Source organism: Roseateles asaccharophilus, assembly GCF_031458115.1.
Classification (GTDB): domain Bacteria; phylum Pseudomonadota; class Gammaproteobacteria; order Burkholderiales; family Burkholderiaceae_C; genus Pelomonas; species Pelomonas asaccharophilus_A.
Genome location: NZ_JAVDXV010000006.1, coordinates 56960 through 170171 on the forward strand (window position 1 = coordinate 56960; position 113212 = coordinate 170171).

Sequence of the window (113212 nt, forward strand, 5' to 3'; positions counted from 1 at the left end):
TCTCGGCCAGCACCTCGTGGATGCGCTCCCACTCCAGCGTCTTGATGGAAGCCGTCTGGCGCTCGGTCACTTCCACGTCGGCGTCGCCCTGCTTGCGCGCGAACGCGGCCTCGATGTCGTCGGTGTTGGCCGGCTTGGCGAGGTAGTGGCAGGCGCCCAGCTTGATGGCCTCCACGGCGGTGGCGATGGACGCATAGCCGGTCAGCACGACGATGAGCACCTCCGGGTCCCAGCCGTGCAGGTGCTGCACGCAGGTCAGGCCCGAGGCGCCGCCGGCGAGCTTCAGGTCGACAACGGCGTGGCCCAGCTCCTGCTCGTCGGGCAATGCGTCGAGCAGCGTCTTCATGTCGTCCAGCCCGGTGGCGCGCACGACACGCCAGCCGCGGCGCTCGAAGGAGCGGGTCAGCGTGCGGGCGAAGCTGTCGTCGTCTTCGACGATGAGCAGCAGGCGGTCGTCTTCAGGCATGAGCGGGTCTGGGCAATAGCGATGCCAGCGGCAGTGTCAGGGTAACCGCGGCGCCGCCGTCTTCGCGGTTGCGCGCCTCCAGCCGCCCGCCCAGCGTGCGCGCGACGTTGACGGACAGGAACAGGCCCATGCCGCGGCCGGGCTGGCCCTTGCTGCTCTGGTAGGGCTCGCCGAAATGCGCCAGCCGCTCGGCGTCGAAGCCCGGGCCGCGGTCCAGCACGCTCAGCGACAGCGTCTCACCGTCTGCGCAGGCCACGGCCAGCGTCAGCGGCGTGCCCGGCGCGGCCTCGGCGGCGTTGTCCAGCAGGTTGCCGACGACCTGTTGCAGCGCACTGTCCGAGATGATCTGCACGTCCGGCAGCGCCTCGCATTGCAGCGCCAGCTCGGCCTGCGGGTGCGCCGCGCGCCAGTGCGCCGCCAGTCCGTCGATGAAGCTCTGCAGCGTGGCCAGCCGGGGCGCCTCGCCGCGCATGTCGCCGGCCGACATCAGGATGCCGGTGACGATGGCCTTGCAGCGCAGGATCTGGCGCTGCATCTCCTCGATCTCCTCGCGCAGCTCCGGCTCGGCGGCGAACGGCGCCATGTGGGCCCAGTCGCCCAGGATGACGCTGAGCGTGGCCAGCGGCGTGCCCAGCTCGTGCGCGGCGCCGCTGGCCAGCAGGCCCATGCGCACGATGTGGGTCTGCTCGGCGGCGCGCTGCTGGGCGGCGGCCAGCTCGGCGTCGCGCTGGCGCAGGTTGCGGTTGATGCGCACGATGAACACGGCCAGCAGGCCCACGTTCAGCAGGAAGCACAGCAGCAGGCCGCCCAGGTAGTTGGGCGACAGCGTGGTGGGCTCGGTGGGGTCCAGCAGCAGCGGGCGGTGCCATTGCGTCAGCAGCACGAAGCCGGTGACCGTGCTGAGCACGATGGCCCACAGGTAGGCCGGCCGCAGCAGCACGGACGCAACCGCGACCTGCAGCAGGTAGAGGTAGATGAAGGGGTTGTCGCTGCCGCCGGCGAGATACAGCTGCCCGGTCAGCACGCCCACGTCCACCAGCAGTGCGATGCACAGCTCCAGCTGCGACACCGGGCTGGACAGCCGGTTGCGCCACAGGCTGAACAGGTTGAACGCGACCAGCACGCCCAGCAGCGTCAGCATCTCGGCCAGCGGCAGCGTGATGGACAGGCCCAGGTGCACCACCAGCACGGTCGCCAACTGGCCGCCCACGGCCAGCCAGCGCAGCTCGATGAGCTGGCGCAGGTTGGCCTGGCCGGCACGACGCTCGGGCGCCTCGGCGGCGGGTGCGGGCAGGTGGTCGAGTTCGGTCAATTCGATGTTCCGGGGCGGCGGCGTTCCTCGCGCCACAACCAGCCGGCGGCAGCGGCCGCCATGACCGCCAGCGCGGCCCAGGTGGCGGCGTAGACGGCGTGATTGTTGGCGAAGCGCACGACGGTGAGCCCCGGACGTGGCCATCGCTGCGGCTGGGCGGGGTCGGCGGCCTCGTCGACGAAGAACGGCGCCACCGGGCCGGGAACGTTCAGCTGCGCGGCAATGCCAGCCACGTCCCGCGAGAACCAGCGGCCGGCGGCGGGGTCGTTGGCACGCAGCGGGCCGCCGTGGGGTTCGGTCAGGCGCAGCAGGCCGGTCAGCTCGATGGGTCCGGCAGGCGATTCGATGCTGCGCTGCGCGGGTGGCACGAAACCGCGGTTGACCAGCACGGCGCGGCCATCGTCCAGCCGCAACGGCGCCAGCACCCAGTAGCCGCCACCCAGCTCCGTGTTGGCCTGCACCGGCACCGAGCCGGCCTCGAAGCGGCCTTGCAGCCGCAGGCGGCGGTACTCGTCGGGCTTGCCGACTTCAGCGGTCGGCGATGCAACTGGCGCGGCGGCCAGCCGCTGTTCGACGCGGGCGATGAGGTCCTGCTTCCAGCCCAGGCGCTGGACCTGCCAGGCGCACAACGCCACGAAGCCTGCGCTGGCCAGCGCCGTGGCGGCGATCAGCGCGATGCGCGCGGCACGGATCATGTCAATCGCCTAGGGCTTGCGGGTGTCGTCGCGCTTCTTTTTCTTGCCCTGGTCGTAGTGCCACTTGATGGCCAGATACATCCCCGTGCAGAACACGACCGCCTTGAACGCCACCAGCCCGACCGGGATCCATTCCATCTTCAGGGCACTCTCTCAGCCTGGGCCTACATGTTCCGCATCGCCGCGGGATCGGGCGTGGGCATCATGTTGGTGTTCATGTGATACATGACCCAGACCGAGCCGGCCAGCATGATGACGACGAGCGCCACCGTGAACAGCAGCGCCAGCATGGACCAGCCGCCCTCGACCTTGGCGTTCATGTGCAGGAAGTACACCATGTGCACCACCATCTGCACGGCCGCAAAGCCCAGGATGATGAAGGCCGTCATCTTGGGGCTGGGCAGCACCTTGCCCATGACCAGCCAGAACGGGATGGCTGTCAGCAGCACCGACAGCACGAAGCCGACGGCGTAGCCCTTCACGCTGACGTGGAAGTCCTGCTCGCCATCGAAATGGTCGTCGCCATGATCGTGATTGCCTGCCATCACATCACTCCCATGAGATAGACGAAGGTGAAGACGCCGATCCAGACGACGTCCAGGAAGTGCCAGAACATCGACAGGCACATCAGGCGGCGGCGGTTGGGCGCGGTGAGGCCACGCTTTTGCACCTGCACCATCAGCACGACCAGCCAGATGCAGCCGAAGGTGACGTGCAGGCCGTGCGTACCCACCAGCGTGAAGAAGCTGGACAGGAAGGCGCTGCGCGCCGGGCCGGCGCCCTGGTGGATCAAGTGCTGGAACTCGTAGATTTCGATGGCCAGGAAGCCCAGGCCCAGCAGGCCCGTGACGGCCAGCCAGCCCAGCACCTGCGCCTTCTTGCGCGCCTGCATGCCCACCATGGCCATGCCATAGGTGATGGACGAGAACAGCAGCAGCGCCGTGTTGATGGCCACCAGCTGCAGGTCGAACAGGTCGGCGCCCGACGGGCCGGCCGCGTAGTTGCGGCCCAGCACGGCGTACACGGCGAACAGCACCGCGAAGATGAGGCAGTCGCTCATCAGGTAGAGCCAGAAGCCCAGCATGGTGCTGTTGGGCGGATGGTGGTGGCCGTCGTCGTAGAAGACGACCGGCGAGCCGGAGGTGGCGGTCACGCTTGCAGTCATGGTGTTGCGTTCGCTGTCAGGCCAGTGCGTCCAGCGCACGGCTGCGCTCGTCTTCCGAGCGGGTCACGACGTCGGCCTTGATGTGGTAGTCGCGGTCGTAGTTGAAGGTGTGCACGATGGCCGCGATGACCGTCGCCGCGAACAGCGCCAGCGCGATCCAGTACATGTGCCACACCAGCGCGAAGCCCAGCGCCGTGGCCAGCATCGCGATGATGAAACCGGCGCCGGTGTTGCGCGGCATGTGGATGTCCACGAAGCCGGTGCGGGGGCGCTGGTGGCCGCGGGCCTTCATGTCGTGCCAGGCATCCATCTCGTGGGCCACCGGCGTGAACGCGAAGTTGTAGTCCGGCGGCGGCGACGACGTGGACCACTCCAGCGTGCGGCCGCCCCAGATGTCGCCCGAGGTGTCGCGCAGCTCCTTGCGGCGCCACACGCTGACGGCGATCTGGATCAGGAAGGCCGCGATGCCGAACGCGATGATGACCGCGCCGATGGCCGCGATGACGAACCAGATCTGCAGCGACGGGTCCTCGAAGTGGCTGACGCGGCGCGTGACGCCCATCAGACCCAGCACGTACAGCGGCGTGAACGCGACCCAGAAGCCGATGAACCAGCACCAGAAGCTGACCTTGCCCCAGAAGGCATCGAGGCGGTAGCCGAAGGCCTTGGGGAACCAGTAGTTGATGCCGGCGAAGATGCCGAACACGACGCCACCGATGATGACGTTGTGGAAGTGCGCGATCAGGAACAGGCTGTTGTGCAGCACGAAGTCCGCCGCGGGCACGGCCAGCAGCACGCCGGTCATGCCGCCCACGGTGAACGTGATCATGAAGCCCACGGTCCACAGCATGGGCACCTCGAACTGGATGCGGCCACGGTACATCGTGAACAGCCAGTTGAAGATCTTCGCCCCGGTCGGGATGGAGATGATCATCGTCGTGATGCCGAAGAAGCTGTTGACGCTGGCGCCCGAGCCCATCGTGAAGAAGTGGTGCAGCCACACCAGGTACGACAGGATGGTGATGACCACTGTCGCGTAGACCATGGACGCGTAGCCGAACAGCTTCTTGCGGCTGAAGGTGGACACCACCTCCGAGAAGATGCCGAAGATGGGCAGGATCAGGATGTAGACCTCCGGGTGGCCCCAGATCCAGATCAGGTTCACGTACAGCATGGCGTTGCCGCCGAGGTCGTTCGTGAAGAAGTTGGTGGCCAGATAGCGGTCGGCGGTCAGCAGCGTCAGCGTCGCGGCCAGAACGGGGAAGCTGGCGACGATGAGCACGTTGGTGCACAGCGACGTCCACGTGAACACGGGCATCTTCATCAGCGTCATGCCCGGCGCGCGCATCTTGATGATGGTCGCGATCAGGTTGATGCCGGACAGCGTGGTGCCTATGCCCGCCACCTGCAGTGACCACAGGTAGTAGTCCACGCCGGGGTCAGGACTTGCCAGCAGGCCGGACAGCGGCGGGAAGGCCAGCCAGCCGGTCTTGGCGAACTCGCCGACGAATAGCGAGATCATGATCAGGATGGCGCCGCCGGCGGTCATCCAGAAGCTGAAGTTGTTCAGGAACGGGAAGGCCACGTCGCGCGCGCCGATCTGCAGCGGCACGACATAGTTCATGAAGCCCGTCACCAGCGGCATGGCGACGAAGAAGATCATGATGACGCCGTGCGCCGTGAATATCTGGTCGTAGTGGTGCGGCGGCAGGAAGCCGGCGTTGTCACCGAAGGCCATGGCCTGGTGGGCGCGCATCATGATGGCGTCGGCAAAGCCGCGCAGCAGCATGATGATGCCCAGGATCATGTACATGATGCCGATCTTCTTGTGGTCGATGCTGGTGATCCAGTCGCGCCACAGGTGGCCCCACAGCTTGAACTTCGTGATCAGCGCGAACACGAACAGGCCGCCGAGGACCACGGCGATGAAGGTCGCGATCAGGATGGGTTCGTGCAGCGGCAGCGCGTGCAGGCCCAGCCGGCCGAAGACCGGGTGGAGTTCGTCGGGATAGACGGGGGCGGTCATCGGGCGTCTTTCAGTTCTTCAGCGCAGCGCCAGTGACGGCGGCGGTCTCGATGGGCAAGCCCAGCGGGTTGGTAGGCGTGCACAGCGCGGCGACGACGATGCGCTCGCGCTGCACGCCGGCCACGTCGCGCCAGGGACTGCGCATGGTGCTGGCCACGCCACCCTTGCCGGCGCCGCCGGCGGCGTCGATTGCCATCATCTGGCTGGCACACATCTTCTTGCCGTCCACGCAGCGGTCGACGATGGCACCCCACAGGCCCGGTTCCACGCTGGCGTAGCGGCGCACCGGCTCCTTGGCGCTGGGCTGTTCCAGCTTCAGGTAGTCCTCGCGCGTCAGCGCGTGGCCACCAGCCCTGCTGTCGGCGACCCAGCGCTCGAAGTCGGTGTCGGACAGGCCGTGGAACTTGAAGCGCATGCCGGAGAAACCGGGGCCGCTGTAATGGGCGGACATCCCGTCATAGACGCCGGCCTTGTTGATGACCGCATGCAACTGCGTCTCCATGCCGGCCATCGTGTAGATCATGCCGGCCAGCGCGGGCACGTAGAAGGTGTTCATCACCGACGTGGACGTCAGGCGGAAGTGGATGGGGCGGTCCACCGGTGCGGCCAACTCGTTGACGGTGGCGATGCCCTGCTCGGGGTAGATGAACAGCCACTTCCAGTCCATCGAGACCGCGTACACCTCCAGCGGCTTCACGCCAGCGGGCACGGGCCGGTCCTCGGCGATGCGGTCCAGCGGCCGGTACGGGTCCAGCTTGTGCGTCGTGATCCACGTGATCGCGCCCAGCGCGATGATGATCAGCAGCGGTGCGCCCCAGATCACCAGCTCCAGCCGTGTGGAGTGGTCCCAGTCGGGCGCGTAGGTCGCCTCGGTGTTGGACTGGCGGTAACGGAACGCGAAAAACAGCGTCAGCACGATCACCGGGACGATGATCAGCAGCATCAGCAGCGTGGACGTGACGATGAGATCGGCCTGCTGCTGGGCGATGTCGCCATGAGGCTTCATGACGATGCCGTTGCAACCGCTCAATGCGAAGCTGGCCGACAAGACCGCAGCGCTGGCTGTGAGAGACTTTTTGGGGTACATCCTGAGTCACGCGCGAGGGTTAACGATCTTGCACGCAGCGATGGAATGTAAGTTGATTGAGGTAAATCAACGATTGGACATTTTGTCCAAGGCATAGACGGAGACAAGCCCCCCATGGCCCCCAGCAGTACCCTCACTTCCCCCCAGTCGGGCCCGCTGACCACCCGCACCGACGAGGACCTCGCCCCCGGCGATATCGCGGTGGGCGTCATCATCGGCCGCGCCTCCGAGTATTTCGACTTCTTCGTCTTCGGCATCGCCTCGGTGCTGGTCTTCCCGCAGGTCTTCTTCCCGTTCACCGACCAACTCACCGGCACGTTGTACGCCTTCCTGGTGTTTGCGCTGGCCTTTGTCGTCCGACCCGTCGGCACGCTGATCGGCATGGAAATCCAGCGCAAGTTCGGCCGGTCCACCAAGCTGACCGTCGCGCTGTTCCTGCTGGGCTGCTCCACCGTGGCCATGGGCCTGCTGCCCGGCTACAACACGGCCGGCGAGACGGCCATCGTGCTGCTGGCGCTGTGCCGCGTGGGCCAGGGCCTGGCGCTGGGCGGCTCCTGGGACGGCTTGCCGTCGCTGCTGGCGCTGAACGCGCCGCCCGAGCGCCGCGGCTGGTACGCCATGCTGGGCCAGCTGGGGGCGCCGCTGGGTTTCCTCGTCGCGTCCAGCGTGTTCCTGTACGTCTACAGCAGCCTGAACAGCGACGACTTCCTGTCCTGGGGCTGGCGCTTCCCGTTCTTCACGGCCTTCGCCATCAACGTGGTGGCGCTGTTCGCCCGCCTGCGCCTGGTCGTCACGCACGAGTACGAAAAGCGCATGGAGGAGCACGAGCTGGACCCGGCCCACCTGCACGAGCTGCTGCCCGCGCAAGGCCACCACATCGTCATCGGCGCCTTTGCCGCGCTGGCCAGCTACGCCCTTTTCCACCTGGTGACGGTGTTCCCGCTGTCCTGGGTGGCCCTGTCCGACCCCACCGGCATCGACGACTTCATGAAGATGGAGCTGCTGGGCGCTGCCTTTGCCGCCGTGGCCATGCTGATGTCGGGGCTGATCGCCGACAAGGTCGGCCGCCGCAACTTCCTGGGCTCGCTGGCCGTGGCCATCGGCGTGTTCGCGGTGGCCGCGCCCTTCATGCTGGGCGGCGGCAAGCCGGGCCAGGCGGCTTTCCTGCTGATCGGATTCGTGCTGCTGGGCCTGTCCTACGGCCAGTCGGCTGGCTCGGTCACATCCAACTTCCTGCCCCATTTCCGCTACACGGGTGCCGCGCTGACGGCCGACCTGGCCTGGCTGCTGGGAGCCGCTTTCGCGCCGGTCGTCGCGCTGTACCTGTCGTCGCAGTTCGGGCTGATCTCGCTGACGGCCTACCTGATGTCGGGCTGCCTGGGCACGCTGATCGCGCTGCGGGTCAACAAGCGGCTGCAGGCCGCGGCGGTCGTGCACGACTGAGGCACACAAGTGCCATGAAGCGGGCCTCGGCCCGCTTTTCTTTGGCTCAACAGTTTCCAATTTTGGAAAGTTTCAATAAACTTAGCCATATCGGAAACTGAACGGAGAGGCTCATGGCGCTCACGCTGCACTACCACCCGCTGTCCTCCTACTGCTGGAAGGTGTTGATCGCGCTCTACGAGAACGGCACGCCGTTCAAGCTCCAGGGCGTCAACCTGGGTGATCCCGCCTCGCGAGATGCCTATGCCGCGCTGTGGCCCACCGCCAAGATCCCGCTGCTGGTGGACGGCGAGCGCGTGGTGCCCGAAAGCTCGGTGCAGATCGAGTACCTGGACTATCGCCACCCGGGCCCGGTCCCGCTGATCCCGGACGACTTCGACGCTCAATTGCAGGTGCGGTTGTGGGACCGGTTGTTCGACTGCTATGTGATGACACCCGCACAGCGCTACGTGGCCCAGTTGCTGCGCCCGGAGGCCGAACGCGACGCGGCCGCGTTGAGCGGCATCGTCAACGACCTCGGCAAGGCCTACGACCTGATCGAAAGCCGCATGGGTGAGCGCACCTGGGCCGCCGGCGGATCGTTCTCCATGGCCGACTGCGCCGCGGCGCCCTCGCTGTTCTATGCGGCCGTCATCCGCCCCTTCGGGCCCGAGCATCCGCTGCTGGCGGCCTACTTCGAACGCCTGCTGGCCCGGCCGTCGGTCTGGCGCTGCATCGTCGAAGCCCGCCCCGTCTTCCCCTACTACCCGTTGCGCCATGCCCTCCCCGCACGCTTCCTCGCCGACTGACGCCGCGCGGCTGGACCGCCTCTTCGCCGCGCTGTCCGACGGCAACCGCCGCGCGATGGTGGACCAGCTCGCCCGCGGGCCCGCCTCGGTGTCGGATCTAGCCAAGCCACTGGACATCGCGCTGCCCTCGGCGCTGAAGCACCTCGCCGTGCTGGAGGCTGGCGGCCTCGTCGAATCCGACAAGGCCGGCCGCGTGCGCACCTACCGCATCGCGCCGGACGCCTTCACCGGGCTGGAGGACTGGGTGAGCCAGCGCAAGGCGCAATGGCACCGCCAGTTCGACGCGCTGGACGCGCTGCTTGCAGAACAGGACAACAAGACGTGACCCCGACCGCCCACACCAGCTTCGTCATCGAACGCCGCTTCAAGGCCTCCGCCGCCCGCGTGTTCGCCGCCTGGGCCGACCCGGCCACCAAGCAGCGCTGGAACGATTGCCACGCCGAGACCGGCGCGACCGAATTCAGCATGGACTTTCGCGTCGGTGGCCTCGAGACCTACCGCAGCCGGCTGGACGACGGCACGACCATCGCCGTGGACAAGGTGTTCCTGGACATCGTGGCCGAGTCGCGCATCGTGTTCGCGTACTCGATGGCGATAGGCGGCAAGGCGCTGTCGGCGTCGCTGGTCACGGCCGAGTTCGCGGACACCCCGTCCGGTTCAGCGTTGAAGCTGACCGAGCAACTGGCCTACTTCGATGGTCACATAGACATCGAGCAGCGCCGGCGAGGCACCGAAGAAGGTCTCGATCGGCTGCTGCTCGAAGTGGACGCCGTTTAACCCAGCGCCTTGCGCGCGTTCTGGAACATGCGCAGCCACGGGCTGTGCTGTGCGCGGTCGCCGCTGGTCCAGCTCATCTGCACATTGCGGAACACGCGCTCCGGGTGCGGCATCAGCGCGGTGAAGCGGCCGTCGGCCGTGGTCACCGAGGTCAGGCCGCCCGGGCTGCCATTGGGGTTGAACGGGTAGGCCTCGGTCGCCGCGCCGTGGTTGTCCACGTAGCGCATGGCGCCGATGACCTTGGTCGCATCGCCCTGACGCGCGAAGTTGGCGTAACCCTCGCCGTGCGCGACGGCGATGGGCAGCCGGCTGCCGGCCATGCCCTGGAAGAACACGCTGGGGGATTCCAGCACTTCCACCAACGACAGCCGCGCCTCGAACTGCTCGCTCTGGTTGCGCGTGAAGCGCGGCCAGGCGTCGGCGCCCGGGATGATGGGCGCGAGCGCGGCCAGCATCTGGCAGCCGTTGCAGACGCCCAGCGCCAGCGTGTCCTGCCGTGCGAAGAACGCGCGGAACTGCTCGGCCAGCACGGGGTTGAACATGATGGAGCGCGCCCAGCCTTCGCCGGCGCCCAGCGTGTCGCCGTAGCTGAAGCCGCCGCAGGCGACGAAGGCCGCGAAGCCGTCCAGCTTGACCGCGCCGCTGTGCAGGTCGCTCATGTGCACGTCGAAGCTGTCGAAGCCGCCCAGCGACATCGCGTAGGCCATTTCGATGTGCGAGTTGACGCCCTGCTCGCGCAGGATGGCAACCTTGGGCTTGGCGCCGGTCGACACAAAGGGCGCTTCCGGCGTGAACGTCAGGTGCAAGTGCATGCCGGGGTCGTCGGCCTTGCCGGCTGCAGCGTGTTCGGCAGCAGCACACGCGGGGTTGTCGCGCAGCTGGGCGATGCGGGAACTGACCTCGTCCCAGGTTTGCTGCAGCGTGGTCAGGTCGGCGCTGAAGACCTTCTTCGCATCGCGCCAGACTTCCATCTGACGCGCCGCATTCGGCTTGGCCACGACGTGCGAATGCTTGGACAGGCCGTGCGCGCGCAGCACCTGCATGACCGCATCGCGGTCGGCGGCGCGCACCTGGATCAGCGCGCCCAGCTCCTCGCTGAACAGCGCGCGCAGCGTCAGCTCGTCACGGCGGCCGCTGACCTGGGCCGCCCAGTTCTTGGAGTCGCCCATCTCGGCGCGGCTGTCGCTGATGCCGTCGCCTTCGGTGACCAGCATGTCCACGTTCAGGCTCAGGCCGGTCTGGCCGGCGAAGGCCATCTCGCAGGCCGCCGCCCACAGGCCGCCGTCGGAGCGGTCGTGGTAGGCCAGCAGCTGACCGGCGGCGCGCAGTTCGTTGACGGCGTTGACCAGCGACACCAGCGACTGCGGCTCGTCCAGGTCCGGCACATCGCCGCCGAACTGGTTCAGCGTCTGCGTCAGGATGGAGCCGCCCATGCGGTGCTTGCCCTGGCCCAGGTCCACCAGGATCAGCGCCGAGTCCTCGCGCTGCCATTCCGGCGTCAGCGTGCCGCGCACGTCGGCCACGCTGGCGAACGCGGTGACGATCAGCGACACCGGCGCGGTGACCTGCTTGTCATCCCACTTGGTGCGCATGGACAAGGAATCCTTGCCGACCGGAATCGAGATGCCCAGCGCCGGGCACAGCTCCATGCCCACGGCCTTCACGGTGTCGAACAGCGCGGCGTCCTCGCCGGCTTCGCCGCAGGCGGCCATCCAGTTCGCGCTGAGCTTCACGCGCGGCAGCTCGATGGGCGCGGCCAGCAGGTTGGTGATGGCCTCGGCCACGGCCATGCGGCCGGATGCCGGCGCGTTGACGGACGCCAGCGGCGTGCGCTCGCCCATGCTCATGGCCTCGCCGGCAAAGCCCTTGAAGTCGGCCAGCGTGACGGCACAGTCGGCCACCGGCACCTGCCAGGGGCCCACCATCTGGTCGCGGTGGTTCAGACCGCCCACGGTACGGTCGCCGATGGTGACGAGGAAGCGCTTCGACGCCACGGTCGGGTGGCGCAGCACGTCGAACGCCGCCTGTTCCAGCTTGACGCCGTTCAGGTCCAGCGTGCCGCCGCTACGGGCCACGCGCTTCACGTCGCGCGTCATCTTGGGCGGCTTGCCCAGCAGCACGTCCATGGGCATGTCGATGGGGTGATCGTCGCCGGACTGCTCATCGACCAGCTTCAGGTCGCGCTCCTCGGTGACGACGCCGACCACCGCGAACGGGCAGCGCTCGCGCTCGCACATCGCGGCGAAGCGGTCCAGGCTGTCCGGCGCGATGGCCAGCACGTAGCGCTCCTGGCTTTCGTTGCACCAGATTTCCTTGGGTGCCAGGCCGGACTCTTCCAGCGGCACCTTGCGCAGGTCGAAGCGCGCGCCGCGGCCGGCGTCGTTGACCAGTTCCGGGAAGGCATTGGAGATGCCGCCGGCGCCCACGTCGTGGATGGCCAGCACCGGGTTGTCCTGACCCAGGCCCCAGCAGTGGTTGATGACTTCCTGCGCGCGCCGCTCGATCTCGGGGTTGCCACGCTGCACGGAGTCGAAGTCCAGGTCGGCCGTGTTCGTGCCCGCCGCCATCGACGACGCGGCGCTGCCGCCCATGCCGATGCGCATGCCTGGGCCGCCCAGCTGGATCAGCAGGCTGCCGGCCGGGAACTCGATCTTCTTGGTCAGGTCCGAGCGGATGGCGCCCAGGCCGCCCGCGATCATGATGGGCTTGTGATAGCCGCGCTGCACGCCGTCCACGGCCTGCTCGTAGACGCGGAAGTAGCCGCCGAGATTCGGCCGGCCGAACTCGTTGTTGAAGGCCGCGCCGCCCAGCGGGCCGTCCACCATGATCTGCAGCGCCGACGCGATGTGCGCCGGCTTGCCGACCGGGTTCTGCTCCCAGCTCTCGGCAAGGCCCGGCAGATGCAGGTTGGACACGGAAAAGCCCGTCAGGCCCGCCTTGGGCTTGGCGCCACGACCGGTCGCGCCCTCGTCGCGGATCTCGCCGCCCGCGCCGGTCGAAGCGCCCGGGTGCGGCGAGATGGCTGTCGGATGGTTGTGCGTCTCCACCTTCATCAGCACCTGCGCCTGCTCCTGGCGCGCCACGTAAGCGGCACCCGGCTGCGGTGCCGGCATCCAGCGCTCGATGGCGTGGCCTTCCATGACGGCCGCGTTGTCCGAGTAGGCGATGACCGTGTGCTGCGGGCTCAGCTTCTCGGTGTTGCGGATCATGCCGAACAGGCTCAGCGGCTGCGCCTCGCCGTCGACGATGAAGTTGGCGTTGAAGATCTTGTGGCGGCAGTGCTCGCTGTTGGCCTGCGCAAACATCATCAGCTCCACGTCGCTGGGGTTGCGGCCCAGCTTCTTGAAGTTGGTCTCCAGGTAGTCGATCTCGTCGACCGACAGCGCCAGGCCGAACTCGACGTTGGCTTTTTCCAGCGCCGCGCGACCCTGCCCCAGCACGTCCACGTGCGCCAGCGGCTCGGCCGTGCGCTCATCGAACAGATGGGCCGTGTCTTCACGGGTGAAGCAGGCCGACTCGGTCATGCGGTCGTGCAGCAGCGCGGCGCAGGCGTTCAGCTCGTCCTGACTCAGCGGCTTGGCGCCACCCAGCAGGCCACTCTTGGTCGTGATGCAGTACTCGACGACGCGCTCCACGCGCTTCAGCGTAAAACCGCAGTTGCGGGCGATGTCGGTGGCCTTGGAGGCCCAGGGGCTGACGGTGCCGAAGCGCGGCGTGACGACGATCAGGTCGCCTTCCGAGCCCGCAGCGGCCGGCTCGCCATAGGTCAGCAGCGCGGCGAAGCGCTCGCGGGTCTCGGCGTCCAGCGCCCCTTCGGTCCATACCCAGTGCACCGCACGGGCGCTGATGCCGGTGATGCGGCCACTGACCTTTTGCAATCCGGCCAGCAAGGCCTGGGCGCGGAAGTCGGAAAGAGCGTTGCCGCCCTCGAAATGGGTCAGCTGCGGGGTCAGGGCCATGGGATCCGGGGAGTCTGGGCGCGGGCGGACGCGCGGTTCTCGGGAGGCACGCGCCCGGGCAAGCGACGGCGTGCGGAAGCACGGGATTCTACTGAGACAAGGCTCGGGATCCGCTCACGCCCACAGCGTGCTTGATATGCCCGGCTTTCGCGACGCAAATACCCGGGGCCGAATGGGCCGACCGTAGACACCAGGGCGTCACCTGACGTGACAACCCGGCTACTGCCGTAGTACCAGGACGCGAGCCGTACCGACCGCGGAGCCCGCAGCACACATGGCCCAACACCATCCCACGTCGGAGCCTACGCGCGCCGGCTGCACCGGATCGAGGATTGGCGCATGAGCACTCCCTAAGGCTGCCAAAAAACCTTGGTATAGAGCTTGTTGCGCGCAGAGGCGACGACCAGCGTCCGATCAGCAAACGGGATGACGTGGAATTGATTGATCGCCTGCCCGCGCTCGTCAATGTCTGCCAGGCTGAACTGAGCCAACGAAGCGGACTGTGCAGCCAAATCGCCCGCGCTCGCGTTGTAGCTGGCAAAACTCAGCACGCCCGGCGCGTCGCTCGGCAGCGCCGCCTTACCAACCCAAATCGAATCGCCCGGGCCTCTCATGAACTGCAGGCAAGCGCCGGCGCATGCGGTCGGCGCCCCCGGCAGGTTCTGCGCATCAAGACCATTGCCGCTGGACAACTGGGGAAGAAGGTTTACGTCCAACAGGGCCCCACGCGCAGGCGCCACACGCAGCACCGGGTCTTCCGGTCCTTGCCAGAGCAAGGCCGCGCCCTTCGAAGTAGCGAGCAAAGCCGCGGCATCAAGCCTTGCCGTCGCCAGTGCGTACTCGGTCCGCGTCACGACACCGGCATCGGTGACAGACGCGAGCTTGAGCTTTCCGCTGCCGTCCGTCAGGTAGCCCACCACCACCTTTCCGCCCGCTGCCGAAGCAGACTGAAGGGTGAGCCCGTCGCTGACGGCCGACACAGTGGACAAGAGGCGGTTGGCTGAGAACACGGTCGTCTCATCCGCCAACGGGTTGCCCTCGGCATCGAAGGGGCGAACTACAAGGTCCGTCACCCAGCCGCTGCTGCTCAGCGAACGCCGCACCATGGCCACCCACAGTCGGCTTCCGTCCACGGCGAACCGCACCTGAGGAACGCCGGAACAGAGCGTCTGCCCCAAGGCGGGTCGGATGGTGATGACGCTGTTGGCGCGGCCGGTGGCCCGAACGCCATGGGCATCAAAGTGCATCAACTCAAATTGACATGAACTGGCCATGTTGTCTGCCGTCACCACCGCGAGCAATCGATCACCCAGCGCGACAAAACCACTTCGCTGCAAGCCGGCGTACAGGCTGGTGCGGGTCACCTGCCCGCGCTTATCGACACTGCTGATCGCGGTCGAACGAGTGGACTGCGAACCAACGAAGTCACCGATCAGCACCGCGTGATCGCTAAACCCAACGACTGAAATTGCAGACTCCAGCGGGCGATCGGGGTCCACGGCCGCGTCAGCTGCCATACGCACCTGCACGGCAGGCACGGCGCCGAATCCCTTGGTGATGCCGTCAAAGTAGGTCAAGACCTCCTCGACCACCTGATTGCTGGTCGCGGAGACCGGCGTGGTCAGGCGTTGTTTGACAACGCCAATGCCTTCGGCGTACCACGTAGATTGCAGAGCCACCTGGGTGGCGGGCGAGGTCCCACCGGTCGACGACAGGGTCACCCTGGCAATGGCAAACATGTCGACACGGACGGCTCGCCGCGTTGCTCCGTTGGCCATGATGACATCCTCCAGGCCTACAACGATGCGGTAGATGCCAAGTTCGCCGGACTCGCGCTTGCCATCCCCGTCCGAATCGATGCCGATGTCGGAGAAGCGTTGGTCCAGCACGGTGACCTGATCGTTCAGCCGGACCGGTGAACGCAACTCCGGATACTTGATCAGGTGTGTCGAGATCCCGGTGAGCGCCGCAACTGCGCTGCTGTAGACAGTGCCGCCGCTCGCGCTCAATGTGGCTGAGTCCACGCCATCGCGAAATGCATTGCTGGCGCGCTCGGTCAAGATGCCACTGCTGACCACCTGGGAGACCGTGTTGCTGTAGCTCGTACTGACACCGTTCAAGGTATCGGTGCCCGCATAGCCCCAACTGGCCCCGTCGATCAGTGGACGCAGGACTGTCGCATCGGCGATCAGGGTCGCACCGGGCCTGGGGGCCGCAGGCACCAGCCCACTTCCTGCTGCCGGACCGGGAGCGCCCGATCCACCTCCGGCCGCAGACCCGCCGCCGCCGCACGCAGACAACAGGAACGAAAGGAAAAGTACACCCAGAAATCGCGCAGCGCGACTGATCATCTATTCACTCCCCCAAGTCCTATGCATCTCGTAGTCTAGTTATGTCTCTGTCCATATCGACGGCGGACAGGTACTGAGACGCCGACACTGATCCTCGTCAGGCGTGCTGCCACAAGCGCGACCGGGCGTGGGGTTTGCGGATTCAGCGGGCGTCGCGCACACCAGCGAGGCTGCAGCTCAGCGACGCGGCCACAGACGAGGCAGCAGCATCGCCCCGATGAGCAGCCCGCCGACCACCATGGACATCACGATCCCCGGCACGTTCAGCATGCCCAGCGCAAAGGTGAACGCGCCCAGCAGCACCGCGGCCAGCACCACGCCCACCATGCTGCCCCGCCCGCCCTGGATGGCCACGCCGCCCAGCAGCGCGATGGTGATGGCGTCCAGCTCCCAGCCGGCGGCGAGGTTGGGGCGGGTGCTGCCGATGCGGCCCGTGAGCAGCACGGCGGCCAGTGCGGCGGCGATGCCGGCGAAGACGAACAAGCCCAGCCGGTAGCGGTCTGCCGCGATGCCGCTGAAGCGGGCGGCGACCGGGTTGGAACCCACGGCGTAGACGCGCCGGCCGTGCACGGTGCGGTGCATCCACACCGCCACGGCGGCGGCGAACACCAGCGCGATGGCGAACTCGATGGGGACGATGAGCCACTCCACGCCGATCAGGTCGCCCATCGTGCCGTTGCCCAGCGTGCTGAGCGCCTCGGGGTAGCCGGTGATCGCCTGGTCGCCCAGCAGCACCAGCGCCAGGCCGCGGTACAGCGACAAGGTGCCGATGGTGACGACGATGGATGGCAGGCCGCGCTTCGTGACCAGCCAGCCGTTCAGCAGTCCGCAGGCCGCGCCGGTCACGACGGCGGCGAGCAGCATCAGCGGCAGGGGTGCGCCGGCCTGCATGGCCAGGCCCATGGCGAGCGAGGAAAGCGCCATCGTCGCGGCGATGGACAGGTCGATCTCGCCGGCCACGATGAGCATGGCCATGGCCATCGCGATGATGAGGCGCTCGGACATGTTGACCGTGCTGTCCGCCAGCGCGTAGGGCGACAGGAAGCCGTCGATGCCGAAGCCGAAGCCCACGTACAGCAGCACGACCAGGCCGGCGAGCACGCGCTCCCAGGTGTTGAGCGCCTTCATGCAGACGGCCTCTCCAGGATGGGCAGGCCCTTGGCCGCCCTCGCCTTTGCGTTGAACGCGACCGACAGCAGGATGACCGCGCCGGCAATGGCCTGTTGCCAGAACGGCGACACGTGGATGACCGGCAGCGCCGCGTTGACGACGCCGATGAAGAGCACGCCCAGCATCGCGCCGCCCACGGTGCCAATGCCGCCCGCGATGCTGACACCGCCGATGACGCAGGCGGCGATGACGGTCAGCTCGTAGCCTGCGGCCAGCTCGGTGAAGGCAATGGCGTACCGCCCCACCCACAACACGCCGGCGAGGCCTGCCAGCGCGCCGGACAGCACATAGACCTGCATCAGCCGGCGACGCTGCGGGATGCCGGCGACAGCCGCCGCACCGGGGTTGTTGCCCAACGCGATGACCTCGCGCCCCGCCGGTCGCCAGCGCAGCCAGGCGGCCATCGCGATCACCACGACTGCCGCGATGACGATGAGCAGCGGCACGCCGAGCAGGTCGGTTCGGGGCAGCGACTTGATGGCGGCGTGGATGTCCTGCTCGGACACCCAGGCCCCGCCGGACGCGACGAACACCGCGCCACGGTAGAGCGACATGGTGCCCAGCGTGACGACGATGGGCGGCAGGCCGGCGTGGGCAATCAGCACGCCGTTCAGCGCACCCAGCAGGCCGCCGATGGTGATGGCCAGCAACAGCAGCACCCCTATGGGCGTGCCCGGCAAGGCCTTGCCCACCAGCGCGCAGGCCATGCCGGTGAGCGCGAGGTTGGACGCCACGGACAGGTCCACGCCGCGCGTCAGCAGCACGACGACCTGGCCGGCCACGAGGATGGCCAGCAGCGCGGACTCGTTGGCGATGTCCAGCGCGTTGCGCCCTGTCAGAAAGACGGGTGCGCGCCAACCCACCAGCAGCACGATAGCGGCGATGACGGCGAGCAGTAGGTGGTCGCGCTTCATGGTGTGGCTACCTCCACGCCCGACGCCGCCGCGACGATGGCCTCGGCCGGCGCACCATGAGCGAACTCCGCCACCTGGCGGCCCCGGCGCATGACGATGACCCGGTCCGCCAGATGCATGGCCTCGGGCAGTTCGGACGACACGAGGATGACGGCCAGGCCCTGCTGCACCATCTCCTCGATCAGCTCGTACACAGCCTGCTTGGCGGCAATGTCTATGCCCTTCGTGGGCTCGTCCAGGATGACCACGCGCGGCTGCAGGCCCAGCCATTTGGCGATGACGACTTTCTGCTGGTTGCCGCCGGACAGGCTGGCCACGGGCACATCCTGCGACGCGGTCTTGATGCGCAGGCGGTCTATCAGGCCTTGGGCAAAGCCGCTCTCGCGCACGGCCGACAGCCAGGGCCCACGGGACAGCTTGCCGTGCCGGGCATGGCGCGGCCCGGCCAGCGCCGGCAGCGTGAGGTTGGCGCCCACGGGGAGGTCCAGCAGCGCGCCTTGTTGGCGACGGTCCTCCGGCACATAGGCCAGGCCGGCGGCGATGGCCTGGGCGGGGTCGTGCAGGTCCACGGGCCGGCCTTCGATCTCGACCTTCGCGGTCGCCTCGGGCTTCAGGCCGATCAGCGCCAGCATCGCCTCGCTGCGGCCGGCTCCAACGAGGCCGTAGAAGCCGAGCACCTCGCCGCGCCTGACTTCGAAAGACAGGTCGGCGAACTCGGTCGGGTGGCTCAAGCCGGTCACGCGCAGGGCCACGTCGCCCGGCGTGCGACGGCGCGGCGGGTAGATGTCGTCCACGGCTCGGCCCACCATCAGGCGCACGAGGTCCGATTCCTGCGCCGTGGCCATGTCGCCGCTGCCGACGGAGGCACCATCGCGCAGCACCACGTAGCGGTCGCACACGGCGAACAGCTCGTCGAACTTGTGCGTGATGAACATGACAGCCACGCCCTGCGACTTGAGGCGGCGAACCAGCGCGTAGACCTCATGGATCTCGGCCTGGCTCAAAGCGGCCGTGGGCTCGTCCAGGATCACGACGCGGGCCCGCATGGACAGCGCGCGGGCGATCTCGATCTGGTGGCGCTGGGCGATGCCAAGCTCGCCGGTCGGCGTGCGGGCGGGGAACTGCGCGCCCACCACGTCCAGCCACTGCTGGGCCTCGCGCTCCATGCGCGGCCAGTCCACGATGCTGATGCCCACCACGCGCTTCGTCGGCGGGCGGGCTATGAAGATGTTCTCGGCGGCCGAGAGCGCGTCGAACACGACGGTCTCCTGATGCACGGCGGCGATGCCCAGCGCCTGCGCGTCCTGCGTGCGGGCGAAACGCACGGGCCGACCGTCGAGCAGGATCTCGCCCGCGTCCGGCGCATGCACGCCAGTCAGCGTCTTGACCAGCGTGCTCTTGCCGGCGCCGTTCTCGCCGATGAGCGCCAGCGCCTGACCGGGCACCAGGTCCAGGTCAACGCCGCGCAGTGCCTGCGTGGGACCGAAGCGTTTGGTGATGCCACGCAGTTGCAGCATCAGTACATCTTGGCGAACTTGTCCACGTTGCCCGCGTTGAAGGTGAAGGGCTCCGCCATCGCGCCTTCCGCGTTTGCGTCCAGCGTCATCTTGCCCACACGGCCCAGCGGCACGACCTCGCCCGGCATGCCCTTGACCGAACCCTTCACCAATGCGTTGGCGGCGTGGATGACCGAGTAGCCCAGGTCCACCGGGTTCCAGATCGCAAAGCTCTTCACCGCCCCACCCTTCACGTGGCCCACCATCTCCGAAGGCAGCCCCAGGCCGGTGACGAAGACCTTGCCCACCATGCGCTCGTCCTGCACGGCGCGGGCGGCGGCGGCGATGCCTACCGTCGTCGGCGCGACGATGACCTTGAGGTTGGGGTGGCTCTTCAGCAGGCCTTGCGCCTCGCGGTAGCTCTTGTCGGTCTGGTCATCGCCATAGACCACGCTGACGAGCTTGACCTTGGCATAGGGCGGCGTGGCCAGCGCCGTCTTCATCGCGGCGATCCACGCGTTCTGGTTGGTGGCCTGCGCGGTGGCGGACAGCACGGCCACTTCGCCGCCAGTGGGTGACGCGTCCAGCGCCAGCGCGGCCAGCTTGGCGCCGATCAGCGGCGTGCTGGACGGCGCGAGGTGTAGCTGCCGGCCATCCTTGCGCACCATGGAGTCGAAGGACAGCACCTTGATGCCGCGCTGTTGCGCCTTCTTCAGCACCGGCACCAGCGCGTCGGGGTCGTTGGCGGAGATGGCGATGGCCTTCACGCGCTGGGCGATCAACGCGTTGACGATTTCCACCTGCCCCTCCGCCGTGGGCTTGGCCGGGCCGGCGTAGACGATCTCCAGCCCGCCCAATTCCTTGGCGGCTTCCTGCGCACCCTGCCGAGCGGCGTCGAAGAAGCCGTTGCCCAGGCTTTTCACGACCAGTGCGAGCTTGTCGGCGGCCAGGGCCGGCTGAACCAACGCGAGTGCCGCGACGGCGGCGGCCAGCGTGTTGCGAATTCGGTGCTGCATGCGTCTCCAATCTCCGGCGCGCGGCCGTGTGGGGGCGCAGTAGGCCTCAAAAGAACGCCCCCGCCACCTCTTTGCGGGGAACTACGGATCACAACGCTCATGACTGCGATTAGGATAGCGCTATCCAACAACAAACCAGCCCCTCTTGCAGATGAGTTCCAACGCGCCCGCATCCCTCGTCGTCATGGGCGTGGCCGGCAGCGGCAAATCCACGCTGGCTTCCGCGCTCGCGAAACGCCTGGGTCGCGTCTGGCTGGAGGGCGACCAGTTCCACGGCGAGTCCAACCGCAGCAAGATGGCGCGCGGCGAACCGCTGACCGATGAAGACCGTGCCAGCTGGCTGGCCAGTCTGGCGGAGCAGTTGCAGCAGCGCCCCGGCGTGCTGCTGGCCTGCTCGGCGCTGAAGCTCAGCTACCGCGACCAGCTGCGCGCCGCCTCGCCGGGCCTGCGCTTCGCTTTCCTGGACATCGCCAAGGACCAGGCCAGCCTGCGGGTCACGACGCGCGGCGGCCATTTCTTTTCCGCCAGCCTGATGGACAGCCAGTTCGAGACGCTGGAGCCGCCAGTGGGAGAGCCGGGCGTCATCCACCTGGACGCCTGCCAGCCGCTGGACCGCCTGCAGGCCGAGGTCTGCGATTGGCTCGCCCCTTGAGACCGCGATGAAGCATCCCGCCCTGACCCAACGCGAGATCGTCGGCTACGGCCTGGGCGACATGGGGTTCAACTTCTACTGGACCAACATCTCGACCTTCCTGCTGATCTTCTACACCGACGTGTTCGGCATCACCGCGGCCGCGGCCGCGACGATGCTGTTCGTCGTGAAGATCTTCAACGCCTTCACCGACCCCATGATCGGCGCCTTCGCCGACCGCACGCAGACGCGCTGGGGCAAGTTCCGCCCCTACCTGCTGTTTGTGCCGCTGCCGCTGGCCGTGCTGGGCGTGCTGACCTACACCACGCCCGACCTCGGCCCCACGGGCAAGCTGGTCTGGGCTTACGTGACCTACCTGCTGCTGATGACGGTCTACACCGCCGTCAACCTGCCCTACAGCGCGCTCTCGGGCGTCATCACGGGCGACGCGCGCGAGCGCAATGCGATCAACGCGTCGCGCTTCGTCTGCGGCTTCACGGGCGGCATGATCGTCACGGCCGTCTCGCCCAGGCTGGTGGAATGGCTGGGCGGCGGCGACCCCGCGATGGGCTGGACGCTGACCATGGTGTTCTGGGGTGTCGCCGCGTGGCTGATCTTCGGCATCACGTTCAGCACCACGCAGGAGCGCGTGCAGCCCGTGCAGCAACCCGCAACCGTGCGGCAAGACCTGGCCGACCTGCGCAGCAACAAGCCGTGGATCCTGCTGTTCCTGCTGGCGCTGATCATCATGGTCAGCATCACGCTGCGCATGACCAGCGCGGCCTACTACTTCAAGTACGTGGTCAACCGGCCCGAGCTGCTCGCCACCTTCGTGCCAGCCTACCTGCTGGCCGCCGCCGCGGGCACGGCGCTCACGCCCTTCCTCGCCCGTTTCATCGACAAGCGCAAGCTGATGATCGGGCTGATGCTGATCTCCACCGTGCTGTCGGCGGCCTTCCTGTTCGTGGACGCAAGCCAGATCTGGCTGATGTATGCGCTGCAGATCGCGCTGGGCCTGGCGCTCGGCCCCAAGTCGCCGCTGAACTTCTCCATGCTGGCCGACGCGGCCGACTTCAACGAATGGCGCAACGGCCGCCGCGCGACGGGCATGACCTTCGCCGCCAGCTCCTTCGCGCAGAAGCTGGGCACAGCCGTGGCGGTAGGCGTCATCGGCGCCATCTTCACGGCGCTGGGCTATGTGCCCAACGCGGCGCAGTCGGCCGACTCGCAGGCCGGCATCGTCTGGCTGATGTCGGTCATTCCCGCCCTGTTCACGCTGATGGCCGCCGTGCTGATGATCTTCTACACGCTGGACAACCCGACGATGGCGCGCATCCAGAGCGACCTGGCCGCGCGAAAGACCTAGCCTAGAAACGGCAGTTGACCGCTCGCTATTCATCGAAAGTCCTCGTGCATCAACACCTTACTCCTGTCGCCACATTCACCACTTCGGTGAGCAGCGCTGCCCGCCCACTGGTCTGGCGCTTCGCGCCGCTGGCGGCGTTGCTTCTCCTCGCGGGCACGAGCCCGCAGCGTCGCCGCGCCTTGCCAGCGACCCGCCTCGCCAGCCCCTCGGGCGCGCCCAACTGCCGTTTCTAGGCTTGACCATGATTCACCACCACGACAACGGCGCCCGCTGCGAACTGACCAGCCCGACCGCGATGCCGCAAGCCGGCGGCTTCCTGTGGAACCGCCGCATGATGATCCAGATGACCTGCCGGGGCTACGCCACCGCGCAGTTCATGCAGCCCGAACCGGCCAAGTACGCGCACGCCCCCAACCTGCAGGCCAAGACCTTCATGCAGCCGGAGCAGGCCTACTACGCGCACCACCCCGGCCGCTTCGTCTACGTGAAGGACGAGGACACGGGCGAGTTGTTCTCCGCGCCCTACGAGCCGGTGCGGGCCAAGGTGGACCGCTTCAGCTTCACCGCCGGCGCCAGCGAGCTGGCCTGGACCGTGGAGCACCTGGGACTGCGCGTGGAGATGCGCCTGGGCCTGCCGACGGACGACGTGGTGGAGCTGTGGGAGCTGCGCGTCACCGACCTGTCGGGCCGGCCCCGGCGCGTCAGCGTGGTGCCCTACTTCCCCATCGGCTACATGTCGTGGATGAACCAGTCCGCCGAATGGCGCGCGGACCTGGGCGGCATCGTGGCCAGCAGCATCACGCCCTATCAAAAGGTGGCGGACTACTTCAAGAACAAGGATCTCAAGGACAAGACCTATTTCCTCTGCGAGCGCACGCCCGACGCGTGGGAAGCCTGCCAGGCGGCGTTCGAAGGCGAAGGCGGCCTGCACAACCCCAGCGCGCTGCAAGTCAAGACGCTGGCCGGTGGCGATGCCCGCTACGAAACGCCGGCCGCCTGCGTGCAGTACCGTGTCTCGCTGGCCGCCAACGGCAGCGAGAGCTGGCGCTTCCTGTTCGGCCCCGCGCTGGACGACGCCGAGATCGCGACGGTGCGCGAGACCTACCTCAGCGCCGCCGGCTTCGCTCGCACCCGCGCGGCCTATGCCGACTACATCGCCAGCGGCAGCGGCTGCCTGCGCATCACCACGCCCGACCCCGCCTTCGACCGCTTCGTGAACCACTGGCTGCCACGCCAGGTCTTCTATCACGGCGACGTCAACCGCCTCAGCACCGATCCGCAGACCCGAAACTACCTGCAGGACAACCTGGGCATGGCGTATATCGCACCCAGCGTCACGCGCGGCGCGCTGCTGCATGCGTTGAGCCAGCAGGAAGCCAATGGCGCCATGCCCGACGGCATCCTGCTGTTCGAAGGCGCGGAGCTGAAGTACATCAACCAGGTGCCGCACACCGACCACTGCGTGTGGCTGCCCGTCTGCCTGCAGGCCTACCTGGACGAGACCGGTGACTTCGCGCTGCTGGCCGTGGACGTGATGGGCCAGACCGTAGCCCAGCGCTTCGACGCCGCGATGGACTGGCTGCACCAGGACCGCGATGCGCGGGGCTTGAGCTTCATCGCCCAGGGCGACTGGTGCGACCCGATGAACATGGTGGGCTACAAGGGCCGCGGCGTGTCCGGTTGGCTGACCGTGGCTGCGGCCTACGCGATGAAGCTGTGGGCAGGCATCAGCGCCGACGCCGGTCGCTCAGACGCCGCCACGCGCTGGCAGGCCGCTGCGCAGGAGCTGAACGACGCCGCCAACCTCCAACTGTGGGACGGCGACTGGTTTGCCCGCGGCATCACGGACGACGACGTGAAGTTCGGCATCAGCACCGACCCCGCCGGTCGCATCTTCCTGAACCCTCAGTCCTGGGCCATGCTCAGCGGCGCGGCCAGCGATGAGCAACGCGTGAAGATGCTCGCCGCCATCGAGGAACAGCTGGAGACGCCGCACGGCGTAGCCATGTTCAACCCGCCCTACCCCCGCATGCGTGACGACGTGGGCCGAGTGACGCAGAAGCACCCCGGCTCGGCCGAGAACGGCGCCGTCTACAACCACGCGGCGGCGTTCTACATCCACGCGCTGTACGACGCCGGCGAGAGCGACCGCGCCTGGCGCGCGCTGCGCGCGATGGTGGCCGGGCCCAACGAGGCCGACCTGCTGCAGCGCGGCCAGATGCCGGTGTTCATCCCGAACTACTACCGCGGCGCGCACAAGGAATATCCGCGTACCGCCGGCCGCTCCAGCCAGCTGTTCAACACCGGCACGGCGGCCTGGGCCTATCGCTCGGTCATCGAAGGCCTGTGCGGCCTGCGTGGGCATGCCGAAGGGCTGCTGGTGAAGCCGCAGTTGCCGTCGAGCTGGGACAGCCTCAGCGCCGAACGCGAGTTCCGCGGCGCACGTTTCAAGCTGCAGGTGCGCCGCACGGGCGTGGCCCGCGTGCTGCTGGATGGCGAGCCGCTGGCTGGCGGCCTGGTGCGCAATATCGAAGCCGGGCGCGAGTACCGGCTGGACGTCGACCTGGCCTGAGGCATTGCGTATTCGGGCCGAGCGCCGGGCCGCTCCCAAGCCGGCCCGTCTGGCGATGTACACGCGGCTCAATGCCGCGTGTATCGCCGTCCCCTCGGGGGACCGACCAGACCGCCCGCGTTCAGCGCGGCGGCCTGGGCGAGGGGCTCACGCGCTTGCCCGCTTGAGGACCTGGAAGCCCAGGTCCAGGTTCGGCGTCTCCACCGGCAGCCCGCGGATCAGCTTGATCAGCATCTGCGCCGCCTGCTCACCGATCTCGCGGCGCGGCGTGGCCACGGTGGTCAGCGACGGCAGCATCTGGTCGCTGCCCGGCAGGTTGTTGAAGCCCGCCACGGCCACGCGCTGCGGCACCGCCACGCCCAGCCGCAACGCGGCCAGCAGCGCGCCCTGGGCCAGGTCGTCGTTGCAGAAGAAGATGGCGTCGGTGTCGGGCGCTTCCTTCAGCACGCGTTCCAGCATCTGCCCGCCCAAGGCCATGGACGACGGCTCGGGCGTCTGCAGCTTGAACACCCGTTCGCCGAAGCCCGCTTGTTGCATGGCCTGCACATAGCCCTCTCCGCGCTCCAGCGTGCGCGGGTCCAGTTGGGCGGCAACGTAAGCGACGTGCTTCCGACCGGAGTCCAGCAGGTGTTGCGTGATGGCGCGCCCGGCCTCGCGCTGCGAGAAGCCCACGCTGTAGCAGCCGGGCTCGGTGTCCAGTTCCATCACGTGCACGCAGGGCACGCCGCTGGCTTCGATGAGCTTCGTGGCCGCGGCGCTGTGGTCGCGCCCGGTCACGATGAGGCCGGCCGGCCGGTGCGCCAGGAAGCTGCGCAGCACCGCCTCCTCCTCGCCCGCGTCGTAATGCGTGACACCGATCAGCGCCTGGAAGCCGCCGGCCACCAGCGTGGTCTGCGCGGCATCCAGCAGTTCGACGAACAGCGTGTTGCTCAGCTTGGGGATCAGCACCGCCACATGCGAGCTGCGGCTGGACGCCAGCGCCCGCGCGGCGGGGTCGGGCACGTAGCCCAATTCGGCGGCGGCGGCCTGCACGCGTTCCACCAGTTCGTGGCCCACGGCCCGCTCGCCGCGCAGCGCGCGCGACACGGTGATGGGGCTGACGCCTGCGGCCGCTGCCACGTCCGCCAGGGTCACCCGGCCGGTGGCCCGGGTGCGTCGGGCGGGGGCGGCGGGCGGCGGTGTGCGATGGGGCATGGCTAGAGAGTATCCCCCATACCGAGCTACCGAATAGGCGCCTAGGATAGCGCAATCCCAAAGAAGATTGGCTCAAGCCGTTTACCAATCTTCATGGGGGGACGGCGCTGTCCGCCAAATGACTTCGAGCTTGCCTCGATTTTTTTGGAAGCACCGGGATAGCGCTATCCATTAAACAAGTTTGTTTAGGAAACAACGCCGCCTGCCGGTACCCAAGGCAGCTCCGCTGCCCATATTCAGGAGACAACATGAACACTTCCCGTCACAAGAACCTGATCCACCTCGCCGCGCTGGCCGCCTGTGCCAGCTTGGCCCTGCCCGCTCAAGCGCAGACGGCCGAAGCCGCCCCGCCCGCCGGGGACAGCAGTGGTGGTTCCAACGTACTGAGCACCGTCGTCGTGACGGGCTCGCGCATCTCTGCCCGCGGCTTCACGCAGCCCACGCCCACCACCCGCATGGTGGCGGCCGACCTGGAAAAGAGCGCCGAGCCCAACCTCTTCAACGCCATCGCCGACCTGCCCGCGCTGCAGGGCAGCACGGGCCGCACCACCAGCACCAACAGCACCAGCTCCGGCATCCAGGGTCTCAGCTCGCTGAGCCTGCGCGGCCTGGGCCCCATCCGCACGCTGACGCTGATCGACGGCCAGCGCGTCATCGGCGCCAACGTGACCGGCGTGACCGACGTGAGCCAGTTCCCGCAACTGCTGGTCAAGCAGGTGGACGTGGTGACCGGCGGCGCGTCCGCCTCCTACGGCTCGGACGCCGTCGGCGGCGTGGTGAACTTCATCACCGACAAGCGCTTCACCGGCTTCAAGGGCCATGTGGCGGGCGGGCAGACCAACTACGGCGACGACAAGAACGGCCAGCTGCAGGCCGCCTGGGGCACGGGCTTCGCCGGTGGGCGCGGCCACCTGACCGCCAGCATCGAGTACGCCCGCGAGAAGGGCGTGCCCTCCCCCCGCTTCGGCGGCGCCGGCGCGAACGGCCGCACCTGGTTCAAGAACCCGGCCTTCCAGGTGCGCCCCATCGGCCAGACCAACGACGGCAAGCCGCAGTACACCTTCATCGAGAACGCCCAGCAGTTCCAGTATTCCAAGTACGGGCTCATCACCAACGGCCCGCTGCAGGGCACGGCCTTCGGCCCGGGCGGCACGCCCTACCAATTCCAGTACGGCTCCAACGGCGTGCCCACCGGCACCGGCGCCGTCACCGGCTGCGTGACGCCCTTCTGCGTCGGCGGCGACCTGACCGGCACGGTGGGCGGCGGCACGACGCTGGGCATGAACATGTCCCGCCAGGTGGCCTATGTACGCGGCAGCTTCGAGCTGAACGACGACCACGAGGTCTACGCCAGCTTCAACTACGGCAAGGTGGACTCGCTGTTCACGCCCAACCCCGGCGCGGCCAAGAACGCCAACCTGACCATCCAGTGCAGCAATCCCTACCTGCCCGCGTCCATCGCGGCGGCCTGCGCGGCCAACAACATCACGAGCTTCCAGTACGGCGTGGCCAACGCGATCTTCCCCAAGGACATCGAGGTCAACCCGGTGCGCACGCAGCTGCGCGCCGTGGTGGGCGCCAACGGCAAGTTCGACGCCTTCGGCAAGGGCTGGACCTATGACGCCTACGCGGCACATGGCCAGAACACCATCGACATCAACGTCGAGAACATGACGCTGAACGCGCGCTACAACGCCGCCATCGACGCCGTGCGCGGGCCCAACAACACCATCATCTGCCGCAACGCCGCCGCGGCCGCGTCGGGCTGCAAGCCGCTGAACATCATTGGCGACAACCCCATTGCCCCCGACGCCTGGGCCTACATCGCACCGGCCGATGGCCCACGCCAGTACTCGCGCCAACGCCAGTCGGTCGCCGCCTTCAACATCAATGGCGAGCCCTTCTCGCTGTGGGCCGGCCCGGTGGCCATGGCCTTCGGTGCCGAGGCGCGCCGCGAGCAGTACTACGTCATCGGCGACCCCTACGGCAACGGCGTGTTCCCCGAAACACCCAACACACCGCAGTACCCGGCCGACCCGCTGCTGAACACCGCCATCGGCAACAACTGGTACGCCGGCAACTATCACAACGCCAAGGGCGCCTACCACGTGAAGGAAGCCTTCATCGAGTTCAACCTGCCGCTGTTCAAGTCCACGAGCCTGGGTGAAGCCAACCTCAACCTGGCCGGCCGCCAGACGGACTACAGCACCTCGGGCAACGTCAGTGCCTGGAAGGTCGGCGCCACCTGGAAGACCGCCATGGACGGCCTGCGCGTGCGCGCCGTCACGTCCCAGGACGTGCGCGCCCCCAACCTCAGCGAGCTGTTCGCCGCGCCGCTGGTCGTCAACAACACCGTCAACTACCAGGGCACCACGCTGACCGTGCAGCAACGCACCATCGGCAACGTCAACCTGCGCCCGGAAATCGCGCGCAACACGACGCTGGGCCTGGTGCTGGCGCAGCCGAAGTGGGCGCCGGGCTTCAGCGCCTCCATCGACTACTTCGACATCAAGGTTGACGACGTGATCTCTTCGCTGAACGCCCAGCAGGAGGTGGACCTGTGCGTCGCCGGCAACCAGGAAATCTGCGCGGCGATGGACCTGGTCAGCGCGACCAAGTACGTGACGCTGCAGGCCTTCAACCTGGCCTCCATGCGCAACAAGGGCTTCGACCTTGAAGGCGTCTACCGCTTCAACCTGGGCGGCGTGGGCCTGCCCGGCAGCCTGACGCTGCGCGGCCTGGCCACGCACACCAAGAGCTTCAAGACCAACTCGGGCGTCGTGGGCACCATCCCGAGCGAAGCCGCGGGCGTCAACCTCGGCAACACGCCCAAGTGGAAGGGCCAGTTCTCGCAGTCGTGGGAGACGGACACCGCGAGCTTCACGGTCTCGCAGCGCTGGATCAGCGACGGCGTCTACAGCAACGAATACATCGAGTGCCAGGCCAGCTGCCCGGTCTCCACGGTGACTCGACCCACCATCCTGAACAACCAGATGAAGGGCGCGTTCTACTGGGACATCGGCGGTTCGTACAAGGTCAACAAGAACCTGAGCGTGTACTTCAAGGTCGACAACCTGACTGACGTGGATCCCGTGGCCGCGCCGCAGACGGGCACGGGCTACGGCATCAACCCGTTCCTGTATGACGTGTTGGGGCGGCAGTACCGCGTGGGCGCTCGAATGAGCTTTTAAAGCCCAGCGCGGACCGAGCGCCGGGCCGCCCCAAGCCGGCCCGCGGGCGATGTGCTTGCGGGTCAACACCGCAAGCATCGCCGTCCCGTCGGGAGACCGCCCAGACCCGCCCGCGTTCAGCGGGGCGGGTCTGGGCGAGCGGCTTCAAAATCAGCCGGCCTTCATGCGGCCGACGACATCACACGCTTCGGCCAGCAGCGACGGCACGTCAATGGTCGTCGGCTGGCGCTCCTTCAGCACCTGCCGGCCACCCACCCACACGTTGCTGACGTGCTCGCGACCGGCCACGTAGACCAGTTGCGCGGCCGGGTTGTAGACCGGCTGGCACTCGATGCTGTCCAGCGACACGGCCACCACGTCGGCCAGCTTGCCCACTTCCAGCGAGCCCAGGTCGTCGGCACGGCCCATGGCCTTGGCGGCGCGGATGGTCGCCATCTCCAGCGCCGTGCGGGCCGACGCCACCGTCGGATCGCCCGTGATGCCCTTGGCCAGCAGCGCGGCCGAGCGGATCTCGCCGAACATGTCCAGGCGGTTGTTGGACGCCGCACCGTCGGTGCCCAGGATGGTGTTGACGCCGGCTGCTTCCAGCGCCTTCAGCGGCATCACGCCCGAGGCCAGCTTCAGGTTGGAGTTGGGGTTGTGCACCAGGTGCACGCCCTTCTTGGCCATCAGCTCGATCTCGGCCTCGTTGAGGTGAACCATGTGCACGGCGATCATGCGCTCGCTGAACAGGCCCAGCTTGTCCAGGCGCGTGATGGGGCGCACGCCATGCGCCTTGATGCCGTCCTCGACCTCGCCCGCCGTCTCGTGGATGTGGCAGTGCATCTGGATGTCCAGCTTCTCGGCCAGATCGCGCAGCTTGATGAAGGTCTCGTCGGACACCGTGTAGGGCGCATGCGGTGCACTGGTCCAGTCCAGCAGCGTCTCGCCCTTGTACTGCTCGTAGGCGGCCACGCCCTTGGCGATGTAGTCGTCCGGGCCCGACGCATAGCCGGTCGGGAAGTCGATGACGTTCATCGACACGGCGGCACGCACGCCCGAGTCCACGGCGGCACGGGCCATCGCGGTCGGGAAGAAGTACATGTCGTTGATGTAGGTCGTGCCGCTGCGCAGGCCTTCGGCGGCGGCGAGCTTGGAGCCCAGATACGTCCACTCCTCGCTGACCCACTTCTTCTCGAGTGGCCAGATGTGGTTCTGCAGCCAGTCCATCAGCGGCACGTCGTCGGCCACGCCGCGCAGCAGCGTCATGGCCGAGTGCGCGTGGGCGTTGATGAGACCGGGGATCAGGATCTGCTCGGGCAGTTCCACGCGCATGGCTTGCGGGTACTTCGCGATCAGGTCGTCGCGCGGGCCGACAGCGGCGATGCGCTCGCCCTCGATCAGCAGGCCATGGTTCTCCAGCGTGTCTTCGCCGGGCTTCATCGACAACAGCCAGCGGGGCAGCAGCAGGGTCTGGGACATCTTGTTCTCCTTGTGGGATTCAGTTCTTGAGCAGTTGCTCGACTTCGTCTCGATGCGGCATCGCATCCTGCACACCGGCCCGCGACACGGCGATGGCCGCGGCGGCTTGGGCGAAGCTCAGTGCATTTTCGATGGCCTGGCCTTCGGCCAGTGCGGTGACCAGCGCGCCAACCAGCGTGTCGCCGGCGCCCACGGTGTCCACCGCCTTCACGCGCCGCGCAGGCACACGGCGCGTGCCTTGCGCATCAACCCAGCACAGGCCTTCGGCGCCCAACGACACCAGCACGGCCGATGGGCCCTTGGCGCGCAGCGTCTGGGCCAGCGCCTCGGGTTCAGCCGCACCGCCACCAAGCGTCGTGACCAGGGCCTGCGCCTCCAGCGCGTTGACGACCAGCAGGTCGACCCGCGGCAGCAGGCTCTCGCAGCCGGGCCGATAGGGCGCCGCATTCAGCAGCGTCTTCACGCCCGCGGCATGAGCCCGCTCGAAGGCCCGGGCAATGCTTTCCAGCGGCAGCTCCTGCTGCGCCACCAGCCAGCGCAGGCCCGCCAGTTCCAGCGCCTCCACCTGCGCCAGCGGCAGCGTGCCGTTCGATCCGGCGACGGTGACGATCTGGTTCTCCGCGTCCTCGGCGCCCACGACGATGAGCGCAACACCCGGCACCTCGTCGGCGGGCTGGGCGATGGCGCGCGTGTCGACGCCCTCGCCCTTCAACTGCTCGACCATGGCCGCGCCGTTCTCCAGCAGGCCCACGCGGGCGGCCAGCGCCACCTTGGCGCCCAGCCGCGCCGACGCCACCGCCTGGTTGGCCCCCTTGCCGCCCAGGCAGGAGCCAAAGCGCTGGCCGCGCAGCGTCTCGCCCGGCAACGGCAGCCGCGGCGCGTGCACGATGAGGTCGCGGTTGACGCTACCCAGGACGAGGATCTCAGCAACGGACATCAGGTCTCCAAATGAAAAAACCCCTCGGTAGGCCGAGGGGTTCGCGTCAGGCTAGAGCGGATCAGCGCTGGCCGATGGGCTTGACGTCGCGCGGTGCGGCGCCGACGAACAGCTGGCGCGGGCGGCCGATCTTGTACTCGGGGTCGCCGATCATCTCATTGAGCTGGGCGATCCAGCCGACCGTACGGGCCAGCGCGAAGATGGCGGTGAACAGCGGCACGGGGATGCCGATGGCGCGCTGCACGATGCCCGAGTAGAAGTCCACGTTCGGGTACAGCTTGCGGGCGACGAAGTAGTCGTCTTCCAGCGCAATCTTCTCCAGCTTCATGGCCAGCTCGAACAGCGGGTCGTTCTGCAGGCCCAGCTCGTTCAGCACCTCGTGGCAGGTCTCGCGCATCAGCTTGGCGCGCGGGTCGTAGTTCTTGTAGACGCGGTGACCGAAACCCATCAGCTTGACGCCGGAGTTCTTGTCCTTGACCTTGCTGATGAAGTCGCCGATGCGGGCCACGCCACCGTTCTTCTGGATGTCGCCCAGCATGTTCAGGCAGGCCTCGTTGGCGCCGCCGTGAGCGGGCCCCCACAGGCAGGCCACGCCGGCCGCGATGGCCGCGAACGGGTTGGTGCCCGACGAACCGCACAGGCGCACGGTCGACGTCGACGCGTTCTGCTCATGGTCGGCGTGCAGCGTGAAGATGCGGTCCATCGCGCGCACCAGCACGTCGTTGGGCTTGTACTCCTCGCATGGCGTGGCGAACATCATGCGCATGAAGTTGCCGGCGTAGCTCAGGTCGTTCTGCGGATAGATGTAGGGCTGGCCGATCGTGTACTTGTAGGCCATGGCCACCAGCGTGGGCATCTTGGCAATCAGACGGATCGCCGAGATCTCGCGGTGCTCGGGGTTATTGATGTCCGTGCTGTCGTGATAGAACGAAGACATCGCGCCCACCAGGCCCGTCATGACGGCCATCGGGTGGGCGTCACGGCGGAAGCCGCGCAGGAAGAACTGCATCTGCTCATTCACCATCGTGTGGTGCATGACCTTGTTCTCGAACTCGGCCTTCTGGCTTTCGTTCGGCAGCTCTCCGTACAGCAGCAGGTAGCAGGTCTCGAGGTAGTCGCAGTTCACAGCGAGCTGCTCGATGGGGTAGCCGCGATACAGCAGCTCGCCCTTGTCGCCATCGATGTAGGTGATGGTGGAGTTGCACGAGGCCGTCGACAGGAAGCCGGGGTCGTACGTGAACTTGCCGGTCTGCGCGTACAGCTTGCGGATGTCGATGACATCCGGACCGATGCTGCCCTTGTAGAGCGGCAGGTCCATCGAGGGGCTGCCGTCGGAGAACGACAGGGTGGCTTTGACGTCGGACGGGGTCATGGTGCAGTCCTTAGGGTTTTGAAAGCGGTTCAGGTGCGCAGCTCGGCGAGAACCTCGCGCACCGCAGCGGTGTCGATTTCACCACTGGGTTCCTTGCGGCGCAGTAACAGGTCGAGAAGGTCGTTGTCGGACAGGTCCATCAGCGCCGTGAGGCCTTCGGCCTCGGTGACGCTGACCTGCTCGCCCTTGCGGGCGAAGAAGCGCTCGATGAACAAGTCGTTCTCAAGCAGGCCCCGACGGCAGCGCCAGCGCAGCTTGGACAGCGCGCGTTCGTCGATCATCGGGACCATCACTTCAGTCATGTCGTCAGACGGCGCGGCGGACCATCAGTTCCTTGATCTTGCCGATGGCCTTCGTGGGGTTCAGGCCCTTGGGGCAGACATCCACGCAGTTCATGATGGTGTGGCAACGGAACAAGCGGTACGGGTCTTCGAGGTTGTCCAGGCGCTCAGCCGTGGCTTCGTCGCGGCTGTCAGCGATGAAGCGGTAGGCCTGCAGCAGGCCGGCGGGGCCTACGAACTTGTCGGGGTTCCACCAGAAGCTGGGGCAGCTCGTGGAGCAGCTCGCGCACAGGATGCACTCGTACAGGCCGTCCAGCTCCTCGCGCTCGACGGGCGACTGCAGGCGCTCCTTCTCGGGCGGCGGATTCTCGTTGACCAGATACGGCTTGATCGAGTGGTACTGCTTGAAGAACTGCGTCATGTCGACGATGAGGTCGCGCACGACGGGCAGGCCCGGCAGCGGCTTCAGCACGATGGTGCCGGGCAGCGTCCGCATGTTGGTCAGGCAGGCCAGGCCGTTCTTGCCGTTGATGTTCATCGCGTCCGAGCCGCACACGCCTTCACGGCAGGAGCGGCGGAAGGACAGCGTCGGGTCCACGGCCTTCAGCTTGACCAGGGCGTCCAGCAGCATGCGCTCGTGACCGTCGAGTTCGATCTCGAGGGTCTGCATGTAGGGCTTGGCGTCCTTGTCGGGGTCGTAGCGGTAGATCTGGAAGGTGCGCTTCATGTCTTGCTCTTTGTGCTTAGAACGTCCGCACCTTCGGCGGAACAGACTCAACCGTCAGCGGCTGGAGATTGACCGGCTTGTAGTCCAGGCGGTTGCCTTCGGAGTACCACAGCGTGTGCTTCATCCAGTTCGCGTCGTCGCGGTTCGGGTAGTCGTTGTGCGCGTGGGCACCACGGCTCTCGGGGCGGGCGGCCGCGGAGATCATCGTGGCCTGCGCGGCTTCGATGAGGTTCTCAACTTCCAGCGCCTCGACACGCTCGGTGTTGAAGACCTTGGACTTGTCCTTCAGGCCGATGCCACCGACGCGCTTGGCGACTTCCTTGATCTTGGCGACGCCTTCGTCCATGGACGCCTGCGTGCGGAACACGCCGGCATGCTTCTGCATCGTCGAGCGGATGTCGTTGGCGATGTTCTGCGCGTACTCGCCATCGGTGGCCGATTCCAGGCGCGCCAGACGGGCCAGCGTCTTGTCGGCGGCGTCCTTGGGCAGGTCCTTGTGCGACTTCGTCTTGAGGTTGAAATCGACGATGTGGTTGCCGGCGGCGCGGCCGAACACGATCAGGTCCAGCAGCGAGTTGGTGCCCAGGCGGTTGGCGCCGTGCACGCTCACGCACGAGCACTCGCCCACGGCGTAGAGGCCGTTGATGATGTCGTTGTGCTTGCCGTTCTTCGGGATGACGACCTGGCCATGCACATTCGTCGGAATGCCACCCATCTGGTAGTGGATGGTCGGCACGACAGGAATGGGTTCCTTCGTGATGTCGACGTTGGCGAAGTTGTGGCCGATCTCCAGCACCGACGGCAGGCGCTTGGCGATGGTCTCGGCACCCAGGTGGGTCATGTCCAGCAACACGTAGTCCTTGTTGGGACCGCAGCCGCGACCTTCCTTGATCTCCTGGTCCATCGAGCGGGAGACGAAGTCACGCGGCGCCAGGTCCTTCAGCGTCGGGGCATAGCGCTCCATGAAGCGCTCGCCGTTGCTGTTGCGCAGGATCGCGCCTTCGCCGCGGCAGCCTTCGGTCAGCAGCACGCCCGCGCCGGCCACGCCGGTCGGGTGGAACTGCCAGAACTCCATGTCTTCCAGCGGGATGCCGGCGCGCGCCGCCATGCCCAGGCCATCACCGGTGTTGATGAAGGCGTTGGTCGAGGCCGCGAAGATGCGGCCGGCACCGCCGGTGGCCAGCAACACGGTCTTGGCGTGCAGGATGTGGACCTCACCGGTCTCCATCTCCAGCGCGGTCACGCCGACGGCATCGCCTTCGGCGTCGCGGATGATGTCCAGCGCCATCCACTCGACGAAGAACTGTGTGCGGGCGCGCACGTTCTGCTGGTACAGCGTGTGCAACAGCGCGTGGCCGGTGCGGTCGGCCGCGGCGCAGGCGCGCTGCACGGGCTTCTCGCCGTAGTTGGCGGTGTGGCCGCCGAAGGGGCGCTGGTAGATGGTGCCGTCGGCATTGCGGTCGAACGGCATGCCGAAGTGCTCGAGCTCGTAGACGACCTTGGGCGCTTCACGGCACATGAACTCGATGGCGTCCTGGTCACCGAGCCAGTCCGAACCCTTGACGGTGTCGAAGAAGTGGTAGTGCCAGTTGTCCTCGCTCATGTTGCCCAGCGAGGCGCCGATGCCGCCTTGCGCAGCGACGGTGTGCGAGCGGGTCGGGAAGACCTTGGAGAGCACGGCCACGTTCAGGCCGGCCAGCGCCAGCTGCAGGGAGGCGCGCATCCCGGAGCCACCGGCCCCGACGATGACCACGTCGAACTTGCGGGTCGCGATTTTTCCAGTTGTCTTTGCCGTCATCTCACAGTCTCCACAGCACCTGGATTGCCCAACCGGCACAGCCGAGCAGCCACACGATCGAAAACACTTGCAGGGCCAGGCGGATGCCCACCGGCTTCACGTAGTCCATCCAGATGTCGCGCACGCCGACCCAGGCGTGGTACGTCAACGACAGGATGGCCACAAAGGTCAGGACCTTCATCCACTGCGGCGCGAAGACCTGGTACCAGTGGTCGTAGCCCAGTTCACCGGGCATGACGAAACGGGCCAGCACCGCAACGGTGAACAAGGCCATCAGCACGGCCGTGACGCGCTGCGCGAGCCAGTCGCGCAGGCCGTAGTGCGCACCGACGACGATGCGCTTGGAGCCGAAAGTGCTCATTGTTGTTGTCCTTTCTTGGGGCTCAGTACAGACCGAACAGCTTGGCGCCGACCACCAGCGTCAGCAGCACGCTCAGCACGAGGGTGACCAGCGCCGAGTTGTGGCCCTGGGCCTTGCTGACGCTGTGCGTGGCATCCATCCACAGGTGCCGCACGCCGGCGATGAAGTGGTGCAGATAGCCCCAGATCAGGCCCAGCGTGACCAGCTTGATGAACCAGGCCGGCAGCACGCCGTAACCGGCGGCGAACACGTTGGTGAAGCTGTCGTAGGAGATCTCGGACGTCAGGCTGGCGTCCAGCATCCACACCACGAAGGGCAGCAGCAGGAACATCAGCAGGCCGCTGATGCGATGCAGGATGGAGACGATGCCCGCGGGCGGGAGACGGTAGCTGACGATCTGGGTGACGTGAATATTTCTGTATACGGGTCTTGTCTTGGCGCTATCCGTCATATCGAACCTGCGTAATCGGGGTGAAACCAAACGATTCTAGAGCCATGCGTTAACCCGACCATTGCACTTTGCTGCACCGCGCCATCGTCAGTTTCAGTTCAACTCGTTGCGGTAATGGTCGCTGCTGGTGTAGTAGAGGCCCCGGCGCAGCTCGACCGGGCGGTCGCCGTAGGTGAAGGCCAGCCGCTCCACGCTGAGCAACGGCTCCCCCGGGGACACCTGCAGCAACTGCGCGGCCTCGGGCGTGGCCGCTACCGCGCGCAGCTTTTCCTCGGCGCGCACCATGTGCACGCCGAAACGCGTCTCGAACAGCGCATACAGCGTGCCCGGGTGCCTCGCCATCACTTCTGCGGTCAATCCCTCAAAATGCCGTTCCGCAAGCCAAAGTTCATCAAGCACGACGGGTCGGCCACGACGGTGTAGCAATCGGCGCACCTCGATGACGGGCTCGGAGGTGCGCAGCCCCAGCGCACGCGCCACCTCGGCACTGGCGCGCAGGCGCCGGCAGCCCAGCAGCTCGCGGGTGAAGCCCTCGGCCTCGTCGTCCGCCACGAGTCGCAGGAAGCGGAACTGCTGGCGCGGCGCCGCGTGCGTGGGCACGAAAGTGCCGCTGCCCTGTCGTCGCTCGACGATATGTTCAGCCGCCAGCTCGTCCATCGCGCGCCGCACCGTGCCAGGGCTGGCACCGAAGCGTTGCGCCAGCGCGGCCTCGCTGGGCAGGGCGTCACCCGGACGCCACTCGCCAGCGGCCAGCGCGGCCACGATGAGCTGGCGGATCTGCTCGTAAAGCGGTGCGGGAGACCTGGGCTTGCTTGGGGGCATGGACCCATTGCAGCACAGGCCACCCCGTACACTTGACGGGATTCGCCCCAGACTTTTCAACTGCCCCTCGGAGACCTCCATGAGCAAGAAACCCGTTCGCGTCGCCGTCACCGGCGCTGCCGGCCAGATCGGCTACGCCCTGCTGTTCCGCATCGCCTCCGGCGAAATGCTGGGCAAGGACCAGCCCGTCATCCTGCAGCTGTTGGAAATCCCCGACGAGAAGGCTCAGAACGCGCTGAAGGGCGTGATCATGGAACTCGAAGACTGCGCCTTCCCGCTGCTGGCCGGCATCGAGGCCCACAGCGACCCGATGACCGCCTTCAAGGACACCGACTACGCCCTGCTGGTCGGCGCCCGCCCCCGTGGCCCCGGCATGGAGCGCGCCGACCTGCTGGCCGCCAACGCCCAGATCTTCACCGTGCAGGGCAAGGCCCTGAACGCCGTGGCCTCGCGCAACGTGCGCGTGCTGGTGGTGGGCAACCCCGCCAACACCAACGCCTACATCGCGATGAAGTCGGCGCCGGACCTGCCGCGCAAGAACTTCACCGCCATGCTGCGCCTGGACCACAACCGCGCCGCTTCGCAGATCGCCGCCAAGACCGGCAAGGCCGTTGCCGGCATCGAGAAGCTGGCCGTGTGGGGCAACCACTCGCCCACGATGTACGCCGACTACCGCAACGCAACCATCGACGGGCAATCGGTCAAGGACCTGATCAACGACGAGCAGTGGAACCGTGAAGTGTTCCTGCCCACCGTCGGCAAGCGTGGCGCCGCCATCATTGCCGCCCGCGGCCTGTCGTCGGCCGCCTCGGCCGCCAACGCCGCCATCGACCACATGCGCGACTGGGCCCTGGGCACCAACGGCAAGTGGGTCACGATGGGCATCCCGTCCAACGGCGAGTACGGCATCCCCAAGGACGTCATGTTCGGCTACCCCGTCACCTGCGAAGGCGGCGAGTACAAGATCGTCGAAGGCATTGCGATCGACGAGTTCTCGCAGGAGTGCATCAACAAGACGCTGAAGGAACTGACGGACGAGCAGGACGGCGTCAAGCACCTGCTGTAAGCCGTTCCGGCAAAAGCAAAGGCCTCCCGCGGGAGGCCTTTTTCATGGCCGCGCCGTTCAGCGTGAGGCCGGCAGCCTGAAGGTTGAGACCGTCTGCACCAGCTGCTGCGCCTGCGAGCGCAGGCCGGCGGCGGCGGCGGCCATCTCCTCTACCATCGCGGCGTTCTGCTGCGTGGCCTGATCCATCTGCGTGACCGCGGCACCCACTTGGCTGACGCCGGAGCTCTGCTCGGCGCTGGACGAGCTGATCTCGCCCATGATGTCGGTCACGCGCTGGATGCTGCTGACGACTTTCTCCATCGTCTCGCCCGCCTGGTCGACGAGCTGATTGCCGCGGCCCACGCGCTCCATGCTCTGCGTGATCAGCTGCTTGATCTCGCGCGCCGCCTCGGCGCTGCGGCCGGCCAGCGAGCGCACCTCGCCCGCCACGACCGCGAAGCCGCGGCCCTGCTCACCCGCACGCGCGGCTTCCACGGCCGCGTTCAGCGCCAGGATGTTGGTCTGGAATGCGATGCCGTCGATGACCGAGATGATGTCGCCGATGCGGCGCGAGCTGTCGTCGATGCCCTTCATGGTCTCGACCACCTGGCGCACCACCTGCCCGCCCTCGCTGGCCACCGTGGACGCGGCCTGCGCCAGCTGGTTGGCCTGCTGCGCGTTGTCGACGTTGTTGCGCACCGTCGCGCCCAGCTCGTCCATGGAGGCGGCCGTCTGCTGCAGCGCGCTGGCCTGGCTCTCGGTGCGCGCGCTCAGGTCCTGGTTGCCCGACGCGATCTCCGAGCTGGCGTTGGCCACCGACTCCGAGCCGTCGCGCACCTGCTGCACGATGCTGGCCATGCTGTCGCGCATGGCCTTCACGCCCTGCATGACGCTGGCCTGATCGCCGGCCTGGATGGGGATGTCCACGCTGAGGTCGCCCTGCGCCAGCTCACGCGTGATGGCATTGACCTGCGCCGGCTCGCCGCCCAGCTGCTTCGTGATGCTGCGCGTGATCGCCAAGCCCAACGCCAGCAGCACGCCCACCAGCGCCAGCACGCCCAGGCCCACCTTCCAGGCGCGCTGGATGACGGCGTCATTGACCGTGTCCACATAGACGCCCGAGCCGATGATCCAGCCCCAGGGCTTGAAGCCCTTCACGTACGACACTTTCAGCACCGGCTGCTCGCTGCCCGGCTTGGGCCACATATAGGGCAGGAAACCCGCTTCCTTCGCCTTGACGATGTCCACCATCGCGACGAACAGCGGCTTGCCCGTGGGGTCCTTGCTTTCCGTCAGCGGCTTGCCGTCCAGCTCCGGCTTGATGGGGTGCATGACCATGAGCGGCGTCATGTCGTTGATCCAGAAATATTCGTTGCCGCTGTAGCGCAAGGCCTTCACCGCGGCCATCGCGGCCGTCTTCGCGTCGGCGTCGGGCAGCTTGCCCGCAGCCACCTGTGCGTGGAAATGCGCCACCACGCCATGCGCCGTCTCCACGGCCTGCCGCACGGCGGCCTGGCGCTCGTTCATGATGAGCGCGCGCTCGGAGTACAGAAGAAAGCCCGCGACGAGCAGCACGCCGACCACCGCACCCAGCGTTTGAAGGGCCAGACGCCGCGCACAGCTGAGGGATTCAAGCTGCAACATGGATGTCTCCAGATGTTGTTGTGCGGCGATGCTGGCACGGACACGGCTCGCGCAACAGTGCAGATTGCTCGCCCTCGGCTCGGTAAAGTGGCGCCATGACCACGCTTTTGCATCCGCACGCCGCCTTGTTCAGTCACGAGGCCCCGCGGCCGACGCTTCCGGTCGTCGACCACTACTGCGGTGTCGAGGCCCGCATGCGCAAGAGCCTGGCGCTGCAGGCCGAGCTGGGTCCGGTGTTCGACATCACGCTGGACGCCGAGGACGGCGCGCCGGTGGGCGGCGAGGCCGAGCATGCGCTGCTGATCGCCGAGCTGGCTGCCAGCGCCGCCAACCGCTTCGGCCGCGTGGGCGCCCGCGCCCACCCCTGGGGCCACCCCGCCTTCGAGGCCGACGTGGACACGCTGATCGCCAAGGCCGGCTCGCGGCTGGCCTATCTGATGATCCCCAAGCCCGACGGCGCCGACGATGTGGAGCGAGCCGTCGCCGCCATCGACGCGGCCTGCGAGCGCCACGGCCAGCCGAAGCTGCCGCTGCAGGTGCTCATCGAAACGCACGGCGCGCTGCGCGACGTATTCCGCATCGCCGCTCACCCGCGCATCGAATCACTGTCCTTCGGGCTGATGGATTTCGTGTCCGCGCATGGCGGCGCGATCCCGAAGACGGCGATGGAACTGCCGGGCCAGTTCGAGCACCCGCTGGTCGTGCGCGCCAAGCTGGAGATCGCCGCGGCCGCGCATGCTTACGGCAAGACGCCGTCGCATTGCGTGGTCACCGAGTTCCGCGACGCCGAGCGTCTCTCGGCCGCCGCACGCCGGGCTGCCCGCGAGTTCGGCTACACGCGCATGTGGAGCATCCACCCGGACCAGATCCGCCCCATCATCGAGGCCTTCGCACCGGCCGCGGACGAGATCGTCGAAGCGGCCGACCTGCTGCTGGCCGCACAGGCCGCGCATTGGGCACCCACGTCCTTCCGTGATCGATTGCACGACCGCGCCAGCTATCGCTATTTCTGGACCGTGCTGGAGCGCGCCCAGCGCACCGGGCGCGAGCTGCCGGCCGACGCGCGGCGCGCGTTTTTCCCAGCATCCATCGGGTAAAGCACGGGCCTGCCGCCCCTGGGCGGCGCTCGACAATCCCTACATCTGCTCACGGATGCGCGGCCGCTTTGCGGCCATCATGCGCCGCCCTTTTCCACCCCTTCCCCCCACCCCTCGATGCTGTTTCCTTCGCTCCGCGGCAGCGCCGCTGCCCTGATCCTTTGCGCCGCCCTGCCCGCACTCGCCCAGGCGCCGGCACCCAAGCCGGCTGCCACCAAGCCCGCCGCCGCCAAGCCGGCGCCTGCCAAGCCAGCGCCCAAGCCCGCCACCAAGGCCGTAGCCAAGAAGACCACCCCGCCGCCGCCCCCCGAGCCCGTGCTGGTGGATGCCGACGAAGCCCAGCTGGCCGCGGCCGAGCGCGCCTACCTGGGCGACTACAGCTGCGAGTTCAAGGAGACGGTGCACATCGCCAAACATCCCAAGATGGCCGGTTATGTCGACGTCATGTGGAAGAAGCACCGCATCACGATGAAGCCCGTGCTGTCGTCCACCGGCGCGCTGCGCCTGGAAGACGTCACTGGCCGCACGCTGATGATCCAGATCGCCAACAAGTCCATGTTGCTGGACACCAAGATCGGCCAGCGCCTGCTGGACGAATGCATCCACCCCGAACAGACCAAGCTGATGGAAGCCGCCAAGGCCGCCAAGATCGCCGACCCCGAGGCAGAAGCCGCCGCGGCCGCACGCAGCAGCCTGGGTATCACGCCCAGCGGCAAGTGATCCGGCCCACGGGTCATCTGGCTTGAAAACCTCCAGCTCGGGTATGTAGAATGAATACATACTTTCTGATGCATACCTGAGCCGCCGCCTCCGCGACGACCCAGCCGCTGGAGGCGCCATGGAAGCCACCGTTGCCGAACGCGGGCAGATCACGCTGCCCAAAGCCGTAAGAGACGCCTTGGGCCTGACCAAGGGCACGACGCTCAAGGTCGAGCTGGACGGCGGCCGCATCATCCTGCGCAAGGACGTCGGCGATGCGCTGTCCAAGATGCGCGGCCGCATCAAGCTGCCGCCCGGCGTCACCACCGATGACGTGATGCGCGAACTGCGCGGCCGCGCGCCCGGCGACCCCTACCCGCCGCCGTCCGACGAGTCGGCATGATCGCCGTCGACACGTCCATCCTCGTCGACTACATCGGCGACGGCCCGTCTGCGGACGAGGCCGAGCAGCTGCTGCGCGGCGCGCTGTCCACCGGTCCGGTGGTGGCCTGCGAGGTGGTCGTCAGCGAGGTGGTGGCGGGTCTGGGTCACAGCGACATCGTGCTGGAAACGCTGGAGGCCATCGGCATCGGCTTTTCGCCACTGGAGCTGCGTGCCGCGCTGCGGGCCGGCGAAATGCAGCGCCGCTACCGCCAGCGCCTGGCCGCCAGCGCGACGCCGCAGGACATCAAGCGCACCGTCCCCGATTTCCTCATCGGCGCCCACGCACTGTTGCAATGCCAGGGCCTGATCACCCGCGACGCGGGTTTCTTCCGTGACTACTTCAAGGGCCTGCGCGTCATCGCGCCCAAGGCCTGAACGCTCTTCGTCCCCGCTTTCTTCCCAGGAGTCCCCCCATGCTGTCAGCCTACCGCCAACACACCGCCGAGCGCGCCGCCCTCGGCATCCCTCCTCTCGCGCTGGACGCCAAGCAGGTCGCCGAACTGATCGAGCTGATCAAGAACCCGCCGGCCGGTGAAGACGCCTTCCTGCTGGACCTGCTGACCCACCGCGTGCCCCCGGGCGTGGACGACGCCGCCAAGGTCAAGGCCTCGTTCCTGGCCGCCGTCGCGCACGGCGACATCGCCGTCGGCCTGATCTCCAAGGCCAAGGCCACCGAGCTGCTGGGCACCATGGTGGGCGGCTACAACGTGCATCCGCTGATCGAGCTGCTGGACGACGCCGACGTCGCCGGCGTGGCCGCCGACGGCCTGAAGAAGACGCTGCTGATGTTCGACTACTTCAACGACGTCGCCACCAAGGCCAAGGCGGGCAACGCCAAGGCCAAGGAAGTGATGCAGTCGTGGGCCGACGCCGAGTGGTTCACGAGCCGCCCTGAAGTCGCCAAGAAGATCACCGTCACCGTGTTCAAGGTGCCCGGCGAAACCAACACCGACGACCTGTCGCCCGCCCCCGATGCGTGGAGCCGCCCGGACATCCCCCTGCACTACCTCGCCATGCTGAAGAACACGCGCTCCGACGCGGCCTTCAAGCCCGAGGAAGACGGCAAGCGGGGCCCGATGCAGTTCATCGAGGACCTGAAGAAGAAGGGCCACCTCGTCGCCTATGTCGGCGACGTCGTCGGCACCGGTTCTTCGCGCAAGTCCGCCACCAACTCGGTCATCTGGGCCACCGGCCAGGACATCCCCTTCGTGCCGAACAAGCGCTTCGGCGGCGTGACGCTGGGCGGCAAGATCGCCCCCATCTTCTTCAACACGCAGGAAGACTCCGGCTCGCTGCCCATCGAGGTGGACGTGTCCAAGCTGGAGATGGGCGACGTCATCGACGTGCTGCCCTATGAAGGCAAGCTCGTGAAGGGCACCGAGACCGTCGCCGAGTTCAAGCTCAAGAGCGATGTGCTGTTCGACGAAGTGCGCGCCGGCGGCCGCATCAACCTCATCATCGGCCGTTCGCTGACCGCCAAGGCGCGTGAGTTCCTGGGCTTGCCCGCCTCCACGCAGTTCCGCCTGCCGCAGGCGCCCGCCGAATCCAAGGCCGGCTTCACGCTGGCCCAGAAGATGGTCGGCCGCGCCGTCGGCCTGCCGGAAGGCCAGGGCGTGCGTCCGGGCACGTATTGCGAACCCAAGATGACCACGGTGGGCTCGCAAGACACGACTGGCCCGATGACCCGCGACGAGCTGAAGGACCTGGCCTGCCTGGGCTTCTCGGCCGACATGGTCATGCAGTCCTTCTGCCACACGGCTGCCTACCCCAAGCCGGTGGACGTGAAGACCCACCGCGAGCTACCTGCCTTCATCAGCAACCGCGGCGGCGTGGCCCTGCGTCCGGGTGACGGCGTCATCCACTCGTGGCTGAACCGCCTGCTGCTGCCCGACACCGTCGGCACTGGCGGCGACTCGCACACCCGCTTCCCCATCGGCATCAGCTTCCCCGCCGGTTCTGGCCTCGTGGCCTTCGGCGCCGCCACCGGCGTGATGCCGCTGGACATGCCCGAATCGGTGCTGGTGCGCTTCAAGGGCGAGATGCAGCCCGGCGTGACGCTGCGCGACCTCGTGCATGCCATTCCGCTGTACGCCATCAAGGCCGGTCTGCTGACCGTGGCCAAGGCCGGCAAGAAGAACGCCTTCTCGGGACGCATCCTGGAAATCGAAGGCCTGCCTGACCTGAAGGTCGAGCAAGCGTTCGAGCTGAGCGACGCTTCGGCTGAGCGCTCGGCCGCTGGCTGCACGATCAAGCTGAACCCCGAGCCGATCAAGGAGTACCTCACCAGCAACATCGTGCTGATGAAGAACATGATCGCCGACGGCTATGCCGACGCGAAGACGCTGCAGCGCCGCATCGAGAAGGTCGAAGCCTGGCTGGCCAAGCCCGACCTGCTGGAAGCCGACAAGGATGCCGAGTACGCCCACGTCATCGAGATCGACCTGGCCGACATCAAGGAACCCATCGTCTGCTGCCCCAACGACCCGGACGACGCCAAGTTCCTGTCCGAAGTCGCCGGCACCAAGATCGATGAAGCCTTCATCGGCTCGTGCATGACCAACATCGGCCACTTCCGCGCCGCGGCCAAGCTGCTGGGCGGCCAGCGCGACATCCCGGTCAAGCTGTGGGTCGCCCCGCCGACCAAGATGGACCAGAGCGAGCTGATCAAGGAGGGCCACTACGCCGCCTTCGGCACGGCCGGTGCGCGCACCGAGATGCCGGGCTGCTCGCTGTGCATGGGCAACCAAGCGCAAGTGCGTGAAGGTGCCACCGTCATCTCCACCTCCACCCGCAACTTCCCCAACCGCCTGGGCAAGAACACCAATGTGTTCCTGGGCTCGGCGGAACTGGCAGCCATCGCGTCCCGCCTGGGTCGCCTGCCGACCAAGGAGGAGTACCTGAAGGAGATGGGTGTCATCGACGCGGACAAGGCCAGCGTCTACCGGTACATGAACTTCGACCAGATCGAGGAGTACGCGGAAGCCGCCAAGGCAGTGACGGCCTGAGCCTGAAGGCCCCACAGACAGCCCGCCGCGCGCAAGCCCGGCGGGCTTTTTCTTGACCCCCACAAACAGCCCGCTGTTACCCACCCGCCCCCAGCCCTTCCCAGAATCGCCGCTCCACCACAAGGAGACACGCATGGGCAAGAAGCTATTGCTGCTGGCTGGCGACTATGTCGAAGACTACGAAATCATGGTGCCCTTCCAGGCCTTGCTGGCCGTCGGACACCACGTCGATGCGGTCTGCCCCGGCAAGCAGGCGGGCGACTTCGTGTTCACCGCCATCCATGACTTCGAAGGTGCGCAGACCTACTCGGAAAAGCCCGGCCACCGCTTCACGCTGAACGCCAGCTTCGATGCCGTACAGCCCACCGAGTACGACGGCCTCGTGATCCCCGGTGGGCGCGCTCCCGAGTACCTGCGCACCGTGGCCGGCGTGCTGCCGCTGGTGCAGCACTTCGCCAAGGCCGGCAAGCCCATCGCCGCCATCTGCCACGGCGCACAACTGCTGGCGGCGGCCGGCGTCATCCGTGGCAGGAAGGTCTCGGCCTACCCGGCCTGCGCGGCTGAAGTGGAACTGGCGGGCGCCAGCTACGCCAACATCCCCGTGGACCAGGCCGTCACCGATAGCAACCTCGTCACCGCACCCGCCTGGCCCGCGCACCCGGCGTGGATCGCCCAGTTCCTGGCCGTGCTGGGAACCCGCATCAGCCACTGATGCCTGTGTCGCAGAATGCCGCGAGGAGGTGAGCCATGTGCGAGGTCTTCGTCAGCGCCAACCCGGAGTCCTACGAGTCGCGCACGCGCTCGGTGCGGCTGCACGGCGTGATCACCAGCATCCGTCTGGAGAACCTGCACTGGGAGGTGCTGGAGGAGATTGCAGCGCGCGACGGCCTGAGCGTCGTGCAACTCATCGAGAGGCTGCACGACGAGCTGGTGCAGGCACGCGGCGCGGTCGGCAACTTCGCGTCCTTCCTGCGTGTGTCGGCGCTGCGTTACATGGCGCTGCTCGCGCACCAGCGCATTCCCAACGATCTGGCCGTGCCGATCCGTTCGCTGGATGCCCAGGCCGTGCTGCGCGACCTGCCCGGAAGCTGGGCCCGACAGCCCATGCGGGTCGAGAAGTCCTGAAGTTGCGGCATGAAAAAAGCGGCCCACGGGCCGCTTTCGCATGGGGTAGGCCGCTCAGGCCTTGATATCCAGCAGTGCGCCCGTGGTGTTGATCTGCGTCTGCAACACCTTCAGGTTGGCCACAAACGCATAGGCCGCAGACTGCTGTTCCACAACCTCGTTGGCCGGGTTGATCTCGCGCTCGGGCACCTTGTCGACGTTGGTCGGCTCGACGCTGGGGCGGGATTGGTTGGTGGTCGCCAGGTTGGCGATGTTGGACGCCGACGCGCGCAGGCGCTCGTTCGCGGCAGAGATGCCGGACAGGGCGGTGGAGACGGCGACGTTCATGGGGGTTCAGTGTGCGGGAGCGCTGGCCGTTACATCGACCGCGCTGACCTGAACTTTAGAACAAACCGCAAAAAAAGCCGCATCTCCGGCGTTTGCGGCGTCACCAAACGTGAAATCAGCCCGCCAATTCCTCGTAGCCGCCCGCGGGAACGAACACGCGGACGCTGTCGCCGCCGGCCGCCTTGGCCTCGGTGCAGGCCAGCGAGGCGCCGCCCAGCACGGCGTCCACGGTGGTCAGCGTGGCCTGGATCTGCACCACGCCCACCGACGCCTTCACGCGCGTGCGGTGCAGACCCCAGCGCAGCCGGTAGGCGGCCACGGCGGCGCGGATCTTCTCGGCAATGATCTGTGCGTAATGGGCGTCGCAGTCGGGCAGCAGGATGGCGAAATGGTCTTCCTCCAGCCGCGCGACGAGGTCGGACGCGCGCACCTTGCCGATCAGCATCTGCCCCAGGCCGTACAGGAAATGGTCACCCACCTCGGCGCCCATGTCCTTGACGACGTCGCTGAACTTGTCGACGTCCAGCCACAGCACCGACACCGGGTCGCCGCGGCGGCTGCCCACGTGCTCGGCCAGGCGGCGCTCGAACTCGCGGCGGTTGGCCAGTTCGGTGACGGTGTCGTGCTTGGCGGTCCAGGTCGGCTGCAGACGCTGCGCGCGCGCGGCGGTCACGTCCTCGACGATCCACAGCGCTTCGGCCGTGGGCGACTCCCAGTTCAGCGGCGAGGCCTGCAGGCGGCCCCAGAAGCGATGGCCGTCTCGCTTCACGTACTCGATCTCTTCGTCCAGCGGCCGGCCGGCGGTGAAGGCCGCAGCGGCGCGCTCGTGCAGGCCGGCGTGCGCCAGGTCTGTCGTATGGACGGCACGCGTGGCCTGACCCGTCAGGTCGGTGTCGTCGCCGAAGCCGAACAGGTGGTTGAACTCCTCGCTGACGACCTCAAAGCGCTCACCGGACACGAAAGCGACGGCGGTGGGGGCGCGCACCAGCAGCGCACGCAGGCGGGCTCCGGTGGGATCTTCAGCGGGGGTGTTGGCAGCGCTGCTCATGAGGTCTCCTGGTCTCTCTTCTAGGCCCGACTATCGCAGGACTGCCGGCTTTCGGCCATGACGCAGATCACGGGGTTAGAGTCCGCAGCCTCGCTGCCACCGCAGCATCAAGACACGACGCAACGATGCGCCTGCTGCCGCTTTCCCTGCTTGCGCTGCTGACCGGCCTCACCCAGGCCCAGCAACTCAGTGAAATCCCTCAGGGCCTGCGCGACGCGACGCCACGCTGGCATGCGCTGACCGGCGCTCGGCTGGTGCTGGAGCCCGGCCGCGTGATCGAGAACGGCACGCTGGTCATGAAGGACGGCGTCATCGTCGCCGCCGGCGCCGGGCTGAAGCCGCCAGCGGGCGCACGCGTCTGGCACCTGCCGGGGCGCACGGTCTATGCGGGCTTCATCGACGCGGCCAGCAGCGTGGGCCAGGTGCGCACGGAGGCGTCCAAGGCCAAGGGGCTGACACCGGGGCAGCGCTGGGTACGCGCGGAGTTCCGCCAGGCCGGCGCGCTGGAGGTCAGGCCCGAGGACGTGAAGACCCTGCGCGAACTGGGCTTCACGGCGGCGCTGTCGCTGCCGCCGGCCGGCGCGGTGTTCCGCGGCCAGAGCACGCTGATCAGCCTGCGCGATGGCGCCGACGCGCGCAGCCTGGTATTGAGCGCCGACGTGGCCCAGCACCTGGCCCACGAGTACCAGGCCATCGACTTCGAGAGTGGCGTTCGCGCGACGCCAAACTACCCCACGTCGCTGATGGGCAACATCGCGCTGCAGCGCCAGACGCTGCTGAATGCGCAGTGGGCCGCCGCGCCCGCGCCCACCGGAGAGCGGCGCGAATTCAATGCCAGCCTCGCCGCGCTGGCGCCGGTGCTGGCCGGCAGGCAGCCAGTCATACACGAAGCGCTGGACGAGGAAGACCTGCTGCGCATCGCGCGGCTGCGCGACGAGTTCAAGCTGAAGCTCATCGCGCAGGGCACCGGTGCCGAGTACCGCAAGGCCGCGCAGCTGAAGGCGCTGGGCCTGCCCGTCATCGTGCCGCTCGCCTACCCGGCCGCGCCGGAGGTGGAGCAACCCGAGAGCGCGCTCGATGTGCCGCTGCACCTGCTGCAGCACTGGGAGCGTGCCCCCGGCAACGCGGCCGCGCTGCAGGCCGCGGGCGTGGAATTCGCAATCTCCACGCAGGGCTTGAGGGACGTCGGCAAGGACTTCTGGCCGCGGCTGCGCCAGGCGGTGCAGCGCGGGCTGGCCCCCGATGCCGCGTTGGCTGCATTGACCACCACGCCCGCCCGGCTGCTGGGTCAACCGCGCCTGGGCCGGTTGGCTGGGGGCCAGGTCGCGAACGTCGTCGTGGCCAGCGGCGACCTGTTCACCAGCGAGCAGGCCGAGGTCGAGATCGCCTTCGTCGACGGGCTGCCGCTGCCCACGGTCGCCTGGGATCGCTTCGACGCGCGCGGCCGCTGGACCGTGAAGCCGGCCGACGGCGCCGAGCAGAGCTGGCAGATTGCCGGCACGCGGGCGCGGCCCACGCTGCAGATCGATGGCCGCGCCTGCGAACTCCAGCAGCGCGGTCGCGAGTTGCTGCTGCGCTGGCCCTGTGATGGCCGTGGCGACCCGCTGCGGCTGGAAGGCCGCGGCACCGCGCTCAGCGGCGCGCTGACACGGGCCGACGGCCGCACGCAGGCCTGGACCGCCATGCGCGTCGCGCCCTTCGAGCCACCGCCTCCGAAAGCGCAGGCCGTCCCGGCGCCTTCGCCCGCCACATACCCGGCCGGCGTGTTCGGCCGCGCGGCGCCGCCCGAGCGGCCGGCCGCCGTGCTGGTGCGCAACGCCACGATGTGGACCAGCGCCGCCGCCGGCATCCTGGAAGGCACCGACCTGCTGGTACGCGACGGCCGCATCGCCGCCATCGGCAAGGGCCTGGCCGCGCCGGCCGGCGCCATCGTCATCGATGCGCAAGGCAAGCACCTGACGCCCGGCCTCATCGACGCGCATTCGCACACCGCCGTTCATCGCGGCATCAACGAGTTCGCGCATTCGGTGACGGCCGAGGTGCGCGTGGGCGACGTGGTGGACCCGACCGACATCAGCCTCTACCGCCAGCTGGCCGGTGGCGTCACCAGCGCCAACCTGCTGCACGGCTCGGCCAATGCCATTGGCGGGCAGAACCAGGTCATCAAGCTGCGCTGGGGGCTGGACGGCGAGGCGTTGAAATTCGAGGGTGCCAAGCCCGGCATCAAGTTCGCGCTGGGCGAGAACGTCAAGCGCGCCAACTTCCCGGCTACCGACGGCGACCCGCGCTACCCCACCACGCGCATGGGCGTGGAACAGGTCATGCGCGACGCCTTCCTGGCCGCCAAGACCTACCGCGAGCAGCGCAAGGCCGACCCGAACACACGGCGCGACCTGCAGCTGGACACGCTGGTGCAGCTGCTGGAGAAGAAGCGCGTCGTGCACATCCACAGCTACCGCGCCGACGAGATCCTGATGTTCGTCGCGCTGGCCAAGGAGTTCGGCCTGGAGGTGGCCACTTTCCAGCATGTGCTGGAAGCCTACAAGGTCGCGCCGGAGATCGCCTCGCTGGGGGCCGGCGCGTCGGGCTTCTCGGACTGGTGGGGCTACAAGGTCGAGGTACAGGACGCCATTGCCTACAGCGGCGCGATGACGCAGAAGGCCGGCGTGCTGACCAGCTTCAACTCCGACAGCGACGAGCTGGCCCGCCGCCTGAACACCGAAGCCGCCAAGGCGCTACGCTATGGCGGCAAGGCCTGGGGCATGACCGAAGCGGATGCGCTGAAGTTCGTGACCATCAACCCGGCCAGGCAGCTGCGCATCGAGGGCCGCGTGGGCTCGCTGGAAGTGGGCAAGGACGCCGACTTCGTGCTGTGGAGTGCGCATCCGCTGTCCAGTGCCGCGCGCGCCGAGCAGACCTGGATAGACGGCCGCCGCTACTTCAGCCGCGACGAGGACGCGCAGCTGCGCGAGCGCGACCGCGTGGAGCGCGCGCGGCTGGTGGCGCTGGCGCTGCCCGAACGCGCCAAGGCCGCGGCGCCGCCCGAGGGCCGACCGCCCTCGCCCGTGGCCGCAGCGCTGGACCAGCTGGAGCTGCAGCGCTGGCTGCATCAGATGAACCGCGACCGCGGCAGCTACTTCACGGGCGATGCCTGGCATGAATGCACCCTGGATGCCTACTGACATGAAGCTTCCTCTCATCACCGCATTGCTAGCCGCCACGCTCGCCGCGCACGCCACGCCCAACACGCCGCCCCCGCCGCAGCGCGAGCCGCTGCTGCTGCGCAACGCGACGCTGCATCCGGTCAGCGGCCCTGCCATCACCAACGGCAGCCTGCTGATCGAAGCCGGCCGCATCAAGGCGCTGGGCACCAACGTCACCGTGCCGGCTGGCGCCCAGGTCGTGGACCTCGGCGGCAGCCATGTCTACCCCGGCATGGTGGCGGCCAACACCAGCCTGGGCCTGGTCGAGACCCGCTCCGTCAGCGCCACGCTGGACAGCAACGAGACCGGCGCACTGAACCCCAATGCTCGCGCGCTGGTGGCCTTCAATGCCGACAGCGAGCTGCTGCCGGTTACGCGCGGCGGCGGCGTACTGGCCGCGCTGGCGGTGCCCGAGGCCGGCCGCACCGGGCTGGTCACCGGCACGTCGGCGCTGCTGCAACTGGAGGGCTGGAACTGGCAGGACATGGCGCTGCGGCCCGAGGTGGCCCTGCACATCACGGTGCCGCGACTGCGCCTGAATGGCGCACTGTTCCCCACCCAGCCCGAGGCGCGGCTGGCCGACATGCGGCGTACCACCGAGGCGCGGCTGAAGCTGCTGGACGACACCTTCGACAACGCCCGCGCCTATGCGCTGGCGCGCACGGCCGACGCCGCCACGCCCATCGACACACGCTGGGAAGCCATGCGCCCGGTGCTGCCCGCCACGCCCGGTGCCGCGCCGGCGCGGCCGGTGTTCATGCATGCGGACGACCTCGCGCAGATCCGCTTCGCGCTGGACTTCGCGGCACGGCATGGGCTGAAGCTGGTCATCGTCGGCGGCGCCGACGCCTGGCGCGTGGCAGACACGCTGCGCGAGCGGCAGGTGCCGGTCATCATCGCCGGCCTGAACCGCCTGCCCATGCGCCGCGACGACGCGCCCGATGCGCTGTTTTCATTGCCCGCGCGGCTGGCCGCGGCCGGCGTGCGCTGGTGCATTGCCTCCGGCGGGCGCGACTCCACCAACGAGCGCAACCTGCCGTTCGAGGCCGCGCATGCGCGCGCCTTCGGCCTGCCCGACGACGAGGCGCTGAAGGCCGTCACGCTGTACCCGGCGCAGATTCTTGGCGTGGCCGACCAACTGGGCTCGCTGGAGGTCGGCAAGCTGGCCAACCTGTTCGTCGCCGACGGCGACCCGCTGGAGCAGAGCACGCGCATCGAGCGCGTGTTCATCCAGGGGCGCGAGGTGGAGCTGAGCGACCGGCAGACGAAGCTGCGGGACAAGTACCTGGCGCGGTAGGTTGGGGTGAGCTGGGCGAACCCCAACGCCGCGCGACCCTGATGTTGGAGTTCGCTGCGCTCACGCCAACCTACGGCGCAATCTGCTCCGCGTAGTCATACAACGCCGACAGGATCTCCTCGCCGCGTTCGTCGGCGCTTTCGCCCAGCTGATCGATGCGCTCCATGAACGCCGCCAGCGTCTGCGCACCGCCCTCGCCTTCGTGCAGCCGCGCGCCGCAGTGCTGGTGCCAGCGCTCGGCCTCCTCGGCCGACAGGCTGGCCGGGAAGTTGCGCGCGCGCCAGCGGAACACCAGCTCGTCCAACCGCCCGTCCTGGAAGGCCAGCTTGCCCTGGCCGGCGCGCTCGGTGAGCTGCTCCGGCGTCATGGTCCGCGCGCGGTTTAGCGCGCGGCGGTCCTCGTTGCCGATGAAGCCGCCGTAGAGGTCTTCGTCCACGTCGGCCGGCGCAAACGGCTCGCGCTGGAAGACGTCGCCCCACAAGCCGTCCAGCAGGCGGCCCTTGTCGGCCAGCAGCCAGGCATTGGCGAGCTGGGCGTCGATGTCCAGCCCCCAGCGCTGGGCCATCGCGGGCTGCAGCGTCTTCAGGTTGCCGATGACGATGGGGCTCTTGTTGACGTGGATGGTCTTGATGGGCAGCCGCGTGACGCCTTCGGGCAGCGCGTCCTGCTTGGTGAACATGCGCTCGCGGATGGTGATGGCGTTCAGGCTCAGCAGCTCGGTCGGATCGGCCGCGCAGTCCCACACGATCAGCTCGTTCTTGTTGGTGGGATGCGGCGCCAGCGGCCACACCAGCGCGATGCAGCCGCGCTCGGGGCCGTACATGCCGGAGATGTGCAGGAAGGGCTTGCCGACGCCGATCTCGTCCCACACCGCCTGCTTGCTGCGCAGCTTCACGCAGAAGTCCCACAGCTTGGGTTGGGCCTGGCGCAACTTGCGCGCCAGCGCCACCGTCGCGCGCACGTCGGACAGCGCATCGTGCGCCGCCTCGTGGGCCACGCCGTTGGCGATGGTCAGGTGCTCCAGCTTGAAGCTGGGCCGGCCGTCCTCGTGCTTGGGCCATTCCAGGCCGTCAGGCCGCAGCGCGTAGGCGCAGCGCACGACGTCCAGCAGGTCCCAGCGGCCGCAACCGTTCTGCCACTCGCGCGCATAGGGGTCGATGAGGTTGCGCCAGAACAGGTGGCGGGTCACCTCGTCGTCGAAACGGATGCTGTTGTAGCCCACGCCCACGGTGCCGGGCAGCGCCAGCACGGTCTCGATGCTGGCGGCGAACTCGTGCTCGGGCACGCCGCGCTCCTGGCAGTGCTGCGGCAGGATGCCGGTCAACAGGCAGGACTCGGGGTCGGGCAGATAGTCGGGCGCTGGCTGGCAGTACAGCATCAGCGGCTCGCCGATCTCGTTCAGCTCGGCGTCGGTGCGCAGGCCTGCGAACTGCGCGGGGCGGTCGCGGCGCGGCACGCGGCCGAAGGTTTCATAGTCGTGCCAGAAGAAGCTCAGATCGCTCATGGGCCGGCACGATAGCTCAAGCCCTGACCCACCCCGGTCGCCAAGCCGCAATCGCTCCGCTAGAGTGGGCCGCTAGCCGATCCACCCGAGGGAGTCCGCCGTGAGAACCCACGTTGCGCTGCTGCAAGGATTGCTGGCCCTGGCCTTGGCAGGCCCGGCCTGGGCCGACGATGACGACACCATTGCCACCGACCGGCCGGACTTCGTCGAGTCCAGCAACGTGGTCGGCAAGGGTCGCTGGCAGATCGAGACCAGCCTGGCCTGGGAACGCGACCGCCAGGGCGGCGTGAAGGCGCGAGTGGCCAGCACGCCCACACTGCTGCGCGTGGGCATTGCCGAGACCTGGGAGCTGCGCTTCGAGACCGATGGACGGCTGCGTGCCAAGGTCGAAGAAGCCGGTGTCACGACGCGCGAGCGCGGCTGGTCGGACCTGGCCATCGGCGTGAAATGGCACCAGCGCGATGGCGACGAGGAGACCGGCACGCCGGGCCTGGCCTGGCTGCTGCATGTGGATGTGGACAGCGGCTCGGGGCCGTTCCGCGGCCAGGGGCTGCGGCCGTCGCTGCGCATGGTGGCCGAATGGGAGCTGCCCGGCGGCTGGTCGGCTGGCGTGATGCCCGGGATCTACCGTGACCGCGACGAGCAGGGCAAGCAATACGTGGGTGCCATCCTGGCCGGCGTGGTCGGCAAGTCTTTCACCGAGCGGCTGCGCGGCTTCCTGGAGATATCGGGCCAGCAGCTCGCGTCCAGCCGGCGCGGCGGCAGCGTGGTCACCTTCGACACCGGCCTGGCCTATCTGCTGAACCACGACCTGCAAGTCGACGTCGCGATGTCCCGCGGCATCAACAAGAACGCACCCGACCTGGCCTGGACCGTGGGCCTGTCGGCCCGCTTCTAAGGAGATCGCGATGCACTTCTACATCCGCCAACGCCTGCTGGCGCTCAGCCTGATGGGGCTGGCCTTCGTCTCCATCGTGGGCCTGGTGGGCTACCTGGCATTGGGCACGATGTCGGGCACGGCGGAGTCCGTCGCGCGCTCCAACATGGCGCTGCGCGCGCAGCTGGAGGCGGACATGATGCACGACGCGCTGCGCGGCGACGTGCTGCGCGCGGTGCTCGCCGGCCTCAAGGGCAACACGGCCGACATGCCCGAAGTGCAGAAGGACATCGGCGAACACACGGAGCAGTTCCGCGAGCACATGGGAGAGCTGAAATCGCTGTCGCTGAATGCGGCGATCACGGCGGCCGTCGCCAAGACCGAAGGCGAGCTGAACGCGTACATCACCAGCGCCAACGAGGTTGTCAAGCTCGCGGGCAGCGACCTCGCCGCGGCGGAGGCACGCCTGCCGGCCTTCGCGGCCGCGTTCAAGACGCTGGAAACCGAGATGGAACAGCTCAGCGACCTGATCCAGGAGTTCGCCCGCGCGACCGATGCGGCCGGCGCCGCTTCAGCATCAAGCGCGCGGATGCTGCTGATCGCCGCAGCCGTGCTGGGTGCGGCCCTGCTGCTCGGCTTCAATCTGCTGGCCGCACGCAGCATCACGCAGCCGCTCGAGCGCGCGGTGCGCCACACGCAGACGGTGGCCGGTGGCGATCTCAGCCACCACGTCGAAGGCCACACGCGCGATGAAACCGGCCACCTGCTGCTGGCGCTGCAGCAGATGGGTTCCAGCCTCGCTCACATCGTCGGCCAGGTGCGCGGAAGTGCGGAGTCCATTGCCACGGGCTCGGCGGAGATTGCGATGGGCAGCGCCAACCTCAGCCAGCGCACCGAGGAGCAGGCCAGCAGCCTGGAGCAGACCGCCTCGGCGATGGAAGAGCTGACAGCGACGGTGAAGAACAACGCCGAGACCGCTCAGCGCGCCACGGAGCTGGCGCGTTCCGCTGCAGCCGTGGCGGAACGCGGCGGCGCGGCGGTGGGTGAGGTCATCAGCACGATGAGCGAGATCTCGGCCAGCTCGCGCCGCATCGCCGACATCATCGGCGTCATTGACGGCATCGCCTTCCAGACCAACATCCTGGCACTCAATGCGGCGGTGGAAGCCGCGCGGGCCGGCGAGCAGGGGCGCGGCTTCGCGGTGGTGGCCTCCGAGGTGCGCTCGCTGGCCGGCCGCTCGGCGGACGCGGCCAAGGAAATCAAGAGCCTGATCGGCAACAGCGTGGAGCGGGTCGAAGCGGGCTCATTGCAGGTGGGACGAGCGGGCGAGACGGTGCGCAGCATCGTCATCGAGGTCGGCAAGGTCAGCGACCTGATCGCCGAGATCAGCACGGCCAGCAGCGAGCAGAGCCAGGGCATCGGCCAGGTGGGCTCGGCCGTCACCATCCTGGACCACATGACGCAGCAGAACGCCGCGCTGGTGGAGGAAAGCGCCGCTGCCGCCGAAAGCCTGAAGGACCAGGCCGCACGGCTGGCCGAGTTGGTCGCGCAGTTCAGGCTTCCGCGCTGACCGGTAGGCCGGCCAGTGCCGCCTATTGCTCGACGCTGCTGAACGACATCCGCAGCACGGACTGCATCGCGCACGGCTTGCCCGCGCAGACGCCGGGCTTGAACGGTGTCGCCACGATCACCCCGGACACGAAGCGGGCGAAATCGACGTCCACGCTGCCGAACGTGTCCACGTGCTGCACCTTGCCGCTGGCGTCCACATCGGCCACCAGCGTCAGTTGCCCTTGCGTGCCCAGCCTGTCCATCGCCGCCTTGATGGCCACGAAGACGGGCAGCATGCCCTCGGCCGGGTACGGCGGCTCGTCTGCAGCCGGCATGCCCTCGTAGTCGGCCCGCACCCTGGCTTTCTCGGCATCGTCCAGCTCGGCGTAACGGCGGTTCATCGGCAACGAGGAACGGATGGCCGCATGGCCCAGCCGCGTCCCCAGCTTTTCGACACGCATCTCGTACTGCTTGCGCGTCAGGCCTTGTGCGGTGGCGCATTGCAGCCCAAGAGTCAACAGGCAGAGAACGGCGACGCGGACGCAGAGAAACGGCATTGAAGCTTCGGGATAGATCGATTGGAACCGGACGTTAGCGGATGCGCCGGTGCCGCCGACGCCCTGTCGTGCCAAGGATTCACCACGCGCACGCACCATGCGCGGTCGCGCCGCGCTGATCAGCGCTTCTTCACCACCACGCTGCCGATGGAGTAACCCGCGCCGAAGGAGCAGATGACGCCCGCGTCGCCCGCCTTCAGGTCGCCGCGATGGTGGTGGAAGGCAATGATGGAACCCGCGGACGCCGTGTTGGCGTATTCGTTCAGGATCAGCGGCGCGACCTCGTCGCCGGCGTCGGCGCCCACCAGCTTCTTGATGACCAGCTGGTTCATGCCCTGGTTGGCCTGGTGCAGCCAGTAGCGGCTGACCTGCGTGGGCTCCAGGCCCAGCTTGCCCAGGTGGGTCTCGATGTGGGCCGCCGCCATGGGCACCACCTCCTTGAAGACCTTGCGGCCTTCTTGATAGAAGGTCAGGTCGCGGGCGTTGGGGTCGCGGTCTTCGGCGCGGTTCATGAAGCCGAAGTTGTTGCGGATGTTGCTGCTGAACTGCGTGGCCAGCTGCGTGCCCAGGATCTCCCACTGCTCGCTGCCGGTGGCCGTGTCGGCACGCTCGATGATGACGGCCGTGCAGACGTCGCCGAAGATGAAGTGGCAGTCGCGGTCGCGCCATTCCAGATGGGCCGACGTGATCTCGGGGTTCACGACCAGCACGCACTTGCTCGCGCCCGAGCGCACCGCGTTGTAGGCCTGCTCCAGCGCGAAGGTGGCCGACGAGCAGGCCACGTTCATGTCGAAGCCGTAGCCGCCCGCGCCCAGCGCCTGCTGGATCTCGACCGCCATGGCCGGGTAGGCGCGCTGCATGTTGGCACTCGAACAAAGCACGGCGTCGATGTCGGCGCCGGTCTTGCCGGCCTGCTGCAAGGCCTGTTTCGCCGCGTCGACGGCGATCTCGGCCATCAGCGAGATCTGGTCGTCGCCACGCGGCGCGAAACGCGGGTACATGCGGGCCGGGTCCAGCACGCCTTCCTTCTCGATGACGTAGCGCTGCTTGATGCCGGAGGCCTTCTCGATGAACTCGACGCTGGAGTGCGTCATCGCGGCACGTTCGCCGGCCGCGATCGCGTCGGCATGGAGCGCGTTCTGGCGATCGGCGTAGGCATTGAACGCTTCCACCAACTCGGCATTGGTGATGACGTGCGGGGGGCGGTACAGGCCGGTGCCGGAAATGACGACGGGCGGGAATGAAGCTTGCATGAAGAGGTCGCCCTGCTGATGTACGAAGGCTGAAATTTTATCGAGCCAATCCGGTGCCTTCAGTCGCCTTTAGCGTTCGACCATGCACGAAGACAGTCTCCTGCCCCCCGACGACGCGCTGCGCCTGACGCTGCACAACGAGGTGCACGCCCGGCCGCCGGCCCGCATCCGGCTGCCGGCCGTCATCGTCCACATCGCCGTATTGAACGACGGTGTCAGCCGTGCCGATGAGCTGGCTCATCTGCGCCTGCTGCCGGGCCAGCACGACCTGGCCGAGACGGCGCTGAGTGGCAATTTCGTGCGCCTGCGCTGCGGCGGCTTCTCGATGAAATGGGAGCGCCATGCCGAGTTCACGCGCTACTCCATCCTGCAGCCGCTGCCAGCCGACGCGCAAGCCTCACCGCAGGCGCTGGACCGGTTGGCGCTCCGCGTCGCGCCGGACTGGCTGGGGCTTATCCCCGGCCGCACCATCGCGGCGATCAAGCTGGTCATGGTCGAACGGTCGCTGGCCTTCACGCCCAGTGCGCTGGCAGAGGCGCAGGCCTGGTTCGGCGAGCAGGCCGTCGTCGCGTCGACGATGGGCGGGCATTCGCTGGTGGTCACGGACTTCCACATGCGCGCCACCGGCTTCGAGCACATCGTCGTGCTGGCCGAGCCCGGCACGCCGGAGACGCGCGCGGGCCGCATCTGCCAGCGCCTGCTGGAGTTGGAAACCTACCGTCTGATGGCCTTGCGCGGCCTGCCCGCGGCCAAAGCGCTGAGCGCGACGCTGGCCGAGTTGGAGGCCACCCTGGCCGCCATCACCGCGCGGCTGCAGGCGCGCGGCGCGTCTGAGGCCGAGCTGCTGGACGACCTGATATCCACCGCCGCCCGCGTGGAGCATGCGACGGCCCAGCACCAGTACCGCTTCGGGGCCACGCTGGCGTATCACGCCATCGTCGAGTCGCGCATCGAGGAGCTGCACGAGGGCAAGGTGGCCGGCACGCAGACGCTGGGCGAGTTCATGCAGCGCCGCCTGTCACCGGCCATCGCGACCGTGGACGCCACGGCCCAGCGCCTGTCCAGCCTGTCGCAGCGCATCACGCGCGCCAGCGCGCTGCTGCGCACGCGCGTGGACATCGCCACCGAGGCGCAGAACCAGCAGCTGCTGACGCAGCTGGGCGATGGCCAGCGCACGCAGTTGCGCATGCAGGCCACCGTGGAAGGCCTGTCGCTGGCGGCCATCACCTACTACGTGGTCAGCCTGCTGCTGTACGGCTTCAAGGCGCTGAAGAGCGAGGGCTGGCTGCCGGTGGCGCCGGAGGTGGCGGCGGGTGCGTCCATCCCGCTGGTGCTGCTGGCCGTGTGGCAAACGACGCGGCGCATCCACCGCAAGTTCTTCAATCACTGACCCGCACGTCCAGGCCCGGTCGGCGCAGCGCATCCAGCAGCGCAGGATCGGCCTGCGGCGTGACGAGGAGCGTGGACAGCGCGGCCAGCGGCGCCACGCGGTAGGGCGACACCTTGCCCAGCTTGTCGCTGCTGGCCATCAGCACCGTCTCGGCCGCCTGCGCCATCAGCAAGGCCTTGACCTGCGCCTCCTCGGCGTCGCCGGTGGACAGGCCGAACTCGGCATCCACGCCGGTCACGCCCAGGAAATAGCAGTCCGCTCGCAGCGCCTGGATGGCCTGGGCCACGCCGGCCCCCACGGCGACGCCGGAATGCTTGAACAGCCGGCCACCCAGCATCAACACCTCCACCGTCGGGTGCTCGATCAGCGCCGCGGCGATGACGGGGCTGTGCGTGGCAATGGTGGCGCGCAGCGTGGCCGGCAGCTGCTGCACCAGGGCCAGCGTGCTGGTGCCGCCATCGACGAACACCAGTTGCCCGTCGGCGATCAGCGAAGCCGCCAGCCGCCCCAGCGCACGCTTCTCGTCCACCGCGATGGCGCCGCGCCGCGCCAGGTTGGCCAGCGCGGGCGACACCGGCAGCGCGCCGCCGTGTACGCGCTGCAGCACGCCGCGCGCGGCGAGGTCACGCAGGTCGCGGCGGATGGTGTCCTCCGACACGTCCAGCCGCTCGGCCAGCTCGCGCGCCAGCACGCGGCCGCTCAGTTGCAGCTCATCCAGGATGGCCAGGTGGCGTTGCTCGGTCAGCATCTGCGGGGTTGCATGGTTTTGCGTTATTTTGCATGATTTATTTTCAATTCAGGAAAATTCATGCAACCACCGACCGAAACCCGCATTTCCGATCTGCCGCTGTCCGAACGCGTCCACGTGCAGCAGGTGAAGCTGCTGTCCGACAACTGGTACACGCTGAAGACCACGCGCTTCGATTTCCTGCGCAGCAGCGGTGATTGGCAGACACAGGACCGCGAGACCTATGACCGCGGCAATGGCGCCACGCTGCTGCTCTACCAGCGCGCACGCCGCCGCGTGATGCTGACGCGGCAGTTCCGCTACCCGGTCTTCGTCAACGGCTGGCAGCAGTTGATGGTGGAGACGGTCGCCGGGCTGTTGGACGAAGCCGATCCGGTCAGTTGCATACGCGCCGAAGCCGAGCAGGAGGCCGGCGTGCGGCTGCGCGAGGTGCAGCCGCTGTTCGAGGCCTACATGAGCCCCGGCTCGGTGACCGAGAAGCTGCATTTCTTCGCCGCCGAGTACGAGGAGCGTGACCTGGTGGGCGACGGCGGCGGCCTGGTCGACGAAGGCGAGGACATCGCTCGCTTCGAACTGGACTTCGACGAGGCCATGCGCCAGGTCGAGGCCGGCGAGATCGTCGATGCGAAAACCATCATGCTGTTGCGCTGGGCTGAGCGGCATGTGTTCGGCCCGCCGCCGAAGGCCGGGCCGCTGCTGGTCTTCATCGCCGGCCCCTACCGCAGCGGGACGGATGACCGCGACGACCTCATCGCTGCGAATGTGCAAGCCATGCAGGACGCCGCCGTCGAGGTCGCGGCGCTGGGCCATGTGCCGGTACTGGGCGAGTGGGTCACGCTGCCGCTGATCGAAGCGCAAGGCGGTCGACGCGGCGACGCCATCTGGAATTGCGTGTTCCACCCGCATGCCCAGGCGCTGCTGGAGCGCTGCGACTTGCTGCTGCGCATTGGCGGCGCATCGGCCGGCGCCGACGCCATGGTCAAGGCTGCATTGGCGCACGGCTTGCAGGTCCAATACGGCACGGCTTCCCTGCCCGCGCGGCCTGCGTAGAATCAATCACCGGGCCCAAATTTTGGCGTCCGGTTTTTTTTGCCCGCTGCAAACGCGGGCACGAAGCCGGCAGAGCCAAGTCAAGCGCTCGCAGCCCAGGTCGCGCACTGCATGAACGCGCGCCGCAACTGTGAACACCATTGACATGGAAATCTTCGACTACGACAACATCCTGCTGCTGCCCCGCAAGTGCCGCGTGGAAAGCCGCTCCGACTGCGACACCTCCGTGCAGTTCGGACCACACCGCTTCAAGCTGCCGGTCGTGCCGGCCAACATGAAGACCGTGGTGGACGAGTCCATCACCGAGATGCTGGCCCGGGAGGGCTACTTCTACGTGATGCACCGCTTCGACCTGGACAGCCTGGCCTATGCGCGCTCCATGCGCGACCAGGGCCTGATCGTGTCCCTGAGCGTGGGCGTGAAGCCGGCCGACTACGAGTTGGTGGACCGCCTGGCCACCGAAGGCCTGGGCGCCGACTACCTGACCATCGACATCGCGCACGGCCACGCCGAGAGCGTGCAGCGCATGATCGGCCACATCAAGGCCAAGCTGCCCGACACCTTCGTCATCGCCGGCAACGTGGGCACGCCCGAGGCCGTCATCGACCTGGAGAACTGGGGCGCGGATGCAACCAAGGTGGGCGTGGGCCCGGGCAAGGTCTGCATCACGCGACTGAAGACCGGTTTCGGCACCGGTGGCTGGCAGCTGTCGGCGCTGAAGTGGTGTGCCCGCGTGGCCACCAAGCCCATCGTCGCAGACGGTGGCATCCGCCACCACGGCGACATCGCCAAGAGCGTGCGCTTCGGTGCCAGCATGGTCATGGTGGGCTCGCTGTTCGCGGGCCACGAGGAGTCGCCCGGCAAGACCGTCGAGGTCGACGGCAAGCTGTTCAAGGAGTACTACGGCTCGGCGTCTGACTTCAACAAGGGCGAGTACCGCCACGTGGAAGGCAAGCGCATCCTGGAGCCGGTCAAGGGCAAGCTGTCCGACACGCTGCGCGAGATGCAGGAAGACCTGCAAAGCTCCATCTCCTATTCGGGCGGCACGCAGTTGGCGGACCTGAAGAAGGTGAACTACGTGATCCTCGGGGGCGAGAACGCAGGTGAACACCTGCTGATGTAAGCCGACATGGACTTCACCGCCTACCGCCGCCATGACGCGACCTCGCTGGCCGCCGAGGTGGCGGCAGGCCGGGTCAGCGCCAATCAACTGCTCGACCTGGCACTGGCCCGGCTGGCCGAAGTCCAACCCCGGCTGAACCCCGTCTGCCGGCTGATGCCAGACGCCGCGCGCGACCAGCTCGCGCGTGGCATTGCGGCCGGCCCGCTGGCCGGCGTGCCCTTGCTCATCAAGGACGCGGCCCAGCACTACGCCGGGCTGCCCACCGGCTTCGGCAGCCGCGCGCTCGCCGGCCTGTCACCGGCGCGCGAACACGCCCACGTGGTGCGGCGCTTGCTGAACGCAGGCGCCGTCATCTTTGGCAAGACCAACACGCCGGAGCTGGCGCTGAAAGGCGTCACCGACCCGCAGGCCTTCGGCCGCAGCAGCAACCCGTGGGACGTCACCCGCACGACCGGCGGCAGCAGCGGCGGCGCGGCAGCGGCCGTGGCCTCGGGCGTCTTGCCCATGGCCGCTGGCAACGACGGCGGCGGCTCCATCCGCATCCCGGCCGCCTGCTGCGGCCTGGTGGGCCTGAAGCCGTCACGCGGCCGCGTGTCGGTGGGGCCGCAGCAGGGCGAGGTCTGGTTCGGCGCCAGCAGCGAGGGCGTGCTGTCACGCAGCGTGCGCGACACCGCGCTGGCGCTGGACGTGCTGGCCGGCCCCGAGCCCGGCGACCAGGTCGCGCTGCCCTGCCCCCAAACCTCCTTCGCCGAACAACTGCGCACACCGCTGCGCCGCCTGCGCATCGCCTGGTGCGCCGAATCGCCCATCGGCGAGCCGGTGCACGACGAAGCACGCCTGGCCGTCGAGCGCAGCGCCGCGCTGCTGAAAAGCCTGGGCCATGCCGTCGAGCCGGCACAGCCGGACCTGGACGGCCGCGCGCTCGCCAACAGCTATCTGCACATCTACTTCGGCCAGGTGCCGGCCACGCTGAGCCAGGCCGTCGCCGCGGGCGGGCGCGAGGCCGACTTCGAGCCGCTGACCCGCCTCATCGCCGCTTTGGGCCGCGCCACGTCCGCCGAGCGGCTGACGCTGGAGCTGGGCCGCTGGAACGACTACGCCCGCGCGCTGGCCGCGCTGCATGCGCGCTACGACGTCTACCTGACGCCCACCCTCGCCTCGCCGCCGGTGCCGCATGGCACCGGCGATCCGCCGGCCGCGCAGGTGGCGGTGCTGAATGCGCTGCGCGCGTCGGGCCTGCTGAGCCTGCTGAAGCGCGCGGGGCTTCTGGAGGGCGTCATCCGCCAGATGGCCACCAACAGCCTGCGCCATGTGCCGTTCACGCAGCTGGCCAACCTGACCGGCACGCCGGCAATCTCGCTGCCGCTGCACTGGACCGCCGACGGCCTGCCGCTGGGCGTGCAGTTCATTGCGCCGCCGGGCGAGGACGGCCTGCTGCTGCAACTCGCCGCCGAGCTGGAAGCGGCGCAACCCTGGTTCGACCGCGTCCCTAGCTGAAGCGCACGGCGGCCTCGAAGCCCGGCTCCGCATTGCGCAGCTCCAGCCGGCTGCCATGCGCCTCGGCCACCAGCCGGCACAGGCTCAGGCCCAGGCCCACGCCGCCCTCGTGGCGCGTGCGGGCCACGTCGGGCCGGTAGAAGGGCTGGCCCAGCTGCGGCAGCGCCTCGGCCGGCACGCCGGGGCCGAAGTCGCGCACCACCAGCCGCACGCCGGCCCCGGCGCGCTGCAAGGTCAGCTGCACCGGACCGCGCGCCGCATCGTTGTGGCGAAGCGCGTTGTGCACGAGATTGCGCAGCAGCAGCTGCACGCGCAGCCGGTCCAGTTGCAGCGTCGGCAGGTCGGGATCGATGTGCAACTCGACGCCCGGCTGCGCCTGCTCGCGGGCCAGCGCGGCCATGTCCACCTCGCACAGCTGCAGCGCGCTGTGGCCACTGCCCAGCCGCTCGCTTTCCAGCAGCGCGGTGATGAGGTCGCGCATCTGCGCCAGCTCATCCAGCAGCGCGTCGCGCGAGCCGCTCTCGCCCACCAGCTCGGCATGCAGCCGCGCGCGCGTCAGCGGGCTGCGCAACTCGTGGCTGATGGCCAGCAGCAAGGCGCGCTTGCCATCCAGCATGGCTTGGATGTCGGCGGCCATCTGGTTGAAGCGCTGCGCGAGGTCGCCGATCTCGTCTCCGTGGATGATGGGAACGCGGTGCGAGAACTCGCCGCGCCGGAAGGCCTCGGCGCCCTGCGCCAGCGCATGCAGCGGCTGCACCATGTGGCGGATCATGCCGAAGGCCAGGCCCGTGACGACCAGCAGCGCCGGCACGGCCCACAGCAGCCCGTAGGCGCTGCCCATGGACGCCCAGAGGATGACGCTGCTGGCGCAGGCCAGCACGATGAAGATCGCGATGAGCCGCGCGCCCAGCGAATGCTTGAAGTGCTTGTGATGGCGATGCCAGCGCTGGTGCCAGCGATGCCGCACGCGCCAGCGGTACTCCCAGTCGCGGCTCATGCGCCGCGCGCGCTTGAGATGCTTGCGCTGCCAGCGCTCGCGCCAGCGGTGGTCATAGGGGTGGTTCACGGTTTCTCAGGCAGCGCGAAGCAATAGCCGGCGTTGCGCAATGTCTTCAGTGCCGCCAGCGGCTCCAGCTTGCGGCGCAGCCGGCTGACGAGGATGTCCACGGCCCGCGTGTACAGCTCGGCCTCCTGGCCGCGCAGCCGGTTCAGGATGTCGTCGCGCGAGAACACGCGGCCCGGCTCGCGGGCCAGCATCACCAGCAGCTCGTACTCGGTGCCGGTCAGCTCGATCGCACCACCACCAGCCTTCACCTCGCGGCGCGCCGTGTCGATCTGCAGGCCCTCGAAGCGGAGCAGCGCCAGGGGCTGCGGCGCCGCGGCCGGCGGCGGCGCGAAGCGCGTGCGGCGCAGGATGGTCTGCAGCCGCGCGGCCAGTTCGCGCGGCTCGAAGGGCTTGGGCAGGTAGTCGTCGGCGCCCAGTTCCAGGCCCACGACGCGGTCGGTCAGGTCGCCGCGCGCGGTCAGCATCAGCACCGGCATGTCGCGCCAGGGCTCGCTGCCGGCGCGCAGCCGCTTGCAGAACTCGAAGCCGTCCATCTCGGGCAGCATGCCGTCCAGGATCAGCGCGTCGAAGCGCTCGGCCGCGAGCCGGGGCAGCGCCTCGCTGGGCCGCGTGACGGCCTCCAGCTGCAGGTCGAAGCGGGCCAGGTATTGCGCGAGTGGCCCGGCCAGCGCCTCGTCGTCGTCAATCAGCAGCAGTCGGTGCATTGCGCATCAATTCTGCCCGCAGCCCCGGCGGCGCAGCGTCATGGAGCGCAGCAGCTCGCGCTGCTGGGCGCCCAGGCTGTCGAAGAAGTCCGCGAAGGCCGCGATGACGCCGGGCCCGGCCTCGCGCAGCGAGTCCAGCCGCGCGTCGATGAGCCGCTGCGCCGGCTCGCGGGCGAACTGTTCGCCGGCCATCAGGTCGGCCACCTCGGGGCCGCGCGCGAACTGCTTCAGCGCGTCGCGCTGGCGCTGGAGCTGTTCGAGCCAGATGGCCAGGCGGCGTTGCTGCTCGGCGTCCAGGCCCAGCTTGGCGCCCAGTCGTGCGACGAGGAGATAGGCAAAACCGTCAGCGTGATGGCCGAAGCCGTGGCCATGGCGGCCGTGGCCAAAGTGGTGGCGAAATTCGTGGTGCGCGTGCCAGCGGCGAAACAGGTTCATGGCGGGAATCCGGCGGGTTGGAGATGGCGCCCATGCTGGCCGCCCGCGCCGCGCCAAGCATCTCGGCGGCGTATCGCCGGGTTTCGTTTTGTACTGCGGCGCCGGCATTAACACGCCCGCGCGCCCTGGCACCCTCCCCAACCCGACCCGATCGTTCCGCCGCCGCAACGTCAAGCGTGGAGGGCGGGATATCCCCAGATCGCTGCCCGTCCGCACCTCCAAAAATAAAACGAACGGTCGTGCTTTTATCGGGCATGCCGGCCGTCTTCATTCCACGCCCGACGGAGACATGCATGAACCTCGCATTGCAGGGTTGGCGCCGCCGCGCCGCCCGCGGATTCGCTGTTGCGGCCGGCCTGCTGGCGCTGGCCGGCGCCCAGGCCGCCACGCTGGCCTGCCGCGCCCCCACACCGCTGGAAGCCGCCACCTTCACGACGCCGCTGGCGCTTCCCGGCGTCGTCTCGCCCAGGGACGGCACCTGCTTCATCCGCGGCCTGAAGGTCACGCGGCCGGACGGCGTGCGGCTGGCCGCCAATGTGTTCCTGCCGGCCGGCGCCAGCAGCGGCAGCGCGCCGGCCCAGTACCCGGCGGTCATCTTCATCAGCAGCTGGGCCTCGGCCGAGTTCTTCGAGTACCTGGGTCAGCAGCACCGCATGGCGCGCGACGGCTACATCGCCGTGGCCTACACGACGCGCGGCTTCTGGGACTCGGATGGCGTCATCGGCGTGGCCGGGCCGCTGGACGTCGCCGACGTCAGCGGCGTACTGGACTGGACGCTGGCGAACACACCCACCGACCCGGCCCGCGTGGGCGCGGCGGGCATCTCCTACGGCGCGGGCCTGTCGCTGCTGGCGCTGGGCAAGGAGCCGCGGCTGAAGACGGCCGTGGCGCTGTCCGGCTGGGCGACACTGATCGACCAGATGTATGCCAACCAGGTGCCCAACCCGACCTGGCTGAACATCCTGCAGCTGTCGGGCCAGGTCACGGGCCGGCTGGACCCCATCGTGGCCGAGTACAACGCGGCGATCCAGAACCCCGACACGCCGGCGGCCAAGCTGGCCGAGATTGCCGCCTGGGGCTGGCCGCGCTCGCCGCGCAGCGCGGTGGAGGCGATCAACGCCCGTGGCGCGCCGGTCTTCATCGGCAAGAACTGGCAGGACGACATGTTCTCGCCCAACTCGACGCTGGCGATGTTCAACGCCTTGACGGTGCCCAAGAAGCTGCTGCTGCAGCCGGGCATCCATGCGTCGGCCGAACTGCCGGGCGCGCTGCTGGACATCGCCAACCCGGTATGGGACGAGGCGCACCGCTGGATGGACCGCTGGCTGAGGGGCCGCGCCAACGGCATCGACAGCGAGCCGGCGATCTCGCTGCAGCCCAAGTTCAAGGGCTACCGCGAGACGCTGTCGGGCTGGCCGGCGCCAGAGCTGCGCACGCTGGACTACCAGCTGACGCCGCGCGGCGCGCTGCGCTGGGAGCTGTCCTGCCTGTGCTGGCGCGGCATTGCCGGCGAACTGAAGACCGGCCAGCGCGCCACCAGCGGCCGCGACAGCATCGGCAACGCGCTGGACACGTCGGCCACCACCGGCCCCCTGCCCGTGTTGTCGCCGCTGATGGAAAGCGTGGGCCTGCCGGTCATCAACCACATGCCCACCGTGCTGCCGGCCTTTGGCGTGCGCTATGAAGGGCCGTGGCTGAGCCAGCCGCTGAAGGTCCGCGGCGTGCCGGCGCTGAAGCTGCGCGTGGTGCCGTCGCGGGCGCGTGGCATGCTGGTGGCCTATCTGTACGACGTGGACGCGGCCGGCTTCGGCACGCTGATCACGCACGGCGCCCGCGCGCTGCATACGGCCACGCCGGGGCAGTCGCAGGACCTGAGCTTCGACCTGGTTGCCACCGGCTACGACGTGCCGGCCGGCCACCGGCTGGTGCTGGTGTTCGACACGCAAGACCACCTGTACGGCCCGCCCGTGCGGCCGGGTGAGCGCTTCGACATGGCGCTGGACTTCGGCGCCGGCAGCCCGTTGCAGCTGAAGCTGCAGACGCGCTGACGCGCGTTCGGCCGCACCGGGGTGGCTCCCGGTGCGGCACCTACAATCGCGGGTCCCCCAAAAGCCCAATTCCGCCCCGTTTTCATGGGGCGACGCCGCGATGACCGAACTTGCCAAGTCCTTCGAACCCGCCGCCCTGGAAGCCCACTGGGGCCCCAAGTGGGAAGCCGCCGGCCTGTATGCGCCGACGCTGGACCCGGCCAAGCCCTCCTTCAGCATCCAGCTGCCGCCGCCCAACGTGACCGGCACGCTGCACATGGGCCACGCCTTCAACCAGACGGTGATGGACTCGCTGACGCGCTACCACCGCATGCTGGGCGACAACACGCTGTGGGTGCCCGGCACCGACCACGCCGGCATCGCCACGCAGATCGTCGTGGAGCGCCAGCTGCAGGCCGCCGGCCAGAGCCGCCACGACCTGGGCCGCAAGAACTTCGTCGCCCGCGTGTGGGAGTGGAAGCAGCAGTCGGGCAACACCATCACCAGCCAGATGCGCCGCCTGGGCGACTCGGTCAGCTGGGCGCATGAGTACTTCACGATGGACGAGAAACTGTCCAGCGTGGTCGTCGAGACCTTCGTGCGGCTGTACGAGGAAGGCCTGATCTACCGCGGCAAGCGCCTGGTCAGCTGGGACCCCATCCTGCAGTCCGCCGTGTCGGACCTGGAGGTGTCGTCGGAAGAGGAAGACGGCTCGCTGTGGCACATCCGCTACCCGCTGGCCGACGGCTCGGGTTCGCTGGTCGTGGCCACCACGCGCCCGGAGACCATGCTGGGCGACGTGGCCGTCATGGTCCACCCCGAGGACGAGCGCTATGCCGCGCTGATCGGCAAGCTGGTCACGCTGCCGCTGACCGGCCGTGAGATCCCCGTCATCGCCGACGACTACGTGGACCGTGAGTTCGGCACCGGCGTCGTCAAGGTCACGCCGGCGCATGACACCAACGACTACGCCGTCGGCCAGCGCCACAACCTGCCGATGATCTCGGTGCTGGACCTGCAGGCCCGCATCAACGACAACGCCCCCGAGACCTACCGCGGCCTGGACCGCTTCGTCGCCCGCAAGCGCGTCGTTGCCGACCTGGAGGCGCTGGGCCTGCTGGTGGAAGTGAAGAAGCACAAGCTGCAGGTGCCGCGCTGCGAGCGCACCGGCCAGGTCATCGAGCCCATGCTGACGGACCAGTGGTTCGTCGCCACCACCAAGCCCGGCAGCAGCGGCAAGAGCATCGCCGATGGCGCCATCGAGGCGGTGGCCAGCGGCGAGCTGAAGTTCTTCCCCGAGCAGTGGGTCAACACCTACAACCACTGGATGGGCAACCTGCAGGACTGGTGCATCTCGCGCCAGCTGTGGTGGGGCCACCAGATCCCGGCCTGGTACGGCACGAACGGCGAGCTGTTCGTCGCGCGCAGCGAAGAGGAAGCGCAGGCCCGCGCCAAGGCCGCCGGCTATGTGGGCGAGCTGACGCGCGACCCCGACGTGCTGGACACCTGGTACTCGTCGGCGCTGGTGCCGTTCTCGACGCTGGGCTGGCCCGAGAAGACGCTGGAGCAGTCGCTGTTCCTGCCCTCCTCCGTGCTCGTGACCGGCTACGACATCATCTTCTTCTGGGTCGCCCGGATGATCATGATGACCAAGCACTTCACCGGTCAGGTGCCGTTCAAGGACGTCTACATCCACGGCCTGGTGCGTGACTCGCAGGGCCAGAAGATGAGCAAGTCCGAAGGCAATGTGCTGGACCCGGTGGACCTGATCCAGGGCTGCGACCTGGACACGCTGACGCAGAAGTCCACCACCGGCCTGCGCAAGCCCGAGACGGCGCCCAAGGTCGCCGCCCGCGTGAAGAAGGAATTCCCCGACGGCATGCCGGCCTATGGCGCGGACGCGCTGCGCTTCACGATGGCGTCCTACGCCTCGCTGGGCCGCAACATCAACTTCGACACCAAGCGCTGCGAGGGCTACCGCAACTTCTGCAACAAGCTCTGGAACGCGACCCGCTTCGTGCTGATGAACTGCGAAGGCCAGGACTGCGGCCTTGCCAATGCGCAAGGCCACTGCCCGCCCGGCTACAACAAGTTCAGCCAGGCCGATCGCTGGATCGTCAGCGAACTGCAGCGCGTGGAAGCGGTGGTGGCGCAAGGCTTTGCCGAGTACCGCCTGGACAACGTCGCCAACGCGGTCTACAGCTTCGTCTGGGACGAGTACTGCGACTGGTATCTGGAGATCGCCAAGGTGCAGATCCAGACCGGCGACGAAGCCCAGCAGCGCGCCACGCGCCGCACGCTGATCCGCGTGCTGGAGACCACGCTGCGCCTGCTGCACCCCATCGCCCCCTTCATCACCGAAGAGCTGTGGCAGACCGTCGCCCCGGTGGCCGGCCGCAAGACGGTGGACTACATCACGCAGGCCGGCTATCCCATCGCGGCGCCCGAGCGCATCGACGCCAACGCCGACGCCTGGATGGCCCAGCTGAAGGAAGTGGTGGGCACCTGCCGCAGCCTGCGCAGCGAGATGAACCTCAGCCCCGCCGAGCGCGTGCCGCTGCTGGTGGGCGGCGACCTGAGCTTCCTGACCGAAGCCGCCGCCGTGCTGAAGGTGCTGGCCAAGCTGAGCAGCGTCGAGCTGATCGCCGACGAGGCCGAGTTCGCGAAGCAGAGCGCCACATCGCCGGTGCTGGTGCACGGCGCGGCCAAGCTGGCGCTGAAGGTGGAGATCGACGTGGAGGCCGAGCGTGCGCGGCTGACCAAGGAGATCACCCGCCTGGATGGCGAGATCGTGAAGGCAGAGGCCAAGCTGGGCAACGAAAGCTTCGTGGCACGCGCACCAGCCGCCGTCGTGGAGCAGGAGCGAGCCCGCGTGGCCGGCTTCAAGGAGACGGTGGCCCGCCTGCGCGAGCAGCTGGCCCGCCTGGCTTAATAGGCGACGGCGCGCTTCTTTGCCTGCCCGGCGGCAGGCGCCTCGGCCAGCAGCTCGTCGATGGCCCGGGCCACGGCCCAGGCCGCGCGCACGCGCGACTCGCGCGTGGTGCCGGCCAGTCGTGGCGTGACCTGCAGCGTCGGCATGCCGTGCAGCGGGCGGCCCGCATCCAGCACGCCAGGCTCCATGCAATCGAACCACGCCGCGCGCATCTGGCCGCTGCGCAGCACGCGTGCCAGCGCCGCGTCATCGACCAGGCCCGACTGGCTCAGCACCACCAGCACCTGGCCAGCGCGCGCATGCTCCAGCTGGCGCGCGCCCAGCAGGCCACGGAAACGCTCGAAGTAAGGCAGCAGCAGCACCAGGCCGTCGCCGTGCTGCACCAGCTCCTTCAGGCCCACCGACTCGATGCCCCAGCGCGCCCAGATGCTGTCGTTCGGATGGCAGCCGGGGTCGTAGCCGATGACGCGGGCGCCGAAGGCCTGCAGCAGCTGGGCCATCACGCGGGCCGCAGGCGTCAGGCCCAGCAGGCCGATCGTGGCGCAGCCCAGTTCACGCCCTACCTTCAGGCCATCGCTGCCCTCCACCGGCACGCGCCGCAGCAGGCTCAGCAGCGACCCCATCGCGAACTCGGCCTCGGCGCTGGCCGTCGACGTCTGCGAGCGCACCACATCCACGCCGGCATTGCGGCAAGCATCGGCGTCGATGTTCTCGCCGCCGCCGCTGGCGCGGCCGATGGCGCGCAGCTGGCGAGCCCCGCGCAGCAGGTCCGCATCGATGCGCACATCGGGCGGCGCGATCAGTGCGCGCGCATGCTGCAACGCGGCGCTCAACCCCTCCGGGTCCCCGACCAACTCGGGCGCGAAGCGCGCGTCGTGGCGCTCGCCGAGCCACTGCACCACTTCCGCTTCCAGGGGTTCCAGGATGAGAACGCTCATTGTTCTTTGTGCCCAACTCAGGGGTCAGGACTGTCATCTTTGGCGTGACAGAATGGCCTGAACCTTGCTAACCCAGTGTAACCATGCCGTCTTCGCCCCGTTCGCCCATCACCAAAGCCATCTTCCCGGTCGCGGGCCTTGGCACGCGGTTCCTGCCGGCCACCAAGGCCCAGCCCAAGGAGATGCTGCCGGTGGTCGACAAGCCGCTGATCCAGTACGCGGTCGAAGAGGCTTATGAGGCGGGCGTGCGCGAGATGATCTTCGTGACGGGCCGCCACAAGCGCCCCATCGAAGACCACTTCGACATGACCTTCGAGCTGGAAGTGGCGCTGGAGAAGGCAGGCAAGCAGGAACTGCTGGAAGTGGTCCAGAGCGTCAAGCCCGCCGACATGGAATGCATCTACGTGCGCCAGGCGCAGGCCCTGGGCCTGGGTCATGCCGTGCTGTGCGGCCAGCGCCTCGTGGGCAACGAGCCCTTTGCCGTGCTGCTGGCTGACGACCTGATGGTGGGTCCTCAGCCCGGCCGCGGCATCCTGAAGCAGATGGTGGAGCAGTTCGCCGACTGGCGTGCCTCCATCCTGGCCGTGCAGGAAGTGCCGCCCGAGCACACACGCCGCTACGGCATCGTGGCCGGCACGCACGTGAATGACGACCTGATGGACGTCAACCGCATCGTCGAGAAGCCGGCCCCCGAAAGCGCGCCGTCACGCCTGGGCGTGGCGGGCCGCTACATCCTGACGCCGGGCGTCTTCCACGAGATCGCCAACCAGCCGCGCGGTGTGGGTGGCGAGATCCAGCTGACCGACGGCATCGCCGGCCTGCTGCGTCGCGAGAAGGTGTTCGCTTTCCGCTACGAAGGCAAGCGCTATGACTGCGGCAGCAAGGAAGGCTTCCTGCAGGCCAACGTCGAGCTGGCGCTGGCCCACCCGCAACTGGGCCCGGGCTTCAAGGAATTCCTGCAGGGTCTGGGGCTCTGACCCGCTGGTCAGCGTCGGCGCAGGATGTGGATGAATTCCGCGCCTGCAGTTTCCTGCTCCACCAGTTCGTTGCCGGTCTGACGCGCAAACGCCTGGAAGTCGCGCAGTGAGCCGGGGTCGGTGGCAACGACGCGCAGCAGTTCCCCGCTCAGCATCTCCGCCAAGGCCTTCTTGGCCTTGAGGATGGGCAGCGGGCAGTTCAGGCCCCGGGTGTCGATCTCGCGTTGGACGTCCATGGGGTTCATTCTCGCTTCATGCCCGACAGGTCGAGCCACTGAGGTTCGATGCCTTTGGAGCGCATCCAGGTGGCCAAAGCCTGCCCTGTGCCCTGCGGCCAGCAGCGCACGTCCTCAGGCGCGATGAGCTTGTACTCCGCCAGTTCGGGCGACAGCTTGATGTCCCCGCGCGCCTGCGCGTGATAGGCAATGATGATCTGGTTCATGCGCTGGAAGTCCCAGACACCCAGCAGGTTCAGCGCGTCGACCTGCAGCGAAGTTTCCTCAGCGATCTCGCGACGGATGCCGTCCTCGGGGCTCTCACCCGCCTCCATGAAGCCAGTGATCAGCCCGAAGAACTTGCCCGGCCAGGCGGCATTGCGGGCCAGCAGCACCTGACCGTCACGGTCCGTGCATTCGATGACGGCGGCGAGCACGGGAGTCGGGTTGTTCCAATGCGTCCAGCCGCAGGCCGGGCAGCGCAACCGCGTCTTGTCGCCACCGTCCTCGGCCAGCGTGATCGCGGCCAGCGGCGTCGCGCAGTCGGGACAGTAGGCGGGCGCCTTCACGCCGGGAACACGCCGGTGGAGAGATAACGGTCGCCGCGGTCGCAGACGACGAACACGATGGTCGCGTTCTCGACCTGCTTGGCAATCTGCAGCGCCACCCAGCAGGCGCCCGCCGCCGAGATGCCGGCGAACAGGCCCTCTTCGCGGGCCAGGCGGCGCGCCATGTCCTCGGCATCGGCCTGGCTGACCAGCACCAGTTCGTCCACACCCGTCGGATCGTAGATCTTGGGCAGGTAGGCCTCGGGCCACTTGCGAATGCCGGGGATGCGCGAGCCCTCGGCCGGCTGCGCGCCGATGATGCGCACGGCCGGGTTCTTCTCCTTCAGGAAGCGCGACGTGCCGGTGATGGTGCCGGTCGTGCCCATCGCGCTGACGAAATGCGTGATGCGCCCGCCGGTATCCGTCCACAGTTCAGGGCCGGTGGTCTCGTAGTGCACGCGCGGGTTGTCGGGGTTGGCGAACTGGTCCAGCACGCGCCCCTTGCCCTCGTTGGCCATCTGCTCGGCCAGGTCGCGGGCGTACTCCATGCCGCCGGTCTTGGGCGTCAGGATCAACTCGGCACCGAAGGCCTTCATCGTCTGCGCACGTTCGATGGACAGGTCCTCCGGCATGATCAGCACCATGCGGTAGCCGCGGATGGCCGCAGCCATGGCCAGCGCGATGCCGGTGTTGCCCGAGGTCGCCTCGATCAGCGTGTCGCCCGGCTTGATCTCGCCGCGCTCCTCGGCGCGCTTGATCATGCTGATGGCCGGGCGGTCCTTCACGGAGCCGGCCGGGTTGTTGCCCTCCAGCTTTGCCAGGATCACGTTGCCGCGCGCATCGGCGCCGGGCACGCGCTGCAGGCGCACGAGCGGCGTCTTGCCGATGACGTCTTCGAGGGTCGGATAGTTCATGGCGGGCGATTGTGGCAGTGCTCCCAAAGACCGAGCCTTGCCGAGTGCATAATGCGACCCCTCGCTGCAACGGCGAGCAAGCAGTTTCCGACGGGCCCGGGTGGCGAAATCGGTAGACGCAGGGGACTCAAAATCCCCCGCCGCAAGGTGTGCCGGTTCGAGTCCGGCCCCGGGCACCAGAAGAAACGGCTTTCATTGCGCTGGCATACTTGGCCGGCAAGCATCGGCTCCCCCGATGCGATGCGCCTCATACGGCGCCCAGTCCATACCCCATGCCCCCGCTGCCTCAGGTCACCAAAGCCTTCATCCTGGCTTGCGTCGGTGCCTTCTGCTTCTTCTACCTCTTCCCCTCGCTGGCCTTCTGGTTCGAGCTGTGGCCGCTGCAATCGGGCGCCTTCCTGCCCTGGCAGCCGCTGAGCTACGCTTTCCTGCACGGCGACTTCATGCACCTGCTGTTCAACATGCTGGGGCTGTGGATGTTCGGCGGTGAACTGGAGCGCGTCTGGGGGCCCAAGCGCTACACGCAGATCCTGGTCGCCAGCACGCTGAGCGCAGCGGCCGTTCAGCTGGCTTTCACCTTCGCCATCGGCACCAATGCGCCCACGGTGGGCGCCTCGGGCGCGATCTTTGGGCTGCTGCTGTCCTTCGGCATGCTGTTCCCCAACCGCATCATCGTGCCGCTGATCCCGCCCATCCCGATGAAGGCCAAGTACTTCGTCGCGATCTTCGGCGGGCTGGAGCTGATCCTGGGCTTCAGCCGCGCCAGCGGCGTGGCGCACTTCGCCCACCTGGGCGGCATGCTGGGCGCCTGGCTGCTGATCCGCCATTGGCGCTCGCCGCGCCGGCGCGGCTAAAGGCCGTCCTGCGGCGTCGGGTAGCGCAGCTGCAGGCGCAGCTCGCGCTTCAGGCGGTCATTCGAGATCCGCCGCGACTCGCTCCAGAAGCTCAGCTGCATCGCGCTCATGCGCTCGGCCGCCTGCGCGCGCGTGATGCGCTCGGGCCGTGGCAGGCCGGCCAGGTCGGCGGCCAGGTCGAAGTAGTCGCCCATCAGCAGGTGGCTGTCGTCGCAGACGTTGACCGCCCGCTGCGGCAGGCCGCGCAGCAACGCCAGCAGGCAGGCGCGGGCCAGGTCGTCGGCGTGGATGTGGTTGGTGAACACATCGTCCTCGCGCACCAGCACCGGTGTGCCCTTGGCCAGCCTTTCGCGTGGATGCCCGCCCTCGCGGTCGCGGGCGTAGATGCCCGGCACGCGCAGCAGCCCCACACGTGTGCCATGGCGCCGGCCGAACGCGCGCAGTTGCGCCTCGGCATGGACGCGGCGGGCCGCACGGTCCGTCGCCGGCCTCAGCGCGCGGGTCTCGTCTATCAGTGCGCCGCCACAGTCACCATAGACGCCCGTGGTGCTGACATAGACCAGCGCCGCTGGAGGCCGCCGCGCCAGCGCACCGAGCAGCTTGCGCGTGCGCGCATCGGTGTCGCCCTCCCTTGCCGGCGGCGCGAGGTGCAGCACGAGGTCCGCGAGGCCGGCCAGCCGTGACAGCGTGGCCGCGTCGTCCAGGTTGCCCACCAGCGGCACGGCGCCCGCGGCACGCAGCGCCGGCGCGCGTGTGGGGCTGGACGTCAGCGCGTACACGCGCCAGCGATCTGCAAGAAGCTTGAGCACGCGCAAGCCCACGTCGCCACAGCCAATGATCAGCAAGCTCGGGGTCATTCGGGGGTACGGCAAAATGGCGGGCAGTCTACGGCCCCGGGCTTCGATGCGGGGCCGCTTGCTTTTTTGCGCTCATGTCCTACCAGATCACCATCCAGCCCGCCGGCCGCACGTATCACACCGAGGGCGACGACACGCTGCTCGCCGCCGCCATCCGCAACGGCGTGGGCCTGCCCTACGGCTGCAAGGACGGCGCCTGCGGCTCTTGCAAGAGCAAGCTGCTGGAAGGCGCCGTCATCCATGGCAACCACCAGCCCAAGGCGCTGTCGGCCGAGGAGGAGGCAGCCGGGCTCGTGCTGACCTGCTGTGCACGGCCCCAGACCGACTGCACGATCGAGGCCCGCACGGTACCCGGCGCGGGTGAATTCCCCGTCTTGAAGCTACCGACCCGCGTCGCCGCCATGCTCAAGCCCGCGCCCGACGTGGCCGTGCTGACCATGCAGCTGGCCGCCAACCAGAACTTCCAGTTCCGCGCCGGCCAGTACGTCGAATTCATCCTGCGCGATGGCTCGCGCCGCAGCTACTCCATGGCCAATGCGCCCCACTCGCTGCCGGGCCAGATCGAGCTGCACATCCGCCACATGCCCGGCGGCAAGTTCACCGACCACGTCTTCGGCGCGCTGAAGGAGAAGGACATCCTGCGCATGGAAGGGCCGTTCGGCAGCTTCTTCCTGCGCGAGGACAGTGAGAAGCCCATCGTGCTGCTGGCCAGTGGCACCGGCTTCGCGCCCATCAAGGCCATCATCGAGCGGGCCCGCCACATCGGGTCCACGCGACCCATGGTGCTGTACTGGGGTGCGCGCAAGCAGGCCGATCTCTACCTGCACGACTGGATCGCGCAGGTCGCGGCCGAATGGCCCACGCTGACCTATGTACCGGTGCTGTCCGAAGCCGACGCCGGCTGGACCGGCCGCACGGGCTTTGTCCACCACGCGGTCATGCAAGACCTGCCGGACATGGCAGGCCACCAGGTCTATGCCTGCGGTGCCCCCATCGTCGTGGACTCGGCGCACCGCGATTTCGTCGCGCAATGCGGACTGCCCGAGAGCGAGTTCTACGCGGATGCGTTCACATCGGAAGCAGACAAACACACCAACGGTTGAGTGACACGATGTTCGAGCCGCCCTGGACTGCTCCCACCGAGGTCATTGACGCGCTCAAGCGCGATGGCGAAGCCGTGCTGGCGCCGTCGTCGCTGGCCGTACTGGGCGTGTCAGCCAGCGACCTCGATGCGCTCAAGCCCTGCTGGGACGACCTGCCGCCCGATGGTTATCTGAAGGACGGCGGCCGCTATCGCTTCCGCCGCCACGGCTGCTTCGTCGCTGACGGCGATGCGCTGACGCTGCAACCGCACCGCGCGCACTGGCAGCCGCTGGACTACAACGCGCTGCACGGCGGCATCCAACGCTGGTTCGTGCCGCTGGCCACCGAGATGAGCGAATCGCCGGCCTGGCGCGCGCTGCTGCTGGGGCTGGCCAGGACGGCTTCGACGCTGCGCGGCGAGCAGCGCTGGTTCATCGAGGCCCACCCGTTCCGCATCGACACCAGCGACGGCATCGGCCGCCCCACGCCCGAGGGCGCGCACCGCGATGGCGTGGACCTGGTGGCCGTGCTGTTCGTGGGCCGCCATGGCATCAAGGGCGGCGAGTCGCGTGTGTTCGAGGCCGACGGCCCGGCCGGCCAGCGCTTCACGATGACCGAGCCCTGGACCACGCTGCTGCTGGACGACGCCCGCGTCATCCACGAGACCACGCCCATCCAACCGCTGGTGGCCGGCGAGCGCGGCTGGCGCGATACGCTGGTCATCACCCTGCGCGGCGGCGGCTTCCAGGGCCCCTGACGCTACCCAACGCCTAGAATTCGACACGGCCGCGCTTACCCAGCGCGGCCGTTTGTCCATCACTGCTGCGCCAAAAGCGCCTACACCATGACGACCTCTCTCTTCGGCCTGCCCGAGCAAGCCGCCCATGAGCGCGTGCTGCTCGCCACCGACCCGGCCACCGGCCTCAAGGCCATCCTCGCCGTGCACAGCACCGCCCGCGGCCCCGCCTTCGGCGGCTGCCGCCTGTGGCACTACGACACCGAACTCGCCGCGCTGAACGACGCGCTGCGCCTGTCGCAGGGCATGAGCCTGAAGAACGCGCTGGCCGACCTGCCCTTCGGCGGCGGCAAGGCCGTCATCCTGAAGCCCGAAGGCCAGTTCGACCGCCCCGCGCTGTTCGCCGCCTTCGGCCGCGCCGTGCAGTCGCTGAACGGCGCCTACATCACCGCCGAGGACGTGGGCACCACCACCGCCGACATGCGTGGCATGCAGGCCCACACGCCCTTCGTCAGCGGCATCCCGCGCGAAGGCGCGTTCGGCGGCGACCCCAGCCCCAAGACGGCCTGGGGCGTGTTCGTGTCCATCCAGGCCGGCGTGCGCCTGGTGCTGGGCCGCAAATCCCTGGACGGCGTGCGTGTCGCGCTGCAAGGCCTGGGCGCGGTGGGCTGGCATCTGGCCGAGTTCCTGCACCAAGCCGGCGCGAAGCTGGTGGTGGCGGACGTGGACGCGGCCAAGGTCGAACGCGCAGTGGCGCAGCTCGGCGCGGTGGCGGTCCCCGTGGGCGAGATCCTCGCGGCCGATGTGGATGTGCTGGCACCCTGCGCGCTGGGCGCTTCGCTGAACGAACAGACCGTGCCGGCCCTGCGCGCCAAGCTCGTCGCCGGCGCGGCCAACAACCAGCTCGCCACGCCCGCCGACGGCGATGCGCTGCAGCGCCGCGGCATCTGCTACCTGCCCGACTACCTGGTGAATGCCGGCGGCATCATCAGCGTGGCACGCGAATACCGCGGTGAAGGCGAGGAAGCCGCCGTCATGGCCGAGGTCAGCAAGATCGGCGAGCGCGTGGAGGAGCTGCTGCAGCGCGTGCAGGTGGCCGACTCGACGCCCGCCCGCGTGGCCGACGACTGGGCGCGCAGCAAGCTCGTCAAGCTGGCCTGATCTCGCAGGCCTGAAGCAAAACGCCCGGCAGTGCCGGGCGTTTTTTCGTTGTCTCGCCGATTTACTCGCCGAGGTAGGCCGCTCTGACCTTGGGGTCGTTCAGCAGCGCACTGCCCTCACCCTCCATCGTCACCTCGCCCGACTCCATCACATAGCCGCGGTTGGCCAGCTGCAGCGCGCGGCTGGCGTTCTGCTCGACCAGCAGCACCGTCACGCCCTGCTGGTGGATGTCGTTCACGACCTCGAAGATCTTGTCCACCATGATGGGCGACAGGCCCATGGACGGCTCGTCCAGCAGCAGCACCTTGGGGCGAGCCATCAGCGCGCGGCCCATGGCCAGCATCTGCTGCTCGCCGCCGGACATCGTGCCGGCCAGCTGCTTGGCGCGCTCCTTCAGCCGCGGGAACAGCCCGAAGACCTTGTCCATGTCGGCGTCGATCTCGCCGTCCTTGCGGTTGTAGGCGCCCATCTGCAGGTTCTCGACGATGGTCATGCGCGTGAACGTGCCACGGCCTTCGGGCACCATCACGAGGCCTTTCTTGGCCAGGTCCCAGGCGCCCTTGCCCTTGATGGATTCGCCCAGGTAGGACACGTCGCCGGCCGCCACCGGCTGCAGGCCCGTGACGGCCTTCAGCGTCGTCGTCTTGCCCGCGCCGTTGGCGCCGATCAGCGATACCAGTTCGCCCTCGCGCACCTCGAAATTCACGCCCTTGACGGCCTGGATGCCGCCGTAGGCCACCTTCAGACCGCTGACCTTGAGCAGGGTTTGCTTTGCTTCTGCCATGTTCTGTGCCCCGCTCAATGTGCTTTGTGACCAGCGCCCAGGTAGGCCTCGATCACCTTCTCGTTGTTCTGCACCTCGGCCGGCGTGCCTTCGGCGATCTGCTTGCCGTAGTCCAGCACCGTCACGCGGTCGCACAGGCCCATCACCAGCTTCACATCGTGCTCGATGAGCAGGATGGTGCGGCCGTCGTTGCGGATGCGGTCGATCAGCTCGCGCAGAACGACCTTCTCGGTCGCGTTCATGCCGGCGGCGGGCTCGTCCAACGCGATCAGCTGCGGATCGGTGGCGAGGGCTCGGGCGATCTCCAGACGTCGCTGATCGCCATAGCTCAGCGTGCGGGCCTTGAAGTCCGCGTACTTGGCGATGCCGACATACTCCAGCAACTCCAGCGCACGCGCCTTGATCGCGGCCTCCTCGGCCTTGAACTTGGGCGTGCGCAGCACAGCGCCGAACAGGCCGGACTTGGTGCGGATGTGCCGGCCCACCATGACGTTCTCGATGGCCGTCATGTCGGCGAACAGACGGATGTTCTGGAAGGTGCGCGCGATGCCGGCCTTGGCGACCTGGTGCACGGCCTGCGGCGTGTAAGGCGTGCCGCCCAGCGAGAAGCTGCCGCCGTCGGGCGTGTACAGGCCCGTGATGACATTGAAGAAGGTCGTCTTGCCGGCGCCGTTGGGGCCGATCAGGCCGTAGACCTGGCCGCGCTGGATCTGGATGCCGACGTCGGACAGGGCCTGCACGCCGCCGAAGCGCTTGGACGCGCCGCTGACGTTGAGGACGATGTTGTCGTGGGTGGTCATGTCGTGCCTCTCCTCACTTTGCGGCAGGAGCCGGCTTGCCATGCTCCGGCGCGGGCCACAGGCCGCGCGGACGGATCAGCATGATGGTGATCATGGCCAGCGCCACCAGCAGCTGGCGCAGGATGGACGCGTCGATGCGGCCGTCCGTCATCTGCTGGATGTCGCCGGCCACATAGCGCAGCACCTCCGGCAGGGCCGCCAGCATCAGCGCGCCCAGGATGACGCCGGGGATGTGGCCGATGCCGCCCAGCACCACCATCGCGACGATCATCACCGACTCCTGCAGGCTGAAGGACTCGGGCGACACGAAGCCCTGGAAGCTCGCGAACATCGCACCCGCCACGCCGCCGAAGGTGGCGCCCATGCCGAAGGCCAGCAGCTTCATGTTGCGGGTGTTGATGCCCATGGCCTTGGCGGCGATCTCGTCCTCGCGGATGGCCATCCAGGCGCGTCCGATGCGCGACTGCTCGAGCCGGTAGCAGATGATCACGCTGCCCACCACCAGCGCCAGGAACAGGTAGTAGTACAGGGTCACCGACGGCAGCGTGTAATCGCCGATCTGCCAGGACTTGCCCAGGTTGATGCCAAAGATGTGGAAGGAGTCGATCTGGCCAATGCCGCGCGGGCCATTGGTCACGTTGACCGGATGCTCGAGATTGTTCAGGAACACACGGATGATCTCGCCGAAGCCCAGCGTCACGATGGCCAGATAGTCGCCGCGCAGCTTCAGCGTCGGCGCGCCCAGCGCGACGCCGAACAGCGCCGCAATGCCGGCCGCCAGCGGGATGATGAACCAGATGGGCGAGTGCAGCCCGTTGGGGAAGGCCGCCTTGAAGGCCTCGAAGTTCTCGCTCAGGTGCGGGCTGGCCATCAGCGCGAACATGTACGAGCCCACTGCGTAGAAGGCCACGTAGCCCAGGTCCAGCAGGCCGGCGTAGCCGACCACGATGTTCAGGCCCAGCGCGAGCAGCACGTACAGCAGCGCCAGGTCGATGATGCGCACGGGGCCGCTGCCGAACTGCTGGGCGAACAGCGGCACGACCAGCAGGCCCACGGCCGCGAGCAGGAAGGTGATGAGTTTCTTGGCTTGCATGTTCTGCTCCCGTCAGGCGCGGTCGGCCACGCGTTCGCCCAGCAGTCCGGAGGGCCGCAGCGTCAGCACGAGGATGAGGGCCACGAAGGCGAAGATGTCGGCGTAGTGGCTGCCCAGCACGCCACCGGTCAGGTCGCCCAGGTAGCCGGCGCCGATGGCCTCGATGAGCCCCAGCAGCAGACCGCCCACGACCGCACCGGCCAGGTTGCCGATGCCGCCCAGCACCGCGGCCGTGAAGGCCTTCAGGCCGGGCATGAAGCCCATGGTGTGCTGCACGGTCCCATAGTTGGCCGCCCACATCAGGCCCGCCACGGCGGCCAGGGCCGCACCGATGACGAAGGTGGTGGAGATGATGAAGTCGGGCTTCACGCCCATCAGGCCGGCCACACGCGGATTCTCGGCGGTGGCGCGCATCGCGCGGCCCAGCTTGGTGTAGTTCACCAGGTACATCAGTGCCGCCAGGATGCAGACCGTCAGGCCCAGGATCAGGCATTGCGTGACGGTGATGACGGGGCCGCCCAGGTCGAACGGGTCGGTGGGCAGCAGCAGCGGGAAGGGCTTGGGGTTGGGCTTCCAGATGATCATGGCCAGCACCTGCAGCAGCAGCGACATGCCCATGGCCGTGATCAGCGGTGCCAGCCGCGGCGCGTTGCGCAGCGGCCGGTAGGCGATCTTCTCGACCGAGAAGTTCAGCACCGCGCAGACGACGATGGCGCAGGCCAGGCCGATCAGCATCAGCGCCCAGCCCGGCAGGCCCGAATCGGCGAGGAAGGTGACCACGGTCCAGGCCACCATGGCCCCCACCATCAGGATCTCGCCGTGCGCGAAGTTGATCAGGTTGATGATGCCGTAGACCATCGTGTAGCCCAGCGCGACGAGGGCATACATGCTCCCGAGCACCAGGCCGTTGATGATCTGTTGAATCAGAGTCTCCATGAGGGCTCCAGCTAATTTGTTGGGCGCAGCATGCGCCACGCGACAGCGCAGAGATCGCAACCCTCGTGCCAATCGGCCCGTTTCAAGGGTATTCACCGACCGTTGGAGTGGGCCGGGCGTTTGATCCGTCCCACGCCAGCGGTCAAGGTCGGATTTCACGAGTGTCGACGCGCGCAGGGTGGGCGGAAATCCGCACAAACCGCACGCCGCCCGAGCGGCTTTTCGCCAACCCCGAAAAAACCCGATGCCGACCCGCCACAGCGCGCGGCAGATGGGCACACTGGCGCCTCTTCGCCATGCTTGTGCCCGACTCCCTACGCCCGCGCGCGCTGCACCTGGCCCGGCTGCTGGGCCGGCCGGGCTTCCATCTGTTCCTGACCGGCCTGCTGATGGTGCTGGGCTTTGCGTTCGCGCACGCACTCAGCGAGCGCAGCGGCCGTGAGCAGCTGTCCGCGCTGAGCACCGAGCGGCTGGAGCTGTACGCCTCCAACCTCGCCGCCGAACTGGGTCGCCATGCCTACCTGCCCAGTCTGCTGGCGATAGACCCCACGCTGCAGGCACTGGTGGCCGCGCCGCAGGACGCCGAGCGCCGCCGCGTCGCCAGTCAGATGCTGGCGCGCATCAACGTGCGGGCCGGCACGCACCAGATCTTCGTCACCGATGCGCAAGGCCAGGTCTTGTCCGCCAGCGAAGTGTTGGCCCCGCCTCCCCGGCTGGTCGAAGCACTGGCGCAGGAACGCAGCCAGTTCTTTGCCGCCGACGACACGACCGGCAGCACCGACTTCTACATGCTGCACCCGCTGCGCCAGGCCGGCCGCGCGCTGGGCGCCATCGTCGTGCGCTTCAACCTCGCGCCGCTGGAGGCCACCTGGGTGGACATGGGCATGCGCAGCCAACGCGAGCGCATCCTCGTGGCGGACGACCAGGACGTGGTCATCATGAGTTCCGTGCAGGCTTGGCGCTACGCCGTGCTGGACCGCGCCGAGCCTTCGCGCCGCGCGGCGCTGCAGGCCAGCGCGCGCTATCCCCAAGCCATCGGCCCCGACCTGGACCTGCCCGCCACGCTGCAGGCCCACGAGGGCACGCCGGTGAGCCTGCCCGGCGCACCCAACCTGCTGGCCCAGCAGCGCCAGATCCTGCCGCTGGGGCTGCGGCTGGTGGCCCTGTCCGACCTGGGCGAGGTGCGCCGCCAGGCCCAGCTCGCCGCCTGGGGCGGCGCGGCGGGCGGCGCCAGCATCGGCCTGCTGATCCTCTACCTGTCATCGCGCCGCCGCGCGCTGCGTCAGCTGACACAGGCCCAGGCCGAGCTGCGCCAGGCGCACGCGCAGCTGGAGCAGCTGGTGGACAGCCGCACGGCCGAGCTGCGCCAGACCAACGACGCGCTGATGGCGCAGATCGCGCAGCGCCTGCAGACCGAGGGCGAGCTGCTGCAGGCCAGCAAGCTGGCGGTGCTCGGTCAGATGTCGGCCGGGCTGTCACATGAGGTCAACCAGCCGCTGACCGCGCTGCGCGCGCTGGCGCGCAACTCCATCCGGCTGCTGGAGAGCGGCCGACAGGACGCCGTCGCCACCAACCTGCAGCTGATGGACGACATGGTCGAGCGCATGAGCCAGATCACGCGCCAGCTGAAGAGCTTCGCACGCAAGGCCGACGAGCAGGTGGCCGGCAGCGCGTCGCTGCTGGACAGCGTGCGCGCGGCGCTGCTGCTGCTGGAGCACCGCAGCCGCGCGCTGGGGCTGGACGTGGCCGTGGACGTGCCCCCGGGTCTGCGCGTGCAGGCCGAGGCCAACCGGCTGGAACAGGTGCTGGTGAACCTGTTCGGCAACGCCATCGACGCGATGCAGGGCGAGTCCCAACGCCGCCTGCTGATCAAGACCGAATCGCTGGACGATGGCCGCCGCGTGCGCGTGCGCGTGCAGGACAGCGGCCCGGGCGTTGCCGACGCCGACCTCGCGCGCCTGTTCGAGCCCTTCTTCACGACCAAGCCCGCTGGCGAAGGCCTGGGCCTGGGCCTGGTCATTTCCGCCAAGATCGTGCATGAGTTCGGCGGCACGCTGCGCGCCGAACGGCTGGAGCAAGGCATGAGTTTCGAGTTCGACCTGGCGGTCGACACGTGGGACGCGACAGGAGATTCGAGAGATGTTTGAAGGCTACAAGGTCGTGTTCGTCGAGGACGACCTGCCGGTGCGGGTCAGCCTCACGCAGACGCTGGAGCTGGAAGGCTTCGCCGTCGTGCCCTGCCGCAGCGCCGAAGAGGCACTGCCGCACATCCAGCCCGGCGCGCAGATCATCGTCATCAGCGACGTGCGTCTGCCCGGCATGGACGGCCGCGCGCTGCTGGCGCATGCGCAGGCGACCGACGCCAGCATTCCCGTCATCCTCATCACCGCGCACGGCGACGTGACCATGGCCGTACAGGCCATGCGCGCCGGCGCCTACGATTTCATCGAGAAGCCGTTCGCGCCCGAGCGCCTCATCGACGTCGCCCGCCGCGCGCTGGACCTGCGCACGCTGCGCCACTCGGCCGACGAGCTGCGCCAGCAACTGCAGCGGGCCAGCGGCATCGAGGCCGCGCTGCTCGGGCAAAGCCCGGCCATGCAGCAGCTGCGCCGCCAGGTGCTGAACCTGGCCGGCACGTCGGCCGACGTGCTCATCGTCGGCGAGACCGGCACGGGCAAGGAACTGGTGGCCCGCTGCCTGCATGACCAGAGCGCCCGCCGCGATCGCCACTTCGTCGCCATCAACTGCGGCGGCCTGCCCGAGGCGTTGTTCGAGAGCGAGCTGTTCGGCCACGAACCCGGCTCGTTCACCAGCGCGGCCAAGCGCCGCATCGGCAAGATCGAGCACGCCAACGGCGGCACGCTGCTGCTGGACGAGATCGAGACCATGCCCATCGCGCTGCAGATCAAGTTGCTGCGCGTGCTGCAGGAGCGGCGCATCGAGCGGCTGGGCTCCAACGAGGAACTGCCGGTCAATGTGCGCTTCATCGCCGCCAGCAAGGGCGACCTGCGCGAGCAGGCGCAGCGCAACGAGTTCCGCAACGACCTCTACTACCGTCTCAACATCGCGACGCTGAACCTGCCGCCGCTGCGCGAGCGCCGCGAGGACATCCCGCTGCTGTTCGAGCATTTCGTCGCCCAGGCCTGCGCCCGCTACGAGCGCGCGGCGCCCGAGCTGACACCGGAAAAGCTGCGCGAGCTGATGGCGCACGACTGGCCCGGCAACGTGCGCGAGATCCGCAACGCGGCCGACCGCTTCGTGCTGGCGCTGGACGACCTGGACCCGCAGGCCGCGCTTGAAGCCGCGCCTTCATTGAATCTGGCGCGGCAGATGGATCTGGTCGAGAAGACGCTGATCGAGCAGGCGCTGCGCCGCACGCAGGGCAAGGTGCCCGCGGCGATGGAGCTGCTGGGCACGCCGCGCAAGACGCTGTACGACAAGCTGCACCGGCACGGCATCGTGCTGGATGACTTCCGCTGATCAGCGGTATTTCTCTGGATCCGGCGAGTCGGTCGGATTCGCAATGACGCGCCGGAAAGCCGCACTCATCGGCAGCTTCAGGTTCAGCCCCGACGCCGGCAGGGGCGACTCGAACCAGCGACGGTAGATCGCATGGATCTCGCCGCTGCGATACAGGCCGGCGATCACGTCGTCCACCAGCGCCTTGAACTGCGGGTCGCCGCCACGCAGGCCCAGCGCGTAGGGTTCGATGGTCAAGGCGCGCTCGGAGATGCGGTACTCCGCCGCGGCCGCGCCCTGCTGGGCCAGCATCGCGCGCAGCAGCACGTCGTCCATCAGGAAGGCCTTGGCCCGGCCGCTCTTGAGCAGCTGGAAACCCTCGGGGTCGTCCAGCCCGCCGAGGATGTGGATGCCCAGCGCCTGCTGCTCGTTGACTTTCGCCAGATGCTGGATGCTGGTCGTGCCCACCGTCGTCGCCACCGGCAGCCCCCGCAGGTCGGCCAGGCCCTGAACGCGCTCGGGACCACGCGTCAGCAGCCGCGTCTCAGCGATGAAGGTGGTCAGCGAGAAGGCCTGCGTGCGCTCGCGCTCGGCGTTGTGCGTCGTGATGCCGCACTCCAGGTCCAGCGTGCCGTTGGCCACCAGTGGCATGCGCGTGGCTGAAGCCACCTCCACGCGGCGCACTTCCAGGTCAGGCAGCGCGAGCCTGGTGCGCACCGCGGCGACGATGCGTTCGCACAGCTCTATGCTGTAGCCGGTGGGCTTGAGTTGCGCATCCAGATAGGAGAACGGCAGCGACGCGGCGCGGTAACCGATGACGATGACGCCGGTGTCGCGCACGCGGGCCAGCGTGGGGCCGTCTGCCGCCTGGGCCGCCAGGCCCAGCAGCAGCGCGCTAGCTGCCAGCAGCCGCTTCATCATCCAGCCGGCGCAGTTCGGCCAGCTTGTCGGCAATGCGCGACTCCAGGCCGCGCGGCACGGGGGCATACCAGCCCTGCCCTTCCAGCCCATCGGGCAAGTACTGCTCGCCGGCCGCGTAGGCATCGGGCTCGTCGTGCGCATAGCGATAGGCGTGGCCGTAGCCCAGCTCCTTCATCAGCTTGGTGGGCGCATTGCGCAGGTGCACGGGCACGGGGCGGCTCTGGTCCTGCTTGATGAAAGCCTTGACCTCGTTGAAGGCCTTGTAGACGGCATTGCTCTTGGCAGCCACGGCCAGATAGACGACGGCCTCGGCCAGCGCCAACTCGCCTTCGGGCGAACCAAGGCGCTCATAGGCCTCGGCCGCGTCCAGCGTGATGCGCAGCGCGCGCGGGTCGGCCAGGCCGATGTCCTCGCTGGCCATGCGGATGAGGCGGCGCGAGATGTAGCGGGCGTCCACGCCGCCATCCAGCATGCGCGCGAACCAGTACAGCGCGCCGTCCGGGTTGCTGCCGCGCACGGACTTGTGCAGCGCCGAGATGACGTCGTAGAACTGGTCACCGCCCTTGTCGTAGCGGCGCAGCTGTTCGCCTAAAGCGCGCTCCAGCAGCGCCTCGTCGATCTGCGCGCCTTGCGCCAGCGAGGCAGACGTGTCGAACGCGTTCAGCAGCCGGCGCGCGTCACCGTCGGCATAGCCGATGAGGCGCTGCGCGGCTTCGGGAGTGGGTGGCGTGATGCCCAGCTCCTCCGAGCCGCGCGCGATGAGCTGGCCCAGTTCCTCGGCGTCCAGGCTCTTCAGCACCTGCACCGTCGCACGCGACAGCAGCGCCGAGTTGACCTCGAAGCTGGGGTTCTCCGTCGTCGCGCCGATGAAGGTGAACAGGCCGGCCTCGACATGCGGCAGGAAGGCGTCCTGCTGCGCCTTGTTGAAGCGGTGCACCTCGTCAACGAACACCACCGTTCGTCGCCCCTGTGCGGCAGCGACCTGCGCGCGCTCGACGGCCTCACGGATGTCTTTCACACCGCCCAGCACCGCCGAGATCGCGATGAACTGCGCATCGAAGGTGCCGGCCATCAGCCGCGCCAGCGTCGTCTTGCCGACGCCCGGCGGGCCCCACAGGATCATGCTGTGCAGGCGGCCGGCGTCGAAGGCGACACGCAGCGGCATGCCGGGGCCCAACAGGTGGCGCTGGCCGATCACCTCGTCCAACGTCTTGGGACGCAGGCGCTCGGCCAGCGGGATGCCGGCGAGCGGTGCCGCCGGCGCAGGGGTGGCGTCGGGCAGGGGCTCGTCGTCGAACAGCGAGTTCACTGCTCGATCAGGTCGGCCCCGGCCGGCAGCTTGAACTGGAAGCGTTCAGCGCCCAGGGCCACGTTGGCCTGCACGGCGCTGAAGTCCAGCCGCGAGCGCTGGCCGAAACCGTCGACGATTTCCATCGCGGCGAGGTCCTTGCCCTTGAAGCCCAGCTTCAGTGTCTGGATGGTGGACTCGGCCTGCTTCGGGACCGCTTGAACCCATTCCAGCCCGCCGTCGGCCGCCGCGGCCTTTAACGTGAAGTCGCGTTCGAGGTCGGTGCCGGCCAGCAAGGCCGCCGGCGTGGCGCCCAGGGCATCGGCCAGCTTGCGGGAGCTGGCCTGGTTCAGGTCGGCGTCGTAGATCCAGACCTTGGTGCCATCGGCCACGATGGTCTGCTCGAAGGGCTTGGCGTAGGCAAAGCGAAAGCGGTTGGGTCTCTGGAACTCGAAGCTGCCGCTGGACACCTTCTTGCGCTTGCCGTCGGGCGACGTGACCGTCTGCGTGAAGTTGGCCTTGCCGCTCTTCACGTCGCGACCAAAGTCGCGCAGCGCGTCGACCGCGTCGGCGTGGGCCAGGCCGCTCAACAGTAGCGTCAGGGCAATCAGGTGCTTCTTCATTCGTCTCGCTTCGGAACAATCAGTTCGCGGCTGCCGTTGGACGCCAACGCGCCTACCAAGCCAGATTTCTCCATCTGCTCCAGCAGTCGAGCCGCACGGTTGTAGCCTATGCGCAGATGGCGCTGCACCAGCGAGATGGACGCCTTGCGATGCTGTAGGACGATGGCGACTGCCTGGTCGTACATGGGGTCTTGCTCACCGGCGGCCTCGCCCGGTGCGGGTGCTTCGCCGTCAATGCCGTCGAGCACACCGCCTTCGAGGATGCCTTCGATGTAGTTGGGTTCACCTTGCGACTTGATGTACTCCACAACGCGGTGGACCTCGTCGTCGCTGACAAAGGCGCCGTGCACGCGGATGGGAAGGCCCGTGCCCGAGGGCATGTAGAGCATGTCGCCCATGCCCAGCAGCGCCTCGGCGCCCATCTGGTCGAGGATGGTGCGGCTGTCGATCTTGGAGCTGACCTGGAAGGACAGGCGCGTCGGGATGTTGGCCTTGATGAGGCCGGTGATGACGTCCACCGACGGCCGCTGCGTGGCCAGGATCAGATGGATGCCGGCCGCGCGCGCCTTCTGCGCCAGGCGGGCGATCAGCTCTTCGATCTTCTTGCCGACCACCATCATCAGGTCGGCCAGCTCATCGATGACGACGACGATGAAGGGCAGGCGCTCCAGCGGCTCGGGCTCGTCGTTGTTCAGCGCGAACGGATTCGGGATGCTGACACCATTGGCCTTGGCTTCATCGATCTTCTTGTTGTAGCCGGCCAGGTTGCGCACGCCCATCTTGGACATGAGCTTGTAGCGCCGCTCCATCTCGCCGACACACCAGTTCAGCGCGTTGCCGGCCTGCTTCATGTCGGTGACGACCGGCGCCAGCAGGTGCGGGATGCCCTCGTAGACGCTCATCTCCAGCATCTTGGGGTCGATGAGGATGAGGCGCACGTCGCGGGCCTCGGCCTTGTAGAGCAGGCTGAGGATCATCGCGTTGATGCCCACGGACTTGCCCGAACCGGTCGTGCCGGCCACCAGGCAGTGCGGCATCTTGGCCAGATCGGCCACCACCGGCAGGCCCACGATGTCCTTGCCCAGGCCCATGGTCAGCATGGACGCGGCATCGGCATACACCTGCGAACCCAGGATCTCCGACAGGCGTATGGTCTGGCGCCGCGCGTTGGGCAGCTCGAGCGCCATGTAGTTCTTGCCCGGGATGGTCTCGACGACGCGGATGGACACCAGGCTCAGCGAGCGCGCCAGGTCCTTGGCGAGGTTGACGACCTGCGAGCCCTTCACGCCCGTGGCCGGCTCGATCTCGTAGCGCGTGATGACCGGGCCCGGCTGGGCCGCGACGACGTGCACCTCCACGCCGAAGTCGCGCAGCTTCTTCTCGATGAGGCGGCTGGTCATCTCCAGCGACTCGGGTGTCACCGTCTCTTGACGGCCCGGCGCGGCATCCAGCAGGTCGACCTGCGGCAGCTTGGCGTCGCCTGAGTCGGCGAACAGCGTCTGCTGGCGCTCCTTGGCGACGCGCGTGGATTGCGGCACCTCGACGACCGGCGCCTCGATGACCAGCGGCACGTCTTCGATGCCCAGGTCTCGCTCCAGCTGGCGCTCGGCCTCGCGCTCGACCTCGACCTCCTGCTCGCGCTCCTTCACGGCCTGCTGGCCGGCCTTCTGGTCGGCCTTGATCTCGCGCTTTTCGATCTGCTGCTCGCGCAGTTGCTCGATGCGCTCGCCGATGCGTTCGGCCAGATGGCCCCAGGAGAAGCGCAGTGCCCAGGACATGCCGGTCAACAGCAGGATGATCCACACGACGCCGGAGCCCGCAAAGCCCAGGCCCTTCATGCCCAGCGGCCCCAGCGTGTAGCCGACCAGCCCACCGGCCGCACCGGGCAGGCGAGGCTCCACCGCGTACAGCCGGCTCCATTCCAGCGCGCAGCTGGCGGCGATCAGCAGGATGACGCCGACCCACCAGCGCAGCCGCTGACTCCAGCGCAGCGCCGCAGGCACGTCATGGCGCAACAGGCCGGCCAGACTGCGCAGCCAGCCACGCAGGGCCAGCAGCGGCAGCCACCAGGCAGAGAAGCCGAAGACGAAAAGCAGGCCGTCCGACAGCCATGCACCCAGGCTGCCAACGCGATTGCCCACCAGGTCGCGCTGGCCGCTGGTGCTGAAGGCGGCGTCGCGCACATCGTGCGTGACCAGCGCCAACACCAGCAGCGCCAGCAGGATGGCCGTCAAGGCCAACCACAGCGGCGTGCGCAGCAGCCGCGACGCGGTCGAGGGAGGTGCAGCCTCGCGCTTGGGCGCCTGGCGGCGCGTGGGTTTGGGCGGGCTGGCGGCTTCGCTGGCGGCCTCGTCACCGCCCAGCAGGGAACCGAGGGGAAAACTCATCCCCGCATTGTCACCGTCAATCGTGGGTCAGGCGTTCCTTGATGACCACCGAACCGTTCTCAAGCGTTTCGATGACGCCGCGCTCCTCCAGGTCCTTCATGACCCGGCTGACCATCTCGCGCGATGCGCCGACCACCTTGGCCATGTCCTGGCGCGACACCTTGCCGCGGATGATCTTGATGCCCTTCTCGTCCTCGGCCATGTCCAGCAGCGTGCGCGCCACGCGGCCGTAGACATCCAGCAGCGCCAGCGACTCGATCTGGCGGTCGGCGTTGCGCAGTCGCGCCACCAGGCCGCGCAGGATGCCGTAGGCCAGGCTGCTGCCTTCCGGCAGGCAGCGCGCGAATTCCAGGCGGCCCAGCACCAGCATGTCGGTCTGCACCTCGGCGCGCACGGTGGCCGAGTGCGGCTCGTTGTCGATCAGGCTCATCTCGCCGACGTAGTCGCCCGACTGCAGCACGGCCAGGATGACCTCGCGGCCGCGATGATCGGCCGTCAGCACGCGGGCGCGGCCGTTCAGCAGGATGAACAGCGCGTTGGACTTGGTGCCCTGCTCGACGATGAGTTCGCCGCGCTTGAAGCGGCGCTTGACGACGCTGTCAGCGATGGACTGGGCCTGATCGGTGGTCAGCATCGAGAACAACGGAACCCGGCGGATCAGGTCCAGGTTGGAAATCATCGCCATATGCACTCTCCAGGTTTGAGCCCCAGGCCGGCGACCGTAAATGCGCCTGCCTAAAATGGCGTGCATTTTGCACATGTGGCAGGCCTTGCCTCCATGAACGGTCTTGGGGTTTTCACTTCAACGGTCCTCAGAGACGACTTGCAAGCCCGCCCGCCGCCCTCACCTCCCTCGCCATGACCGCAAATACCCAACACCACGGCCTGCTCATCCTCGGCTCCGGCCCGGCCGGCTACACAGCCGCCATCTACGCGGCCCGCGCCAACCTGAAGCCCACGCTGATCACCGGCATGGCCCAGGGCGGCCAGCTGATGACGACGACCGAGGTCGACAACTGGCCGGCCGATGTGATGGGCGTGCAAGGTCCGGAGCTGATGCAGCGTTTCCAGCAGCACGCCGAGCGCTTCCAGACGCAGATCGTGTTCGACCACATCAACAGCGTCGACTTCTCCAAGCGCCCGTTCACGCTGACCGGCGACAGCGGCGTCTACACCTGTGACGCGCTGATCATCGCCACCGGCGCCTCGGCCAAGTATCTGGGTCTGGAATCGGAGCAGTCCTTCATGGGCCGCGGCGTCAGCGGCTGCGCCACCTGCGACGGCTTCTTCTACCGTGGCCAGGAAGTCTGCGTCGTTGGCGGCGGCAATACGGCCGTCGAGGAGGCGCTGTACCTGTCCAACATCGCCAGCACCGTCCACCTGATCCATCGCCGCGACAAGTTCCGCGCCGAGCCCATCCTGGTCGACAAGCTGATGGACAAGGTCGCCGCCGGCAAGATGAAGCTGCACCTGTTCCAGCAACTCGAAGAGGTGCTGGGCGACGCGTCCGGCGTGACGGGCGTGCGCACGGTCAACGTGAAGGACGGCAGCAAGACCGACATCCAGGTGCATGGCTGCTTCATCGCCATCGGCCACCAGCCCAACACCGACATCTTCAAGGGCCAACTGGAGATGAAGGACGGCTACATCATCACGAAGAGCGGCCTGAACGGCTTCGCGACGATGACCAGCGTGCCCGGCGTGTTCGCTGCCGGCGACGTGCAGGACCACGTCTACCGCCAGGCCATCACCAGCGCCGGCACGGGCTGCATGGCGGCCCTGGACGCGCAGCGCTTCCTGGAGCAGGAGAACGGCTGATCACGGCCACCCGTCGCAGTCCCTTCCGGGTCGGCGGGTTTTCCTCTATACTCGCGGGCTTGCCTGCCGGATGGATCGCGTCTGGCCCTGAAATCACTTTCGAGCGCTGGATTTAGCAGGCATTTGCGGTCAATGGGTTGCGCGGGTGTTCTTGCGCAACTGGTCAAACGTCAGAGTGGAGAAGCGTCATGGCACGCGTCTGTCAAGTCACGGGCAAGAAGCCCATGGTCGGGAACAATGTGTCCCACGCCAACAACAAAACCAAGCGCCGGTTCCTGCCGAACCTGCAATACCGCCGTTTCTTCGTGGAATCGGAAAACCGCTGGGTGCGTCTGCGCATCTCGAACGCCGCTCTGCGTCTGATCGACAAGGTCGGCATCGACCAAGTCGTCGCCGATCTGCGCGCCAAGGGCGAGCTCTGATCGCTCACTGACCGAATAAAGGAACACGACCATGGCATCCAAAGGCGGCCGCGAGAAGATCAAGCTGGAGTCCACCGCGGGCACCGGCCACTTCTACACCACGAACAAGAACAAGAAGACCACGCCCGAAAAGCTGGAATTCATGAAGTTCGACCCCAAGGCACGCAAGCACGTGCTGTACAAGGAAATCAAGCTGAAGTGATTCAGCACGGCGGCATCTGATGCCGCCGCGATCTCCCAAAACAAAACCCGCCTAGCGGCAACGCTGGCGGGTTTTGTGTTTTCGGCGCTTGAGATCAGCGGGCGGCCGCGACCGTCGGGCTGAACTCTTGCTTGAACCAGCGATCAATCATGCGCTTCTCATAGCGGAGCGATTCGCTGCTGGAGTAGCTGTTGAAGCCATCCTGGTAGTTCATGTCGCGCAAGCGGACTTCGCCCTGCTGCACAACCTTGCCGGCCTCGCGGACCTCGTACTTGAACTCCATGGACGGCAGCGTCACGGTGCGCATGACGCGCATCCACTGCGCGCTGCGCCAGAACGGCTCCACTTCGCCAGCCAGGTTCACATCGGTCACGTCGATGCGGACATCCCGACCCGGCAAGGCCTTCTGCGCCTGCGCGACGAGGTGGGCCTCGATGTCTTTCAGGACCTCCTTGTCGCGGAAGCCGCTGTTGTCCTTGATGTCGGAGAACTTGTCCGGCTGGACGAAATTGACGGTGACGTCTGCCTGCGCAGCGACGGAACCAAGGGCCAGTAGGCCCAGAGCGATAGAGCGGTAGCTCATGACATCCTCCTAAATCAACGGTGGTGTAGAGGCAAGTCTAGACCCAACAAGAAAAAAGGGGTGTCCGAATGGACACCCCTTTACCTGTGCGAAACGATAGATCAGGCCTGGGCCGCGCGCAGGCGCATCGAGAAGGCCTGCAGTTCGGCGATACCGCTTTCCTCGGCGCGACGGCACCAGGCCTGGAGATCGGCAACCAGTTGCTCCGCCGAGACATTGGTGCGAGTCCACATCTGGCGCAGTTCCTCGCGCATGGTGACCAGCTTGTCGATGACCGGGCTGGCAGCGCGCGCATGGGCCAGGTGACCGTGAACGCCAGCCGGGATGCGCTCTTCGTCGCGATGCAGCCAGCGCGTGGCCAGCTTGAACTGGGCAAAACGCTCACTGTGCTTGCCCCCTTCGGCCTGGATCTTGGCCAACTCGGCAGCGCAGGCCGCCTTCAGGTCACGCGCATAGCTGGCCATGACTTCATAGCGATTGGCAATCAGCGCCTCGAGCGTGCGGGCATCCGCCGGCTTGATCTCGCCCAGGCTCAGCTTGGGTGCCGTCTTGCGCACCTTGGCCCAACCCAGCATTTCCAGGCCACGGATATACATCCATCCGATGTCGAACTCGTAGGGCTTGACCGAGAACTTGGCCGACGTTGGGTAGGTGTGGTGGTTGTTGTGCAGCTCTTCGCCACCGACGATCAGCGTCCAGGGCGTCAGGTTGGTCGATGCGTCGGGCGCCTCGAAGTTGCGATAGCCCCAGTAGTGGCCGATGCCGTTGATGACGCCGGCCGCCCAGATCGGGATCCAGGCCATCTGGATGGCCCAGATGGTGGCGCCGATGGCGCCGAACAGCGTCACGTTGATGATGAGCATCAGCGCCACGCCGAGCGCGCTGTGCTTGATGTAGACATTGCGCTCGATCCAGTCCTCGGGCGTGCCGCGGCTGTACTTGGCGATGGTCTCGGCGTTCTTGGCCTCGGCGCGGTACAGCTCGGCACCTTCCGCCAGCACCTTCTTCAGGCCGCGGGTCTGCGGGCTGTGGGGGTCTTCCTCGGTCTCGCACTTGGCGTGGTGCTTGCGGTGGATGGCCACCCACTCGCGGGTGACCATGCCGGTGGTCAGCCACAGCCAGAAGCGGAAGAAGTGCGACGGGATGGGGCCCAGATCCAGCGAACGGTGCGCCTGGCAGCGATGCAGGAAGATCGTGACAGATGCGATCGTGATGTGGGTCACCACCAGCGTGTAGACCACCAATTGCCAGGCGCTGAGATCGGCAAAGCCATTGGCCAGCCAGTTCAGCAGCGCGTCGAAGAATGCGTTCATGCGTCCAGGACCTCGGCCCGCGGGGCCATGCGAAGGAAAGTCAATTGTAGAGGCGCGCCCCCAAAAACAAGGGGTTCAGCCCACCGTATTCAAGCGTAGCCGTGTGATGCGACGCGGTCTTTGACCCGGGTCAAGCCGCCCGCTCCCAGGCCACGGCGAAGAAACCGTCCGTCGCGTGTCGGTGCGGCCAGAGGCGCAACGCACCGTTTTCGACCAGGCCATCCGCCTGTTCGACCTGGGCCTTGGCCAGCGCCTCGGCGGCGTCCAGCGGCTTGAAATCGGGGTGGGCAGCGGCAAACTCGGCCGCGATGACCTCGTTCTCGGCGTCCAGCAGGCTGCAGGTGGCGTAGACCAAACGGCCGCCCGGCTTCACCAGGCGGGCCGCGCTGGCCAGGATGGCGCGCTGCTTGGCCTGCAACTCCGTCACGGCCTGGGGGGTCTGGCGCCATTTCAGGTCGGGGTTGCGGCGCAGCGTGCCCAGGCCGGAGCAAGGGGCGTCCACCAGCACGCGGTCGATCTTGCCGGCAAGGCGCTTGATGCGGTCGTCGCGCTCATGGGCGATCTGGGCCGGGTAGACATTGGACAGGCCGCTGCGCGCGAGGCGCGGTTTCAGCGCATCCAGCCGGTGGCCGGACACGTCGAAGGCGTAGAGCCGGCCGGTGTTGCGCATCAGCGCGCCCAGCGCCAGCGTCTTGCCACCGGCGCCAGCGCAAAAATCCACCACCATCTCGCCGCGCTTGGGCGCCAGCAACAGGGCCAGCAACTGACTGCCCTCATCCTGCACTTCCACGCCGCCGCTGGTGAAGGCCTCCATCTTGTGCAGCGCAGGCTTGCCATCGACGCGCAGGCCCAGCGGCGAGTAAGGCGTCGGGAGCGCCTCAACGCCGGCGGCCTTCAGCTGCGCCTGAGCCTCCTCGCGCTTGAGCTTCAGCGTGTTGACGCGCAGGTCCAGCGGCGCCGCCTCGTTCAGCGAGGCCGCCAGCTTCCAGAACTCCTCGTCGCCCAGGCGCGTCTGCAGCGGCTCGACCAGCCAGTCCGGCAGGTTGTGGCGCAGCTTGGGCGCGAGGCTTCGCGTGTCGATGGCCTGGACCTGGTCCAGCCATTGCAGCTCGGCCGGGCTCAGCGCGCCGCGCATGAAACCGGCGTTGCCGCGCCAGGCCAGGATGGCCAGCCGGCGTGGCACCGGGCCATGGCCGCTCTGGGCCAGATTCTGGAACTTGAGCCGCTCGCGCAGCAGCGCGTAGACGGTCTCGGCCAGGCTGGCGCGCTCGCGCTGGCCCAGGTTCTTGTGTTGGCGGAAAAAGGCCGAGACGGTGGCGTCGGCCGGCGCGTCGAGCTTGTTGACGGCGGCGATCAGCTCGGCGCACAGCTCCAGCAGGGCATTAGGATGCATGGCGCCATTATCCCAAGCCCCTTCGCCACCCTCGCATGAATCTCTGGAACCAGCTGCGCCTGAGGCCCCGACTGATGACGGCGGTGGTGGTGGGCAGCCTGCTGGCCTTCGTCTGGCCGGGGTCGGTAGCCTGGCAAACCCGGCTGCTACTGGGCTGGAACCTGGTGATCTGGATCTACCTGCCGCTGGCGCTGTGGATGATGCTGGGCCGTGCCGGCGCGCAGGACGTGCAACGTCGCGCGCGCAGCCTCAACGAGGGCACGCCGGTGATGCTGCTGCTGGCTGCGCTGGGCGCGCTGGCCAGCCTGGCCGCCATCGCACTGGAGCTGCAGACCGCGCGGCAGTCCCAGGCACCCGGCCATGTGCTGTTCGCGCTGGCCACCGTCGCCGGCTCCTGGCTGCTGCTGCCGGTGGAGTTCGGCATCGCCTATGCCAGCCTCTACCACCGCGACGACAAGGCCGCCCACGGCCTGGAGTTCCCAGGCGACGACGGCCCGCCGGACTACGGCGACTTCCTGTATTTCTCCATCACTGTCGCCGCCACGTCACAGACGTCGGACGTCGTGGTCAGCTCGCGGCCCATGCGCCGGCTCGTACTGCTGCAGGCGCTGCTGTCCTTCGTGTTCAACACCGGCGTGCTGGCGATGTCGATCAACATCCTGGCAGGACTGGTCAGTTGAAATGTTTGGAGCCCCTCGCCCACCCTTGCCGCGCTGAACGCGGGCAAGCCTGGTCGGTCCCCCGTGGGGACGGCGATGCTTGCGGCATCGAGCCGCAAGCACATCGCCAGACGGGCCGGCTCGGGAGCGGCCCAGCTCTCGGACCGACAGAAGGCACGACGGCCGCGCGAGGCCTAAACCAGCAATAGTTGCTGCGCCGCACCGTCGCGGTGATGGACGTTCTCGCCGTTCCACACCAGCGCGTCCTCGACGAACCAGCGCACCGACTGCGGATAGATGTGGTGCTCGGCCGTCAGCACACGGGCCGACAGCGCCTTGGCATCGTCCCCTGGCAGCACGGGCACGGCGGCCTGCATGACGATGGCGCCGTGGTCCAGTTCGGCGGTGACGAAGTGCACCGTCACGCCGGCGATCTTGCAGCCCATCTCGATGGCCCGCGCATGCGTGTGCAGGCCCGTGAAAGCCGGCAACAACGACGGGTGGATGTTCAGCATGCGGCGCGCATAGCGGGCCGTGAAACCCGGCGTCAGGATTCGCATGAAGCCGGCCAGCACGACCAGATCGGGAGCAAAACCGTCGATGACCCGGGCCAGCTCGGCGTCGAACTCCTCACGGCTGGCATAGGCCTTGTGATCCACGACGGCCGTGGCAATACCGTGCTGGGCAGCGAAGGCCAGCCCGCCCGCATCGGGCCGGTTGCTGATGACGGCGGCCACTTCGGCAGGCCAGCCCTCGGCCTGACAGGCCTTCACGATGGCCTCCATGTTGGAGCCCCGCCCCGAAATCAGAATCACCAGTCTCTTCATGGGCAGGCAGTGTAGGCCGCCCACCCCATGCCGACCGGCAGGCTGGCGGCCATGAACGACAATCCGCGCCCCATGACGACACCCGTCCTTACCCGCCAGCGCGTCCTGTCGGGCATGCGCCCAACAGGCGCACTGCATCTCGGCCACTACCACGGCGCCCTCAAGAACTGGGTCCGGCTGCAGGACAGCCACGACTGCTTCTTCTTCGTCGCCGACTGGCATGCACTGACCACGCAACGCCCTAGCGGCGAGACGCTGGCCCGTCACGCCTACGACATGGTCACCGACTGGCTGGCCGCCGGCGTCGACCCCGAGCGCTGCACGCTGTTCCTGCAGAGCCGCATGCCGGAGCACGCCGAGCTGTTCACGCTGCTGGCCATGTGCGCGCCGTCCAGCTGGCTGGCGCGCATGCCCAGCTACAAGGACCAGGTTGCCGCCGACCCCGAGCTGGCCACCTACGGCTTCCTCGGCTACCCGCTGCTGCAGGCGGCCGACATCCTGCTCTACAAGCCGGCCGGCGTGCCGGTGGGCGAGGATCAGGCGGCCCACGTGGAGGTGACCCGCGAGGTCGCGCGGCGCTTCAACCGGCTGTATGCGGCCGACGCGCCCGTGTTCGTCGAGCCCCAGGCGCTGCTGACCGAAACCGCCCGCATGCCGGGGCTGGACGGCCAGAAGATGAGCAAGAGCGCGGACAACGCGATCGCGATGCGCGATTCGCCCGAGGCCACGGCCACCAAGATCCGCACCATGCCCACCGACCCGCAGCGCGTGCGCCGCGATGACGCCGGCGACCCGGCACGCTGTCCCGTCTGGCCGCTGCACGTCATCTACACGGACGAGGCCACGCGCAAAGCCTGTGACACGGGTTGCCGCACGGCCAGCATCGGCTGCCTGGACTGCAAGCAGCCGCTGATCGAGGCGATCCAGAAGGAACAGGCGCCTTGGCGCGAACGCGCCGCCGCGCTGGATCCGCAGCAGGTGAAATGGACGCTGGAACTGGGCACCGAGCGCGCCCGCGCGGTGGCGCGCAAGACGCTGCGCGAGGTGCGCGCGGCGATGGGGCTGGTCGCTTGAATCCCGAGACCATCCACGTCACCGACCTCGAGGCCGCCATCAACTGGTGGCGCGAGCGTTCGCCCTCCCCTGACGGCGTCAGCGCCGCGCCCGAAGTGCGCGCACTGGCCGAGGCCTACGCGTTGCTGGCCTGGACACGCGCCACCGAGATCGACGTCGACGCCTTGAGTGACAAGGCACTGGGCGCCTGGCTGGACTGGTACGAAACCACGCCCGACTCCCCCTGCATCGCGATCTGCTCCACCGCGCAGGGCGACCCGGTCTGCAAAGGCTGCGGCCGCACCTTCGACGAGGTGCAGCACTGGCCGGGGCTTGGCCCGTTCGAGAAGCGCATCGTCTGGCAGCGCATCACGCAGGAAGGCACGGCCTGGCGGTTCAACCGCTATGCCGAACGCGTCGCCCGATGACCGACAGCCGCATCCGCTTCATCGACAGCGTCCGCCGCCTCGTGCCACAGGCCTGGCCTGTGCTCGTGGGCCAGCTCGCCGTGATGATGTTCAGCACGGTGGACACGCTGATGATGGGCCGCGTGGGCCCGCAGGACCTGGCCGCGCTGGCCGTGGGTTCCGCCGCCTACGTGTCCATCTTCGTGGGTCTGATGGGCGTGGTGCTGGCCGTGGGGCCCATCGCCGGTCGGCAGTTCGGCGCCAACGACCTGCCCGCCTCCGGTCACAGCTTCGTGCAGGCGCAGTGGCTGGCCGTGCTGCTGTGCGTGCCCGGCTGCCTGATGCTGTGGTTCCCCGACCCCTTCATCTGGCTGGCCCAACTGGACGCGACGCAGGCCGACAAGGTGCGCGCCTACACGCGGCCCGAGGCCTTCGCGCTGCCGGCCGCACTGCTGTTCACCGCCTTCCGCGGTTTCTCGACGGCGGTGAGCCGGCCCAAGGCCGTCATGGCCATGCAACTGACAGGCCTGGCCGCCAAGGTGCCGCTGAACGCGGTGCTGGTGTTCGGCTGGGGCCCCATCCCGGCGATGGGCGTGGCAGGCTGCGGCTGGGCCACGGCCATCGCCTTGACCGGGCAGGCGCTGGCCGCGCTGGTGCTGTTGCGGCGCGATGCGTTCTACCTGCCCTTTCAGATCCCGCACTTGTGGCAAACGCGACCGCAATGGCGCGAACTGTTGGGTCTGGTGAAACTGGGCCTGCCCATGGGCGGCTCCATCCTCGTCGAAGTGACCGGCTTCACCTTCATGGCCTTCTTCATCGCGCGGCTGGGCGCCACACCGGTGGCGGGCCACCAGATCGCCGTGAACCTCGTGGCGATGATGTTCATGATCGCGCTGGCGCTGGCGATGGCCGCTCTCACGCTGGTGGCCCAGCACCTGGGCGCTGGCCAGAAGCGCGAGGCGCGCATCGTCGGCCGGCACGCCATGGTGTTGACGACCCTCGTGGCCGCGGCCGTGGGCGCCATCGTCGCGCTGGCGCGCGAGCCCATCGTCGCGCTGTACACCGACAACCCCGAGGCCGCTGCGGCGGCACTGCCGCTGCTGGTGTGGGTCTGGTTCTTCCATCTGGGCGACGCCCTGCAGACCGTGGCGGCGCATGTGTTGCGCGCCTACCAGATCGCGACGCTGCCCATGATCATCTACGTCATCGCCCTGTGGGGCCTGGGCATTGGCGGCGGCTATGTGCTCGCGTTCGGCGCGGACGGCAACGGTGCCGTGGGCTTCTGGCAGGCAGCAACTGCCGGCCTGCTGGCAGCCGCACTGCTGCTCGGCCTGCTGCTGAAGCGGGTGTTCGACGAGAACCGCTGATCAGCTTCTACCGGCCGGCAGGAACAGAACGAAGCGGCTGCCACCACCCTCACGCGCCAGGCAGCGCACGCTGCCGCCGTGGCGTTCGGCGATCTGCTTGACCAGGCTCAGCCCCAGGCCCACGCCGCCCGCCATCTCGGCATGGCCCGGCAGGCGGTAGAAGGGTTCGAAGATGCGCTCGCGCAGTTCGTCCGGCACGCCGGGACCGCGATCGGCCACGATGAATTCATAGCCGCCGGCGACCGGGCGCAGGCCCAGTTCCACGTCCGGCCCGCCGTAGCGGCGCGCGTTCTCCAGCAGGTTGCGCAGTGCGCGGCGCAGCAGCCGCTCCTGGCCGTCGACGCGGGCGGAGTCGGTGCCGGGCTCGAAGTTCGCGTCCACACAGGCCGCCTCTTCGGCGCCCAGTCCCAGCAGGTCGACTGGATGCGAGTCGCCCAGCGAGCTGCCGGCCTCCAGGCGGCTGGCCAGCAGCACCTCCTCGACCAGCGCGTCCAGCTCGGCGATGTTCACGTGGATCTCGTGCGTCAGTTTGTCGCGCTGGGCCGGCCCGGCCTCGTCCAGCATCGCGAACGCCATCTTCAGGCGCGCCAGCGGTGAACGCAGCTCATGGCTGGCGTTGGCCAACAAGGTCTGGTGCGAGCGGAGCAGCGTCTCGATGCGCGCCGCGGCCTGGTTGAAGCTGGTGGCCAGTGCGGCCACCTCGTCGCGGCCGCCGTCATCGACGCGGTGATGCAGTTGGCCGGCGCCGAACCGCTCGACGCCTCGCTTCAGCGACTCCAGCCGGCGCGTCAGGCGGCGCACCACCGGATACGCCCCGACGGCCACGCCCACGAACAGCAGCACCAGCACGACGGCCAGCGTGGACACCTGCGGCGTGCCGGGCCCGCCGGCCCGGGCCGTCCAGGGGGCATTCCACAAGCCTTCTTCAAAGCGCGCGGGCCTCGCTGCTCCGGCCGCGGGAGGAGCGCCAGGGCCCTGCGGCCCGCTGGCGCCGGCCGGGGCGCCGGGCGGGCGCACCGTGCGGACGAGATCGAGGTTGCGGCCGTCACCCAGGCTGGCGCGCACGACGACGGCGCCCGGGTCATCGACGCGGCGCAGGAAGGCCGCCGTCGCGGCGATGCGGCCCTCGCCATCCTCCAGCGCCAGCGGCATGCGCAGCCGCCCGCCCCACTCCTTGAACGCCTCGGCCTGTTCACCGCGGCTGGCCGTGGCCGGCGGCAGCGCCAGGCGCAGCAGGTCGGCAATCGCGTTCAGCCGCTCATTCGCCGCAATCTCGACGTTGCCGCGTTCCTGCTCGATATGGCGCTGGAACAGCCAGGCCGAGCCGAAGGCGAACGCCAGCAGCAGCGCCACCAGCGTCAGGTAGATGCGGACGTAGAGCGACTTCACGCGGCGTCGGTGTCCGCGTCTTGCTTGCGGGCAAAAACGTAGCCCGCACCGCGCACGGTCAGCACGCGCCGCGGCGTCTTGGGGTCGTCCTCGATGACGGCGCGGATGCGCGAGATGTGCACGTCGATGGAGCGATCAAACGCCTCCAGCGGGTGGCCCTTCAGCGCATCCATGATCTGGTCGCGCGACAGCACGCGGCCGGGGCTTTGCGCCAGCACGACCAGCAGGTCGAACTGGTGGCTGGTCAGGTCGCAGATCTTGCCGTCCAGCCGCGCGACGCGGGCGGCCAGGTCGATCTCAAGGCGGCCGAAGCGCAGCACCTCGTCGCCGTCCAGCTTGGGCTCCAGCCGGCGCAGCAGCGCCTTGATGCGGGCCTGCAGCTCGCGCGGCTCGAAGGGCTTGGCGAGGTAATCGTCGGCACCCAGTTCCAGGCCCAGGATGCGATCCATGGGCTCGCCACGCGCCGACAGCATCAGCACGGGCTGGTGGCGCCAGCGCGGGTCGCCACGCAGCCAGCGGCAGAAGTCCAGGCCGTCGCCATCGGGCAGCATGATGTCCAGCACGATGAGCTCGAAACGGCCCTGGTTCAAGGCCTCACGGGCCTGCGCCAGATTGCCGGCCGTGCTGACCTCGAAGCCGGCGTTTCGCAAGTAGTCGCCCACCATGCCGGTCAGGCGGGCGTCGTCGTCGATGAGCAGGAGTCTGGCGGTCATCAGCGGTACCAACGGGGAATACGAAGGCCGGCGCGCTTCGGCGCCGGGGGTGCGAACCTCAAGCATCGCAGAACTCCCGGCCCGGCCCAATCAACCTTGACGGCGCTGGGCCATGCGGGCCTGGCGCTTCTTCAGGGTCTCGGCGATCTTGGCGCGCTGCTCGGGCGTGAGCACGCGGGCGGCGTCGATGCTGGCCTGGCTGAGGCGCTTGGAGGCCGTCTCGTGCTGGGCCGAGATCTGCGCCCGCACCGCCTCGATGGCCGCGGCGTCAACGTTGGGCGCGGCGTACAGCGTGACCAGTTGCTGGTGCAGCTTGCGGCCGGTCTCGTGCTGGCCGGACAGGTCCTGGCGCGCGGCCTTGAAGATGGCCTCGATCTGGCTGCGCTGCGAGTCGGTCGCGTTGACCAGTTCCAGCAGGTGGCCGCCAAACAGCATGCCGGGTGCCGCAGCGGCGAGGCCGCCGCGGTGATGCCCACCGGGGCCGCCCGGCGCGGCATGCGCCGCAACGCCACCCACGGCCAGCGCCGCAGCCACGGCACCGACACGCAACAGGTTCTTGATCTGCAAGGCTTTCATCAGGGGTCTCCTGGAAGAAGAGTGAGTGGCTTCATCTTCCAGGGGCCCTGTGAGCGATCTTTGGGTCCGGGGTAAAGAACTGTGTCCCGATGTCCACCCCCGTTGACATTCGCCCTTACTTGATGGGCTTGAAGCGCATGCGCTTGGGGCGCGCGCCTTCCTCGCCCAGGCGCTTCTTCTTGTCGGCCTCGTACTCGTGGAAGTTGCCGTCGAAGAAGAACCACTGCGAGTCGCCCTCGCAGGCCAGGATGTGCGTGCAGATGCGGTCCAGGAACCAGCGGTCATGGCTGATGACCATGGCCGAGCCGGCAAACTCCAGCAACGCTTCTTCCAGCGCGCGCAGCGTTTCGACGTCCAGGTCGTTGGACGGTTCGTCCAGCATCAGCACATTGCCGCCCTGGGCCAGCGTCTTGGCCAGGTGCAGGCGGCCGCGCTCACCACCGGACAGCGAACCGACCAGCTTCTGCTGGTCGTTGCCCTTGAAGTTGAAGCGGCCGAGATAGGCGCGGCTGGGCATGATGAACTTGCCGACAACAATGTTGTCCAGGCCACCCGACACGTCCTGCCACACGGTGTTGTCGGCGGCGAGGCTGGCGCGGCTCTGGTCCACGAAGGCCAGCTTGGCGGTCTTGCCGATCTTGACGGTGCCCGAGTCCGGCTGCTCCACGCCCTGGATCATGCGGAACAGCGTCGATTTACCGGCGCCGTTGGGGCCGATGATGCCGACGATGGCGCCGGCCGGCACCTTGAAGCTCAGGTTGTCGATGAGCACGCGGTCGCCGAAGCTCTTGCTGACGTTCTCGAACTCGATGACCTCATTGCCCAGGCGCTCGGCCACGGGGATGAAGATCTCGTTGGTCTCGTTGCGCTTCTGGTATTCGACGTCGCTCAGTTCCTCGAAGCGGGCCAGGCGGGCCTTGCTCTTGGCCTGGCGGCCCTTGGCGTTGGAGCGCACCCACTTGAGTTCTTCCTTCATCGCCTTGGCGCGGGCGTCTTCGCTCTTCTGCTCCTGCTCCAGGCGGCGTTCCTTCTGGTCCAGCCAGTCGGAGTAGTTGCCCTTCCACGGGATGCCGTGGCCGCGGTCGAGTTCGAGGATCCACTCAGCGGCGTTGTCGAGGAAGTAGCGGTCGTGGGTGATGGCCACGACGGTGCCAGGGAAGCGCTGCAGGAACTGCTCCAGCCACTCGACGGATTCGGCGTCCAAGTGGTTGGTCGGTTCGTCCAGCAGCAGCATGTCGGGCTTGGAGAGCAGCAGGCGGCACAGCGCGACGCGGCGCTTCTCGCCGCCGGACAGCACGCCGATGACGGCGTCCCACGGCGGCAGGTTCAGCGCGTCGGCGGCCAGTTCCAGCTGCAGGTCGGTGTTCTCGGAGCCGGCGGCGGCGATGATGGCTTCCAGTTCGCCCTGCTCAGCGGCCAGCGCGTCGAAGTCGGCGTCCGGCTCGGCATAGGCGGCATAGACCTCGTCCAGGCGCTTCTTGGCGGCCAGCACGCCGCCGATGCCCTCTTCCACCGCTTCACGCACGGTCTGCTCGGGGTTGAGCTTGGGCTCCTGCTCCAGGTAGCCGATCTTGATGCCGGGCATCGGGATGGCTTCGCCCTCGATCTCCTTGTCGACGCCGGCCATGATCTTCAGCAGCGTGGACTTGCCCGAACCGTTCAGGCCCAGCACACCGATCTTGGCGCCGGGGAAGAAGGACAGCGAGATGTCCTTCAGGATGTGGCGCTTGGGGGGAACCGTCTTGTTGACACGGTTCATGCTAAAGACGTACTGGGCCATGGTTTTCCTTGGACTTGAAACAGCGGCAGGCCCCGGGGGAGGCCTGCAATGCCTGCTATTGTCGCCGAGCCCGAATCCAGGAGGTCAGATGCGCCGTCTTTTCATCGCCCTGCTCGTTGCCAGCACCGGCCTGTCCCAGGCCCAGACGCTGCGCTGGTCCAGCCAGGGCGACATGCAGACCACCGATCCGCATTCGCAGAACGAGGTCATGACCAACAGCCTGAACAACCAGGTCTACGAGGCGCTGACCCGGCGCATGCAGGACATGAGCATAGGCCCGGCGCTGGCCACCGAGTGGACGCAGGTGACGCCGCTGATCTGGCGCTTCAAGCTGCGCGCGGGCGTCAAGTTTCACGACGGCACGCCGTTCACGGCCGACGACGTCGTTTTCTCCATGCAACGCCTGCGCGACGACAACGCGCCGCAGCGTGTCTACGCCAATGCCGTGGGCAATCCCAAGGCCGTGGACCCGCTGACCGTGGTCTTCACACTGGACAAGCCCAACCCCATCGTGCCGGAACTGTTGGCCAATCTGTTCGTCATGAGCCGCAAGTGGTGCGAGCAGAACCGCGTGACGCGGCCGCTGAATTTCAAGCAGCAGGAGGAGTCCTACGCCAGCCAGCACGCCAATGGCACAGGCCCCTTCATGTTGGTCAGCCGCCAGCCCGGCGTGAAGACGGTGTTCAAGCGCAACCCGAACTGGTGGAACAAGTTCCAGGGCAATCTGCAGGAGTTCACCTACCTGCCCATCAGCAACGATGCGACCCGCACGGCGGCGCTGATCTCCGGCGAGGTGGACTTCGTGCTGGATCCGCCGCCGCGCGACGTCGCCCGCCTGCGCAGCACGCCGCACCTGAAGGTCGTGGACGGCCAGGAGAACCGGCTGGTCTACGTCGGCATGGAGCAGACGCGCGACAAGCTGCTGTACGGCGACGTGCCCGGCGGCAAGAACCCCTTCAAGGACCGCCGCGTGCGCCAGGCGCTGTACCAGGCCATCGACATCGAGGCCATCAAGACCAAGCTGATGAACGGCTACTCGCTGCCCACCGGCGGCCTGACCTCGTCGCCGCGCGGCGCCTATGGCGACCCGGCGCTGGAGAGCCGCCTGCCCTATGACCCCGCCGCCTCGCGCAGGCTGCTGGCCGAGGCGGGCTACGCCGACGGCTTCGACGTGACGCTGGACTGCCCCAACAACCGCTACGTCAACGACGAGCGCATCTGCATCGCGCTCGCCAGCATGTGGGCGCAGGTCAAGGTGCGCACCAAGGTCAACGCGATGCCGCGCACGCTGTACTTCCCCAAGATCGAGAAGTTCGACACCAGCCTGTTCGTCACCGGCTGGGGCGGCGGCTCCACCGATGCCGAGGTCATGCTGACGCCGGTGCTGCGCAACCGCGGCGAGCAGGGCGTGGGCGTGGCCAACTACGGCGGCATCATCAACGACGCGGCCGACGCGCTGGCCGCCGCGTCCACCATCGAGGTCGACCCGAAAAAGCGCGAGGGCCTGGTCAAGGCCGCGCTGCAGGCCTACCGCGAGCAGATCAACATCATCCCGCTGCACCGGCAGGTCATCCCCTGGGCCATGCGCAAGCAGATCAGCCTACCGCATTCGCCCAACAACTGGGCCAGCATGGACTGGGTCACGGTTTCTAAATAAACAATCACGGGGCAGCGGCTAGAATGCCACCCGACGCCGCGCTTCTCAGTCTTGCGCGGCGTTTCATTTTTCAGCAGCCCCGCACGCGGCCTGGCTTGCCCGAAGACTGGTGTCGCCTCCCCGGCGGCACGGCAAGCCCCGGTGATTGTTGGCGTGCCCTCCCCTTTTTGGATTCGATGAGTTTCGACACCCTCGGCCTTGCAGCTCCGTTGCTGAAGGCCATTGCCGACGCCGGCTACACCTCCCCCACTCCCATCCAGGCCCAAGCGATCCCCGCCGTGTTGCAAGGCGGCGACCTGATGGCCGGCGCCCAGACCGGCACCGGCAAGACCGCCGGCTTCACGCTGCCCCTGCTGCACCGCCTGCAGGCTTCTCCGCGCACCACCAACAAGTTCGGCCGCCCGGCCGTGCGCGCGCTGGTGCTGACGCCCACCCGCGAACTGGCTGCCCAGGTCGAAGAAAGCGTGCAGACCTACGGCAAGTACCTGCCCGACCTGAAGAGCATGGTCATGTTCGGCGGCGTGGGCATGCAGCCCCAGGTCGACAAGCTGAAGAAGGGCGTGGACATCCTCGTCGCCACCCCCGGCCGCCTGCTGGACCACGCGGGTCTGGGCAACCTGGACCTGTCCAAGGTCGAGATCCTGGTGCTGGACGAAGCCGACCGCATGCTGGACATGGGCTTCATCCATGACATCAAGAAGGTGCTGGCCCTGCTGCCGCAGAAGAAGCAGACGCTGCTGTTCAGCGCCACCTTCAGCGACGAGATCAAGAACCTCGCCGACCGCCTGCTGAACCAGCCGGCGCTCATCGAGGTGGCCCGCCGCAACCAGACCAACGACCAGATCGCGCAGAAGGTCCACCCCGTGGGCCGCGAGCGCAAGAAGGAGTTGCTGGTGCACCTGATCAAGTCGGGCGACTGGCACCAGGTGCTGGTCTTCACGCGCATGAAGCACGGCGCCAACCGCCTGACCGACTACCTGAACGACCAGGGCATCAGCGCGATGGCCATCCACGGCAACAAGAGCCAGGGCGCGCGCACCAAGGCGCTGGCCGACTTCAAGTCGGGCGACCTGACCTGCCTGGTGGCCACCGACATCGCGGCCCGCGGCATCGACATCGACCAGTTGCCCCACGTCGTCAACTTCGAGCTGCCCAACGTGCCCGAGGACTACGTGCACCGCATCGGCCGCACCGGCCGCGCCGGCGCTCAAGGCGAGGCGGTCAGCCTGGTCTGCGTGGACGAGAACGGCTTCCTGCGCGACATCGAGAAGCTCATCAAGCGCGAGATCCCCAAGGAAGTCGTGCCCGGCTTCGCGCCCGACCCGAACGAGCGCGCCGAGCCCATCGTTCTGGGCCGCACCGTGCTGAACCCCAACGGCAGCCGCGGCCGCAACCCCAACCCGCCGCAGCACGCCAGCCGGGGTGGTCGTGGCGGCAATGGCGGCGGCGGTGGCCGTGGCGGCGACAACCGTGGCGGCCAGCGCGACGGTGGTCGTCCGGCCGGTGGCAAGCCGCAGGCGCATGCAGGCCATGGCGGCGCGAAGCCGGCCGGTCACACCGGTGTGGGCGGCGCCCGCACGGCGCCCAAGCCGCAAGGCCAGCGCCCGGCTGGTGGCCAGCCCGGCCGCGACGGCGGCGCTCCGCGCCACAACAACGGCCCGCGCCTGACGCAACCCAAGTCACGCTGAAGATGGCCGAGGCCCGCCCCGACTGGATTGCCGGTGCCACCGGCCTCGTCGGGCGGGCACTGTGCGCCGAACTGCCAACGGGCCTCGCGCTCGTTCGCAAACCCACAACGGGATTGCCTGTGCCCACCGCGACGGTGGACTACGGCGATCCCGTTTCCTTTTCCGCACTGCCCGCGCCCGGCCGCGTGCTCATTGCGCTGGGCACGACGATGGCGCAAGCCGGGTCAAAAGCAGCGTTCCGCGCTGCGGACTTCGACGCCGTGCTGACCGTCGCCCGCGCCGCGCGCGAGGCCGGCGCCACGCGCTGCGGCCTGGTGTCGGCGCTGGGGGCTGACGCGAACTCGTCGGTCTTCTACAACCGCGTGAAGGGCGAAGCCGAAGCGGCACTGATCGCGCTGGGCTTCGAGCGCCTGGTCATTGCGCGCCCATCGCTGCTGGATGGCGAACGCGAAGCGCTGGGCCAGCCGCACCGCAGCGGCGAATCCTGGTCGCTGAAGCTGGCACGCCCGCTGGCCGCGTTCATCCCCGCTGCGTGGCGCCCGATCGCGCCACAGCGCATTGCGCGCTCGATGCGACTGGCGCTCGAAGCGCCCGGTGCTCCCGTGCGCATCCTCACATCGGCTGACATGCAGCGCCTGGGCGCATGAAGATCGCCCCCGCCGAGGTCGACTTCTCCGACCCCACCGCCCCCGCGTCGCCGGCCTATGGCGACGTCTACCACTCGCGTGCCGGCGCGCTGGCACAGGCGCGCCACGTGTTCCTCGGCGGCAACGGACTGCCCGGCCGCTGGCAGGGGCGCCAGCGCTTCGTCGTGCTGGAAACCGGCTTCGGCCTGGGCAACAACTTCCTCGCCACGTGGGACGCCTGGCGGCAAGACCCGGCACGCTGCGAGCGGCTGGTGTTCGTCAGCGTCGAGAAGCATCCGCTGCGGCCTGACGACCTCGCACGCGCGCATGCCGCCAGCCCGTTGCCCGAGTTGGCGCAGCAACTGGTGGACCGCTGGCCGCCGCTGACGGCCGGGCTGCACACGCTGGGCTTTGAGGACGGCCGCGTCGAGTTGTTGCTGGGCCTGGGCGACGCGCGCGAACTGCTGCGCCAACTGGTGCTGCAGGCCGATGCGATCTACCTTGACGGCTTCTCGCCCAAGCTCAACCCGGAGCTATGGGACGAATGGCTGCTGAAGAGCCTGGCCCGGCACGCCGTGCCCGGCACGACGATCGCGACCTGGAGCATCAACCGACCGATGCGCCGCGCGCTGGCGTCGTTGGGGTTCGAGGTCGGCCTGGCGCCTGGCTTTGCCAGCAAGCCCGAGATGACCACCGCCCGCTTCGCGCCACGACACCTGCCGCAGCGCCCGGCCGGCCGCGAACCACTGGCGCGCGACGCCAAGCAGGCCCTCATCATCGGTGCCGGCCTGGCGGGCGCGGCCTGCGCGCTGTCGCTGGCGCGCGAGGGCGTGGCCTGCACGGTGGTCGACGCGCTGGGCGCGCCGGCCCAGGCCAGCTCGGGCAACCCCGCCGGCCTGTTCCACGGCACGCTGAACCCCGACGACGGCCCGCACGCCCGCTTCAACCGCGCGGCGGCGCTGGCCACGCAGGCAATGCTGCGCGACCTCTGTCTGCCTCAGCAGCCCGGCCTGTTGCGGCTGGAGACGCGGCTTGCTATCGACGCGATGGCCGGCGTGCCGGGCTATGTCGAGCCGCTGTCGGCCGAGGCCGCATCGGCACGGGCCGGCGCCACCCTGCCCCACCCCGCTTGGTTCTACCCGGGCGGCGGTGCCGTTGACCCGGCGGCCTACGTGCGCGCGATGCTGCAGGCCAGCGGCGCGACGCTGCGACTCCAGACGCGCGTCGCCGCGCTGCGCCGTGACGGCGACGGATGGACGCTGCTGGACGCATCCGGCGCGCCCATCGCCAGCGCACTGCTGGTGGTGCTGGCCGGCGGCCATGCGCAGTTGCCGCTGCTGGGCGAACTGGCCAACGACCTCACCGTGCAGCGCGGCCAGCTGACCCATCTTGCGCAAGCCCCCTGGTGCCCCGGTCACCCCATCGCGGGCGACGGCTATGCGATCGCCGACGGCCAGGGCGGTGCCTGGTGCGGCGCCACCACGCAGGACGGCGACCTGGACCCCACGCTGCGCGCCGCCGACCAGATCGAGAACCTGACCCGCTACGCCCGCCTCGCCGGACTGCACGGCGTGCCCGACGCGCCGCTGGCCGGCCGCGTCGCCTGGCGCCTCATTTCGCCCGACCGGCTGCCACTGATCGGCGGCCTGCCCGCACCCGACGCGCCGCTGGCCGACCAACTCCGTTTGCAGCCGCGCGCGCACGGTCTGGTGGTCTGCACCGGCTTTGCATCGCGGGGCATCACCTGGGCGGCGCTGGCCGGCCGCCTGGTCGCGGCACTGGCGCTGGGCGCGCCGCGTCCGCTGGAGGCCGACCTGGTGGACGCGGTGGACCCGCTGCGCTTCACGTTGCGTCGGCAACGCAGGCCTACGCGCTAAGCCACGCGTTCGCGCAACTATTGCCGCTTTGCAGGGCTGTTCGCCCGCCCACCACGCCGTCCTGCGCGTGACACTGCGCTGTGTTGCCGGCGCGGCCGGCTATCTACGTATGGATGGAGACGACGGCATGTTCGGTTCTGGCGGTTCGCAAAAGCTGAAGGTGGCGCTGGGCGTGGTGCTCGGTGTCGTGACCGTGGGGGCAGGTGTTGCCCTGTCGGGTAGCGGCGCGGCCAAGGGCTGGCTGATCGCCACGCTGGTCATCACCTGGGGCGTGAGCCTGTTCGCGCTGCTGACCAGTGGCGGCAAGGGCAGCAGCCTGCATTCGGCCACCGAAGCCGCCGAAGCGCTGGCCCGGTTCGATCTGACCCACCCCATCCCCCGCGGCGGCAGCGACGACGTGGGGCGCCTGCTGGGCGCGCTGGGCGACACACAAGCCGCGCTGCAGAAGCTCATCGGCGACGTGCGCGGCGCGGCCGACAGCATAGGCACAGCCAGCGCGGAGATCGCCACCGGCAACTTCGACCTGAGCCAGCGCACCGAGCAGACGGCCAGCAACCTGCAGAACGCGGCCTCCTCGATGGCCGAACTGACCGGCACCGTCAAGCAGACGGCCGATGCCGCGATGACGGCCAACCAGCTCGCCAGCTCGGCTGCCTCGGTGGCCCAGCGCGGTGGCGAGGCCGTGTCGGCCGTCGTCGCGACGATGGACCAGATCAGCCAGAGCTCGCGCAAGATCAACGACATCATCGGCACCATCGACGGCATCGCGTTCCAGACCAACATCCTGGCGCTGAACGCCGCGGTGGAAGCC

The 113212-nt window shown here is 68.2% G+C and carries 100 protein-coding genes, 1 tRNA gene and 1 pseudogene (2 of these 102 cut by a window edge); 46 read left to right on the top strand and 56 right to left on the bottom strand.

Annotated elements, in window-relative coordinates; translation table 11 throughout:
* The 8 genes in view from J2X21_RS15560 to cyoA are tightly spaced (at most 26 nt apart) and all read right to left on the bottom strand, a layout consistent with a single transcriptional unit that may run on beyond the window.
* Positions 1–466: the 5' portion of a response regulator transcription factor gene (locus J2X21_RS15560; protein ID WP_310330126.1), read on the bottom strand. It extends 89 nt beyond the left edge of the window; 466 of the gene's 555 nt are visible here — the first part of the coding sequence; it begins with the start codon at positions 464–466; the stop codon falls past the left edge of the window.
* Positions 459–1778 carry an ATP-binding protein gene (locus tag J2X21_RS15565; protein ID WP_310330127.1) on the bottom strand — a complete coding sequence of 440 codons (1320 nt, stop codon included), beginning with the start codon at positions 1776–1778 and terminating at the stop codon, positions 459–461. The genes J2X21_RS15560 and J2X21_RS15565 overlap by 8 nt, the downstream gene beginning before the upstream one ends.
* Positions 1775–2473: an SURF1 family protein gene (locus tag J2X21_RS15570; RefSeq protein WP_310330129.1), complete on the bottom strand. Its 699-nt coding sequence runs from the start codon at positions 2471–2473 to the stop codon at positions 1775–1777. Before J2X21_RS15570 ends, J2X21_RS15565 begins: the two co-directional genes overlap by 4 nt.
* 9 nt (positions 2474–2482) lie before the next feature.
* Positions 2483–2611 carry a hypothetical protein gene (locus tag J2X21_RS15575; protein ID WP_310330131.1) on the bottom strand — a complete coding sequence of 43 codons (129 nt, stop codon included), beginning with the start codon at positions 2609–2611 and terminating at the stop codon, positions 2483–2485.
* Positions 2612–2637: 26 nt separating this feature from the next.
* Positions 2638–3018 carry a cytochrome o ubiquinol oxidase subunit IV gene (cyoD, locus tag J2X21_RS15580; protein ID WP_310330132.1) on the bottom strand — a complete coding sequence of 127 codons (381 nt, stop codon included), beginning with the start codon at positions 3016–3018 and terminating at the stop codon, positions 2638–2640.
* A complete protein-coding gene (gene cyoC / locus J2X21_RS15585) occupies positions 3018–3638 on the bottom strand; it encodes a cytochrome o ubiquinol oxidase subunit III (protein WP_310330133.1) in 621 nt (206 codons plus the stop codon). The genes cyoD and cyoC overlap by 1 nt, the downstream gene beginning before the upstream one ends.
* Before the next feature lie 16 nt (positions 3639–3654).
* On the bottom strand, positions 3655–5664 hold the full coding sequence (cyoB, locus tag J2X21_RS15590) for a cytochrome o ubiquinol oxidase subunit I (protein ID WP_310330135.1): 2010 nt from the start codon (positions 5662–5664) through the stop codon (positions 3655–3657).
* A gap of 10 nt (positions 5665–5674) precedes the next feature.
* Positions 5675–6751, bottom strand: coding sequence for a ubiquinol oxidase subunit II (gene cyoA, locus J2X21_RS15595; protein WP_310330137.1), 1077 nt, complete (start codon positions 6749–6751; stop codon positions 5675–5677).
* Positions 6752–6865: 114 nt separating this feature from the next.
* Between cyoA and J2X21_RS15600 the strand changes: the two genes are divergently transcribed.
* From J2X21_RS15600 to J2X21_RS15615, 4 genes are all read left to right on the top strand, one after another.
* Entirely contained in the window at positions 6866–8194 is a 1329-nt protein-coding gene (locus J2X21_RS15600; protein WP_310330139.1) for an MFS transporter, read from the top strand.
* Positions 8195–8307: 113 nt separating this feature from the next.
* On the top strand, positions 8308–8982 hold the full coding sequence (locus J2X21_RS15605) for a glutathione S-transferase family protein (RefSeq protein WP_310330140.1): 675 nt from the start codon (positions 8308–8310) through the stop codon (positions 8980–8982).
* The gene (locus tag J2X21_RS15610) at positions 8951–9307 is read left to right on the top strand and encodes an ArsR/SmtB family transcription factor (RefSeq protein ID WP_310330141.1); all 357 of its coding nucleotides are present in this window, start codon (positions 8951–8953) and stop codon (positions 9305–9307) included. The genes J2X21_RS15605 and J2X21_RS15610 overlap by 32 nt, the downstream gene beginning before the upstream one ends.
* Complete coding sequence (locus J2X21_RS15615) at positions 9304–9759, top strand: SRPBCC family protein (RefSeq protein WP_310330142.1); 456 nt, start codon at positions 9304–9306, stop codon at positions 9757–9759. Before J2X21_RS15610 ends, J2X21_RS15615 begins: the two co-directional genes overlap by 4 nt.
* Here J2X21_RS15615 and purL read toward each other — a convergent pair.
* The 6 genes from purL to rhaS form a co-directional block, all read right to left on the bottom strand.
* Positions 9756–13718 carry a phosphoribosylformylglycinamidine synthase gene (purL, locus tag J2X21_RS15620; RefSeq protein ID WP_310330143.1) on the bottom strand — a complete coding sequence of 1321 codons (3963 nt, stop codon included), beginning with the start codon at positions 13716–13718 and terminating at the stop codon, positions 9756–9758. The genes J2X21_RS15615 and purL overlap by 4 nt on opposite strands.
* 350 nt (positions 13719–14068) lie before the next feature.
* Positions 14069–15940: a hypothetical protein gene (locus J2X21_RS15625; RefSeq protein ID WP_310330144.1), complete on the bottom strand. Its 1872-nt coding sequence runs from the start codon at positions 15938–15940 to the stop codon at positions 14069–14071.
* 306 nt (positions 15941–16246) lie between these two features.
* Entirely contained in the window at positions 16247–17197 is a 951-nt protein-coding gene (locus J2X21_RS15630; RefSeq protein ID WP_310330145.1) for an ABC transporter permease, read from the bottom strand.
* Entirely contained in the window at positions 17194–18153 is a 960-nt protein-coding gene (locus J2X21_RS15635; RefSeq protein ID WP_310330146.1) for an ABC transporter permease, read from the bottom strand. The genes J2X21_RS15630 and J2X21_RS15635 overlap by 4 nt, the downstream gene beginning before the upstream one ends.
* Positions 18150–19670 (bottom strand): sugar ABC transporter ATP-binding protein, encoded by a 1521-nt coding sequence (locus tag J2X21_RS15640; RefSeq protein WP_310330148.1) that lies wholly within the window; start codon positions 19668–19670, stop codon positions 18150–18152. Before J2X21_RS15640 ends, J2X21_RS15635 begins: the two co-directional genes overlap by 4 nt.
* Positions 19670–20665 carry a rhamnose ABC transporter substrate-binding protein gene (gene rhaS, locus J2X21_RS15645; protein ID WP_310330150.1) on the bottom strand — a complete coding sequence of 332 codons (996 nt, stop codon included), beginning with the start codon at positions 20663–20665 and terminating at the stop codon, positions 19670–19672. The genes J2X21_RS15640 and rhaS overlap by 1 nt, the downstream gene beginning before the upstream one ends.
* Before the next feature lie 151 nt (positions 20666–20816).
* Here rhaS and J2X21_RS15650 point away from each other — a divergent pair, with 151 nt between their 5' ends.
* From J2X21_RS15650 to J2X21_RS15660, 3 genes are all read left to right on the top strand, one after another.
* Positions 20817–21317: a gluconokinase gene (locus J2X21_RS15650; RefSeq protein WP_310330152.1), complete on the top strand. Its 501-nt coding sequence runs from the start codon at positions 20817–20819 to the stop codon at positions 21315–21317.
* A gap of 7 nt (positions 21318–21324) precedes the next feature.
* Complete coding sequence (locus J2X21_RS15655) at positions 21325–22662, top strand: MFS transporter (protein WP_310330153.1); 1338 nt, start codon at positions 21325–21327, stop codon at positions 22660–22662.
* 241 nt (positions 22663–22903) lie between these two features.
* Entirely contained in the window at positions 22904–25234 is a 2331-nt protein-coding gene (locus J2X21_RS15660; RefSeq protein WP_310330155.1) for a GH36-type glycosyl hydrolase domain-containing protein, read from the top strand.
* A 147-nt stretch (positions 25235–25381) separates the two neighbouring features.
* Here J2X21_RS15660 and gntR read toward each other — a convergent pair whose 3' ends face one another.
* Positions 25382–26428, bottom strand: coding sequence for an HTH-type transcriptional regulator GntR (gene gntR, locus J2X21_RS15665; RefSeq protein WP_310330157.1), 1047 nt, complete (start codon positions 26426–26428; stop codon positions 25382–25384).
* 248 nt (positions 26429–26676) lie between these two features.
* On the opposite strand from gntR, the gene J2X21_RS15670 reads away from it, so the two are divergent.
* The gene (locus tag J2X21_RS15670) at positions 26677–29619 is read left to right on the top strand and encodes a TonB-dependent receptor plug domain-containing protein (protein WP_310330159.1); all 2943 of its coding nucleotides are present in this window, start codon (positions 26677–26679) and stop codon (positions 29617–29619) included.
* A 150-nt stretch (positions 29620–29769) separates the two neighbouring features.
* Here J2X21_RS15670 and J2X21_RS15675 read toward each other — a convergent pair whose 3' ends face one another.
* From J2X21_RS15675 to J2X21_RS15715, 9 genes are all read right to left on the bottom strand, one after another.
* Entirely contained in the window at positions 29770–31080 is a 1311-nt protein-coding gene (locus tag J2X21_RS15675) for a TRZ/ATZ family hydrolase (RefSeq protein WP_310330161.1), read from the bottom strand.
* 19 nt (positions 31081–31099) lie between these two features.
* Positions 31100–32017, bottom strand: coding sequence for a ribokinase (locus tag J2X21_RS15680; RefSeq protein WP_310330163.1), 918 nt, complete (start codon positions 32015–32017; stop codon positions 31100–31102).
* Between the two features lie 61 nt (positions 32018–32078).
* The gene (gene gltA / locus J2X21_RS15685) at positions 32079–33389 is read right to left on the bottom strand and encodes a citrate synthase (protein WP_310330165.1); all 1311 of its coding nucleotides are present in this window, start codon (positions 33387–33389) and stop codon (positions 32079–32081) included.
* A 29-nt stretch (positions 33390–33418) separates the two neighbouring features.
* Positions 33419–33691, bottom strand: a complete 273-nt coding sequence (locus J2X21_RS15690; protein WP_310330166.1) for an FAD assembly factor SdhE — start codon at positions 33689–33691, stop codon at positions 33419–33421.
* 4 nt (positions 33692–33695) lie between these two features.
* Complete coding sequence (locus J2X21_RS15695) at positions 33696–34397, bottom strand: succinate dehydrogenase iron-sulfur subunit (RefSeq protein WP_310330167.1); 702 nt, start codon at positions 34395–34397, stop codon at positions 33696–33698.
* Positions 34398–34413: 16 nt separating this feature from the next.
* Positions 34414–36195 (bottom strand): succinate dehydrogenase flavoprotein subunit, encoded by a 1782-nt coding sequence (gene sdhA / locus J2X21_RS15700; RefSeq protein WP_310330168.1) that lies wholly within the window; start codon positions 36193–36195, stop codon positions 34414–34416.
* Between the two features lies 1 nt (position 36196).
* A complete protein-coding gene (sdhD, locus tag J2X21_RS15705) occupies positions 36197–36556 on the bottom strand; it encodes a succinate dehydrogenase, hydrophobic membrane anchor protein (RefSeq protein WP_310330169.1) in 360 nt (119 codons plus the stop codon).
* 22 nt (positions 36557–36578) lie between these two features.
* A complete protein-coding gene (gene sdhC, locus J2X21_RS15710; RefSeq protein ID WP_310330170.1) occupies positions 36579–37007 on the bottom strand; it encodes a succinate dehydrogenase, cytochrome b556 subunit in 429 nt (142 codons plus the stop codon).
* 93 nt (positions 37008–37100) lie between these two features.
* A complete protein-coding gene (locus J2X21_RS15715) occupies positions 37101–37829 on the bottom strand; it encodes a GntR family transcriptional regulator (protein WP_310330171.1) in 729 nt (242 codons plus the stop codon).
* A 79-nt stretch (positions 37830–37908) separates the two neighbouring features.
* On the opposite strand from J2X21_RS15715, the gene J2X21_RS15720 reads away from it, so the two are divergent.
* Positions 37909–38895, top strand: a complete 987-nt coding sequence (locus tag J2X21_RS15720) for a malate dehydrogenase (protein WP_310330174.1) — start codon at positions 37909–37911, stop codon at positions 38893–38895.
* Positions 38896–38952: 57 nt separating this feature from the next.
* Here the strand turns inward: J2X21_RS15720 and J2X21_RS15725 are convergent, their stop codons facing one another.
* Positions 38953–40518 carry a methyl-accepting chemotaxis protein gene (locus tag J2X21_RS15725; protein WP_310330176.1) on the bottom strand — a complete coding sequence of 522 codons (1566 nt, stop codon included), beginning with the start codon at positions 40516–40518 and terminating at the stop codon, positions 38953–38955.
* A gap of 95 nt (positions 40519–40613) precedes the next feature.
* On the opposite strand from J2X21_RS15725, the gene J2X21_RS15730 reads away from it, so the two are divergent.
* From J2X21_RS15730 to J2X21_RS15760, 7 genes are all read left to right on the top strand, one after another.
* Positions 40614–41615: an HpcH/HpaI aldolase/citrate lyase family protein gene (locus tag J2X21_RS15730; protein ID WP_310330178.1), complete on the top strand. Its 1002-nt coding sequence runs from the start codon at positions 40614–40616 to the stop codon at positions 41613–41615.
* A 117-nt stretch (positions 41616–41732) separates the two neighbouring features.
* Positions 41733–42335, top strand: a complete 603-nt coding sequence (locus J2X21_RS15735; protein WP_310330180.1) for a hypothetical protein — start codon at positions 41733–41735, stop codon at positions 42333–42335.
* 118 nt (positions 42336–42453) lie between these two features.
* Entirely contained in the window at positions 42454–42717 is a 264-nt protein-coding gene (locus J2X21_RS15740) for an AbrB/MazE/SpoVT family DNA-binding domain-containing protein (protein WP_310330181.1), read from the top strand.
* On the top strand, positions 42714–43133 hold the full coding sequence (locus J2X21_RS15745) for a type II toxin-antitoxin system VapC family toxin (protein ID WP_310330183.1): 420 nt from the start codon (positions 42714–42716) through the stop codon (positions 43131–43133). The genes J2X21_RS15740 and J2X21_RS15745 overlap by 4 nt, the downstream gene beginning before the upstream one ends.
* A 38-nt stretch (positions 43134–43171) precedes the next feature.
* Positions 43172–45763, top strand: coding sequence for a bifunctional aconitate hydratase 2/2-methylisocitrate dehydratase (gene acnB / locus J2X21_RS15750; protein ID WP_310330185.1), 2592 nt, complete (start codon positions 43172–43174; stop codon positions 45761–45763).
* 133 nt (positions 45764–45896) lie between these two features.
* On the top strand, positions 45897–46475 hold the full coding sequence (locus tag J2X21_RS15755; protein ID WP_310330187.1) for a DJ-1/PfpI family protein: 579 nt from the start codon (positions 45897–45899) through the stop codon (positions 46473–46475).
* Positions 46476–46510: 35 nt separating this feature from the next.
* Positions 46511–46888: a ribbon-helix-helix domain-containing protein gene (locus tag J2X21_RS15760; RefSeq protein WP_310330188.1), complete on the top strand. Its 378-nt coding sequence runs from the start codon at positions 46511–46513 to the stop codon at positions 46886–46888.
* A gap of 54 nt (positions 46889–46942) precedes the next feature.
* Here the strand turns inward: J2X21_RS15760 and J2X21_RS15765 are convergent, their stop codons facing one another.
* Together J2X21_RS15765 and J2X21_RS15770 are read right to left on the bottom strand one after the other, a co-directional pair.
* Positions 46943–47215: a flagellar basal body rod protein gene (locus J2X21_RS15765; RefSeq protein ID WP_310330190.1), complete on the bottom strand. Its 273-nt coding sequence runs from the start codon at positions 47213–47215 to the stop codon at positions 46943–46945.
* A 115-nt stretch (positions 47216–47330) separates the two neighbouring features.
* Positions 47331–48263: a GGDEF domain-containing protein gene (locus J2X21_RS15770; RefSeq protein WP_310330191.1), complete on the bottom strand. Its 933-nt coding sequence runs from the start codon at positions 48261–48263 to the stop codon at positions 47331–47333.
* 125 nt (positions 48264–48388) lie between these two features.
* Here J2X21_RS15770 and J2X21_RS15775 point away from each other — a divergent pair, with 125 nt between their 5' ends.
* Complete coding sequence (locus tag J2X21_RS15775) at positions 48389–51445, top strand: amidohydrolase family protein (RefSeq protein WP_310330193.1); 3057 nt, start codon at positions 48389–48391, stop codon at positions 51443–51445.
* A gap of 1 nt (position 51446) precedes the next feature.
* Entirely contained in the window at positions 51447–52763 is a 1317-nt protein-coding gene (locus J2X21_RS15780) for an amidohydrolase family protein (protein ID WP_310330195.1), read from the top strand.
* A 70-nt stretch (positions 52764–52833) separates the two neighbouring features.
* On the opposite strand, the gene sbcB is transcribed toward J2X21_RS15780, so the two are convergent.
* Positions 52834–54267 carry an exodeoxyribonuclease I gene (gene sbcB / locus J2X21_RS15785; RefSeq protein ID WP_310330196.1) on the bottom strand — a complete coding sequence of 478 codons (1434 nt, stop codon included), beginning with the start codon at positions 54265–54267 and terminating at the stop codon, positions 52834–52836.
* A 100-nt stretch (positions 54268–54367) separates the two neighbouring features.
* Between sbcB and J2X21_RS15790 the strand changes: the two genes are divergently transcribed.
* Entirely contained in the window at positions 54368–55165 is a 798-nt protein-coding gene (locus tag J2X21_RS15790) for a transporter (protein ID WP_310330198.1), read from the top strand.
* A 10-nt stretch (positions 55166–55175) separates the two neighbouring features.
* Entirely contained in the window at positions 55176–56714 is a 1539-nt protein-coding gene (locus tag J2X21_RS15795; RefSeq protein ID WP_310330199.1) for a methyl-accepting chemotaxis protein, read from the top strand.
* 22 nt (positions 56715–56736) lie between these two features.
* Here J2X21_RS15795 and J2X21_RS15800 read toward each other — a convergent pair whose 3' ends face one another.
* Positions 56737–57327: a hypothetical protein gene (locus J2X21_RS15800; RefSeq protein WP_310330200.1), complete on the bottom strand. Its 591-nt coding sequence runs from the start codon at positions 57325–57327 to the stop codon at positions 56737–56739.
* A gap of 44 nt (positions 57328–57371) precedes the next feature.
* Positions 57372–58505 carry a beta-ketoacyl-ACP synthase III gene (locus J2X21_RS15805; protein ID WP_310330201.1) on the bottom strand — a complete coding sequence of 378 codons (1134 nt, stop codon included), beginning with the start codon at positions 58503–58505 and terminating at the stop codon, positions 57372–57374.
* Positions 58506–58587: 82 nt separating this feature from the next.
* Between J2X21_RS15805 and J2X21_RS15810 the strand changes: the two genes are divergently transcribed.
* Positions 58588–59895: a DUF3422 family protein gene (locus tag J2X21_RS15810; protein ID WP_310330203.1), complete on the top strand. Its 1308-nt coding sequence runs from the start codon at positions 58588–58590 to the stop codon at positions 59893–59895.
* Here the strand turns inward: J2X21_RS15810 and J2X21_RS15815 are convergent.
* The gene (locus J2X21_RS15815) at positions 59885–60643 is read right to left on the bottom strand and encodes a DeoR/GlpR family DNA-binding transcription regulator (protein WP_310330204.1); all 759 of its coding nucleotides are present in this window, start codon (positions 60641–60643) and stop codon (positions 59885–59887) included. The two genes, J2X21_RS15810 and J2X21_RS15815, sit on opposite strands and share 11 nt — an antisense overlap.
* Positions 60644–60727: 84 nt before the next feature.
* Here J2X21_RS15815 and J2X21_RS15820 point away from each other — a divergent pair.
* From J2X21_RS15820 to J2X21_RS15830, 3 genes and pseudogenes are all read left to right on the top strand, one after another.
* A pseudogene (locus tag J2X21_RS15820) lies at positions 60728–61306 on the top strand (GDP-mannose pyrophosphatase); the annotation flags it as partial.
* Positions 61307–61838: 532 nt separating this feature from the next.
* Positions 61839–62816, top strand: coding sequence for a GMP reductase (locus tag J2X21_RS15825; protein ID WP_310330624.1), 978 nt, complete (start codon positions 61839–61841; stop codon positions 62814–62816).
* A 6-nt stretch (positions 62817–62822) separates the two neighbouring features.
* Positions 62823–64313 (top strand): amidase, encoded by a 1491-nt coding sequence (locus J2X21_RS15830; protein WP_310330206.1) that lies wholly within the window; start codon positions 62823–62825, stop codon positions 64311–64313.
* Here J2X21_RS15830 and J2X21_RS15835 read toward each other — a convergent pair.
* From J2X21_RS15835 to J2X21_RS15845, 3 genes are read right to left on the bottom strand one after another with little or no spacing between them, the layout of a single operon-like run.
* Positions 64306–65379 (bottom strand): HAMP domain-containing sensor histidine kinase, encoded by a 1074-nt coding sequence (locus tag J2X21_RS15835; protein ID WP_310330207.1) that lies wholly within the window; start codon positions 65377–65379, stop codon positions 64306–64308. The genes J2X21_RS15830 and J2X21_RS15835 overlap by 8 nt on opposite strands.
* Entirely contained in the window at positions 65376–66083 is a 708-nt protein-coding gene (locus J2X21_RS15840) for a response regulator transcription factor (protein ID WP_310330209.1), read from the bottom strand. Before J2X21_RS15840 ends, J2X21_RS15835 begins: the two co-directional genes overlap by 4 nt.
* Positions 66084–66089: 6 nt before the next feature.
* Positions 66090–66518 carry a hypothetical protein gene (locus J2X21_RS15845; protein ID WP_310330211.1) on the bottom strand — a complete coding sequence of 143 codons (429 nt, stop codon included), beginning with the start codon at positions 66516–66518 and terminating at the stop codon, positions 66090–66092.
* 293 nt (positions 66519–66811) lie between these two features.
* Between J2X21_RS15845 and J2X21_RS15850 the strand changes: the two genes are divergently transcribed.
* Both J2X21_RS15850 and J2X21_RS15855 read left to right on the top strand, forming a co-directional pair.
* On the top strand, positions 66812–68566 hold the full coding sequence (locus J2X21_RS15850; RefSeq protein WP_310330213.1) for a CocE/NonD family hydrolase: 1755 nt from the start codon (positions 66812–66814) through the stop codon (positions 68564–68566).
* Positions 68567–68666: 100 nt separating this feature from the next.
* Positions 68667–71477, top strand: a complete 2811-nt coding sequence (locus J2X21_RS15855; RefSeq protein ID WP_310330214.1) for a valine--tRNA ligase — start codon at positions 68667–68669, stop codon at positions 71475–71477.
* On the opposite strand, the gene J2X21_RS15860 is transcribed toward J2X21_RS15855, so the two are convergent.
* Positions 71474–72415 carry an NAD(P)-dependent oxidoreductase gene (locus tag J2X21_RS15860; protein ID WP_310330215.1) on the bottom strand — a complete coding sequence of 314 codons (942 nt, stop codon included), beginning with the start codon at positions 72413–72415 and terminating at the stop codon, positions 71474–71476. The genes J2X21_RS15855 and J2X21_RS15860 overlap by 4 nt on opposite strands.
* Positions 72416–72498: 83 nt before the next feature.
* Here J2X21_RS15860 and galU point away from each other — a divergent pair, with 83 nt between their 5' ends.
* Positions 72499–73392, top strand: coding sequence for a UTP--glucose-1-phosphate uridylyltransferase GalU (gene galU / locus J2X21_RS15865; RefSeq protein ID WP_310330216.1), 894 nt, complete (start codon positions 72499–72501; stop codon positions 73390–73392).
* A gap of 8 nt (positions 73393–73400) precedes the next feature.
* Here the strand turns inward: galU and J2X21_RS15870 are convergent, their stop codons facing one another.
* From J2X21_RS15870 to cysM, 3 genes are read right to left on the bottom strand one after another with little or no spacing between them, the layout of a single operon-like run.
* Positions 73401–73628 carry a sulfurtransferase TusA family protein gene (locus J2X21_RS15870; RefSeq protein WP_310330217.1) on the bottom strand — a complete coding sequence of 76 codons (228 nt, stop codon included), beginning with the start codon at positions 73626–73628 and terminating at the stop codon, positions 73401–73403.
* Positions 73629–73633: 5 nt separating this feature from the next.
* The gene (locus tag J2X21_RS15875; RefSeq protein ID WP_310330218.1) at positions 73634–74176 is read right to left on the bottom strand and encodes an NUDIX domain-containing protein; all 543 of its coding nucleotides are present in this window, start codon (positions 74174–74176) and stop codon (positions 73634–73636) included.
* Positions 74173–75069 carry a cysteine synthase CysM gene (cysM, locus tag J2X21_RS15880; protein ID WP_310330219.1) on the bottom strand — a complete coding sequence of 299 codons (897 nt, stop codon included), beginning with the start codon at positions 75067–75069 and terminating at the stop codon, positions 74173–74175. Before cysM ends, J2X21_RS15875 begins: the two co-directional genes overlap by 4 nt.
* A gap of 94 nt (positions 75070–75163) precedes the next feature.
* On the opposite strand from cysM, the gene J2X21_RS15885 reads away from it, so the two are divergent.
* Both J2X21_RS15885 and J2X21_RS15890 read left to right on the top strand, forming a co-directional pair.
* A tRNA-Leu gene (locus J2X21_RS15885) sits at positions 75164–75248 on the top strand.
* A gap of 93 nt (positions 75249–75341) precedes the next feature.
* The gene (locus J2X21_RS15890) at positions 75342–75923 is read left to right on the top strand and encodes a rhomboid family intramembrane serine protease (protein WP_310330220.1); all 582 of its coding nucleotides are present in this window, start codon (positions 75342–75344) and stop codon (positions 75921–75923) included.
* Here the strand turns inward: J2X21_RS15890 and J2X21_RS15895 are convergent.
* Positions 75920–76780 carry an SDR family oxidoreductase gene (locus J2X21_RS15895; RefSeq protein ID WP_310330221.1) on the bottom strand — a complete coding sequence of 287 codons (861 nt, stop codon included), beginning with the start codon at positions 76778–76780 and terminating at the stop codon, positions 75920–75922. The two genes, J2X21_RS15890 and J2X21_RS15895, sit on opposite strands and share 4 nt — an antisense overlap.
* A 74-nt stretch (positions 76781–76854) precedes the next feature.
* On the opposite strand from J2X21_RS15895, the gene J2X21_RS15900 reads away from it, so the two are divergent.
* From J2X21_RS15900 to J2X21_RS15910, 3 genes are all read left to right on the top strand, one after another.
* Entirely contained in the window at positions 76855–77883 is a 1029-nt protein-coding gene (locus J2X21_RS15900; RefSeq protein WP_310330222.1) for a CDP-6-deoxy-delta-3,4-glucoseen reductase, read from the top strand.
* Positions 77880–78620: a 2OG-Fe dioxygenase family protein gene (locus J2X21_RS15905; protein WP_310330224.1), complete on the top strand. Its 741-nt coding sequence runs from the start codon at positions 77880–77882 to the stop codon at positions 78618–78620. The genes J2X21_RS15900 and J2X21_RS15905 overlap by 4 nt, the downstream gene beginning before the upstream one ends.
* Before the next feature lie 87 nt (positions 78621–78707).
* Positions 78708–79760 carry a Leu/Phe/Val dehydrogenase gene (locus J2X21_RS15910; protein WP_310330226.1) on the top strand — a complete coding sequence of 351 codons (1053 nt, stop codon included), beginning with the start codon at positions 78708–78710 and terminating at the stop codon, positions 79758–79760.
* Between the two features lie 61 nt (positions 79761–79821).
* Here the strand turns inward: J2X21_RS15910 and J2X21_RS15915 are convergent, their stop codons facing one another.
* From J2X21_RS15915 to J2X21_RS15930, 4 genes are read right to left on the bottom strand one after another with little or no spacing between them, the layout of a single operon-like run.
* Positions 79822–80544, bottom strand: a complete 723-nt coding sequence (locus J2X21_RS15915) for an ABC transporter ATP-binding protein (protein WP_310330227.1) — start codon at positions 80542–80544, stop codon at positions 79822–79824.
* A 14-nt stretch (positions 80545–80558) separates the two neighbouring features.
* Complete coding sequence (locus tag J2X21_RS15920; protein ID WP_310330229.1) at positions 80559–81344, bottom strand: ABC transporter ATP-binding protein; 786 nt, start codon at positions 81342–81344, stop codon at positions 80559–80561.
* A 13-nt stretch (positions 81345–81357) separates the two neighbouring features.
* Entirely contained in the window at positions 81358–82437 is a 1080-nt protein-coding gene (locus J2X21_RS15925) for a branched-chain amino acid ABC transporter permease (RefSeq protein ID WP_310330230.1), read from the bottom strand.
* A 12-nt stretch (positions 82438–82449) separates the two neighbouring features.
* Positions 82450–83373, bottom strand: a complete 924-nt coding sequence (locus tag J2X21_RS15930) for a branched-chain amino acid ABC transporter permease (protein ID WP_310330232.1) — start codon at positions 83371–83373, stop codon at positions 82450–82452.
* 296 nt (positions 83374–83669) lie between these two features.
* Between J2X21_RS15930 and J2X21_RS15935 the strand changes: the two genes are divergently transcribed.
* Together J2X21_RS15935 and J2X21_RS15940 are read left to right on the top strand one after the other, a co-directional pair.
* Positions 83670–85520, top strand: coding sequence for a sensor histidine kinase (locus J2X21_RS15935; RefSeq protein WP_310330234.1), 1851 nt, complete (start codon positions 83670–83672; stop codon positions 85518–85520).
* Positions 85513–86853 carry a sigma-54-dependent transcriptional regulator gene (locus J2X21_RS15940; RefSeq protein ID WP_310330235.1) on the top strand — a complete coding sequence of 447 codons (1341 nt, stop codon included), beginning with the start codon at positions 85513–85515 and terminating at the stop codon, positions 86851–86853. Before J2X21_RS15935 ends, J2X21_RS15940 begins: the two co-directional genes overlap by 8 nt.
* On the opposite strand, the gene J2X21_RS15945 is transcribed toward J2X21_RS15940, so the two are convergent.
* Genes J2X21_RS15945 through J2X21_RS15965 form a run of 5 tightly spaced genes read right to left on the bottom strand, consistent with a single transcriptional unit; the run spans position 86854 to position 92736 of the window.
* The gene (locus J2X21_RS15945; protein ID WP_310330237.1) at positions 86854–87750 is read right to left on the bottom strand and encodes an amino acid ABC transporter substrate-binding protein; all 897 of its coding nucleotides are present in this window, start codon (positions 87748–87750) and stop codon (positions 86854–86856) included.
* On the bottom strand, positions 87728–89035 hold the full coding sequence (locus tag J2X21_RS15950) for a replication-associated recombination protein A (RefSeq protein ID WP_310330625.1): 1308 nt from the start codon (positions 89033–89035) through the stop codon (positions 87728–87730). The genes J2X21_RS15945 and J2X21_RS15950 overlap by 23 nt, the downstream gene beginning before the upstream one ends.
* A 23-nt stretch (positions 89036–89058) precedes the next feature.
* Positions 89059–89664, bottom strand: a complete 606-nt coding sequence (gene lolA / locus J2X21_RS15955) for an outer membrane lipoprotein periplasmic chaperone LolA (RefSeq protein WP_310330239.1) — start codon at positions 89662–89664, stop codon at positions 89059–89061.
* Complete coding sequence (locus J2X21_RS15960; RefSeq protein WP_310330241.1) at positions 89661–92051, bottom strand: DNA translocase FtsK; 2391 nt, start codon at positions 92049–92051, stop codon at positions 89661–89663. The genes lolA and J2X21_RS15960 overlap by 4 nt, the downstream gene beginning before the upstream one ends.
* Before the next feature lie 16 nt (positions 92052–92067).
* Positions 92068–92736, bottom strand: a complete 669-nt coding sequence (locus tag J2X21_RS15965) for a Crp/Fnr family transcriptional regulator (protein WP_310330243.1) — start codon at positions 92734–92736, stop codon at positions 92068–92070.
* A gap of 173 nt (positions 92737–92909) precedes the next feature.
* On the opposite strand from J2X21_RS15965, the gene trxB reads away from it, so the two are divergent.
* From trxB to rpmG, 3 genes are all read left to right on the top strand, one after another.
* Positions 92910–93869, top strand: a complete 960-nt coding sequence (gene trxB / locus J2X21_RS15970; protein WP_310330245.1) for a thioredoxin-disulfide reductase — start codon at positions 92910–92912, stop codon at positions 93867–93869.
* 188 nt (positions 93870–94057) lie between these two features.
* Positions 94058–94291, top strand: a complete 234-nt coding sequence (rpmB, locus tag J2X21_RS15975) for a 50S ribosomal protein L28 (protein ID WP_268153841.1) — start codon at positions 94058–94060, stop codon at positions 94289–94291.
* A gap of 31 nt (positions 94292–94322) precedes the next feature.
* The gene (gene rpmG, locus J2X21_RS15980; protein WP_025564431.1) at positions 94323–94493 is read left to right on the top strand and encodes a 50S ribosomal protein L33; all 171 of its coding nucleotides are present in this window, start codon (positions 94323–94325) and stop codon (positions 94491–94493) included.
* A gap of 94 nt (positions 94494–94587) precedes the next feature.
* Here the strand turns inward: rpmG and J2X21_RS15985 are convergent, their stop codons facing one another.
* The 3 genes from J2X21_RS15985 to J2X21_RS15995 form a co-directional block, all read right to left on the bottom strand.
* Complete coding sequence (locus tag J2X21_RS15985; protein ID WP_310330248.1) at positions 94588–95076, bottom strand: DUF3016 domain-containing protein; 489 nt, start codon at positions 95074–95076, stop codon at positions 94588–94590.
* 101 nt (positions 95077–95177) lie between these two features.
* A complete protein-coding gene (locus tag J2X21_RS15990; RefSeq protein ID WP_310330249.1) occupies positions 95178–96389 on the bottom strand; it encodes a DesA family fatty acid desaturase in 1212 nt (403 codons plus the stop codon).
* A 130-nt stretch (positions 96390–96519) separates the two neighbouring features.
* Positions 96520–97782, bottom strand: a complete 1263-nt coding sequence (locus J2X21_RS15995; protein WP_310330251.1) for an RsmB/NOP family class I SAM-dependent RNA methyltransferase — start codon at positions 97780–97782, stop codon at positions 96520–96522.
* A gap of 35 nt (positions 97783–97817) precedes the next feature.
* Between J2X21_RS15995 and J2X21_RS16000 the strand changes: the two genes are divergently transcribed.
* Positions 97818–98462, top strand: coding sequence for a DUF1345 domain-containing protein (locus tag J2X21_RS16000; RefSeq protein WP_310330252.1), 645 nt, complete (start codon positions 97818–97820; stop codon positions 98460–98462).
* Positions 98463–98635: 173 nt separating this feature from the next.
* Here the strand turns inward: J2X21_RS16000 and purN are convergent, their stop codons facing one another.
* Positions 98636–99268, bottom strand: coding sequence for a phosphoribosylglycinamide formyltransferase (gene purN / locus J2X21_RS16005; RefSeq protein WP_310330253.1), 633 nt, complete (start codon positions 99266–99268; stop codon positions 98636–98638).
* A gap of 72 nt (positions 99269–99340) precedes the next feature.
* On the opposite strand from purN, the gene trpS reads away from it, so the two are divergent.
* Genes trpS through J2X21_RS16020 form a run of 3 tightly spaced genes read left to right on the top strand, consistent with a single transcriptional unit; the run spans position 99341 to position 102095 of the window.
* Positions 99341–100342, top strand: a complete 1002-nt coding sequence (trpS, locus tag J2X21_RS16010; protein WP_310330255.1) for a tryptophan--tRNA ligase — start codon at positions 99341–99343, stop codon at positions 100340–100342.
* Complete coding sequence (locus tag J2X21_RS16015) at positions 100339–100749, top strand: DUF3717 domain-containing protein (RefSeq protein WP_310330257.1); 411 nt, start codon at positions 100339–100341, stop codon at positions 100747–100749. Before trpS ends, J2X21_RS16015 begins: the two co-directional genes overlap by 4 nt.
* Entirely contained in the window at positions 100746–102095 is a 1350-nt protein-coding gene (locus J2X21_RS16020; RefSeq protein WP_310330258.1) for an MATE family efflux transporter, read from the top strand. The genes J2X21_RS16015 and J2X21_RS16020 overlap by 4 nt, the downstream gene beginning before the upstream one ends.
* Here J2X21_RS16020 and J2X21_RS16025 read toward each other — a convergent pair whose 3' ends face one another.
* From J2X21_RS16025 to ettA, 4 genes are all read right to left on the bottom strand, one after another.
* Positions 102096–103484, bottom strand: a complete 1389-nt coding sequence (locus J2X21_RS16025) for a sensor histidine kinase (RefSeq protein ID WP_310330260.1) — start codon at positions 103482–103484, stop codon at positions 102096–102098. It abuts the gene before it with no gap.
* A complete protein-coding gene (locus J2X21_RS16030; protein ID WP_310330262.1) occupies positions 103481–104197 on the bottom strand; it encodes a response regulator in 717 nt (238 codons plus the stop codon). Before J2X21_RS16030 ends, J2X21_RS16025 begins: the two co-directional genes overlap by 4 nt.
* A 90-nt stretch (positions 104198–104287) precedes the next feature.
* Positions 104288–104773: a Spy/CpxP family protein refolding chaperone gene (locus J2X21_RS16035; RefSeq protein ID WP_310330265.1), complete on the bottom strand. Its 486-nt coding sequence runs from the start codon at positions 104771–104773 to the stop codon at positions 104288–104290.
* Between the two features lie 115 nt (positions 104774–104888).
* Positions 104889–106553: an energy-dependent translational throttle protein EttA gene (gene ettA / locus J2X21_RS16040; protein WP_310330267.1), complete on the bottom strand. Its 1665-nt coding sequence runs from the start codon at positions 106551–106553 to the stop codon at positions 104889–104891.
* A gap of 88 nt (positions 106554–106641) precedes the next feature.
* On the opposite strand from ettA, the gene J2X21_RS16045 reads away from it, so the two are divergent.
* The 5 genes from J2X21_RS16045 to J2X21_RS16065 all read left to right on the top strand — a co-directional run.
* Entirely contained in the window at positions 106642–108210 is a 1569-nt protein-coding gene (locus tag J2X21_RS16045; protein WP_310330269.1) for an ABC transporter substrate-binding protein, read from the top strand.
* 176 nt (positions 108211–108386) lie between these two features.
* Positions 108387–109898 carry a DEAD/DEAH box helicase gene (locus J2X21_RS16050; RefSeq protein ID WP_310330271.1) on the top strand — a complete coding sequence of 504 codons (1512 nt, stop codon included), beginning with the start codon at positions 108387–108389 and terminating at the stop codon, positions 109896–109898.
* Between the two features lie 2 nt (positions 109899–109900).
* Positions 109901–110545, top strand: coding sequence for a Rossmann-fold NAD(P)-binding domain-containing protein (locus J2X21_RS16055; RefSeq protein ID WP_310330272.1), 645 nt, complete (start codon positions 109901–109903; stop codon positions 110543–110545).
* Entirely contained in the window at positions 110542–112401 is a 1860-nt protein-coding gene (gene mnmC / locus J2X21_RS16060) for a bifunctional tRNA (5-methylaminomethyl-2-thiouridine)(34)-methyltransferase MnmC2/FAD-dependent 5-carboxymethylaminomethyl-2-thiouridine(34) oxidoreductase MnmC1 (RefSeq protein ID WP_310330274.1), read from the top strand. The genes J2X21_RS16055 and mnmC overlap by 4 nt, the downstream gene beginning before the upstream one ends.
* Positions 112402–112528: 127 nt before the next feature.
* Positions 112529–113212 carry the 5' portion of a methyl-accepting chemotaxis protein gene (locus J2X21_RS16065; protein ID WP_404667357.1) on the top strand. It continues 621 nt past the right edge of the window, so 684 of the gene's 1305 nt are visible here — the first part of the coding sequence; its start codon is at positions 112529–112531; the stop codon falls past the right edge of the window.

Bases quoted from the DNA above. Each gene is read 5' to 3' on its own strand.
- J2X21_RS15570 (WP_310330129.1), bottom strand. From the start codon at position 2,473: ATGATCCGTGCCGCGCGCATCGCGCTGATCGCCGCCACGGCGCTGGCC.
- J2X21_RS15575 (WP_310330131.1), bottom strand. From the start codon at position 2,611: ATGGAATGGATCCCGGTCGGGCTGGTGGCGTTCAAGGCGGTCGTGTTC.
- cyoD (WP_310330132.1), bottom strand. From the start codon at position 3,018: ATGGCAGGCAATCACGATCATGGCGACGACCATTTCGATGGCGAGCAG.
- cyoC (WP_310330133.1), bottom strand. From the start codon at position 3,638: ATGACTGCAAGCGTGACCGCCACCTCCGGCTCGCCGGTCGTCTTCTAC.
- cyoB (WP_310330135.1), bottom strand. From the start codon at position 5,664: ATGACCGCCCCCGTCTATCCCGACGAACTCCACCCGGTCTTCGGCCGG.
- cyoA (WP_310330137.1), bottom strand. From the start codon at position 6,751: ATGTACCCCAAAAAGTCTCTCACAGCCAGCGCTGCGGTCTTGTCGGCC.
- J2X21_RS15600 (WP_310330139.1), top strand. From the start codon at position 6,866: ATGGCCCCCAGCAGTACCCTCACTTCCCCCCAGTCGGGCCCGCTGACC.
- J2X21_RS15605 (WP_310330140.1), top strand. From the start codon at position 8,308: ATGGCGCTCACGCTGCACTACCACCCGCTGTCCTCCTACTGCTGGAAG.
- J2X21_RS15610 (WP_310330141.1), top strand. From the start codon at position 8,951: ATGCCCTCCCCGCACGCTTCCTCGCCGACTGACGCCGCGCGGCTGGAC.
- purL (WP_310330143.1), bottom strand. From the start codon at position 13,718: ATGGCCCTGACCCCGCAGCTGACCCATTTCGAGGGCGGCAACGCTCTT.
- J2X21_RS15630 (WP_310330145.1), bottom strand. From the start codon at position 17,197: ATGAAGGCGCTCAACACCTGGGAGCGCGTGCTCGCCGGCCTGGTCGTG.
- J2X21_RS15635 (WP_310330146.1), bottom strand. From the start codon at position 18,153: ATGAAGCGCGACCACCTACTGCTCGCCGTCATCGCCGCTATCGTGCTG.
- J2X21_RS15640 (WP_310330148.1), bottom strand. From the start codon at position 19,670: ATGCTGCAACTGCGTGGCATCACCAAACGCTTCGGTCCCACGCAGGCA.
- rhaS (WP_310330150.1), bottom strand. From the start codon at position 20,665: ATGCAGCACCGAATTCGCAACACGCTGGCCGCCGCCGTCGCGGCACTC.
- J2X21_RS15650 (WP_310330152.1), top strand. From the start codon at position 20,817: ATGAGTTCCAACGCGCCCGCATCCCTCGTCGTCATGGGCGTGGCCGGC.
- J2X21_RS15655 (WP_310330153.1), top strand. From the start codon at position 21,325: ATGAAGCATCCCGCCCTGACCCAACGCGAGATCGTCGGCTACGGCCTG.
- J2X21_RS15660 (WP_310330155.1), top strand. From the start codon at position 22,904: ATGATTCACCACCACGACAACGGCGCCCGCTGCGAACTGACCAGCCCG.
- gntR (WP_310330157.1), bottom strand. From the start codon at position 26,428: ATGCCCCATCGCACACCGCCGCCCGCCGCCCCCGCCCGACGCACCCGG.
- J2X21_RS15670 (WP_310330159.1), top strand. From the start codon at position 26,677: ATGAACACTTCCCGTCACAAGAACCTGATCCACCTCGCCGCGCTGGCC.
- J2X21_RS15675 (WP_310330161.1), bottom strand. From the start codon at position 31,080: ATGTCCCAGACCCTGCTGCTGCCCCGCTGGCTGTTGTCGATGAAGCCC.
- J2X21_RS15680 (WP_310330163.1), bottom strand. From the start codon at position 32,017: ATGTCCGTTGCTGAGATCCTCGTCCTGGGTAGCGTCAACCGCGACCTC.
- gltA (WP_310330165.1), bottom strand. From the start codon at position 33,389: ATGACCCCGTCCGACGTCAAAGCCACCCTGTCGTTCTCCGACGGCAGC.
- J2X21_RS15690 (WP_310330166.1), bottom strand. From the start codon at position 33,691: ATGACTGAAGTGATGGTCCCGATGATCGACGAACGCGCGCTGTCCAAG.
- J2X21_RS15695 (WP_310330167.1), bottom strand. From the start codon at position 34,397: ATGAAGCGCACCTTCCAGATCTACCGCTACGACCCCGACAAGGACGCC.
- sdhA (WP_310330168.1), bottom strand. From the start codon at position 36,195: ATGACGGCAAAGACAACTGGAAAAATCGCGACCCGCAAGTTCGACGTG.
- sdhD (WP_310330169.1), bottom strand. From the start codon at position 36,556: ATGAGCACTTTCGGCTCCAAGCGCATCGTCGTCGGTGCGCACTACGGC.
- sdhC (WP_310330170.1), bottom strand. From the start codon at position 37,007: ATGACGGATAGCGCCAAGACAAGACCCGTATACAGAAATATTCACGTC.
- J2X21_RS15715 (WP_310330171.1), bottom strand. From the start codon at position 37,829: ATGCCCCCAAGCAAGCCCAGGTCTCCCGCACCGCTTTACGAGCAGATC.
- J2X21_RS15720 (WP_310330174.1), top strand. From the start codon at position 37,909: ATGAGCAAGAAACCCGTTCGCGTCGCCGTCACCGGCGCTGCCGGCCAG.
- J2X21_RS15725 (WP_310330176.1), bottom strand. From the start codon at position 40,518: ATGTTGCAGCTTGAATCCCTCAGCTGTGCGCGGCGTCTGGCCCTTCAA.
- J2X21_RS15730 (WP_310330178.1), top strand. From the start codon at position 40,614: ATGACCACGCTTTTGCATCCGCACGCCGCCTTGTTCAGTCACGAGGCC.
- J2X21_RS15735 (WP_310330180.1), top strand. From the start codon at position 41,733: ATGCTGTTTCCTTCGCTCCGCGGCAGCGCCGCTGCCCTGATCCTTTGC.
- J2X21_RS15740 (WP_310330181.1), top strand. From the start codon at position 42,454: ATGGAAGCCACCGTTGCCGAACGCGGGCAGATCACGCTGCCCAAAGCC.
- J2X21_RS15745 (WP_310330183.1), top strand. From the start codon at position 42,714: ATGATCGCCGTCGACACGTCCATCCTCGTCGACTACATCGGCGACGGC.
- acnB (WP_310330185.1), top strand. From the start codon at position 43,172: ATGCTGTCAGCCTACCGCCAACACACCGCCGAGCGCGCCGCCCTCGGC.
- J2X21_RS15755 (WP_310330187.1), top strand. From the start codon at position 45,897: ATGGGCAAGAAGCTATTGCTGCTGGCTGGCGACTATGTCGAAGACTAC.
- J2X21_RS15760 (WP_310330188.1), top strand. From the start codon at position 46,511: ATGTGCGAGGTCTTCGTCAGCGCCAACCCGGAGTCCTACGAGTCGCGC.
- J2X21_RS15765 (WP_310330190.1), bottom strand. From the start codon at position 47,215: ATGAACGTCGCCGTCTCCACCGCCCTGTCCGGCATCTCTGCCGCGAAC.
- J2X21_RS15770 (WP_310330191.1), bottom strand. From the start codon at position 48,263: ATGAGCAGCGCTGCCAACACCCCCGCTGAAGATCCCACCGGAGCCCGC.
- J2X21_RS15775 (WP_310330193.1), top strand. From the start codon at position 48,389: ATGCGCCTGCTGCCGCTTTCCCTGCTTGCGCTGCTGACCGGCCTCACC.
- J2X21_RS15780 (WP_310330195.1), top strand. From the start codon at position 51,447: ATGAAGCTTCCTCTCATCACCGCATTGCTAGCCGCCACGCTCGCCGCG.
- sbcB (WP_310330196.1), bottom strand. From the start codon at position 54,267: ATGAGCGATCTGAGCTTCTTCTGGCACGACTATGAAACCTTCGGCCGC.
- J2X21_RS15795 (WP_310330199.1), top strand. From the start codon at position 55,176: ATGCACTTCTACATCCGCCAACGCCTGCTGGCGCTCAGCCTGATGGGG.
- J2X21_RS15805 (WP_310330201.1), bottom strand. From the start codon at position 58,505: ATGCAAGCTTCATTCCCGCCCGTCGTCATTTCCGGCACCGGCCTGTAC.
- J2X21_RS15810 (WP_310330203.1), top strand. From the start codon at position 58,588: ATGCACGAAGACAGTCTCCTGCCCCCCGACGACGCGCTGCGCCTGACG.
- J2X21_RS15815 (WP_310330204.1), bottom strand. From the start codon at position 60,643: ATGCTGACCGAGCAACGCCACCTGGCCATCCTGGATGAGCTGCAACTG.
- J2X21_RS15825 (WP_310330624.1), top strand. From the start codon at position 61,839: ATGGAAATCTTCGACTACGACAACATCCTGCTGCTGCCCCGCAAGTGC.
- J2X21_RS15830 (WP_310330206.1), top strand. From the start codon at position 62,823: ATGGACTTCACCGCCTACCGCCGCCATGACGCGACCTCGCTGGCCGCC.
- J2X21_RS15840 (WP_310330209.1), bottom strand. From the start codon at position 66,083: ATGCACCGACTGCTGCTGATTGACGACGACGAGGCGCTGGCCGGGCCA.
- J2X21_RS15845 (WP_310330211.1), bottom strand. From the start codon at position 66,518: ATGAACCTGTTTCGCCGCTGGCACGCGCACCACGAATTTCGCCACCAC.
- J2X21_RS15850 (WP_310330213.1), top strand. From the start codon at position 66,812: ATGAACCTCGCATTGCAGGGTTGGCGCCGCCGCGCCGCCCGCGGATTC.
- J2X21_RS15855 (WP_310330214.1), top strand. From the start codon at position 68,667: ATGACCGAACTTGCCAAGTCCTTCGAACCCGCCGCCCTGGAAGCCCAC.
- J2X21_RS15860 (WP_310330215.1), bottom strand. From the start codon at position 72,415: ATGAGCGTTCTCATCCTGGAACCCCTGGAAGCGGAAGTGGTGCAGTGG.
- galU (WP_310330216.1), top strand. From the start codon at position 72,499: ATGCCGTCTTCGCCCCGTTCGCCCATCACCAAAGCCATCTTCCCGGTC.
- J2X21_RS15870 (WP_310330217.1), bottom strand. From the start codon at position 73,628: ATGGACGTCCAACGCGAGATCGACACCCGGGGCCTGAACTGCCCGCTG.
- cysM (WP_310330219.1), bottom strand. From the start codon at position 75,069: ATGAACTATCCGACCCTCGAAGACGTCATCGGCAAGACGCCGCTCGTG.
- J2X21_RS15890 (WP_310330220.1), top strand. From the start codon at position 75,342: ATGCCCCCGCTGCCTCAGGTCACCAAAGCCTTCATCCTGGCTTGCGTC.
- J2X21_RS15895 (WP_310330221.1), bottom strand. From the start codon at position 76,780: ATGACCCCGAGCTTGCTGATCATTGGCTGTGGCGACGTGGGCTTGCGC.
- J2X21_RS15900 (WP_310330222.1), top strand. From the start codon at position 76,855: ATGTCCTACCAGATCACCATCCAGCCCGCCGGCCGCACGTATCACACC.
- J2X21_RS15910 (WP_310330226.1), top strand. From the start codon at position 78,708: ATGACGACCTCTCTCTTCGGCCTGCCCGAGCAAGCCGCCCATGAGCGC.
- J2X21_RS15915 (WP_310330227.1), bottom strand. From the start codon at position 80,544: ATGGCAGAAGCAAAGCAAACCCTGCTCAAGGTCAGCGGTCTGAAGGTG.
- J2X21_RS15920 (WP_310330229.1), bottom strand. From the start codon at position 81,344: ATGACCACCCACGACAACATCGTCCTCAACGTCAGCGGCGCGTCCAAG.
- J2X21_RS15925 (WP_310330230.1), bottom strand. From the start codon at position 82,437: ATGCAAGCCAAGAAACTCATCACCTTCCTGCTCGCGGCCGTGGGCCTG.
- J2X21_RS15930 (WP_310330232.1), bottom strand. From the start codon at position 83,373: ATGGAGACTCTGATTCAACAGATCATCAACGGCCTGGTGCTCGGGAGC.
- J2X21_RS15935 (WP_310330234.1), top strand. From the start codon at position 83,670: ATGCTTGTGCCCGACTCCCTACGCCCGCGCGCGCTGCACCTGGCCCGG.
- J2X21_RS15940 (WP_310330235.1), top strand. From the start codon at position 85,513: ATGTTTGAAGGCTACAAGGTCGTGTTCGTCGAGGACGACCTGCCGGTG.
- J2X21_RS15945 (WP_310330237.1), bottom strand. From the start codon at position 87,750: ATGAAGCGGCTGCTGGCAGCTAGCGCGCTGCTGCTGGGCCTGGCGGCC.
- lolA (WP_310330239.1), bottom strand. From the start codon at position 89,664: ATGAAGAAGCACCTGATTGCCCTGACGCTACTGTTGAGCGGCCTGGCC.
- J2X21_RS15960 (WP_310330241.1), bottom strand. From the start codon at position 92,051: ATGAGTTTTCCCCTCGGTTCCCTGCTGGGCGGTGACGAGGCCGCCAGC.
- J2X21_RS15965 (WP_310330243.1), bottom strand. From the start codon at position 92,736: ATGGCGATGATTTCCAACCTGGACCTGATCCGCCGGGTTCCGTTGTTC.
- trxB (WP_310330245.1), top strand. From the start codon at position 92,910: ATGACCGCAAATACCCAACACCACGGCCTGCTCATCCTCGGCTCCGGC.
- rpmB (WP_268153841.1), top strand. From the start codon at position 94,058: ATGGCACGCGTCTGTCAAGTCACGGGCAAGAAGCCCATGGTCGGGAAC.
- rpmG (WP_025564431.1), top strand. From the start codon at position 94,323: ATGGCATCCAAAGGCGGCCGCGAGAAGATCAAGCTGGAGTCCACCGCG.
- J2X21_RS15985 (WP_310330248.1), bottom strand. From the start codon at position 95,076: ATGAGCTACCGCTCTATCGCTCTGGGCCTACTGGCCCTTGGTTCCGTC.
- J2X21_RS15990 (WP_310330249.1), bottom strand. From the start codon at position 96,389: ATGAACGCATTCTTCGACGCGCTGCTGAACTGGCTGGCCAATGGCTTT.
- J2X21_RS15995 (WP_310330251.1), bottom strand. From the start codon at position 97,782: ATGCATCCTAATGCCCTGCTGGAGCTGTGCGCCGAGCTGATCGCCGCC.
- J2X21_RS16000 (WP_310330252.1), top strand. From the start codon at position 97,818: ATGAATCTCTGGAACCAGCTGCGCCTGAGGCCCCGACTGATGACGGCG.
- purN (WP_310330253.1), bottom strand. From the start codon at position 99,268: ATGAAGAGACTGGTGATTCTGATTTCGGGGCGGGGCTCCAACATGGAG.
- trpS (WP_310330255.1), top strand. From the start codon at position 99,341: ATGACGACACCCGTCCTTACCCGCCAGCGCGTCCTGTCGGGCATGCGC.
- J2X21_RS16020 (WP_310330258.1), top strand. From the start codon at position 100,746: ATGACCGACAGCCGCATCCGCTTCATCGACAGCGTCCGCCGCCTCGTG.
- J2X21_RS16030 (WP_310330262.1), bottom strand. From the start codon at position 104,197: ATGACCGCCAGACTCCTGCTCATCGACGACGACGCCCGCCTGACCGGC.
- J2X21_RS16035 (WP_310330265.1), bottom strand. From the start codon at position 104,773: ATGAAAGCCTTGCAGATCAAGAACCTGTTGCGTGTCGGTGCCGTGGCT.
- ettA (WP_310330267.1), bottom strand. From the start codon at position 106,553: ATGGCCCAGTACGTCTTTAGCATGAACCGTGTCAACAAGACGGTTCCC.
- J2X21_RS16045 (WP_310330269.1), top strand. From the start codon at position 106,642: ATGCGCCGTCTTTTCATCGCCCTGCTCGTTGCCAGCACCGGCCTGTCC.
- J2X21_RS16050 (WP_310330271.1), top strand. From the start codon at position 108,387: ATGAGTTTCGACACCCTCGGCCTTGCAGCTCCGTTGCTGAAGGCCATT.
- J2X21_RS16055 (WP_310330272.1), top strand. From the start codon at position 109,901: ATGGCCGAGGCCCGCCCCGACTGGATTGCCGGTGCCACCGGCCTCGTC.
- mnmC (WP_310330274.1), top strand. From the start codon at position 110,542: ATGAAGATCGCCCCCGCCGAGGTCGACTTCTCCGACCCCACCGCCCCC.